This is a genomic window from Variovorax sp. 278MFTsu5.1, from assembly GCF_048305045.1.
Classification (GTDB): domain Bacteria; phylum Pseudomonadota; class Gammaproteobacteria; order Burkholderiales; family Burkholderiaceae_C; genus Variovorax; species Variovorax guangxiensis.
In genome coordinates this window covers 6,713,198-6,824,498 of the sequence record NZ_CP157622.1, presented here as the reverse complement: position 1 = coordinate 6,824,498, position 111,301 = coordinate 6,713,198, and the positions used below count along the sequence as shown (strand labels likewise).

At 68.6% G+C, this 111,301-nt stretch carries 110 protein-coding genes (1 of these 110 only partly in view); 69 read left to right on the top strand and 41 right to left on the bottom strand.

All coding sequences use genetic code 11. The features are described 5' to 3' along the window. The 3 genes in view from ABL844_RS31900 to rsmA are tightly spaced (at most 35 nt apart) and all read left to right on the top strand, a layout consistent with a single transcriptional unit that may run on beyond the window. Positions 1–180 carry the 3' end of an LPS-assembly protein LptD gene (locus ABL844_RS31900; RefSeq protein ID WP_126020899.1) on the top strand. Its footprint begins 2,415 nt before the window's first position, so 180 of the gene's 2,595 nt are visible here — the last part of the coding sequence; the start codon falls outside the window, past its left edge; it ends in the stop codon at positions 178–180. A gap of 35 nt (positions 181–215) precedes the next feature. Beyond that, the gene (locus ABL844_RS31895) at positions 216–1,622 is read left to right on the top strand and encodes a peptidylprolyl isomerase (protein WP_418123491.1); all 1,407 of its coding nucleotides are present in this window, start codon (positions 216–218) and stop codon (positions 1,620–1,622) included. Between the two features lie 4 nt (positions 1,623–1,626). Beyond that, on the top strand, positions 1,627–2,397 hold the full coding sequence (gene rsmA, locus ABL844_RS31890) for a 16S rRNA (adenine(1518)-N(6)/adenine(1519)-N(6))-dimethyltransferase RsmA (protein WP_418118553.1): 771 nt from the start codon (positions 1,627–1,629) through the stop codon (positions 2,395–2,397). Positions 2,398–2,479: 82 nt separating this feature from the next. Here rsmA and ABL844_RS31885 read toward each other — a convergent pair whose 3' ends face one another. The 4 genes from ABL844_RS31885 to ABL844_RS31870 all read right to left on the bottom strand — a co-directional run bounded on the left by ABL844_RS31885 (position 2,480) and on the right by ABL844_RS31870 (position 6,116). Next, a complete protein-coding gene (locus ABL844_RS31885) occupies positions 2,480–2,620 on the bottom strand; it encodes a hypothetical protein (RefSeq protein ID WP_165909564.1) in 141 nt (46 codons plus the stop codon). A gap of 77 nt (positions 2,621–2,697) precedes the next feature. Next, positions 2,698–3,123, bottom strand: a complete 426-nt coding sequence (locus ABL844_RS31880) for a barstar family protein (protein ID WP_086011111.1) — start codon at positions 3,121–3,123, stop codon at positions 2,698–2,700. A 50-nt stretch (positions 3,124–3,173) separates the two neighbouring features. Continuing rightward, a complete protein-coding gene (locus ABL844_RS31875) occupies positions 3,174–3,587 on the bottom strand; it encodes a ribonuclease domain-containing protein (protein WP_126020904.1) in 414 nt (137 codons plus the stop codon). Positions 3,588–3,767: 180 nt separating this feature from the next. Then, complete coding sequence (locus ABL844_RS31870; protein WP_126020906.1) at positions 3,768–6,116, bottom strand: NADP-dependent malic enzyme; 2,349 nt, start codon at positions 6,114–6,116, stop codon at positions 3,768–3,770. A gap of 176 nt (positions 6,117–6,292) precedes the next feature. Between ABL844_RS31870 and ABL844_RS31865 the strand changes: the two genes are divergently transcribed. The 11 genes from ABL844_RS31865 to ABL844_RS31815 all read left to right on the top strand — a co-directional run bounded on the left by ABL844_RS31865 (position 6,293) and on the right by ABL844_RS31815 (position 24,393). Continuing rightward, complete coding sequence (locus ABL844_RS31865) at positions 6,293–7,342, top strand: SPFH domain-containing protein (RefSeq protein ID WP_126020908.1); 1,050 nt, start codon at positions 6,293–6,295, stop codon at positions 7,340–7,342. Positions 7,343–7,448: 106 nt separating this feature from the next. Beyond that, positions 7,449–8,930 carry a DUF4178 domain-containing protein gene (locus ABL844_RS31860; RefSeq protein ID WP_418130100.1) on the top strand — a complete coding sequence of 494 codons (1,482 nt, stop codon included), beginning with the start codon at positions 7,449–7,451 and terminating at the stop codon, positions 8,928–8,930. Between the two features lie 51 nt (positions 8,931–8,981). Next, entirely contained in the window at positions 8,982–9,200 is a 219-nt protein-coding gene (locus tag ABL844_RS31855) for a DUF350 domain-containing protein (protein WP_019653703.1), read from the top strand. Then, positions 9,197–10,753 carry a polyamine aminopropyltransferase gene (locus ABL844_RS31850; protein WP_418123483.1) on the top strand — a complete coding sequence of 519 codons (1,557 nt, stop codon included), beginning with the start codon at positions 9,197–9,199 and terminating at the stop codon, positions 10,751–10,753. Before ABL844_RS31855 ends, ABL844_RS31850 begins: the two co-directional genes overlap by 4 nt. A 7-nt stretch (positions 10,754–10,760) precedes the next feature. Continuing rightward, entirely contained in the window at positions 10,761–12,404 is a 1,644-nt protein-coding gene (locus ABL844_RS31845; RefSeq protein WP_418130099.1) for an FAD-dependent oxidoreductase, read from the top strand. Further along, on the top strand, positions 12,401–13,534 hold the full coding sequence (locus tag ABL844_RS31840) for a saccharopine dehydrogenase family protein (protein WP_418130098.1): 1,134 nt from the start codon (positions 12,401–12,403) through the stop codon (positions 13,532–13,534). Before ABL844_RS31845 ends, ABL844_RS31840 begins: the two co-directional genes overlap by 4 nt. Then, on the top strand, positions 13,531–13,911 hold the full coding sequence (locus ABL844_RS31835; RefSeq protein ID WP_418130097.1) for a DoxX-like family protein: 381 nt from the start codon (positions 13,531–13,533) through the stop codon (positions 13,909–13,911). The genes ABL844_RS31840 and ABL844_RS31835 overlap by 4 nt, the downstream gene beginning before the upstream one ends. 1 nt (position 13,912) lies before the next feature. Next, positions 13,913–14,383: a DUF2269 family protein gene (locus ABL844_RS31830; RefSeq protein WP_126020918.1), complete on the top strand. Its 471-nt coding sequence runs from the start codon at positions 13,913–13,915 to the stop codon at positions 14,381–14,383. A gap of 122 nt (positions 14,384–14,505) precedes the next feature. Continuing rightward, positions 14,506–20,526 (top strand): alpha-2-macroglobulin family protein, encoded by a 6,021-nt coding sequence (locus ABL844_RS31825; protein WP_418130096.1) that lies wholly within the window; start codon positions 14,506–14,508, stop codon positions 20,524–20,526. A gap of 71 nt (positions 20,527–20,597) precedes the next feature. Then, complete coding sequence (gene pbpC, locus ABL844_RS31820) at positions 20,598–22,961, top strand: penicillin-binding protein 1C (RefSeq protein ID WP_418130095.1); 2,364 nt, start codon at positions 20,598–20,600, stop codon at positions 22,959–22,961. A gap of 79 nt (positions 22,962–23,040) precedes the next feature. Further along, the gene (locus ABL844_RS31815) at positions 23,041–24,393 is read left to right on the top strand and encodes an esterase-like activity of phytase family protein (RefSeq protein ID WP_418130094.1); all 1,353 of its coding nucleotides are present in this window, start codon (positions 23,041–23,043) and stop codon (positions 24,391–24,393) included. A gap of 2 nt (positions 24,394–24,395) precedes the next feature. On the opposite strand, the gene ABL844_RS31810 is transcribed toward ABL844_RS31815, so the two are convergent. From ABL844_RS31810 to ABL844_RS31795, 4 genes are read right to left on the bottom strand one after another with little or no spacing between them, the layout of a single operon-like run. Then, positions 24,396–24,872 (bottom strand): hypothetical protein, encoded by a 477-nt coding sequence (locus tag ABL844_RS31810; protein ID WP_369660271.1) that lies wholly within the window; start codon positions 24,870–24,872, stop codon positions 24,396–24,398. A 55-nt stretch (positions 24,873–24,927) separates the two neighbouring features. Continuing rightward, entirely contained in the window at positions 24,928–25,365 is a 438-nt protein-coding gene (locus ABL844_RS31805) for a hypothetical protein (RefSeq protein ID WP_418130093.1), read from the bottom strand. After that, a complete protein-coding gene (locus ABL844_RS31800; protein WP_418130092.1) occupies positions 25,362–25,610 on the bottom strand; it encodes a hypothetical protein in 249 nt (82 codons plus the stop codon). The genes ABL844_RS31805 and ABL844_RS31800 overlap by 4 nt, the downstream gene beginning before the upstream one ends. Then, on the bottom strand, positions 25,607–26,002 hold the full coding sequence (locus ABL844_RS31795; protein WP_418130091.1) for a hypothetical protein: 396 nt from the start codon (positions 26,000–26,002) through the stop codon (positions 25,607–25,609). Before ABL844_RS31795 ends, ABL844_RS31800 begins: the two co-directional genes overlap by 4 nt. A 362-nt stretch (positions 26,003–26,364) precedes the next feature. Between ABL844_RS31795 and ABL844_RS31790 the strand changes: the two genes are divergently transcribed. The 21 genes from ABL844_RS31790 (at position 26,365) to ABL844_RS31690 (ending at position 44,976) form a co-directional block, all read left to right on the top strand. Continuing rightward, on the top strand, positions 26,365–27,087 hold the full coding sequence (locus ABL844_RS31790; RefSeq protein ID WP_418130090.1) for an XRE family transcriptional regulator: 723 nt from the start codon (positions 26,365–26,367) through the stop codon (positions 27,085–27,087). A 194-nt stretch (positions 27,088–27,281) separates the two neighbouring features. Beyond that, a complete protein-coding gene (locus ABL844_RS31785; RefSeq protein WP_418130089.1) occupies positions 27,282–27,773 on the top strand; it encodes a lysozyme in 492 nt (163 codons plus the stop codon). Then, entirely contained in the window at positions 27,770–28,420 is a 651-nt protein-coding gene (locus ABL844_RS31780; RefSeq protein ID WP_418130088.1) for a hypothetical protein, read from the top strand. The genes ABL844_RS31785 and ABL844_RS31780 overlap by 4 nt, the downstream gene beginning before the upstream one ends. Beyond that, positions 28,417–28,686: a hypothetical protein gene (locus tag ABL844_RS31775; protein ID WP_369660278.1), complete on the top strand. Its 270-nt coding sequence runs from the start codon at positions 28,417–28,419 to the stop codon at positions 28,684–28,686. The genes ABL844_RS31780 and ABL844_RS31775 overlap by 4 nt, the downstream gene beginning before the upstream one ends. Before the next feature lie 154 nt (positions 28,687–28,840). After that, a complete protein-coding gene (locus tag ABL844_RS31770) occupies positions 28,841–29,323 on the top strand; it encodes a hypothetical protein (protein WP_418130087.1) in 483 nt (160 codons plus the stop codon). A gap of 63 nt (positions 29,324–29,386) precedes the next feature. Further along, complete coding sequence (locus ABL844_RS31765) at positions 29,387–30,316, top strand: hypothetical protein (protein ID WP_369660280.1); 930 nt, start codon at positions 29,387–29,389, stop codon at positions 30,314–30,316. A 48-nt stretch (positions 30,317–30,364) separates the two neighbouring features. After that, a complete protein-coding gene (locus tag ABL844_RS31760) occupies positions 30,365–30,715 on the top strand; it encodes a hypothetical protein (protein WP_369660281.1) in 351 nt (116 codons plus the stop codon). Between the two features lie 17 nt (positions 30,716–30,732). Next, on the top strand, positions 30,733–31,083 hold the full coding sequence (locus ABL844_RS31755) for a DUF1799 domain-containing protein (protein ID WP_418130086.1): 351 nt from the start codon (positions 30,733–30,735) through the stop codon (positions 31,081–31,083). A 91-nt stretch (positions 31,084–31,174) separates the two neighbouring features. Further along, a complete protein-coding gene (locus tag ABL844_RS31750; RefSeq protein WP_369660283.1) occupies positions 31,175–33,415 on the top strand; it encodes a phage tail length tape measure family protein in 2,241 nt (746 codons plus the stop codon). Then, positions 33,412–34,038 (top strand): hypothetical protein, encoded by a 627-nt coding sequence (locus ABL844_RS31745; protein ID WP_418130085.1) that lies wholly within the window; start codon positions 33,412–33,414, stop codon positions 34,036–34,038. Before ABL844_RS31750 ends, ABL844_RS31745 begins: the two co-directional genes overlap by 4 nt. Further along, positions 34,035–34,652 carry a hypothetical protein gene (locus ABL844_RS31740; protein WP_418130084.1) on the top strand — a complete coding sequence of 206 codons (618 nt, stop codon included), beginning with the start codon at positions 34,035–34,037 and terminating at the stop codon, positions 34,650–34,652. The genes ABL844_RS31745 and ABL844_RS31740 overlap by 4 nt, the downstream gene beginning before the upstream one ends. A gap of 2 nt (positions 34,653–34,654) precedes the next feature. After that, complete coding sequence (locus ABL844_RS31735; protein WP_418130083.1) at positions 34,655–35,071, top strand: DUF6950 family protein; 417 nt, start codon at positions 34,655–34,657, stop codon at positions 35,069–35,071. A 131-nt stretch (positions 35,072–35,202) separates the two neighbouring features. Further along, complete coding sequence (locus ABL844_RS31730) at positions 35,203–39,252, top strand: phage tail tip fiber protein (RefSeq protein ID WP_418130082.1); 4,050 nt, start codon at positions 35,203–35,205, stop codon at positions 39,250–39,252. Positions 39,253–39,255: 3 nt separating this feature from the next. Beyond that, positions 39,256–39,870, top strand: a complete 615-nt coding sequence (locus ABL844_RS31725) for a DUF4376 domain-containing protein (RefSeq protein WP_418130081.1) — start codon at positions 39,256–39,258, stop codon at positions 39,868–39,870. 27 nt (positions 39,871–39,897) lie between these two features. Further along, positions 39,898–40,335 (top strand): phage tail fiber protein, encoded by a 438-nt coding sequence (locus tag ABL844_RS31720; RefSeq protein ID WP_418130080.1) that lies wholly within the window; start codon positions 39,898–39,900, stop codon positions 40,333–40,335. Between the two features lie 13 nt (positions 40,336–40,348). After that, positions 40,349–41,362 (top strand): phage tail protein, encoded by a 1,014-nt coding sequence (locus tag ABL844_RS31715; protein WP_369660289.1) that lies wholly within the window; start codon positions 40,349–40,351, stop codon positions 41,360–41,362. Positions 41,363–41,364: 2 nt separating this feature from the next. After that, the gene (locus tag ABL844_RS31710; RefSeq protein WP_369660290.1) at positions 41,365–41,973 is read left to right on the top strand and encodes a hypothetical protein; all 609 of its coding nucleotides are present in this window, start codon (positions 41,365–41,367) and stop codon (positions 41,971–41,973) included. A gap of 4 nt (positions 41,974–41,977) precedes the next feature. Then, positions 41,978–42,460 (top strand): hypothetical protein, encoded by a 483-nt coding sequence (locus tag ABL844_RS31705; protein ID WP_418130079.1) that lies wholly within the window; start codon positions 41,978–41,980, stop codon positions 42,458–42,460. 154 nt (positions 42,461–42,614) lie between these two features. Beyond that, entirely contained in the window at positions 42,615–42,920 is a 306-nt protein-coding gene (locus tag ABL844_RS31700; RefSeq protein ID WP_418130078.1) for a DUF3649 domain-containing protein, read from the top strand. Beyond that, positions 42,917–44,596 carry a PepSY-associated TM helix domain-containing protein gene (locus ABL844_RS31695; protein ID WP_418130077.1) on the top strand — a complete coding sequence of 560 codons (1,680 nt, stop codon included), beginning with the start codon at positions 42,917–42,919 and terminating at the stop codon, positions 44,594–44,596. Before ABL844_RS31700 ends, ABL844_RS31695 begins: the two co-directional genes overlap by 4 nt. A 5-nt stretch (positions 44,597–44,601) precedes the next feature. Then, complete coding sequence (locus tag ABL844_RS31690) at positions 44,602–44,976, top strand: DUF3325 domain-containing protein (protein WP_418130076.1); 375 nt, start codon at positions 44,602–44,604, stop codon at positions 44,974–44,976. Between the two features lie 68 nt (positions 44,977–45,044). Here the strand turns inward: ABL844_RS31690 and ABL844_RS31685 are convergent, their stop codons facing one another. Further along, positions 45,045–46,112 carry an aldo/keto reductase gene (locus ABL844_RS31685; protein ID WP_418130075.1) on the bottom strand — a complete coding sequence of 356 codons (1,068 nt, stop codon included), beginning with the start codon at positions 46,110–46,112 and terminating at the stop codon, positions 45,045–45,047. A 150-nt stretch (positions 46,113–46,262) separates the two neighbouring features. Between ABL844_RS31685 and ABL844_RS31680 the strand changes: the two genes are divergently transcribed. Continuing rightward, positions 46,263–47,237, top strand: a complete 975-nt coding sequence (locus ABL844_RS31680; RefSeq protein WP_418130074.1) for a LysR family transcriptional regulator — start codon at positions 46,263–46,265, stop codon at positions 47,235–47,237. Here ABL844_RS31680 and ABL844_RS31675 read toward each other — a convergent pair. From ABL844_RS31675 to speD, 3 genes are read right to left on the bottom strand one after another with little or no spacing between them, the layout of a single operon-like run. After that, on the bottom strand, positions 47,179–48,579 hold the full coding sequence (locus ABL844_RS31675) for an aminopeptidase P N-terminal domain-containing protein (RefSeq protein ID WP_418130073.1): 1,401 nt from the start codon (positions 48,577–48,579) through the stop codon (positions 47,179–47,181). The two genes, ABL844_RS31680 and ABL844_RS31675, sit on opposite strands and share 59 nt — an antisense overlap. Continuing rightward, positions 48,576–49,289, bottom strand: a complete 714-nt coding sequence (locus ABL844_RS31670) for a nucleotidyltransferase family protein (RefSeq protein WP_418131971.1) — start codon at positions 49,287–49,289, stop codon at positions 48,576–48,578. The genes ABL844_RS31675 and ABL844_RS31670 overlap by 4 nt, the downstream gene beginning before the upstream one ends. Before the next feature lie 20 nt (positions 49,290–49,309). Continuing rightward, on the bottom strand, positions 49,310–49,690 hold the full coding sequence (speD, locus tag ABL844_RS31665; RefSeq protein WP_019653741.1) for an adenosylmethionine decarboxylase: 381 nt from the start codon (positions 49,688–49,690) through the stop codon (positions 49,310–49,312). Between the two features lie 144 nt (positions 49,691–49,834). Here speD and ABL844_RS31660 point away from each other — a divergent pair, with 144 nt between their 5' ends. Together ABL844_RS31660 and gap are read left to right on the top strand one after the other, a co-directional pair. Then, the gene (locus tag ABL844_RS31660; protein ID WP_418130072.1) at positions 49,835–51,937 is read left to right on the top strand and encodes a transketolase family protein; all 2,103 of its coding nucleotides are present in this window, start codon (positions 49,835–49,837) and stop codon (positions 51,935–51,937) included. Positions 51,938–51,988: 51 nt separating this feature from the next. Continuing rightward, complete coding sequence (gene gap / locus ABL844_RS31655) at positions 51,989–52,990, top strand: type I glyceraldehyde-3-phosphate dehydrogenase (RefSeq protein WP_126020941.1); 1,002 nt, start codon at positions 51,989–51,991, stop codon at positions 52,988–52,990. Positions 52,991–53,056: 66 nt separating this feature from the next. On the opposite strand, the gene ABL844_RS31650 is transcribed toward gap, so the two are convergent. From ABL844_RS31650 to ABL844_RS31640, 3 genes are all read right to left on the bottom strand, one after another. Beyond that, positions 53,057–53,653 (bottom strand): hypothetical protein, encoded by a 597-nt coding sequence (locus ABL844_RS31650; protein WP_418130071.1) that lies wholly within the window; start codon positions 53,651–53,653, stop codon positions 53,057–53,059. A 24-nt stretch (positions 53,654–53,677) separates the two neighbouring features. Then, complete coding sequence (locus ABL844_RS31645) at positions 53,678–54,238, bottom strand: hypothetical protein (RefSeq protein WP_418130070.1); 561 nt, start codon at positions 54,236–54,238, stop codon at positions 53,678–53,680. Between the two features lie 206 nt (positions 54,239–54,444). Further along, entirely contained in the window at positions 54,445–54,753 is a 309-nt protein-coding gene (locus ABL844_RS31640; RefSeq protein ID WP_126020947.1) for a putative quinol monooxygenase, read from the bottom strand. A 117-nt stretch (positions 54,754–54,870) separates the two neighbouring features. On the opposite strand from ABL844_RS31640, the gene ABL844_RS31635 reads away from it, so the two are divergent. Next, the gene (locus ABL844_RS31635; RefSeq protein ID WP_418130069.1) at positions 54,871–56,196 is read left to right on the top strand and encodes an Nramp family divalent metal transporter; all 1,326 of its coding nucleotides are present in this window, start codon (positions 54,871–54,873) and stop codon (positions 56,194–56,196) included. 7 nt (positions 56,197–56,203) lie between these two features. Here ABL844_RS31635 and ABL844_RS31630 read toward each other — a convergent pair whose 3' ends face one another. From ABL844_RS31630 to ABL844_RS31620, 3 genes are all read right to left on the bottom strand, one after another. Continuing rightward, positions 56,204–56,533 carry a protealysin inhibitor emfourin gene (locus tag ABL844_RS31630; RefSeq protein WP_418130068.1) on the bottom strand — a complete coding sequence of 110 codons (330 nt, stop codon included), beginning with the start codon at positions 56,531–56,533 and terminating at the stop codon, positions 56,204–56,206. After that, on the bottom strand, positions 56,530–57,606 hold the full coding sequence (locus ABL844_RS31625; RefSeq protein ID WP_418130067.1) for a M4 family metallopeptidase: 1,077 nt from the start codon (positions 57,604–57,606) through the stop codon (positions 56,530–56,532). Before ABL844_RS31625 ends, ABL844_RS31630 begins: the two co-directional genes overlap by 4 nt. A gap of 101 nt (positions 57,607–57,707) precedes the next feature. Further along, on the bottom strand, positions 57,708–58,637 hold the full coding sequence (locus tag ABL844_RS31620) for a LysR family transcriptional regulator (protein WP_418123461.1): 930 nt from the start codon (positions 58,635–58,637) through the stop codon (positions 57,708–57,710). 122 nt (positions 58,638–58,759) lie between these two features. Here ABL844_RS31620 and ABL844_RS31615 point away from each other — a divergent pair, with 122 nt between their 5' ends. The 3 genes from ABL844_RS31615 (at position 58,760) to ABL844_RS31605 (ending at position 61,341) form a co-directional block, all read left to right on the top strand. Beyond that, positions 58,760–59,851, top strand: coding sequence for a tartrate dehydrogenase (locus ABL844_RS31615; RefSeq protein ID WP_418118531.1), 1,092 nt, complete (start codon positions 58,760–58,762; stop codon positions 59,849–59,851). A 73-nt stretch (positions 59,852–59,924) separates the two neighbouring features. After that, positions 59,925–60,932 (top strand): Bug family tripartite tricarboxylate transporter substrate binding protein, encoded by a 1,008-nt coding sequence (locus ABL844_RS31610; protein WP_418130066.1) that lies wholly within the window; start codon positions 59,925–59,927, stop codon positions 60,930–60,932. A 118-nt stretch (positions 60,933–61,050) separates the two neighbouring features. Then, positions 61,051–61,341 (top strand): YciI family protein, encoded by a 291-nt coding sequence (locus tag ABL844_RS31605; protein WP_093195879.1) that lies wholly within the window; start codon positions 61,051–61,053, stop codon positions 61,339–61,341. On the opposite strand, the gene ABL844_RS31600 is transcribed toward ABL844_RS31605, so the two are convergent. Then, positions 61,338–62,414: a pirin family protein gene (locus tag ABL844_RS31600; protein ID WP_418130065.1), complete on the bottom strand. Its 1,077-nt coding sequence runs from the start codon at positions 62,412–62,414 to the stop codon at positions 61,338–61,340. The genes ABL844_RS31605 and ABL844_RS31600 overlap by 4 nt on opposite strands. A gap of 167 nt (positions 62,415–62,581) precedes the next feature. After that, complete coding sequence (locus ABL844_RS31595; protein ID WP_184639211.1) at positions 62,582–62,998, bottom strand: VOC family protein; 417 nt, start codon at positions 62,996–62,998, stop codon at positions 62,582–62,584. Positions 62,999–63,171: 173 nt separating this feature from the next. On the opposite strand from ABL844_RS31595, the gene ABL844_RS31590 reads away from it, so the two are divergent. Then, on the top strand, positions 63,172–64,752 hold the full coding sequence (locus tag ABL844_RS31590) for a CHAD domain-containing protein (protein ID WP_418130064.1): 1,581 nt from the start codon (positions 63,172–63,174) through the stop codon (positions 64,750–64,752). A 21-nt stretch (positions 64,753–64,773) separates the two neighbouring features. Here the strand turns inward: ABL844_RS31590 and ABL844_RS31585 are convergent, their stop codons facing one another. Both ABL844_RS31585 and ABL844_RS31580 read right to left on the bottom strand, forming a co-directional pair. Beyond that, positions 64,774–65,250, bottom strand: a complete 477-nt coding sequence (locus tag ABL844_RS31585; protein ID WP_418130063.1) for an FKBP-type peptidyl-prolyl cis-trans isomerase — start codon at positions 65,248–65,250, stop codon at positions 64,774–64,776. 47 nt (positions 65,251–65,297) lie between these two features. Continuing rightward, positions 65,298–66,200, bottom strand: a complete 903-nt coding sequence (locus ABL844_RS31580) for a LysR family transcriptional regulator (RefSeq protein ID WP_418123448.1) — start codon at positions 66,198–66,200, stop codon at positions 65,298–65,300. An 86-nt stretch (positions 66,201–66,286) separates the two neighbouring features. Between ABL844_RS31580 and ABL844_RS31575 the strand changes: the two genes are divergently transcribed. The 7 genes from ABL844_RS31575 to ABL844_RS31545 all read left to right on the top strand — a co-directional run bounded on the left by ABL844_RS31575 (position 66,287) and on the right by ABL844_RS31545 (position 72,418). After that, the gene (locus ABL844_RS31575) at positions 66,287–66,670 is read left to right on the top strand and encodes a DoxX family protein (RefSeq protein ID WP_418130062.1); all 384 of its coding nucleotides are present in this window, start codon (positions 66,287–66,289) and stop codon (positions 66,668–66,670) included. Positions 66,671–66,722: 52 nt separating this feature from the next. Further along, entirely contained in the window at positions 66,723–67,307 is a 585-nt protein-coding gene (locus ABL844_RS31570) for an NADPH-dependent FMN reductase (RefSeq protein ID WP_126020975.1), read from the top strand. Further along, on the top strand, positions 67,304–68,158 hold the full coding sequence (locus ABL844_RS31565; RefSeq protein WP_418130061.1) for a pirin family protein: 855 nt from the start codon (positions 67,304–67,306) through the stop codon (positions 68,156–68,158). Before ABL844_RS31570 ends, ABL844_RS31565 begins: the two co-directional genes overlap by 4 nt. A 112-nt stretch (positions 68,159–68,270) precedes the next feature. Continuing rightward, positions 68,271–69,476 carry a M20 aminoacylase family protein gene (locus tag ABL844_RS31560; RefSeq protein WP_418130060.1) on the top strand — a complete coding sequence of 402 codons (1,206 nt, stop codon included), beginning with the start codon at positions 68,271–68,273 and terminating at the stop codon, positions 69,474–69,476. 43 nt (positions 69,477–69,519) lie between these two features. Continuing rightward, positions 69,520–70,500, top strand: a complete 981-nt coding sequence (locus tag ABL844_RS31555; RefSeq protein WP_418130059.1) for a tripartite tricarboxylate transporter substrate-binding protein — start codon at positions 69,520–69,522, stop codon at positions 70,498–70,500. A 101-nt stretch (positions 70,501–70,601) separates the two neighbouring features. Continuing rightward, positions 70,602–71,060: a helix-turn-helix domain-containing protein gene (locus ABL844_RS31550; protein WP_418130058.1), complete on the top strand. Its 459-nt coding sequence runs from the start codon at positions 70,602–70,604 to the stop codon at positions 71,058–71,060. Then, positions 71,054–72,418, top strand: coding sequence for a HipA domain-containing protein (locus ABL844_RS31545; protein ID WP_418130057.1), 1,365 nt, complete (start codon positions 71,054–71,056; stop codon positions 72,416–72,418). Before ABL844_RS31550 ends, ABL844_RS31545 begins: the two co-directional genes overlap by 7 nt. On the opposite strand, the gene ABL844_RS31540 is transcribed toward ABL844_RS31545, so the two are convergent. Together ABL844_RS31540 and ABL844_RS31535 are read right to left on the bottom strand one after the other, a co-directional pair. Further along, positions 72,402–73,388, bottom strand: a complete 987-nt coding sequence (locus ABL844_RS31540; protein ID WP_418118517.1) for a Bug family tripartite tricarboxylate transporter substrate binding protein — start codon at positions 73,386–73,388, stop codon at positions 72,402–72,404. The genes ABL844_RS31545 and ABL844_RS31540 overlap by 17 nt on opposite strands. Before the next feature lie 78 nt (positions 73,389–73,466). Further along, complete coding sequence (locus ABL844_RS31535) at positions 73,467–75,464, bottom strand: acetoacetate--CoA ligase (protein ID WP_418130056.1); 1,998 nt, start codon at positions 75,462–75,464, stop codon at positions 73,467–73,469. Positions 75,465–75,575: 111 nt separating this feature from the next. Between ABL844_RS31535 and ABL844_RS31530 the strand changes: the two genes are divergently transcribed. From ABL844_RS31530 to ABL844_RS31490, 9 genes are all read left to right on the top strand, one after another. Further along, complete coding sequence (locus ABL844_RS31530) at positions 75,576–76,349, top strand: Crp/Fnr family transcriptional regulator (protein ID WP_418130055.1); 774 nt, start codon at positions 75,576–75,578, stop codon at positions 76,347–76,349. 128 nt (positions 76,350–76,477) lie between these two features. Next, entirely contained in the window at positions 76,478–77,200 is a 723-nt protein-coding gene (locus ABL844_RS31525) for a glycine zipper 2TM domain-containing protein (RefSeq protein ID WP_418130054.1), read from the top strand. 158 nt (positions 77,201–77,358) lie between these two features. Next, on the top strand, positions 77,359–78,273 hold the full coding sequence (locus tag ABL844_RS31520) for a dihydrodipicolinate synthase family protein (RefSeq protein WP_418130053.1): 915 nt from the start codon (positions 77,359–77,361) through the stop codon (positions 78,271–78,273). Positions 78,274–78,357: 84 nt separating this feature from the next. Then, on the top strand, positions 78,358–79,491 hold the full coding sequence (locus ABL844_RS31515; RefSeq protein ID WP_126020994.1) for a branched-chain amino acid ABC transporter substrate-binding protein: 1,134 nt from the start codon (positions 78,358–78,360) through the stop codon (positions 79,489–79,491). A gap of 24 nt (positions 79,492–79,515) precedes the next feature. Next, complete coding sequence (locus tag ABL844_RS31510) at positions 79,516–80,454, top strand: 4-hydroxyproline epimerase (protein WP_418118513.1); 939 nt, start codon at positions 79,516–79,518, stop codon at positions 80,452–80,454. Between the two features lie 20 nt (positions 80,455–80,474). Then, positions 80,475–81,578 (top strand): NAD(P)/FAD-dependent oxidoreductase, encoded by a 1,104-nt coding sequence (locus tag ABL844_RS31505; protein ID WP_418130052.1) that lies wholly within the window; start codon positions 80,475–80,477, stop codon positions 81,576–81,578. Further along, on the top strand, positions 81,575–81,826 hold the full coding sequence (locus tag ABL844_RS31500) for a (2Fe-2S)-binding protein (RefSeq protein WP_369660322.1): 252 nt from the start codon (positions 81,575–81,577) through the stop codon (positions 81,824–81,826). The genes ABL844_RS31505 and ABL844_RS31500 overlap by 4 nt, the downstream gene beginning before the upstream one ends. Further along, positions 81,823–83,118: an FAD-dependent oxidoreductase gene (locus ABL844_RS31495; protein WP_418130051.1), complete on the top strand. Its 1,296-nt coding sequence runs from the start codon at positions 81,823–81,825 to the stop codon at positions 83,116–83,118. Before ABL844_RS31500 ends, ABL844_RS31495 begins: the two co-directional genes overlap by 4 nt. A gap of 26 nt (positions 83,119–83,144) precedes the next feature. Further along, on the top strand, positions 83,145–83,819 hold the full coding sequence (locus tag ABL844_RS31490; RefSeq protein WP_126021001.1) for a GntR family transcriptional regulator: 675 nt from the start codon (positions 83,145–83,147) through the stop codon (positions 83,817–83,819). A 90-nt stretch (positions 83,820–83,909) separates the two neighbouring features. Here ABL844_RS31490 and ABL844_RS31485 read toward each other — a convergent pair whose 3' ends face one another. Continuing rightward, a complete protein-coding gene (locus ABL844_RS31485) occupies positions 83,910–84,803 on the bottom strand; it encodes an EamA family transporter (protein ID WP_418130050.1) in 894 nt (297 codons plus the stop codon). Positions 84,804–84,884: 81 nt separating this feature from the next. Between ABL844_RS31485 and ABL844_RS31480 the strand changes: the two genes are divergently transcribed. Beyond that, complete coding sequence (locus tag ABL844_RS31480; RefSeq protein WP_369660325.1) at positions 84,885–85,772, top strand: LysR family transcriptional regulator; 888 nt, start codon at positions 84,885–84,887, stop codon at positions 85,770–85,772. Here the strand turns inward: ABL844_RS31480 and ABL844_RS31475 are convergent. The 4 genes from ABL844_RS31475 to ABL844_RS31460 all read right to left on the bottom strand — a co-directional run bounded on the left by ABL844_RS31475 (position 85,709) and on the right by ABL844_RS31460 (position 88,608). Beyond that, a complete protein-coding gene (locus ABL844_RS31475; RefSeq protein ID WP_418130049.1) occupies positions 85,709–86,932 on the bottom strand; it encodes an acyltransferase family protein in 1,224 nt (407 codons plus the stop codon). The two genes, ABL844_RS31480 and ABL844_RS31475, sit on opposite strands and share 64 nt — an antisense overlap. 33 nt (positions 86,933–86,965) lie before the next feature. After that, complete coding sequence (locus tag ABL844_RS31470; RefSeq protein ID WP_418130048.1) at positions 86,966–87,982, bottom strand: TipAS antibiotic-recognition domain-containing protein; 1,017 nt, start codon at positions 87,980–87,982, stop codon at positions 86,966–86,968. 19 nt (positions 87,983–88,001) lie between these two features. Beyond that, complete coding sequence (locus ABL844_RS31465) at positions 88,002–88,331, bottom strand: hypothetical protein (RefSeq protein ID WP_418130047.1); 330 nt, start codon at positions 88,329–88,331, stop codon at positions 88,002–88,004. A gap of 106 nt (positions 88,332–88,437) precedes the next feature. Then, complete coding sequence (locus ABL844_RS31460) at positions 88,438–88,608, bottom strand: hypothetical protein (RefSeq protein ID WP_164546861.1); 171 nt, start codon at positions 88,606–88,608, stop codon at positions 88,438–88,440. A gap of 60 nt (positions 88,609–88,668) precedes the next feature. Here ABL844_RS31460 and ABL844_RS31455 point away from each other — a divergent pair, with 60 nt between their 5' ends. Beyond that, positions 88,669–90,105 carry an MATE family efflux transporter gene (locus ABL844_RS31455; RefSeq protein WP_418130046.1) on the top strand — a complete coding sequence of 479 codons (1,437 nt, stop codon included), beginning with the start codon at positions 88,669–88,671 and terminating at the stop codon, positions 90,103–90,105. Here ABL844_RS31455 and dbpA read toward each other — a convergent pair. From dbpA to ABL844_RS31440, 3 genes are all read right to left on the bottom strand, one after another. Continuing rightward, the gene (gene dbpA, locus ABL844_RS31450) at positions 90,080–91,510 is read right to left on the bottom strand and encodes an ATP-dependent RNA helicase DbpA (protein WP_418123416.1); all 1,431 of its coding nucleotides are present in this window, start codon (positions 91,508–91,510) and stop codon (positions 90,080–90,082) included. The two genes, ABL844_RS31455 and dbpA, sit on opposite strands and share 26 nt — an antisense overlap. Before the next feature lie 85 nt (positions 91,511–91,595). After that, positions 91,596–91,883, bottom strand: a complete 288-nt coding sequence (infA, locus tag ABL844_RS31445) for a translation initiation factor IF-1 (protein WP_093195906.1) — start codon at positions 91,881–91,883, stop codon at positions 91,596–91,598. Between the two features lie 350 nt (positions 91,884–92,233). Continuing rightward, the gene (locus ABL844_RS31440; protein ID WP_418123414.1) at positions 92,234–93,490 is read right to left on the bottom strand and encodes an MFS transporter; all 1,257 of its coding nucleotides are present in this window, start codon (positions 93,488–93,490) and stop codon (positions 92,234–92,236) included. 86 nt (positions 93,491–93,576) lie between these two features. Here ABL844_RS31440 and ABL844_RS31435 point away from each other — a divergent pair, with 86 nt between their 5' ends. Continuing rightward, positions 93,577–95,037, top strand: coding sequence for a PLP-dependent aminotransferase family protein (locus tag ABL844_RS31435; protein ID WP_418130045.1), 1,461 nt, complete (start codon positions 93,577–93,579; stop codon positions 95,035–95,037). On the opposite strand, the gene ABL844_RS31430 is transcribed toward ABL844_RS31435, so the two are convergent. Continuing rightward, positions 95,038–95,520 (bottom strand): Lrp/AsnC family transcriptional regulator, encoded by a 483-nt coding sequence (locus tag ABL844_RS31430; protein ID WP_418118502.1) that lies wholly within the window; start codon positions 95,518–95,520, stop codon positions 95,038–95,040. Between the two features lie 119 nt (positions 95,521–95,639). Here ABL844_RS31430 and ABL844_RS31425 point away from each other — a divergent pair, with 119 nt between their 5' ends. Then, positions 95,640–96,938 carry an aspartate aminotransferase family protein gene (locus ABL844_RS31425; protein WP_418118501.1) on the top strand — a complete coding sequence of 433 codons (1,299 nt, stop codon included), beginning with the start codon at positions 95,640–95,642 and terminating at the stop codon, positions 96,936–96,938. Positions 96,939–97,080: 142 nt separating this feature from the next. After that, on the top strand, positions 97,081–97,509 hold the full coding sequence (locus ABL844_RS31420) for a hypothetical protein (protein ID WP_418118500.1): 429 nt from the start codon (positions 97,081–97,083) through the stop codon (positions 97,507–97,509). A gap of 63 nt (positions 97,510–97,572) precedes the next feature. On the opposite strand, the gene ABL844_RS31415 is transcribed toward ABL844_RS31420, so the two are convergent. Next, entirely contained in the window at positions 97,573–98,628 is a 1,056-nt protein-coding gene (locus tag ABL844_RS31415) for a sugar phosphate isomerase/epimerase family protein (protein ID WP_418130044.1), read from the bottom strand. Positions 98,629–98,768: 140 nt separating this feature from the next. Here ABL844_RS31415 and ABL844_RS31410 point away from each other — a divergent pair, with 140 nt between their 5' ends. Beyond that, entirely contained in the window at positions 98,769–99,662 is an 894-nt protein-coding gene (locus tag ABL844_RS31410) for a gamma-glutamyl-gamma-aminobutyrate hydrolase family protein (protein ID WP_369660336.1), read from the top strand. 19 nt (positions 99,663–99,681) lie between these two features. Here ABL844_RS31410 and ABL844_RS31405 read toward each other — a convergent pair whose 3' ends face one another. Together ABL844_RS31405 and ABL844_RS31400 are read right to left on the bottom strand one after the other, a co-directional pair. After that, the gene (locus ABL844_RS31405) at positions 99,682–101,322 is read right to left on the bottom strand and encodes an acyl-CoA dehydrogenase family protein (RefSeq protein WP_418130043.1); all 1,641 of its coding nucleotides are present in this window, start codon (positions 101,320–101,322) and stop codon (positions 99,682–99,684) included. A gap of 34 nt (positions 101,323–101,356) precedes the next feature. Next, positions 101,357–102,193, bottom strand: coding sequence for a thioesterase family protein (locus ABL844_RS31400; RefSeq protein ID WP_418130042.1), 837 nt, complete (start codon positions 102,191–102,193; stop codon positions 101,357–101,359). A 75-nt stretch (positions 102,194–102,268) separates the two neighbouring features. Here ABL844_RS31400 and ABL844_RS31395 point away from each other — a divergent pair, with 75 nt between their 5' ends. Continuing rightward, the gene (locus ABL844_RS31395; protein WP_260319324.1) at positions 102,269–102,898 is read left to right on the top strand and encodes a TetR/AcrR family transcriptional regulator; all 630 of its coding nucleotides are present in this window, start codon (positions 102,269–102,271) and stop codon (positions 102,896–102,898) included. A 7-nt stretch (positions 102,899–102,905) separates the two neighbouring features. Here ABL844_RS31395 and ABL844_RS31390 read toward each other — a convergent pair whose 3' ends face one another. The 3 genes from ABL844_RS31390 to ABL844_RS31380 all read right to left on the bottom strand — a co-directional run bounded on the left by ABL844_RS31390 (position 102,906) and on the right by ABL844_RS31380 (position 107,147). Continuing rightward, positions 102,906–103,097 carry a hypothetical protein gene (locus ABL844_RS31390; protein ID WP_184639854.1) on the bottom strand — a complete coding sequence of 64 codons (192 nt, stop codon included), beginning with the start codon at positions 103,095–103,097 and terminating at the stop codon, positions 102,906–102,908. A 115-nt stretch (positions 103,098–103,212) separates the two neighbouring features. Next, positions 103,213–104,196 carry a tripartite tricarboxylate transporter substrate binding protein gene (locus ABL844_RS31385; protein WP_418130041.1) on the bottom strand — a complete coding sequence of 328 codons (984 nt, stop codon included), beginning with the start codon at positions 104,194–104,196 and terminating at the stop codon, positions 103,213–103,215. A gap of 2 nt (positions 104,197–104,198) precedes the next feature. Beyond that, positions 104,199–107,147, bottom strand: coding sequence for a DNA topoisomerase III (locus ABL844_RS31380; RefSeq protein ID WP_418130040.1), 2,949 nt, complete (start codon positions 107,145–107,147; stop codon positions 104,199–104,201). Positions 107,148–107,328: 181 nt separating this feature from the next. Between ABL844_RS31380 and ABL844_RS31375 the strand changes: the two genes are divergently transcribed. The 3 genes from ABL844_RS31375 to ABL844_RS31365 are packed head-to-tail and all read left to right on the top strand — an operon-like array spanning position 107,329 to position 109,054. Next, positions 107,329–108,027: an SET domain-containing protein gene (locus tag ABL844_RS31375; protein ID WP_418130039.1), complete on the top strand. Its 699-nt coding sequence runs from the start codon at positions 107,329–107,331 to the stop codon at positions 108,025–108,027. Positions 108,028–108,029: 2 nt separating this feature from the next. After that, a complete protein-coding gene (locus ABL844_RS31370; protein WP_418130038.1) occupies positions 108,030–108,845 on the top strand; it encodes a biotin--[acetyl-CoA-carboxylase] ligase in 816 nt (271 codons plus the stop codon). Between the two features lie 8 nt (positions 108,846–108,853). Further along, entirely contained in the window at positions 108,854–109,054 is a 201-nt protein-coding gene (locus tag ABL844_RS31365) for a sporulation protein (RefSeq protein ID WP_126021022.1), read from the top strand. A gap of 18 nt (positions 109,055–109,072) precedes the next feature. On the opposite strand, the gene ABL844_RS31360 is transcribed toward ABL844_RS31365, so the two are convergent. Both ABL844_RS31360 and ABL844_RS31355 read right to left on the bottom strand, forming a co-directional pair. Beyond that, positions 109,073–110,515, bottom strand: coding sequence for a sensor histidine kinase N-terminal domain-containing protein (locus tag ABL844_RS31360; RefSeq protein WP_418130037.1), 1,443 nt, complete (start codon positions 110,513–110,515; stop codon positions 109,073–109,075). 55 nt (positions 110,516–110,570) lie between these two features. Further along, the gene (locus tag ABL844_RS31355; RefSeq protein WP_126021024.1) at positions 110,571–111,242 is read right to left on the bottom strand and encodes a response regulator transcription factor; all 672 of its coding nucleotides are present in this window, start codon (positions 111,240–111,242) and stop codon (positions 110,571–110,573) included. Between the last annotated feature and the right edge of the window lie 59 nt (positions 111,243–111,301).

Here is a 111,301-nt window from a genome sequence, read left to right as displayed (position 1 = left end):
ATGCAGCGCATCACCACCGGCCAGGTGACGGCGAACACCCGCATCATGTTCCAGCTCGAATTCGTGGGCTTCTCCAGCATCGGCTCGAGCCCCATGCAGACCCTGCGGCAGAACATCCAGCGCTACGAACCCCTGCGCCAACCGGGCGAAGCGCCGAGCCGCTTCACCAACTACGACTGAGACGACTGACTCTGACTGAGCGAGCGAGCGACGCCATGAAAAACCTCCGTTCCATCATCACCCTGGGCTGCCTCGCGGCAATCGCCGCCACGGCGGGCGCGCAGGGCTATCGCCCCGGTACCGGCATCACGGACATCATGCGCGCCGGCCCGCGCCTGGGCCCGCCGGCCGCGCGTCCGTCCACCACGCCCCCGGCGGCGCCGGTGCAGCGTTCGGCCGAATTCATCGTCGCGCTGGTCAACTCGGAGCCGATCACCAACACCGACGTGCAGTCGCGCGTGACGCGGCTCATCAAGGAGAACCCCGACGCCGAGCGCGTGCCCCGCGGCGAGCTCACGCGCCTCGTGCTGGAGCGCCTGATCACGGAGCGTGCGCAGCTGCAGCTCGCGAAGGAAAACGGCATCAAGGTCGACGAAGTGGCCATCGACCAGGCCGAGCAGACCGTGGCTCGCCAGAACGAGATCAGCCTGGTCGAGCTGCGCCGCCGCGTGGCCGCCGAAGGCATCGCGCAGCAGGATTTCCGCAACGACCTGCGCGACCAGCTGCTGCTCACGCGCCTGCGTGACCGCGAGGTCGAGTCGAAGGTCAAGGTCAGCGACGCCGAGGCCGACGAGTACCTGCGCGACCAGCGCAACCAGTCCGTGAAGAACGTGGCGCTGGAAAACCTCAACCTCGCGCAGGTGCTGGTGGCCGTTCCCGAGAACGCCACCGATGCGCAGATCGCCGCCGCCCAGAAGAAGGCCCAGGACATCGCCCAGCGCGCCCGCGCCGGCGAAGACTTCGCCAAGCTGGTGCGCGAGAACTCCGACTCGCCCGACCGCGCCAACGGCGGCGCCATCGGCATGCGCAGCGCCGACCGCTACCCGTCGCTGTTCGTCGAGGCCACGCAATCGACCGCCGTGAACGGTATCGCCGGCCCCGTGCGCTCCAGCGCCGGTTTCCACGTGCTCAAGGTGCTGGCCAAGGCCCAGATCGGCTCCGGCGACGCCACCGTCACACAGACGCAGGTGCGCCACATCCTGCTGCTCAACGATCCCAAGCGCACCACGGCGCAGGCGGTCGCGCAGCTGGCCGAATTCAAGCGCCGCATCCAGGCCGGCTCGGCCGACTTCGCGGGCCTGGCCCGCGACAACTCGCAGGACGGCAGCGCCAAGCAGGGTGGCGACCTCGGCTGGTCGCGTCCCGGTCAGTTCGTACCCGAATTCGAGGAAGCCATGGACCGGCTCTCGCCCGGCCAGATCAGCGACCCGGTGGTCTCGCGCTTCGGCGTGCACCTGATCCAGGTGGTGGCCCGCCGCGATTCCAAGCTCAGCCAGTCGGAGCAGCGCGAAGCCGCGCGCGCCGCGCTGCGCGAACAGCGCGTGGAAGAAGCCTTCACCACCTGGGTGCAGGAAGTGCGCGCGCGCGCCTACGTCGAATACCGCGACCCGCCCCAGTCCTGAGCTGATGGCGCAGCACATCGCGAGGAAGCGGTTCGGGCAGCACTTCCTGTCCGACGGCGGGATCATCGATTCGATCGTGCGCGAGATCGCGCCGCAGCCCGGCGATGCCATGGTCGAGATCGGTCCGGGGCTCGCCGCGCTGACGCAGCCGCTGGTGGAGCGGCTGGGCCGGCTCACAGTGATCGAGCTCGACCGCGACCTGGCGAAGCGGCTGCGAGAGCATCCGCAGCTGGACGTGATCGAGTCGGACGTGCTCAAGGTCGACTTCGCCGAGCTCGCCGCGAAGTTCCCTGCCGGCAAGCCGCTGCGTGTGGTGGGCAACCTGCCCTACAACATCTCCACGCCCATCCTGTTCCATCTGCTGGGTCACGCCCATCTGGTCGCCGACCAGCACTTCATGCTGCAGAAGGAAGTGATCGACCGCATGGTGGCCAGCCCCGCCACCTCCGACTACAGCCGCCTGAGCGTGATGCTGCAATGGCGCTACGAGATGGAAAACGTGCTGTTCGTACCGCCCGAGAGCTTCGACCCGCCGCCGCGCGTCGACAGCGCCGTGGTGCGGATGGTGCCGCTGGCGACGCCGCCGGCCGTCGACGAGAAGCGCCTGGGCGAGATCGTGCAGGTCGCCTTCAGCCAACGCCGCAAGCTGCTGCGCCACACGCTGGGCAAGTGGCTCCAGGAGCACGGCTTTTCCGGCGACTTCGACACCCAGCGGCGGGCCGAGGAAGTGCCGGTGGCCGATTACGTGGCGCTGGCCCAGGCAGTGCCCCAATGAAAAAAGCGCGCCGATGGCGCGCTTTCTTTTCACTTGCTCGATCGCCTTTCGTCAGCCGGCATGCTCGGCCGACTTTTTCCGATCAGGCGGCGGCGAGCCAGTAACCCGCGTTGAAGGGGCTGCTCATGCGCAGCGCCAGCGGCGACACGTCGACCAGCTTGTCGGTCGGCATCTTTTCGCCGGCCGGTTCGGTGGCAGCTGCTGCTGCCGCCGCGGTGTTCACTTCGATGCCATCGAGGGTTTCAACGTTCGGTTGAGCCTCGTTCGCCCGTTCTGCTTGGCTGGTGGATGCAGAACGGGCTACAGAAAAGAATAGAAGCACCGGAACGGGACCTTGCGGTCGCCCCAGTAGTCCGAGGCGTCGCGGAAGATGTCGAGCAGCTGCTCGCGGGCTTCCTTATCGAACTTGGCGTTGGCCGGGATCTGTTCCAGCACGATGACGAATCCCGGCTGCGGGCCCGATTTATGCAACGGGTCGGTCATGCAGTCGTACAGCGCGTCGAAGTTCTTCCCGAAGTGGGCCGGGAACGTGAACTGCTGGGCGATCAGGTCGAGCACGTCCTGCTTGGTCTGGGCGTTGCCCAGGTTGGCGTACAGGAAGTGCTGGCCGGCCGCATTGGCTGCGTCCTGCAGGTCGTTCACGCGGAACGCGCGGATCGATTGCACGATGTTCGGGCGTACGGCACGAAGGGATAAGGTCATCTCCGCTGGTCTTTCCATAGTCATCATCATTTCGTCGGGGCGCTTCGAGGCGCCGCTCAGGTCGTTTTCATCGCTCATGGCGCAATCCGTCTGAAACTCGCGTAGTGGTCCGCGGTGTACCAGCAGGCCTCGGGCGCGGTGCGCTGTTCGCCGCCGCAGACGATCCGCCGTGCTCCGCGGTCGCGCGAACCGGGCGTCGTGACCGTGTATTCACGGTAGTGGCCTCGGCGGGCGGGCGGCAACAGACGTTCGCGATTGCCGAACACCGTGCCGTCCTTGTCATACCGGAAGGGACCGCCATTGAGGATGGCCTGGTAGGTCCGCTGGCCCTGCGCCGGCAGGTCGGCCAGTGCGATGGTTTCCTCGGCGGAGGCCTTTCCGGCGCCGAACCATCCGCGGGCCTCGGCCCCCGTCGTCAACGCCACCAGCATCAGACTGGTGAGCGCAAACTTTGTGACAGAGGACGTGATCGAGGCGTAAGCCGCCATGGGGCACCACAAGAAAAGAGCGGGGGGTCGAATCGGCGATCAACGTCGGGGTTAACCCGCAAATTCAAGCCCGCGAGTGTGCACCACGCTGGCGAAAATAGCAAGCGACTGCCCAAAGTTTGAGCAGTCGCGAGGGTATCGAATGGCTTTTCAAGTTGGCGGCCACTCTCGCCAGAGAGCTTATCTCTCGGCGTTTGCGTCTGCCACTGTCAAGGCTGTCATGTTCACGATGCGCCGAACAGTCGCGCTGGCCGTGAGAATGTGCACAGGTTTGGCCGCCCCGAGCAGAACCGGGCCGATCGCGATGTTGCCGCCTGCCGCCGTCTTGAGCAGGTTGTAGGAAATGTTGGCCGCGTCGATGTTCGGGAAAACCAGCAGATTGGCGTCGCCCGCGAGTGCGCTGTGCGGCATGACGACCGCGCGCTGCTTGCTGTCGAGCGCCACGTCGCCGTGCATTTCGCCGTCCACCTCGAGCCAGGGCGCCTGCACGCGCAGCAGGTCGAGCGTCTTGCGCATCTTGATGGCGCTGGGGCCGTTGCTGGTGCCGAAGTTGGAGTGCGACAGCAGCGCAGCCTTCGGCTTCAGGCCGAAGCGCATCATTTCCTCGGCCGCCATGGTGGTGATCTCGGCCAGCTCCTCGGGCGAGGGGTCGTAGTTGACGTGCGTGTCGACCAGGAACACCTGGCGGTCGGGCAGCAGCAGGCCGTTCATGCAGGCGTACACCGGCACGTCCTGCGGGGTGCTTTCGCAGCCGCCGGGGCGCTTGCCGATCACCTGGTCGATGTAGTGCAGGTGGTTGGCGGTGGTGCCCCAGGTGCCGCAGATCAGGCCGTCGACCTCGCCCTTGTGCAGCAGCATCGAGCCGATCAGCGTCAGGCGCCGGCGCATCTCGATCTTGGCGACCTGCACCGTCACGCCCTTGCGCTCGGTCATGCGGTGGTAGGTCTGCCAGAACTCGCGGTAGCGGTGGTCCTGCTCGACGTTGACCACGTCGTAGTCCAGCTCTTCCTTCAGGCGCAGGCCGAATTTCTCGATGCGCTGGGCGATGATGGCCGGCCGGCCGATCAGCGTTGGGCGCGCCACGCCTTCGTCCACCACGATCTGGGCTGCGCGCAGCACGCGCTCTTCCTCGCCTTCCGAGTAGGCCACGCGCTTCTTGCTCGCGCGCCGGGCGGCGTCGAAGATGGGCTTCATCGTGGTGCCCGAGGCGTAGACGAAGCTCTGCAGCTTGTCGCGGTAGGCGTCCATGTCCTTGATGGGACGCTGGGCCACGCCGCTTTCCTCGGCCGCCTTGGCGACGGCCGGCGCGATCTTCATCATCAGGCGCGGGTCGAAGGGCTTCGGAATCAGGTATTCGGGGCCGAAGCTGAGCTTTTCACCGACGTAGGCGGCGGCAACGCGCTCGCTCTGCTCGGCCTGCGCCAGGTCGGCGATGGCGTGCACCGCGGCGATCTCCATCTCGTCGGTGATCGTCGTCGCGCCGCAGTCCAGCGCGCCGCGGAAGATGTACGGGAAGCACAGGACGTTGTTGACCTGGTTCGGGTAGTCGGTGCGGCCGGTGGCCATGATCACGTCGTCGCGCACCGCGTGGGCGTCCTCGGGCGAGATCTCGGGGTTGGGATTGGCCAGCGCGAAGATCACCGGGCGCCTGGCCATCTTGGCCACCATGGCGGGCTTGAGCACGCCGCCGGCCGACAGGCCCAGGAACACGTCCGCGCCCTCGATCACCTCGCCGAGCGTGCGCGCGTCGGTCTTCTGCATGAACTGGCGCTTGTCGTCGTCCATCAGCTCGGTGCGGCCTTCGTAGACCACGCCGGCCAGGTCGGTGACGAACACGTTCTCGCGCTTCAGGCCCACCTTGAGCAGCAGGTTCAGGCAGGCCAGCGCCGCGGCGCCCGCGCCCGAGGCCACCAGCTTGACCTCTTCGATCTTCTTGCCCGCCACCTTCAGGCCGTTGACCATGGCCGCCGCCACGGTGATGGCCGTGCCGTGCTGGTCGTCGTGGAAGACCGGGATCTTCATGCGCTTGCGCAGCTCGCGCTCGACGTAGAAGCAGTCGGGCGCCTTGATGTCTTCCAGGTTGACCGCGCCAAAGGTGGGCTCCAGCGAGGCGATGATGTCCACCAGCTTGGCCGGGTCCTTCTCGTCGATCTCGATGTCGAACACGTCGACGCCCGCGAATTTCTTGAAGAGGACGCCCTTGCCTTCCATCACCGGCTTGGAAGCCAGCGGGCCGATGTCGCCCAGGCCCAGCACGGCTGTGCCGTTGCTGATGACGGCCACGAGGTTGCCCCGGGAGGTGTACTTGAATGCGTTGGCCGGGTCTTTGACGATCTCCTCGCAGGGAGCCGCCACGCCGGGCGAGTAGGCCAGCGACAGGTCGCGCTGGTTGACCATCTGCTTCGTCGCCGCGATGGCGATCTTGCCGGGAACGGGAAACTCGTGGTACTCGAGGGCGGCACGGCGCAGTTCTGCGCGTTTGTCTTCGGGCGTGGGAGTCGATGAGGTCGAGGGGGTCGAATCTGACATGTGCCGTAGCTCCTGGTGGCGCTTCTTCTGGGGGCGCCGATTGTAGACCTCGCGCATGACGCCCTAGGCCGCATGGCCAGGGGCTCCCATGACCAATAGCACGGGTGTTTCTTCAGATCGCTGTGGCAATATGCACAGTTCGGACAAAACCTGAAAAAACCTGACGAGGAGCGACCATGGCCCTGATGGATTTCATCAAGAAGCAGTTCATCGACATCATCCAGTGGACCGAGACCGGCGACGGCACGCTGGCCTGGCGCTTCCCGATGGCGGAGATGGAAATCCAGAACGGCGCCTCGCTCACCGTTCGCGAGTCGCAGGTTGCCGTCTTCGTCAACGAGGGCAAGGTGGCCGACGTGTTCGGCCCCGGCATGTACAAGCTCACGACGCAGACGCTGCCCGTGCTCACGTACCTGAAGAACTGGGACAAGCTCTTCGAGTCGCCCTTCAAGAGCGACGTCTACTTCTTCAGCACCCGCCAGCAGGTCGACCAGAAGTGGGGCACGCCCCAGCCGATCACCATCCGCGACAAGGACTTCGGCGCCGTGCGCCTGCGCGCTTTCGGCAACTACTCGTTCCGCATCGGCGACGCCAAGGCCTTCCACACCGAGATCTCCGGCACGCGCGACACCTACACCGTGGCCGACCTCGACGGCCAGCTGCGCGGCCTGGTGCTGCAGAACATCAGCAATGCCATCGCCTCAAGCGGCGTGCCCTTCCTCGACCTCGCGGCCAACCAGATCCAGTTCGCGCAGGCGCTCGCCGCCCAGCTGGTGCCCGAGTTCGAGAAGATCGGCATCAAGCTCGAGAACATCACCGTCCAGAACGTCTCGCTGCCCGAAGAGCTCCAGAAGATCCTCGACCAGAAGATCGGCATGGGCATGGTCGGCAACGACATGGGCAAGTTCATGCAGTACCAGACGGCGCAGGCCATTCCCAAGTTCGCCGAGGGCGCTGCCGGCGGCGGTGGCGTCGCCGGCGACGCGATGGGCCTGGGCGCCGGCGTGGCGCTCGGCCAGGTGCTGGCGCAGAACCTCGCACAGGGCCTGAGCCCCAACGCGGCGGCAGCCGCGGCAGCCCAGCAGCAGCAACCGGCGGTGGCCGTGGTGAGCGCCGCCGACGTGATGACGACGCTGGAAAAACTCGGCGAGCTGAAGACGAAGGGCATCCTGACCCAGGAAGAGTTCGACGCCAAGAAGGCCGAACTGCTGAAAAAACTGGTCTGACGCGGCGCCATGTTCCGCATAGCGCCTGGCGCCCCTTCGACGGGCGTCGGAAGCCTCGTTGGCTTGAAAGACTCGTGGCCGTCCGTGCCATGGCCGATGAGACGCCATGGCTGAGGAAACCGGTAACCAACGCTACTACCGAGCGCCCTGCCCCGGGTGCGGCGCGCCGGTCGAATTCCGCTCGGCGCAATCGACGCACGCGGTCTGCCCCTACTGCCAGAGCACCGTCGTGCGCCAGGGCGACACGCTCGCGCGCACCGGCAAGATGGCGGAGTTGTTCGACGACTTCAGCCCGCTGCAGCTGTTCGCCGCCGGCCGTATCCAGGACAAGCCCTTCACGCTGATCGGCCGGCTGCAGTACACCTACCCCGGCGGGCGCTGGACCGAATGGATCGCGGCGCTCGACGGCGACCGCACCGGCATCCTCAGCGAGGACAACGGCGCCTACGTCTTCGCGCTGCCCTTCGATCTGCAGCGCACCGCGCCGCCGCCGGTCGACCTGCGCGTGGGCGCCATCAGCGCCTTCGCGGGCCAGAGCTACACCGTCACCTCGAACGAGCAGGTGGCGCTGACCTCGGCGCAGGGCGAACTGCCGCACCTGCCCGAACTCGGCCGACCGTTCGCGATGGTCGAGCTGCGCAACGACCGCGGGCTGGTGCTCAGCATCGACTACGGCACGGCCAGGCCCAGCGCCTACCTCGGCCGCTCGGTGCAGCTCGAGGACCTGCAGCTCACCGGCCTGCGCGCCGAATCCGCCAAGGACGAAAAGGGCCGCAGCTTCAACTGCCCCAACTGCGGCTCGCCCGTCACCGTCAACCTGGCCGACAGCAAGAGCATCACCTGCGGCTCGTGCAACAGCATCATCGACCTGTCGCAGGGCATCGGCGGCGAGCTCAAGCACGCCACGCAGGACGAGCCGGTGCGCCCGCTCATCGCGTTGGGCAGCATGGGCCAGCTGCAGGGCGCGCAGTGGCAGGTGGTGGGCTTCCAGCACCGCATGGGCAGCGAGCCCGGCGACGACGAGCACTTCGGCTGGGACGAGTACCTGCTCTACAACAAGAAGCGGGGCTTCAGCTTCCTGGTGGACGCCGAGGACGGCTGGAGCATGGTCAAGCCGACCACCGGCGCTCCGGTGATGGCCGAGAACGGCAGCAGCGCCACCTACCTCGGCAAGCGCTACCAGCAGCAGTACGCCTACAACGCCGAGACCACCTACGTGGCGGGCGAGTTCTACTGGCAGGTCGAGCGCGGCCAGAAGACCTTCAACCGCGACTTCGCCAACGGCGGCGCGCTGCTGTCGATGGAGCGCTCGACCAATGAGCTGACGTGGTCCTCGGGCAGCAAGATCGACAGCGGCGCGGTCGCCACTGCCTTCAAGCTCGACGCGCGCAAGGACATGTTCAAGCGGGCCGACGCGCTGCCCGTGAGCGCCGCCTCGGGACTGGGCTGCGGCACCATCATCCTCATCATCGTCGTGATCATCATCCTGCTGATCATCCTGAGCACCTGCTCCAGCAGCGGCGGCTCGGGCTACCGCAGCTCGGGCGGCTCCTACGGCGGCTATTCGAGTGGCGGCGGCCACAAATGACGGCGAAGATGCACGCGATGTCTCTCATCATTACTACGACTGGAGGTCCCCATGGGATTTGAATGGCTGAAACCGGGCGTGGTCCTCGGATCGCTCGTGTACGCGCTGATCGGCGTCGTGATCTTCTGGCTGTGCTTCCTGATCATCGACAAGATCACGCCCTACGACCTGTGGGGCGAGATCGTCGAGAAGCAGAACGTGGCGCTCGGGCTGGTGGTTGCCGCGATGAGCCTCGGCATCAGCATCATCGTCGCAGCAGCAATCCATTGAACGACGCGGCCCTGCCCGCGCGCACCCCGGACGCGCGGGGGCCGCAGCCCGTGGAGATCGCGCTGCTCGCCAGCGTGTTCGTGGTCGCCGCCTGCGGGCTGGTCTACGAGCTCACCGCGGCCGCGCTCAGCTCCTACCTGCTGGGCGACTCGGTGCTGCAGTTCAGCACCATCATCGGCACCTACCTGTTCGCGATGGGCGTGGGCTCGTGGCTCTCGCGCTACTTCGAGCGACAGCTGCCGGCGCACTTCCTGCGCATCGAACTGCTGGTGGCGCTGATCGGCGGCGCGCTGCCGGCGATCCTGTTCCTGGCCAATGCCTACGTGCCCGGCGCCTTCAGGCTGCTGCTGTACGGCCTGGTGATGGTGGTGGGCACGCTGGTGGGGCTCGAGATCCCGCTGGTGATGCGCATCCTCAAGCGCAACATCGTGCTCAAGAACCTGGTGTCGCAGGTTCTCACCTTCGACTACCTCGGTGCGCTGGCGGTGTCGGTGGCCTTTCCGCTCATCCTGGTGCCGCAGCTCGGAATGATCCGCACCGGCCTGCTGTTCGGCTTCATGAACGCGGCGGTGGCGGTGTGGGCGCTGTGGCTCTTCCGCCATGAACTGCGCCGAGTGGGCGCGCACGCCGTCGCCTGCTTTCTCGCGCTGGCCGCGCTGGTGGGCGCATTCGCCGGGGCCAACCACATCACCACGCTGGCCGAGGACAAGTTCTACCAGGACCGCATCGTCTTCAGCGCCACCTCGCCCTACCAGCGCATCGTGGTCACGCGCGGGCTGCTGGGGCACCGGCTGTTCCTCAACGGCAACCTGCAGTTCGCCGAGCGCGACGAATACCGCTACCACGAGGCGCTGGTGCATCCGGTGATGGCCGCCCAGGGCGCACCGAAGAAGGTGGCGGTGCTCGGCGGCGGCGACGGCATGGCGGTGCGCGAGATCCTCAAGTACCCGTCGGTCGAGTCGGTCACGCTGGTGGAGCTCGATCCGAACATGACCAAGCTCTTCACCGAGCACGAGACGCTGGCCGCGCTCAACGGGCATTCGCTGTCTTCGCCGAAGGTGAAGATCGTCAACACCGATGCCTTCCAGTGGCTGCAGCAGCCGGGCGACATGTTCGACGTGATCGTGGTGGACTTTCCCGATCCCACGAACTTCGCCATCGGCAAGCTCTACACCAACAGCTTCTACGCGCTGCTCGAGAAGCGCCTGTCGGCCAGCGGTTACGCGGTGATCCAGACCACTTCGCCGCTGGTGGCGCGCAAGAGCTACTGGACCGTGGCGACCACCATCGAATCGGTGGGCCTGCGCGCCACGCCGTACCACGCGCATGTGCCCAGCTTCGGCGAATGGGGCTACATCATCGCCAGCCGCAGGCCCTACCGCCTGCCCGATGCGCTGCCGCCAGGTCTGCGCTTTCTCTCGCCGACCACCCTGCCGCTGATGTTCGACTTTCCGCTCGACATGGCGCGTGTGCCGGCGGAAGTGAACCGGCTGTCGAACCAGATCCTGGTCACCACTTACGAGCAAGAGTGGGGCAAGGTCATGGCTCACTAGCCCCGTCATGCAAAGGCGCGAATTCCTCGGCGTGGCGGCGGGCGCGGCGGGTGCTCTGGCGCTCGCAGGCTGCGAGGCGCCTCCGCCGCCCATCGAAGGGGGCTTCACCGGCATCGACGTCACGCGCGGCCATGCGATGCGGGATGGCTCCCTGAAGAGCGCCGCGCCTGCCGCGGTGAAGCGCACGCGCGTGGTCATCGCCGGCGGCGGCGTGGCGGGCCTTGCGGCGGCCCGCGCGCTGCGGCTTTCGGGCATCGACGACTTCGCGCTGCTCGAGCTGGAAGACACCGCCGGCGGCAACGCGCGCGGCGGCATCGTCAACGGCATCGCCTGCCCGCTGGGTGCGCATTACCTGCCCGTGCCCGGAGACGACGCGCGCGAGGTGCAGGATCTGCTGGAGGAGCTCGGCCTGCGCCGCCGCGTGGCGGGCCGCTGGGAATACGACGAGGTCACGCTCTGCCACAGTCCGCAGGAGCGCCTGTTCCTTCACGGCGAGTGGCAGGACGGCCTGCTGCCCATGCACGGCGTGAACGACGCGACGCTCGCGCAGTACCGCAAGTTCGCCCAACGCATCGACGCGCTGCAGCATGCCGCGCACTTCGCGATTCCGACGCTCAAGGTCGGCATCACGCCCGAGCTGCTGGCGCTCGATGCCATCAGCTTCCAGAGCTGGCTCGACAGCGAAGGCTTCAGCGATGCGCAGCTGCGCTGGTACCTCGACTACTGCTGCCGCGACGACTACGGCGCCGGCATCGGGCAGGTGTCGGCCTGGGCCGGCATCCATTACTTCGCGAGCCGGCACGGCTTCCATGCGCCCGGCGATCCGACGGGCAGCGTCAACGATTCGAGCCCCGAGCGCGACGGCATCCTGACCTGGCCCGAGGGCAACGGCTGGCTCACGAAGCAGCTCGCCAGGCCGCTCGGCGAGCGGCTGCGCACTGGCAGCGTCGTCACGCGCATCGCCGAAGTGCGCGACGGCGTCGAGGTCGATGCGTGGGATGCCGCATCGAAATCCATGGTGCGTTGGCAGGCCGAACACTGCATCGTCGCGCTGCCCGTGTTCATCGCCGCACGCGTGGTCGAGAACCCGCCCGAGGTGCTGAAGAACGCCGCCGCGCACGTGCGCTACGCCCCCTGGCTGGTGGCCAACATCCACCTGCGCGGCCCGCTGGCCGACCGGCCCGGCGCCGCGCCGAGCTGGGACAACGTGATCTACGGCACCAGGGGCCTGGGCTACGTGGACGCGCGCCACCAGGCGCTGGACCCCACGCCGCGCGGCACCGTGCTGAGCTGGTACCGCCCGCTGGGCCCGAGTGGCTACGACGCCGACGACGGCCGCAAACTGCTGCTGGAGCGCCCCTGGACCGGGTGGCGCGACGACCTGCTCGCCGAACTGTCGGTGCCGCACCCCGACCTGCCTTCGCTGGTTTCGCGCGTCGAGATCACCCGCTACGGGCACGCCATGTCCATCCCCAGGCCCGGCCTGCTGGCGCAGATAGGCCCGCAGCGCAGCGCACCCGACGCCGGGCATCGCGGCAGCGTGGTGGCGGGCCGGCTGTCGTTCGCGCACGCGGACTGGTCGGGCTATTCGATCTTCGAAGAGGCGTTCACGCGGGGGCACGTTGCCGGAACGGACGCGGCCGCGGCATGAAGACGCTGGTGCTCGGCGGCTACGGCAACTTCGGCGCGCGCATCTGCCGCGCGCTGGCCGGCAGCCCCGGCATCGAGTTGATCGTGGCGGGGCGCGATGCGCAGTGCGCGTCGGCCTTCGCGTCCTCGCTGGGTGGCGCCGCGAGCGGCGTGCGCATCGACGTGCAGGCGGCCGATCTCGCCGGCACCCTGCGCGGCCTCGGCGTGGAACTGGTGATCCACACCGCCGGGCCCTTCCAGAACCAGGACTACTGCGTGCCACAGGCCGTCGCTGCCGCGGGCGCGCACTACATCGACCTGGCCGACGGACGCCGCTTCGTGTGCGACTTTCCTGCCGCTTTGGACGCCGACTTCCGCACCGCCGGCCGCACCGCGGTGAGCGGCGCCAGCACCGTGCCCGCACTGTCGTCCGCCGTGGTCGACCATCTCGCGGACGGCTGGCAGGGTATCCGGAGCATCGACATCTGCATCGCTCCCGCGCAGGGTGCACCGCGCGGCGAGGCCACGCTGGCCGGCGTGCTCGCGTACTGCGGCGAGCCGATCCGCGTCTGGCAAGGCGGCCGTTGGGTCGAGCTGCCCGGCTGGGCCGATCCGGTGAAGGTCGAGTTCGCGAGGATGAAGCCGCGTCGGGGTGCACTTTGCGACATTCCCGACCTGGAACTCTTTCCGTCACTCTACGAAGGCGTGCAGTCGGTGATGTTCCGCGCCGCGCTCGAAGTCGGGCTGACGCAGCGCGCCTTTGCCTTCCTGGCGTTCATGCGTCGCGCGGGCCTGCTGCCGGCGCCGCAGAAGCTCGCGCCGCTGCTGCATGCCACCGGCGGCGTTTTCGATGCGCTGGGCACGGCGCTGGGGGGCATGGCCGTGCGCGTGGAAGGCACCGATGCGCAGGGCCGGCCGGCGCGGCGCGCGTGGCACATCGCGGCCGACGACAACCATGGCCCGGAGATCCCCTGTATGGCCGCCATCCTGCTGGCGCGTCGGCTCGCGAATGGCGATCCGACGCTGCCAGTGGGTGCGCATGCCTGCACGGGGTTGCTCGGCCTGTCCGAATTCGGGCCAGAGTTCGCACGCTGGGGCATGGTGACCGACGTGGTCGACGAAGAAAGAAGCGAAAGCCCCGTCACCAGATGAACCGTTCTGCCGACGAGACCGACAGCCTGCTGCGCTACAGCCTTGTCGCCGTGTGGCTGCTCACCGCCGTGGCCAGCCTCTTCGAACTGAATGGCCAGAGTCGTGCGGTACTGGCCGCTGCGGGTATCGCGTCGCCGCAATGGCTGGTGCAGGGGTTGATCGCCGGCGGCGCGCTGGCCGATCTCGCGGTCGGCATCGCGCTGTGGCGATGGCCCGGCCGCGCCAGCTATGCGGCGGCGCTGGGCCTGATGCTCGTCATGACCCTGGTGGCGACCGTGCTGCAGCCGGGCCTGTGGCTGCATCCGCTCGGCCCGCTGCTCAAGAACATCCCCATTGCCGCCCTGCTCTGGCACCTGTACCGGCGCGCCGCACTATGACATGAACACCTACCTCGTCCTCAAGTGGCTGCACATCGTCTCCAGCGTGCTGATGGTCGGCACGGGGCTGGGCTCGGCCTTCTACATGTTCTTCGCCAACCGCAGCGGCATCGTGCCCGCGCAGGCGGTGGTCAGCCGGCTGGTGGTGCGCGCCGACTGGTGGTTCACCACGCCCACCGTCATCCTCCAGCCGGCCACCGGCTTCGCGCTGGCGCACATGGCGGGCTGGCCGTTGTCCACGCCGTGGCTCGCGGTCTCGCTGGCGCTGTTCGTCTTCGCGGGGGCCTGCTGGCTGCCGGTGGTGTGGCTGCAGATCCGCATGGCGGCGATCGCGGCGCAGGCGCATCGCGATGCGGCGCCGCTGCCGCCGCTCTATGCGCGCTACCAGCGCTGGTGGGAGTTGCTGGGCTACCCGGCCTTCGCGGCCATGGTGGTCGTGTTCTACCTGATGGTGAACAAGCCCCAGTTATGAATCGTTGAATGCGGCCCGGCGCGGGCCTGTGCGGTTTTCACCAAGACTTCACACACAGCGCGATTGCTTCACAGATGGCTCGCAGACTCGCGGGCGCCAACAAAAACACAGTGGGAGCCTCCATGCTTCAAGTCGCCAACAGAAAACTCGCGTCGATCAGCGACGTGTTCTTCACCGGGCTGGGCCGCGCGCTCGGCTTCCTGCGTCCGCTGGCCCGCGGACTCATCGGTTCCTGGCGACCACCGGGCTGGCTGCGCATCCTGGGCGCCTTCCTTCTTCTCGGGCTGCAGTGGCTGCAGCAGCGGCTTGCATGGCTGGTGCTGCTCGTGCTGCTTGCACTGGCCGGCTGGGTTGCCCATCCTCATGTCATGAAGTGGTGGCACGGCCTCACGCCCGACCGCGTCGAGCCCGTGGTCGCCACCGCGAAGTCCGACTCGCCGCAGCGCACGCAGATCGAGCTCGACAGGGGGCCCAACCCCTTCGTCATCAATTTCTCGACCTCCGTCGCGCCCATTGCGCGCATCGGCCAGGAAGCCACCGGCGTCACCATGGAGCCCGCCATCGCCGGCCGCTGGACCTGGACGAAGCAGAACCGCCTCGAATTCCTGCCCGCGCAGGATTGGCCCATCGGCCAGCCGTACAAGGTGCAGATCGCCGACAGCGCCCTCGCGCCGCACATCGAACTGGCGCAGCGCAAGTACGAGTTCACTTCTCCCGAGTTCACCGCGCAGTTCATCGGCGCCGAGTTCTACCAGGACCCGGTCCAGGCCAACGTGCGCCGAGCGCTCTTCCAGGTGCGCTTCTCTCACCCCGTCAACACGGCGGAGTTCGAGAAGCGCCTGGTGCTGACCTACGACCAGCCCTGCAGCAGCTCCTTCTTCAGCGTGGGCAAGTGCGCGAGCGAGAAGTTCACCGTCAGCTACGACAAGCTGCGCCTCATCGCCACGCTGCAGTCGGAGCCGCTGCCGATTCCAGAGAAGAACCGGCCCGCGATCCTCAGCCTCACGTCCGGCGCGGTCGCCCAGAAGGGCGGGCCGGCATTGCGCAACGACCTGTCTCGCGCGGTCGACATCCCCGGCCTCTACAGCCTTTCCATCTCCGGCATCGAGCCCACCATCGTCACCGGCGAGAACGGCGAGCCCGAGCACGTGATGCAGGTCAGCGCGTCCATGCCGGTGCACGAGCGCGAAATGGCGCGCGTAGTGCAGGCCTGGCTGCTGCCCGTGACGGAAGAAGCCAAGGGCGACCCCGACGACAAGTTCGACTGGTCCACGGACCCGGCCAAGATCACCGACGCCGTGCTGCGACGCGCGAAGAAGCTCAACCTGCAGCCCATCGCCAGCGAGCGCGAGGTGACCGAGATGGTCAGCTTCCGCATGCCGCAGGCCGAGGGCGGCCGCTACCTGCTGGTGCGCGTGGCCAAGGGCCTGAAAACGCCCGGCGGCTACCAGCTGGGCGCCGCGTTCCAGGACGTGCGCCTGCTCAAGACCTTCGCGCCCGAGCTCAGCATCATGAGCCAGGGCTCGCTGCTCGCGCTCTCTGGCGAACGCAAGCTGCCGATCCTGGTGCGCGACCTGCCCGGCATCCGCCTGGAAATCGGCCGCCTGCTGCCGCAGCAGCTGCAGCACCTGGTGACGCAGACCAGCGGCGACTTCGCGCATCCGCAGTTCTACGGCGGCCTGCAGTCGGACAACCTCGTCGACCGCTTCCAGAAGGAGATTCCGCTGAGCATTCCCGCCGGCAAGGCGCACTACGAGACCGTCGACTTCGCCGAGTACCTGCGCAGCGACGCGACCGACCGTCGCGGCGTGTTCCTGCTCAAGGTGCAAGGCTACGACCCGAAGGCGAAGAAGAAGCCCGAGGGCGAGACTCGACCCGAGGAAGCACAGCAGCAGGAAGAGCAGTCTTCCGAAGAGGAAGGCGGTGGCGACAACGGCGAAGGCGGCAGCTCCGAGCAGCAGATCGACCAGCGCCTGGTGCTGGTCACCGACCTGGGCATCGTCGCCAAGAAGTCACTCGACGGCACGCGCGACGTGTTCGTGCAGAGCATCGCCAGCGGCCAGCCGGTGGCGGGCGCGCTGGTGGAGGTGTGGGGCCGCAACGGGATGATCGTCGCGTCGCAGTCCACCGACGCCACCGGCGCGGCCAAGCTGCCCAACCTGGCCGGCTACCAGCGCGAGAAGGCGCCCGTGGTGCTGGTGGTGCGCAAGGACGGCGACCTGAGCTTCCTGCCCTTCAACCGCAGCGACCGCACGCTGGACATCTCGCGCTTCGACGTCGGCGGCCTGCGCGCGGCCGGCGTACCGAACCAGATGACGGCGTATGTCTTCAGCGACCGCGGCATCTACCGCCCCGGAGACACCATGCACATCGCGATGATGGTGAAGGCCGGCAACTGGGGAACCTCGCTGCGCGACCTGCCGCTGGAGGCCGAGATCATCGACGCACGCGGCCTCAGCGTGCGGCGCGAGAAGCTCAGGCTCGGCCCCGGCGGCGCGGCCGAGATCGCCCACACCACGCAGGACACCTCGCCCACCGGCAACTACGCCGTCAACCTCTACCTGCCGCGGCAGTCGTCGCCGGGCGCGCCCGAGGTGGAGAGCCTGCTGATCGGCAGCACGACGGTGAAGGTGCAGGAGTTCCTGCCCGACCGAACCAAGGTCACGGCGAAGCTCAGCAGCGAAGTCGCCGAAGGCTGGGTGAGCCCCAAGGACCTGAAGGCGCAGATCGACGTGCAGAACCTCTTCGGCACGCCCGCGCCCGACCGCAAGGTGGAAGGCACGCTCACGCTGAGCCCCGGCTTCCCGGTATTCCGCGCCTTCACCGACTACGCCTTCTTCGACCCGCAGCGCGCCACCGAGAAGCAGGTGGACGACCTGGGCAGCGTGCAGACCAGCGCAGACGGCAAGGCCGAGTTCGACCTGCGCCTGTCGCGCTTCGACGCCGCCACCTACCAGGTGCACGTGCTCGCCAAGGCCTTCGAGCCCGAGGGTGGACGCAGCGTGTCGGCTGAGGCGCAGACGCTGGTGAGCGACCTGCCCTACCTCGTCGGCGTGAAGGTCGACGGCGACACCAGCTACGTGAGCAAGGGCGCCACGCGCAACGCCACCGTGATCGCCATCGACCCGCGAGCGAAGAGGACGGCCGTGACCGACCTGAAGATCGAGCGCGTGGAGCGCAAGGTGCTGTCGGTGCTCATCAAGCAGGACAACGGCCTGTACCGCTACGAGTCGCGCCGCAAGGAGATCGTGCTCGACGAGAAGCCCTTCGCCATCGCGGCCGCGGGCAACAACGTGATGCTGGACACCGCCGCGCCCGGCAACTTCGCCTACGTGGTGCGCAACGCGCAGGGGCTTGAGCTCAACCGCGTGGAATACAGCGTGGCCGGCAACGCCAACGTGTCGCGCTCGCTCGACCGCAACGCCGAGCTGCAGCTCACGCTCGATCGCAAGGACTACGAGCCGGGCCAGGAGATCTCGGTGAGCATTCGCGCGCCGTACGTGGGCGCGGGCCTCATCACCATCGAGCGCGACAAGGTCTACGCCCATGCGTGGTTCAAGACCGACAAGACCGCCTCGGTGCAGAAGATCACCGTGCCCAAGGACTTCGAGGGCACCGGCTACATCAACGTGCACTTCGTGCGCGACCCGGCCTCCGACGAGGTCTACATGAGCCCGCTGTCGTACGGCGTGGTGCCCTTCGCCACCGCGCTGACCAGGCGCACCGCCAACCTGCAGCTCACCAGCAGCGAGCTGGTGAAGCCGGGGCAGACCGTGAAGATGAAGCTCACCAGCGACAAGCCCACGCGCGCCGTGGTGTTCGCGGTGGACGAGGGCATCCTGCAGGTGGCGCGCTACAAGACGCCCGACCCGCTGAAGCACTTCTTCCAGAAGCGTGCGCTCGAAGTGGGCACGCTGCAGACGCTCGACCTGATCCTGCCGGAGTTCAAGAAGCTCATGCAAGGGGCCGCGCCCGGCGGCGACGGCGAAGGCGAGCTCGGCAAGCACCTGAACCCGTTCAAGCGCAAGCGCGACAAGCCGGTGGCCTACTGGTCGGGCCTGGTCGACGTGAACGGCAGCCGCGAGTTCAGCTACACCGTGCCCGAGAGCTTCAACGGCAGCCTGCGCGTGATGGCCGTGGCGGTGAACGACGAGACCACTGCCGCCAAGAGCACCCGCACCGTGGTGCGCGGCGACATGGTGATATTGCCCAACGCGCCGCTCGCAATGGCGCCCGGCGACACCGTCGAGGTGGGCGTGGGCCTGGCCAACAACATCGTCGGCTCGGGCAAGGAGGCGCCCATCGCGCTCACCCTCACCGCCTCGGGTGGGCTCGAAGTGGTGGGCGACGCCACGCAGACGCTCAAGGTCAACGAGCGCGGCGAAGCCAGCACCAAGTTCAACGTGCGCGCCAAGCCGGGCGAGCAGGCGGTGCTGGGTTCCTCGGCACTGGTGTTCACATCGACGCACAAGAACTACAGCGCGCGGCTTTCCACCGAGGTGAGCGTGCGGCCCGCGTCGCCCTTCGTCACGCTGGTGCAGGCCGGCAGCTTCCAGCGCGCGGGAGAACTCTCGAGCCAGGCCGACCTGTACCCGAACTTCCGCCAGAGCGACGTGGCCGTGTCGGCCGCGCCCTGGGCCTTCGCGACCGGGCTGATGCAGTACCTGGAGGCCTATCCGCACGGCTGCACCGAGCAGATCACCAGCCAGACCTTCCCGGCGGTGCTGCTTTCGGGCCGACCCGAGCTCGTGAAGGAAATGTCGCGCGGCCGTACCGTCGAACAGGGCCCGCTGCCCGAGGCGCGCAAGACCTTCGAGCGCTACCTGGTGCAGCTGCGCGCACGGCAGACGGCCGACGGCGGTTTCTCGCTGTGGCCCGGCGCCGGCACCGACCCCTTCGCGACGCTCTACGCGGTGCAGCTGCTCGTCGAGGCCAAGGACCACAAGCTGCCTGTGCCGCAGGACCTGTTGCAGAAGGCCAATACCTACCTGCAGGGCTGGCTCGGCAGCGGCGACAACACGCTCGACGGCTGGCGCCAGCGCACGCAGGCCGCCTACCTGCTGACGCGCCAGGGCATCGTCGCGCCGGCCGCGCTCGCCAACCTGCGCGAGGCCCGCCGCAACCAGATGTCGCGGCAGGGCGTGGGCTGGGGCGACGACCTCGGCGCCGTGTACCTCGCCGCGAGCTACCAGCTCGTGAAGCAGGAGCAGGTGGCCAACGAGCTGCTCGACCCGGTGTGGTCCGATCTGCTCGCGCGCACCGAGAAGAAGCAGCGCCGCAACGCCTGGGGCGCCTACTACGACCCGCTGGTGCACGACAGCATGACGCTGCACCTGGTGGGCCGCCACTTCCCCTCGCGCCTGAAGACGCTGAAGCCCGCGGTGTGGGAGGGCATGGCCCAGATGGTGCGGGAGGGTTGGTACAACAGCCTGTCGTCGGCGTCGATGCTGCTGGCGGTCGACTCCTACTTCGAGGCCGTGGGGCAGAACGTGGAAGGCAAGCTCTCGGCAAGCACCGTCAATGCCCAGGGCCAGGCGGCGGCGCTCGCGTTGGGTGCGGTGAACCCGATCACGCGCGCCTCGGTGCCGGCCGGCACCGCGAAGCTGAAGCTGTCGAACGACAGCGACTTCAACCTCTACTACAGCTGGGCCGAGCAGGGCTTCGAGCGCAACCTGCCCGCCACGCCGGTGAACAAGGGCCTGGAGATCTTCCACGAGGTGCTCGACGCCAAGGGCAATCCCGTCACCAAGGCCAAGCTCGGCGAGGAGGTCACGGTGCGGGTGCGCGTACGCAGCCTGGAGCGCGCGCAGATCAACGACGTCGCGCTGGTCGACGTGCTGCCCGGCGGCCTGGAGCCTGTGCTGCAAGCAGTGGGCGACGACGACGATGCCAACGCCGACGCACCGATCTGGAAGAAGCGCCTGGGCGGCGGCGGATCGTGGAAGGTGCAGTACGCCGATATCCGCGAAGACCGCGTCGTGTTCTATGGCGGCGTCGGCAAGGACCTGCTCGAGGTGACCTACAAGGCCCGCGCCACCAACGTGGGCGACTACGTGGTGCCGGCGGCGTACGGCGAGGCGATGTACGACCGTCGCGTGTTCTCGCGCTCGGCGGGTGCGCGCTTCCAGGTGGTGGCGAATTGATCATGACGCCCCCTGCCTTGTCCCCTCTCCCGCTTGCGGGAGAGGGCTAGGGTGAGGGTGCGGCGCTTCACATGACCCCCGCGCTCGATCCGTCGCCGATGCCCTCACCCCAGCCCTCTCCCAGGGGGAGAGGGAGGAAGAGAGCAGTCATCGCTTTCGCAGCCGTAGTCTTCCTGCTCGCGCTGCTGCGCCTGTGGCCCCACGCCCCGCTGAGCGAAACCGTCGGCAGCTCGCGCGCCGTCTACGCGCAAGGCGGCGAGCTGATGCGCCTCACGCTCGCCGCCGACGAGCAATACCGGCTCTGGGTGCCGCTTGATCGCATCTCGCCCACGCTGGTCGATGCGGTGCTGCTGTACGAAGACCGCCGCTTCTACGCGCACCCCGGCGTCAACCCGGCCGCGCTGGTGCGCAGCGCATGGCGCATCGCCAGCGGCGAGCGCAGGCAGGGTGGCTCCACGCTCACCATGCAGCTCGCGCGCCGCGTGTACGGCATCGACAGCCGCACGCCCACCGGCAAGGTCGCGCAGATCTTCGCGGCGCTGTGGCTGGAGGCCCGCTTCAGCAAGCATGACATCCTGGAGGCGTATCTCAACACCGCGCCCTACGGCGGCAACATCGAGGGCGTGCAGGCCGCGAGCCTCATCTACTTCCGCAAGGATGCCGCGAAGCTCAGCCTTCCAGAGGCGCTGACGCTCGCGGTGATTCCGCAGAACCCCGTCAAGCGCATCGCCGAGCGCGGGCGCAATGCGGAGCTGCAGGCTGCGCGCGAGCGCCTCTCCGCGCTGTGGGCGGAGCGCGATCCCGCGGCGAAGCAGCATGCGCCCGACGCGCAGCTCGCGCTGTCGGCCCAGTCGCGCGGCAGCCTGCCCTTTCTCGCGCCTCACGCCACCGACATGCTGCTCGCGCAGGAGCGCGGCGTGCAGGAGGTGCGCACCACCATCGACCTGCGCATGCAGGCCACGCTCGAGCGCGTGATGGCGCAGTACCTGCGCGCGCATGCCGACGTGGGCATGAACAACGCGAGCGCGCTGCTGCTCGACGCGTCGACGATGCAGGTGCGCGCGATGATCGGCTCGGCCGACTTCCGCAACGACGCCATCTCCGGCCAGGTCAACGGCGTGCTGGCCAAGCGCTCGCCGGGCTCCACGCTCAAGCCCTTCATCTACGCGCTCGCGCTCGACCAGGGGCTGCTGCACCAGAAGACGATGCTGAAGGACGCACCCACCTCCTTCGGCCCCTACACGCCCGAGAACTTCGACCACCGATTCGCCGGACCGCTGCCGGCGCAGGAGGCGCTGATCCGCAGCCGCAACGTGCCCGCGGTGGCCGTGGCCGCGAAGCTCTCGAAGCCCGGCCTCTACGACTTCATGCGGCTGGCGGGCGTGCAGAAGCTGCAGAGCGAACAGCACTACGGCCTCGCGCTGGTGCTCGGCGGCGGCGAGGTCACGCCCGAGGAGCTGGCCGGCATGTACGCGACGCTGGCCAACGGCGGCATCTCGCAGCCCATCCGCTACACGCAGCCCCAGCCCGGCGAGAAGCCCGTGCAGCCGCTGCGCCTGCTGAGCGAAGAGGCTTCGTTCATCACGCTCGACATGCTGCGCCACACGCCGCGCCCCGACACCACGCTGCCCGCGCGCCCGGCCATCGCATGGAAGACGGGCACCTCCTGGGGCTTTCGCGATGCATGGACGGCCGGCGTGTTCGGCCGCCACGTGCTGGTGGTGTGGGTCGGCAATTTCGACGGCAGCAGCAATCCGGCGCTGGTGGGCGTGGATGCCGCGGCGCCGCTCTTCCTTCGCATGGTCGACGCGCTGCGCGCCGAGCGGCTGGACCCGGGCGAGATGGCATCGCGCCGCCCGCCCGACCTGCGCCAGGTGGAGGTGTGCGCGGCGACTGGCGGCCTGCCCGATGCGCTGTGCCCGGTGCGCACCATGACCTGGTTCATCGCGGGCAAGTCGCCGATCCAGGTCAGCAACCTGCATCGCGCGGTGTGGGTCGACGAGACCACGGGCAAGGTCGTCTGCGGCCCGCAGCCCAACGCGCGGCAGCAGGTGGTGGAGCAATGGGGCAGCGACATGCGCCGGCTGTTCCGGCAGGCCGGGCTGCCGCGTGCGAGTGCGCCCGCGGACGGCTGCGAGAAAACGGACGGTGACGCAACGGAAAGTGCTCCCCTCATCACCTCGCCGCTGCGCGGCGTGCGCCACACGCTGCGCGCGAAGAAGCCCGAGCCGCTGGTGCTGCGCGCCGAGGCCGGGGCCGGCACGCAGGCGATCTACTGGTTCGCGGACGACGCGCTCATCGGCCGCGCCGCGCCGGGTGAAGGCATCACGTGGATGCCCGATCTCGCGTCATCCGGCCGGCGCTACCTGCTGCGCGCGGTCGACGACCAGGGGCGCGCCGAGTCGCGCGAGGTGACGGTCGACATTGCGCCCTGAAGTCGCGCGGGGCATGTCATGGCCGCGTCACTCCTTGCCGGCATGGTCACGCGTTTTCGACTTGGAACCTTTCCCGCTCATGACGCGTTTCGCTCCCCTGTCCTTCGTCGCCCTTGCTGCCGCCCTCGCATGCACCGCAGTCCAGGCGCAGACCGCCTTTCCCGCCACGCTCGCCGGCCACGCGGTGCTGCCAGCGCAGAGCTTCGTCGCGGCGCCCAAGGATGCGCCGGCCGACCTGCAGGTCAGCGGCAAGTTCACCACCGGCAAGCGCGTCGAGGCCGTGGGCTCGGTCGAAGGCCTCTCGGGCGGCCGCGGCACCGGCGTGTCGCTGCCCTTCAAGGGCCAGCCGCTGCAGGGCCACTCCGGCATCAAGAAGATGGACGACGGCAGCTTCTGGATCCTCACCGACAACGGCGCCGGCGCCAAGGCCAACTCGCCCGACTTCATGCTCTACCTGAACCACTACAAGGTGGACTTCAGGAGCGGCAAGTTCAACCGCATCGAGACCGTCTTCCTGCACGACCCCGACAGGAAGGTGCCCTTCCGCATCGTCCACGAAGGCACCAAGCAGCGCTACCTGACCGGCTCGGACTTCGACCCCGAGAGCTTCCAGTTCGCCGGCGGCGCACTGTGGATCGGCGAGGAGTTCGGCCCCTTCCTCATCAAGGCCGACCTCAAGGGCAAGGTGCTCGCCGTGTACGACACGCTGGTCGACGGCAAGGCCGTGCGCTCGCCCGACCATCCGGCCGTGACCACGCCGGGCGCCCCGGGCGGCGCGGTCGACTTCCAGATCAAGCGCTCCAAGGGCTTCGAGGGCATGGCCTCGTCGAAGGACGGCAGCAAGCTGTATGCGCTGCTCGAAGGCCCGGTGTGGAACGCCGAGGCCAAGGACTACGAGAAGGTCGAGGGCAAGGAAGCGCTGCGCGTCTTGGAATTCGACGTCAAGGCTGAACGCTGGACGGGCCGCCACTGGCAGTACGTGCTCGAAGCCAACGGCAACGCCATCGGCGACTTCAACATGATCGACGGCAGCACGGGCCTCATCATCGAGCGCGACAACGGCGAAGGCACCAGCGACAAGGCCTGCCCCGAAGGCCAGAAGCGCACCGACTGCTTCCACGACATCGCCAGGTTCAAGCGCGTCTACAAGGTCGAGCTCAGCGATGCCAACGTGGGCGGCCCGGTGCGCAAGATCGGCTACATCGACCTGCTGAACATCGCCGACCCGAACAAGCTCGCACGCAAGCCCCTGAACGACGGCGTGCTGAAGTTCCCCTTCTTCACCATCGAGAACGTCGACGTGGTCGACGCCACCCACATCGTGGTCGGCAACGACAACAACCTGCCGTTCTCGAGCAGCCGCGAGCCGAACAAGGTGGACGACAACGAGTTGGTGCTGCTGGAGGCGGGGGCGCTGCTGCAGGCGAAGTAAGGCTACGGCTGGAACGCGATGTCCGCGACGATGCGCGCGACCTGCCGTTCCACCAGCCTGTGTTCCGCCGCCAGGGCCCGTACCGACTTGCCCGTGCTGAAGTCGGTGCGTATCCGCTCGTTGCGGATCGCGTCGAAGGCCCGCTTGGCCTTCGGCAGCACGAAGCGCAGGCCAATGCCATCGACGGCGTACTCGTCGCTCAGCGCGCGCAGCTTGTCGAAGCCGATCAGGCTCGCCAGCGGATGGTCCGGCGCCGGATGGGCCGGGATGTAGATCCGCAGGCCGCCGTAGCGCTCGATCAGCCGCAGCGTCGCGGGCAATCCGATCAGGCGCACGAACTCGCGCAGCCGGGGCGGCAGCAGCTCGCTCGCCAGCGCGGTGGCTGCCTGCCGGAAGCCGCTCGAAGCTCGTGACGACGGGGCTGCATCGGTCCTGTTCGACGGAAACGGTGCGCTGCTGACGAATTCCTGGGCGTGCATGGTCGTGTGTTCCTCTGATCCAGATGGGGCGTGTTGTTGTTGTCTGCGTTGTTCCTCAGGCTGCTGTAGCACAGCCTGCCTGCGCCTGATTCGAGCCGCCCCGGTAGTCGCTGCGATGGCCCAGCAGCAGGCTCGGGATGCGCGCGAAGTCCATGGCGCCCGGTCTGATGACCGGCACGACTTCGGGCTCGTAGACGCTCGAGTCGAGCAGCATCACCCGGCGGCCCTTCGCGACGCGCCCCGCCACGGGGCCGGGGCCTTGCTTCCAATGGGGCGTGCCGCCGACAGCCACGCTGTGCACATGGCCGCTGCTGGCCAGCTTGGCCAGGTGCTGCCGCAGCGCACCGTTGCCGGGCTCGGGCCGATAGCCCTCGACGCGCTCCGCCAGCATGCTGTCGAGCTCCTTCGCGGAGGCGGCTTCGTTGGCTTCGAGATGCGCGGCGACGGCGCGCTGAACTTCGCCGGTCAGGTCTCGATCGGGTGTGACGCTCATTCGGTGGCTCCTTCTTCCTTTTCGTTCGTCGGGGTGGTGCCGAAGGTGTCGAGCACCCGGCGGGCGATGCGATCGGTGCTTGCCTTGCCCGCGCCGTACTTGCCGCTGCCGTTCAGGACCTGGCTGATTGCGGCGGCGCTCAGGTGCAGCCGCGCCGCGATCTCGGAGCGTCGGCGGCCGATGCAGGCATCGCGCAGCAGGGCGAACCAGCCTTCCTTCATGTATGAGGGCGGCGCACTGGTCACGAGGCGCTGCCTCCGCGCGGTGCCGGGGGCGTGGCGCCGATGTCGCGCAGCAATGCATAGCGCTTGAGCCCGTCCACCCGCCGCGCTTCCACGCGCACGGCCCGCGGGCATTGCCGCGACCAGGACAGCATGAGCGCACCGGCCTGGCGGCGGCCCTGGGCGAGGTCGTCGTCCTCGCCGGCCAGCAGGGCTGCGGCCTCGTCGGCCGTCAGCGCGCGCCGGATGCGCAGCAGGTTCCACAGGCGCTCGGCGAACGGGTCCGCATCGCGGACTACCGCGTCGGGCGCGGGTTCGGAGGCGGCCGATGCTTCCTGCCCGGCCTCGGTGTGGCGCTGCGCGAGCGCCATCAGCGCCTTGGCGACGAACCATTCGGAAGTCGTGTTTTCCTGCATCACTCGCCCCCTTGCTGGCGCGCCGGGGCACTGGTCCTGGCTTGGTCTCTTCTCACAGTACGTTCCTCCTCGCTCGTGGCACTGCTGCTCGATTTGCCGGTGTCGACGCGCGTGCCCTGGTGTCTTTTCAAACCGGATCGGGTTGTTTCGACCAGCTGCACACACGCCTTTAACCCAAACGGGGTGTCAGTTCATATAAATACCCTGTTTTGTGTCTGTTGACTCGATTATGCACATCATGTGAGTTTTTGCAATCAAGAAAAACATGAAAACGAACTTTTCGAAGTTCTTTAACCTGAAATGGGTTGCAAAAGTACTTTCAGATGTCTAGCATCGGCGCGTTCACACAAACCAGAGTTACCGTGACGCCGCAAATCAACACTCCACCCGACGACACCGAGGTGAAGGCTCGTGTCGGTGAACTGGCCTTGGCGCAGGGCGCGCGCGTGCGCGACCTGCGCAAGCAGAAGGGGCTGACCATCGACGACCTCGCGCAGCGCAGCGGGCTCCACTTCAATACCGTGGGCCGCATCGAGCGGGGCGTCAGCGATGCCAGCCTCGAGCAGCTGTATGTGATGGCCATCGCGCTCGGGGTCGATCCCGCCGAGCTCAACCCGTTTCAGTCGGTCCATCCGCCGAGCCAGCTGTCGACCGGGCTGGACGACGAGGCCTTCGTGCTGGTCGACCTGCTCGACGTTCGTGTGAGCGCCGGCAACGGCGCCGTCAACGGGTCGCAGGACCACATGGGTCGTTTCGCGTTCAGCCGTTCGTGGATGGCGCGCAAGGGCGTGAAGCCGGCGCATGCGCGCATCGTCCATGCGCGCGGCGACTCGATGGCCGACAAGATCAACAACGGCGACATCCTGCTGGTCGACACCGCGAGCAAGTCGCTCGACCAGGACGGCGTATACGTCATCCAGCTCGACGGCCACGACTACGTGAAAGTGCTGCAGCGCGACTTCTCCACCGGGGGCCTGCAGATCATCAGCTACAACCCCGCGTACAAGCCTCAGGTGCTGAGTGCCGAGCAGGCGGCGGAGCTGCACATCAGCGGCCGCGTCGTCTGGCACGGCGGCGAGATCTGAAGCATCGCGACAGGCGTCGCAGTGTAGGAAGCAACGCTTCCTGAAGCCGAGGCCGGCCGATGTCGGCCTCAGTCATTTGACCCTTGCGCCCGACGATTCGGGCCATGGGCAAAGACACTTCCCGAACACCTTTCTTCTTCATCAGACATCGCCGCGGGCGTGAACGGGGCCAGGCCCCGCGGCAGCTGCTTGCCGTGCTCGCGCTCAGCGCTGCCGGGCTCGTCGGCATCGTCGCGCGCGAGGGCTACAGCGACAAGGCATACCCCGACCCCGTTCATGGCACGGCTGTGCCGACCATCGGCTTCGGCACGACCGAGGGCGTGCGCATGGGCGACACCACCACTCCCGTGCCCGCGTTGCAGCGCGCATTGCGCGATGTGCAGACCTACGAACACGCGCTGAAGCAATGCGTGAAGGTGCCGCTGCACCAGCACGAGTACGACGCGTACGTGAGCCTGGCCTACAACATCGGCGCATCCAACTTCTGCACCGGTGGCCGCAAGGGCGGCACCTCGGTGCTGGTGCAGCGCCTTGATGCGGGCGACTACGCGGGCGCGTGCGACGCGATCCTCGGCTGGAAGTACGCGGGCGGAATCGACTGCTCAGCACCCGGCAACAAGACCTGCGCGGGTCTCTGGAAAGACCGCCTCAAGCTGCACGCGCAGTGCCTGGGGAATGCGGAATGAACCTCACTGCCAGGGCCTGGGCGGGCCTGATCGCTGGCGTGCTGATGGCGCTGCTTCTTGCCGCGGCCGGCTTCGCGATCCACGGTGCCGGCCGCATGCAGGAACGCGCGGCCTGGCAGCAGAAGGAAGCGCAGCGCGCAACGCAGCTCGCGCAAGACCTGCAGGCCGAGTACGAGCGCGGACGCGCCGCCTCGGCGCAGTACCAGCTCGGCGCGAGCGCGCTGCAGTCCAGTTACCTCTCCCTCGAAGGCCCGACCCGTGATCTACGTCAGCGCGTTTCTCTCGTCATTCCTCCTGTTGCTCCTGATCGCCGCGCTGAGCGGCCTGCCGGTTCTGCGCAGGCTGCAGCATCCGGACCGGCACCGGATGCTGCGCCGCCTGGCGACCCACAGCGCGACGCTGCCCGCGGCCCTCATCGCCTCAGCCTTGCTGCTGTCTGGATGTGGAACAGCGCCCTCGCGGGCGCCGACGTACCCGCGGGTGCCTGCGGATTTGCTGACACCTCCGGCGAAGCCTGTGCTGCTGATGCCGGCATCACGGTCGACGATGCCTGGACCAACCACGACATCAACGCCAGGTCATGCGCAGCGGACCGCCTCCGGTATCGCGCGCTGATCGAGTTCCTCACAGAAAGACCCACGCAATGAGCGATCTCCACGCACGCACACAGGAGCTGCTGCTGCTCGGCCAGATCCACGGGCTGGTGCAGGCCCTGAAGGACGGACAGGACCGGCAGACCCGCCGCATGGACGGCTTCGACACGCGCTTCGACGCGCTCGACGGGCGGCTTCGCACCGTCGAGCAGCGAGCGGCCGTGTTTGGTGCCGCATCGGGTGGCGCGATGGCCGTCGGCACGGCGCTGCTCGCGGAGGCCGTGAAGCAGTGGTTCCGCAACGGGCCCGGCATCAACTGATCTTTTGCGATGCATCGGTGCGAGGGGCCGGCGGATGTCGGCCTCAGCCAAAAAGGCCTTCGCCGCGACAGTTCATACACCAACCAACGAAGCGATCGATGCAACTCCTCAACCGCAGTCACTCGACTTCCCACACACGCAACGGAGCCCTGGCATGAGCCGTCTCGACACCCTTCGCAGCGCTATCGTGCAGACGCTGAACAACGTGCCCCAGATCGGCCGCGTTCACGACCGCGAGCGCTCCCTGGCCGATGAAGCAGCGCAGCGTGCGCTCTTCATGTACGACCTGCCGGGCGGTGGCCAGCAGCTGCGTGGCTGGTGGCTGCGCCGCACCGCCACCGAAGAGCGCAGCGTGAATGCCGCGGGCCGCGCGATGAGCGTCGACACCTGGACCGTGCACGGCTATCTCGCCTTCGACGACGTCGCCGCCACGGAGCTGGTGTTCGATGCGCTCGTCGAAGACATCCGCGACGCCGTGCGCGCCGACCCCACCTTCGGCGGCACATGTGCCTCCGGCCCGCTCACCGACGACAAGCGCACCGACGGCGTGCAAGTCGACGGCACCGGCCTGGTCACCTTCTGCGGCGCGCGCTGCCACGGCGTCGCGCTGCAGTTGCGGACCTGGCGCTACCTCTGACTGCACGCAGGCAGACCTTTCCTTTCGACAACCCAAACCAACCAACTGACGGAGAACGCCGACATGGCAAAACTCATGCGCAAGATGGCCATCCTGGCCAAGGCTGAAACGGTACGCGGCACCGACGCGGCGCCCACCGGCGCGGCCAACGCGATCCTGGTGAGCGAAGTCACGCTCACCCCTATCGAAGGCGACGTCGTCCAGCGCGACAACGTGCGCCCCTACTTCGGCTCGCGCGGCTCGGTGCTGGTCACGCAGTACAGCAAGATCGCCTTCTCGGTGGAGATCGCAGGCGTGGCCGCGGCCGGCGACGTGCCCGCGTACGCTGCGCTGATGCGCGGCTGCGCCATCAGCGTCAACACCGCGCCGGGCGTCAGCACCACCTTCACGCCGGCCACCGACGCGCTGGAGTCGCTCACCATCTACGGCAACGTCGACGGCACCGTCTACAAGATGACCGACGCGCACGGCAACGTGAAGGCCACCATCAACGCCAAGGGCATCCCGAAGTGGCAGTTCGAGTTCACCGGCCTGTTCGTGCCCGCCGAGGACGCGCCGCTGCCCGTGGCCGACTACAGCAAGTTCATGGACCCGCTGGGTGTGAACAAGGCCAACACCACCCTCATGCTCGACGGCCTCGGCGTTGCCGCCAACGCCTTCAGCTTCGATGCGGGAAACACCGTGATCAAGCGCGACCTGATGACCGTGGATGCCGTGGACATCACCGCGCGCGTGTCGACCGGCTCCGTCACCTTCGAGAACACCTCCGTCGCCACCAAGGACTGGATCGGCATGGCCCGCGCCAGCCAGCGCGTGAACCTGGCGCTCAAGCACGGCCAGGGTGCGAACAACGTCGTCGAGTTCCTTTCGTCGCATGCGCAGATCGGCAAGCCGACCTTCAACGACGTCGACGGCGTGCAGATGATCACCGTGCCGCTCGAGTTCGTGCCCACCGGCGCGGGTAACGACGAGTGGTCGATCGTCGTGCGCTGAGCTTCAGCGTCATCGCCATCAGCACAGAACACAGGGAAAGACAGAGATATGCCCCAGAAACTCAAGATCGCCGTGAAGCCGACCTTCGTCGCACCGGTGGTGATGCGCGTGCCAGGTGACGGCCAGGTCGAGGAAGTGCGCTTCAGCGCCGTCTTCAAGCGCCTGACCAAGTCGGAAAACGACACCCTGCAGTCGCGCCTCGAAGGTCGCACCCTGACCGACAGGGAACTGCTCGACATGGTGCTGGCCGACTGGAAGGGCCTGGACGGCGACGATGGCGCGCCCTTCATCTGCACCGCCGAGAACCGCGCGGCGGCGGTGGAAGAGTGGCCGTCCTTCGAGGCCGCCATTGCCTACAGCTACTTCGAACACGCGTACCCGGCCGCAGTAAAAAACTGAGAGGCGCCGCGCGCCTCGTGCTCGGAGCAGCGCATCGCGTCCACGACGAGCTGGACGACGATCTCCGCAGCCAGTGCGCGTCGCTCGGTCTCGATCCGGTCAGGCTCGTCTCTTCGACGGCCAGCGGCGGCGGCCCGCCACCCTTCGAGCTATGGCCCGAACACCAGGAAGCATTCGAGGTGTTCCATGCCTGCCGAACGCAGTGGCGGGTCGTCGCAGGGGTGGCGGGCGCGTGGTTCCAGGGCCTCGACTTCGGCGCCGTCGACGTCGCCATGAAGCGCCTCGGCATCCCCCGCGCACGCCAGCGCGAAGTGTTCCTGCAGCTGCAGGTGATGGAAGACGAAGGCATCGCGGTGCTGAACGTCTAGCGGCGCTGCGAGGGCCTCCGGCCATCGAAGAAGCATGGGGCCGGCAGATGTCGGCCTCATTTTTTTCTTAGCTCAAACGGACCATACAGACATGGCTGCTGAACAAACAAACGGAGCTCTTGCGGGCTCTTCGCTGGTGACCAAGGAGTTGCCCGCCACAACGAACGCGCTGAAGGAGCTTGCCGGCGCTGCCACCCAGATGACCGCCGCCCTTCGAGCTAACCCACGCATCGAGCTTGCTGTGAAGGCGGGTCGCTTTGTGGTCGAAGGCGCTGTCGATGGCATGAGAGAAGACGCGACTTACTCTCAAGCAAGGACGTCGAGTGGCAACTATGCCTCCGTGACGAACGACGAGCTCCGAAGAATGGAAATAGCGATCGCCGGGCCTGCCGGATCGCGAGCGAAAGCGGCAGAAGCCCTGAGCGGCATGGTCGCCTCTGGCCAGGTGCAACGTCATGTTCTGCAGCAAGCAGCCACGGCAGCCTTCGAATTGAATCGGCGGGGTGTCCCGATCAACGATACCGTGGGAGAGTTCAAGAAGCTGGCAAGCGATCCGCTGGGGTACTCCAAGGAGCTCAACGCAAAGAGCAACTTCCTCACTCCTGAAAACGCCAAGCAGATCGCAGATTTTGTGATTCGAGGCGATAACCAAGCCGCCGCCGCCGTCGCGCAAAAAGCCTTTGCTACGGACTCGATCCAGAAATCCCGACAAGAGATCCAGGACATGTTTGTTGTGGATCGGGCACGCATGCTTGCGCGTGAGTTCGGCGATCTACCCAAGGACCTCGTGCGCAATGTCGGCCGAGGTACCACGACGCGGCAAGACTACGAGCGCGCCGCAACGGCGCGTGACAACCGCATGCGCCGAGATGGCGGTGCCGGCAGTCCCATGGCCGAGACTGGAGGAGGTGCTGTCGTCGGCTTCCCGCACAGACCCGCATCGCAGTACTGGGTCGACGAACCCGAGAGGCTGAGAGAACTGGGCCTGCTGAAAGGCAGGCAGGCGACGGCGCAAGGCGCGCGCGCAAGTGAAGCCAAGTCCGCGGTCGACGCGGCCGTGGAGGCCAAGGAAACCAGCGACGTCGAAAGAGTTGCCGATGTGTTTGTCGCCAAACTGTCGGCTCACCAGAGCAAAAGGGCTCCAGCTCCATCGGTATCCGGCTCCGCGGAACGCTCACGCAGCTCGTCGGCAGCTCGCGGTCTGGATGCTGGCATCCAGCATGCCGAGCGCGATGGCTTGCGGTCTCGCATCGAGGTCGTCTGCTGCGACTGCAAGGCTGGCGCGACGGATTCGTCGAAGCAAGCTGCAGACAAAGGTCGCGCGGAAGGCGGCGAAGAGCGCACCGAGCAGTCACCGCTCGAATCCGCAAAGACGCGCCAGGGCGAGTTGCTCGAATCGATGCGCAAGTCGACTTCCAGTGTTCTCGAGCAAACGACGGCGCTGGAAGCGCAGAACGTCGCACACGGCAAGACCAAGTCGGCTCTGAAAGAACTGACGATCGCGCAGCTCGAGCGCCAGTACCAGGACCTCGACAACACCGAGCAGGTCATTCCCGGTTATCTCGATGCCTTGGAGGCACGTATCGGCGCGGAGAAGAAGCTTCTGACGGTCACGCGCGATGCCGAAGGCATAGAAGCCGCGGAGAAAGAAAAGAAGAAGAACGAGGACAAGGCCAAGAAGATGTCCGACGACATCGGCGGTGCCTTCCGCGAAGGCTTCGTGAACCTGCTGGAAGGCAAGGACAACGCACTCGACAAGCTGGGCGAATCGCTCAAGAAGAAGATCACTGCGTCGGTCGCCGACGCGCTCTATGACGCGACGTTGAAGCCGGCCGTCGAGGCGTTCTCCAGCTGGCTTCCCGGCGCGTTCAAGGGGATCTTTTCCGGTGGCAGCGGAGGCGGCAGCACTGGCTCGAGTTCGGGTTCCGGCGGAAGCTGGTTCGGCAGTCTCCTGAGCGGCGTGCTGAGCATCTTCGGCATCGCCAGCGCCAAGGGCAACGTCTTCGCCTCCCCCGGCCTGCACGCCTACGCCAACAGCGTCGTCAGCCAGCCCACGTTCTTCCCCTTCGCCAGCGGCATCGGCCTCATGGGCGAAGCCGGCCCCGAAGCCATCATGCCCCTGCGCCGCGGCGCGGACGGCCGCCTCGGGGTCAGTGCGCCTGGCGGTGGCGGCAATGCCGTGCCGACGATCCAGTTCGCGCCATCCAACGTCTTCCACATCGACGCCCGCTCCGACCGCGGCGCGGTGATGGCCGACATGCAACGCCTGCTCGCGGAGAACAACCGCGGCCAGATGGAACAACTCAAGCGCGTGAAGGTGCTTCCCCAATGAACATCGTGACACTTCCGTCCGATCTGCCCGTGAAGCGGCAGGACTTCGGACTCCAGGCCTACGACTTGACTTTCAGCAACAGCGAATCGGGCGCGATGCAGGTGGCGGTGCTCGGACCGGCGCGTCGCACCTGCACACTGGTCAGCGAGGAGCGCATTCCGCTGATGCGCGATGCCGCAGCCTGGCGCTCGCTCGTGCATTCGATGCGCGGCCAGGTCAACGTGCTGGCCGTGCACGACATGCTGCAGCCTGTGCCGCGCGGCACCGCGCGCGGTGCGTGGACCGCGGTGGCTGCGCCCGCGGGAGCCTCCGAGCTGACCATTCGCATGGGCGCTTCGCAGGCCGACAAGACCCTGCTGCAGGGCGATTGGATCGGCGTCAACCAGGGCTCCAACCAGCGGCAGATGCTGCACGTGCAGGCCGATGCGGTGGCCGACGCCGCGGGCGTGATCACCGTGCGGTTCGAGCCCGTACTGCGCACCTCCGTAGTGGCCGGCAGCGCGGTCGTCTGGGACCGGCCGACCTGCCTGATGAGGCGGGTCGACAGCAAGACCACCTGGGCCTCGGAGTCGCGCACGCAGGGCGGTTTCAGCCTGGACCTGATGGAGGCCTGGGAACAATGACCATCCTGACCAGCTCCGGCTTTCAAGCGGCCGCGCGCTCCCAGACCTACGGCCAGTTGGCCCTTGTCGAGCTCAAGCTGCGCAGCGGCACGGCGCGCTTCACGAACTGGCCGCTCAGCCTCCAGCTGATGGGCGAGACGTGGCAGGGCGTGGGCAATCTCGGTTCCATCGGCGAGCTTCACGAAAGCGAGGACGGTGCGGCGGAGAAGCTGACGCTCACGCTGTCGCCCGTCGACATCGGAACACGCGCGCTCGCGCTCGGCGACCCGAGCGAATACCAGGACAGGGGCGTGCGCGTGTGGATCGCGCTGCTCGACGCCGGCACCTTGCAGATCAGCGGCGAGCCGGTGCTGCGCTTCGCTGGCGTCATGGACCAGATGAAGGTCGAGCGCGACGGCACCACCGCAAAGATCGCTATGGAGTGCCGCACGGCCTCCTATGACGTGCGCTCGAACCCCGCTTCCCTGCGGACCAACGATGCCCAGCACCAGGTCAGGCACCCCGGCGAGCGGGGTTTCGAGTACCTGAATTCCATGATCGGGTCGCCCACCGTGTGGGTCAACAAGTACCTGCAGATGGCACTGAACTACTGGGCCCGAGCACGAGGCAAATGAACATGACGAAGAACCTGGACGATTTCATCGCGGCACGAAGAGACGTGCCCTTCGAGTACTTCCGACACGACTGCGCGCACATCGCGGCCGACTGGATCATCGCGCGCACGGGCAAGGACCCGCTGGCGGACCTGCGTGCGGCCGATGCGCCTGTCGGAAGAAAGAACCTGTTGGCGGCGATGCGTGTCGTGCGCGCGGCCGGCGGGTTTCTGCCGGCCGCCACCGCGCGGCTCGGCCCCTCCCTGCCCGGTGCGATGGCGCAGCGCGGCGACGTGGTGTTGGCGCGCAGTGGCGGCAAGGTGGGGCGCGTGTCGGGCTACAGCTTCGGGATCTGCACGGGGTCGCACATCGCGGCGCCGGCGGCTGATCGGCTGATTTTCTTGCCACTTGGTGCGGGGGTTGCGACATGGCGCGTCTGATCCGTCTCACACTCCTCCTCGGTGCCCTTCTTGGGGTGTGCACTGCTGCGATGGCAGAGCCCGTTTCCATTCTTAGTGCGATCGGGTCGGCTGTAGGCGCAGCTGCGGGGGCCGCTGCCGCTGTGGGCGGCATGATCGTTTCGGCCGCTCTGTCCATCGTGTCGAGTGCCTACGGCAACATGCAAGCCAAGAAGCAGGCCAAGGCCGCAGCGGCACGCAAGCTCGCCGAAGACGTTGCGAACATCAAGGAGCGCACCACCACGATCCTCGCGTCCGATGCGCCGCATACCGTCATCTACGGCGAGCCCGCGCCGGTTGGTGGTGCCGTCGTGGCAGTGCTCACAGGCGGCGAGTTCAGCCATCTGAAGCACGTCGTGATGGTTCTGGCCGCGCACCCTTGCGAAGCCGTGACCGACATCCAGATCGAGGGCATCTCGATTGGTGCGCTCGACGCTAACGGCTACTCGTCGAACCCGGAATTCATCGTCACTGATTCGGAATCGATCGGCGGTGGCATCCCTGGCGTCAACGTGCAGATCCACCTGTCGCCCAATGGCGTCGATACGGCCGATGCGTACATGCGCGCGAACCTCGATCCGTGGCCCGCGAGCAAGGGCCTGTGGACCGATGCGCACAAGCTCAGCGGCTACACGTACATCGTCGTCACGCTCAATCTCTTCGTCGAGCGCTTCCAGGGCGGCCTGCCAACCATCACCGCCAGCGTTAAGGGCAAGAAGGTCTACGACCCGCGCACCGGCGCGACCGTATACAGCCGCAACCCTGCGCTGTGCCTGGCCGACTTTTTGCGCTCGGAAGAGGGCTACCTGGCCTCCAACGACCAGATCGACCAGAACGCGCTGATCGTTGCCGCCAACGCTTGCGACACGGCCATCTACAACCCCGCCACGGTCGCGGCCGACAGGCCCAACTACGGCGGCAGCGTGGCGCGCTACACCTGCGACGGCATGTTCCGCTCCGACCAGGACCGCGACAGCACGCGGCAGCAGCTCGAAGACACGATGGCCGGCTACAGCCTCGAGTCGGGCGGCGTATGGCGCATCCTGGCCGGTGCCTGGACCACGCCCGTTCTCTCGCTGACCGACGAGGACCTGCTGGCGCCCATCACCGTGGTGCAGACCTGCAACCCCGGCACCGCGCGCTACAACGGCGCAAGGGGCACGTACGTCAACCTCACGCGCAACGGCGTGTCGGAAGACTTCAAGCAGTACCAGAACGCGGTCTTCCGCGAGAACGACCAGAAGGACAAATTCCTCGACCTCGTGCTGCCCTTCACCACGGCCCATGCGCGCACCCACCAGATCGCACGCGTGCTGGTGGAGCAGAGCCGCGGCGGCTTCGTGCTGCAGGTCCATCCGAAGATGCTGGCGTGGCACCTGCAGCCGGGTGACCGCATCCTGCTGACCAGCGCGCTGTACGGCTTCGCCAACAAGCCGTTCCGGGTGCAGGACTGGACCTATTCGATGAGCTCGCCGCTCTCGTTCCAGGTCATCGAGGACGAAGAGACTTTCTACGACACCGCCGACGAGGTGCTGCGCGACCCGTCACCCAACACCAATCTGCCCAACCCCTTCCTGCTGCCGCAGCCCCCGCTCGACCTGAAGGTGCGCAGCGGCCAGGAGCAGATGGTGCAGCAGGGCGGCACGCTGGTGATCCGCGCGCGCGTGAGCTGGTCCGCATCGGCGGAGGATGCCGTGCGCCGCGGCGGGAACGTGCAGGTTCAATGGCGCACGACCACGCCGGTCGGCGATTGGCAGAGCGTCACCCTGCCCGGCACCGCCACCGAGACCTTCCTGCTCGGCCTGGAAGTGCATGGTGAATACCAGGTGCGCGCACGGTTCATGACGGCCTACGCGTCCAGCTACTGGACGATGGTCACCCACACGCTGCAGGGCGCGAGCGTGAAGCCGGGCGACGTCGAGGGGCTGAGCCTCGCCGTCGAACCGAACGGCGTGGTGGCACGCTGGTCGGCTCCTGCGGGCATTGATCTGCTCGAATGGGGGGCGACGCGGATCTTCGTCGGCCCGACCTTCGAGACGGCGGTGGAGCGGTGGACCGGCAAGGCCCTCACCGCGAACATCGGATGGCTGCCCACGGGCGCGGTGAAGGTCTGGGCGCAGCACGGCAACACGCAAGGGGTCTGGGGCATCCCGATCTCGACCACCATCGAGATCGCGCCACCCGCGCAACCGATCGTGCGAGGCGAGGTATGGGGCTCGCAGATCGAGCTGGCCTGGCAGCCGTGCGGCACCACGCAGCCGATCTCAGCGTACATCGTCAAGGTGGGGCCGACGCTGGCCGAGGCGGTCGAGATCGGGCGTACGGGTTCGCTCAACTTCGTGCGCAACGAGCCGGTGGCCGCGACGCGGGTCTACTGGGTGACTGCGTTCGATGCGGCGGGCAATGGGAGCGATGCCGGCTATGTCCAGCTCGCCTCGTTGCCGTCGATCGACGATGCGATCAAGGAACTGCAGGAGGGCCTCGACGAGCAGATCGCGGACCTGCTGAACGTCAATTCGGGCATCAGCGAGCGCCTGGTCGATGAGGCCATCGAACGCGGCACCGCGATCACGCACGTGGAGAAGGTCGTCAGCGACACGGCCGAGCAGTTGGCGCAGCGCATCGACATCGTCTCTGCGCGTGCCGTCGGCTATGTGCGTGCCAACCTGGTGTTCAACGGTGGGTTCGAGTTCGATCTCGACAAGTGGGATCAGCAAGGCAACGACTGGAATGTCGTGGAGGACGACTGGGGTGCTTCGGCGCGGCTGCAGGCTGCAGTTCCTGCCGGCGGTCGCTTGGTCAGCGACAGCTTTCCTGCAAAGCCGGGGAGCTGGTATGCGGCGTCGGGCGATTCGATGTTCGAGAGCGACACGGGCCGCAGCGGCTTCGCGATCGAGTTCTTCGACGCGAGCGGGAAGTCATTGGCCGATGTGAGCAACATTAAGGATGGGCGGCATGCGTTCATGAACGAGCAAATCCGGCGCAACGACTTCGCGGTCGAAGCGCTGGCGCCGGTGGCGGCCGCCACGGGGCGGGTCTCGTTCCGATGGAGTGACTACACCGCAGGCGGGGCGATCGGTGTGCGATTCGTGAAGATCGAGCAGGGGCGTTTCCCTGTGACGCCCTATACCTCGGAGGCCAGCGATCGAGGCGCCGTGGCTGCGATCCGTAATGAGGTGACGGCTCGTGTGACGGCCGTTTCCGCGGAAGCCGACATGCGTAGTTCTCTCGTCTCGCGTGTCGACGACATGGAGGCTGCTGTCGAACACGTGTCGCGTACTCAGGTCGACGACATGGGTAAGTTGTCGGCCAAGTGGGGCGTGAAGGTAGTCGCAGGCAACAAGGTTGCGGGAGTGCTGCTGAATAACGATGGCCAGGAGAGCAATTTCACGGTACTGGTCGATCGTTTCGCTGTGGCGCAGCAAGCAGCCGGCGGCGTCACAAAGTACCCCTTCGTGGTCGGCGCAGTGGCCGGGACATCAACCGTGGGCATCGACGGCACGCTGGTGGTCGACGGCAGTATCCTCGCGCGCTCGATCAGCGTAGACCGGTTGTCGGCAATCACCTCTCGCCTGGGTTATGTCAACGCGGGCCAGGTCGACATCTCCGGGGACGGTGTGGGCGGCTGGGGTTTCCTGCGCAGCGCGAACAAGTGGATCGGCGACAACAGCTGGGGATGGATTCTTGCGCGCCACTCCGGCGGCGACACCTTCGTCGAACTGAACTGCAACGGCATGGGGCTGCAGATGCAGAACGCCACCGGCCGGTTCCGGTTGTGGGGGCCGGGCTTCAACCTGCAGAACGAAGGGCTGACGATCAATCAACTGGATGTGATCGATACGTTGAATCTGCGTGGTCAGGCCGTGACGGTGCCTTCTTTCGCGTCGTCCGCGTCGAACACGGTCTCGGTCAATCACTTCATACCTGGCAGCGTGCCGTTGGAGACTTTCATCCAGGGCTCTGTCTTCGTGATGCAGACGGCCTATGTCTCTCTGTACGTCGACGGTGCGCTGCGATGGCTGGGAGCCGGCATTGCCGGGACCACCGTGACCGGTGGTATCCAGGTGTCTCTGAACCCTGGCTGGCACTCGATCAGTCTCATTACTCCCGCGCAGGTCGGCACCGCCGGCTCTTCCATCTACGCGCTCTCCACGCGCCGCTGAACCATGCCTCACTTCACTGTCTACAACACCCGCACCGGCGAGATCCGCTGCACCGGAACGCAAGCCACCGTCGAGTGGTGCCGTGCTCAGGCAGGGCCCGGAGAGTCCGTCTATCTGGGGCCGGCAGAACCGGGTTCATACATCCGTAACGGCTCTCCCGAGCTGCTGCCTGAGCGACCGAGCGAGCGTCATGTCTTCGACTGGTCGTCGCATGCCTGGCGCGATCCGCGCACGCCGGATGACCGGAGGGCTCAGCTCAAGGCCGACCTCGCCGAGCAACGCTGGAGCGCGGAGACCGGCGGCCTGACGCTGCCGGGCGGGCTGCGCGTGCGAACGGGCCGCGAAGACCGCGCGGCGCTTGCCCAGATGCTGGTCGAGATGGACGCCGGAGCGATCGACAGCATCGACTTCAAGGCTGTCGATGGCTTCGTCACGCTCACGCGCGAAGAGGTGCAAGCCATCTCGCGCGCCATCGCCGATCACGTGCAGGCCTGCTTTTCCGCCGAGCGCGCAGCCCATGTCTTCATCGACGGGCTCGACGCCTCAGACATCCCGGCCAGCTGCAACCTGGCCGACTTCATGGGCGAACAGCCCGCCGACAACCTCTCGCTTGCATAACCAACCAACCCGAACCAGGAGCTTCGAATGGCATATTCATCCGCATCCGCCAACGCTTTCGTCAAACTGATCCTTCTCGGCACGCCCATCGCCGGGCTGGCCGACAACGCCTCCGCGAACCCGTCGACGGATCTCTACATCAGTCTTCTCACAGCCGCTCCCGGTGCCGGCGCCAACCAGAGCACCAACGAACTGGTGTATCCGGGCTATGCACGGATCGCCGTGCCGCGCAGCCCGGCGGGCTGGTCGGTGATCGGGAACGAGGCATTCCTGGTGAATGCGCTCGAGTTCCTGGAAGTGGCCGGCACGGCCGTGGGCACGGCCACGCACCTGGGCATCGGCACCGCGGCCGCGGGCAATGGCCTGCTGCTGCTGCACGGTGCTCTGACGCCGGTGATCCCGATCCAGGCCGGCGTGGTTCCGCGCCTGAAGACGTCGACCAAGGTCGCGTTTCTGACGGTCTGAACGGCACATCGCGATGGCACACAAGACAGCAGACCGCATTCTGGAGGCCAGCACCACCGTAGGGCTGGGCTCCTTCGCGCTGCAGGGCGCCGTCGATGCATATCGACCGTTCTCCGCAGCTGGCATGGCAGAGGGAGACACCTGCCACTACATGATCAACGCGGTCGACTCGGTCGGCCGCCCAACCGGCCTGTTCGAACTGGGCCGGGCCACGATGACCGGCGGCGCGCTCGCGCGCACCCTGGTCATTGCATCGAGCAACGACGGCGCGAAGGTCGACTTTCCGGAAGGGCCGAAGCAGATCGGGCTGACCATTCTCTCGGCTTCCACCGAGCAGTTGAAGGCCGACTGGCAGGAGGCGCTGGGCCTCGACCAGACGGGCATGGTCTGCTACTTCGCGCAGGCGACGCCGCCCGCGGGCTACCTGAAGCGCAACGGGGCGGCGGTTTCGCGTACGACTTATGCGCGGCTCTTCGCGAAGATCGGTACGACTTACGGGACGGGGGATGGTTCGACCACCTTTAATCTGCCCGATGGGCGGGGGGTGTTCGATCGAGGGCTGGACGATGGACGGGGGTTCGATCCTGATCGAACGCTTGGTTCCTATCAGGAAAGTGCCAATCTGGCACACGCACACCCCGTCGCCGACCCAGGTCATGCTCATGCGATTACCGATCCTGGCCATGCGCATGGCGTTGCTGATCCCGGCCATGCGCATGGTGCTTGGACGGATCAACAAGGCTGGCACGGCCACACCTACTCGCGCACACACATGTCTGGTGTAGGCGCGGGCATTTCCGGTGTTCTCGGAAATATCACGGATGGATACGAAACTTTGGGCACCGACGGCAGCGGAAATCACGGGCACAACGTTGGAGTGGGGGCATCCGGTACAGGGATCGGCATTTACGCGTCTGCGACTGGGATCACGATCAAGAACAGCGCCACCGGAATCTCCGTGAACAGCAATGGCAGCACGGAGGCTCGTCCCCGCAACACCGCCTACCTCGCATGCATCAAGTACTGACCATGAAAACAAAGACCGTCTATTCATTCGGCCCCGACCGCGTCTACATCGGCCCCATCGTGCTCGACGAGAGCGACCTCTCGCCCGCCGACGAAGGCGAGGTGTGGCTGGTTCCAGGCAATTGCCTGATCGCGGAGCCGCCGCCTCCCGTCGAAGGCAAGCGCTATTTCGCTGCCGCCAACGGCATGTGGATCGCCGAGGACATTCCCGTGCCGGAGCCAGTTCCCGAACCATCGGCGCGGCCGGAGCCAGAAGTGCCCGGCATCGAGCAACCGGCGACGCCCGAACCGCACGAGCCGACTCTCGAAGAACGTGCCGCAGCCTTGCGCGACGGGGTGCAGAAGCATCTCGACAGCACAGCGGCCGCTTACGGCTTCGACGACATCAGGACCGCGGTCACCTACGCTGAGGAGCCGGCCGTCCCGCGCTTCCAGGCGCAAGGCCGTGCCTTCCGCGCATGGCGCTCGCTGGTGTGGGACTTCTGCTATTCGCTGCAGGACAAGGTCACGGCAGGCCAGGCCGAGGAGCCGACGCTGGAGCAGCTGCTGCCGATGCTGCCCGTGTGCGACTTCCTTGCGTTCGAACCGGCGGCCGGGTCGCCATCGGAGTAGCCCCATGTACGGCGCATTGACCTTCGGGGCCTCGGCCTTCGGCGCCAAGCCGTTCTCGGGTGCGCTCGTCTACGAGGTCGCGGGCTATCTGGCCGGGGACGCCAGCCTGGTCGGGATCGGCGCAAGCCGGGCTTCGTCCTCCGGCCTGCTGGAGCTGGCGGCCTACGCCACGGGCGGCCTGGTGGCCGTGCGCAGCGCGGTTGGGGCGATGACGCAGGGTGCCACGCTCGAAGCCCCCGCATCGATCGTGTCCAACGTCTCCGGCCTGATGCCGCAGTCCGCACCGCTGCTCGGTGTGGGCGTGGGCGTGGTGTCTTCGGAGGGCGATGTCGAGGCGGCGGCGGACTTCCTCGGCTATCGCCTGCGAGCGTACGACCAGCTTTTTCCTGCGAACGTTGCCAATGGCGACATCGTCCAGATCGGATCGCGGCTGTACGAGTGGCGCGCCAATGCCGGGCGGTGGCGCCCGGCGGGGCCGGCTTCCTAGCAAGAAGACCGGGTGAGAGGACGGAAAACCCGCGCAGGTGCACGTCATCCAGGCGTGGACCCTGTGAAGATGAGTATTATTCTCATCTTCTCGGGCTTTCCTTCCCCTCCTCCATGAATCTCCGAACGACCTCGCACGCCGTCCGGCGCGCGTCGTGACCGCGGGCGTTCGTTACCGCCTGAGCGTGGCTTCGCGCGCCGTAGCCGCTATCGCAGGCGGCTACGGCGTCGCCGCGCTGTCATCCGTGGTGCTTGCGCTGAGCCTGCCCGCCATCTTCGGCATGGCCCGCAGCGAGGCCACGATGACCGGCCTGCTCGCTTCCTTCGCCGTCTTCGCGTTCGCGGTGATGTGGGTCTTCGCGGCGCGTACGGCATCGCGTGCGTGGGCGGGCCTTGCCGCTGCCGCGGCCGTGCTGGGCCTGCTCGCGTGGCTCATGCATGCCACCGGAGGCGCCGCGTGAAGGAGGGCTTCCGCCAGTCGATGGCATGGCTTCACACCTGGTCGGGCCTGCTGGTCGGCTGGGTGCTGTTCATGGTGTTCGCGGCCGGCACGGCCTCGTATTTCAAGGACGAGATCACCTTCTGGATGAAGCCGGAGCTGCACGCGGCAGCCGCACGCACGGAGGTTCCGCCGGCCCAGGCGGCCGAGGGCGCGGTGGCCTATCTCCAGAAGCACGGCGCCGGCAGCCCGCGCTGGTTCATCAACCTGCCGACCGAGCGCCAGCCGTCGACCGACGTGCTGTTTCTCGCCACGCCCGCCTCGACTGCCGCCCCCGGCGACAAGCCGCGCCGCCGCTTCGACCGTGTCTCGCTCGACCCCGCCACCGGCGAGGCCCTCTCCGCGCCGCGCGTGACGCGCGGCGGCGAGTTCTTCTACCGCCTGCATTTCGACCTGCACTACATGCCCGCGCTGTGGGCGCGATGGATCGTCGGCTTCTGCGCGATGTTCATGCTGGTGGCGATCTTCAGCGGCATCGTCACGCACAAGCGCATCTTCAAGGACTTCTTCACCTTCCGCCCGAAGAAGGGCCAGCGCTCCTGGCTCGACGCGCACAACGTGACGGCGGTGCTCGCGCTGCCCTATCACCTGATGATCACGTACACGGGCCTGGTCACGCTGATGTTCATGTACATGCCCTGGGCGCCGCAGGCGGCCTACAAGGATCGCGGCGGCGAGCAGGCCTTCTTCTCCGAGGTCTTTCCCGGCGGCGGCCGCGACCAGGTCAAGGCCTCGGGCAACAGGGTCCCGCTCGCGCCCATCGCGCCGATGATGGCGCAGGCCTCCGCGCACTGGAACGGCGCTCCCGTCGGTCGCGTCACCGTGCACCAGCCCAACGACGCCAACGCGGTCGTCGCGCTCACCCGCGCCGAGGGGCCGCAGCTCTCCTACGACAAGCCATCGATGCTTTTCAACGGCACCACCGGCGCGCTGATCGGCGCCTACGGCGACGTGCCCAAGCCCGCGGCCGAAACGCGCGGCGTGCTCTATGGCCTGCACATCGCGCGCTTCGGTGATCCGCTGCTGCGCGCGCTTTTCTTCCTCTCGGGGCTCGCGGGCTGCCTGATGGTGGCGACGGGACTTCTGCTGTGGGCCGTGAAGGAGCGCCAGAAGTTCGCGAAGACGCTCAAGCAGGGTGGGCGCGTGAGCATCGGACTGCGGCTGGTCGACGGCCTGAACCTCGGCGCCATCGCCGGCCTGCCCGTCGCGATGGCTTCCTTCTTCTGGGCCAACCGCCTGTTGCCGGTGGGCATGGCCGAGCGTGGCGAGGCGGAGATCCGCTGGTTCTTCATCGTCTGGGGCGCGGCCGCAGTGCTCGGCCTGCTGCGGCCCACGCTGCGCATGTGGCAGGCACAGCTCGCGGCTGGCGCGTTGCTCTTCGTTCTGCTGCCGGTGCTCAATGCGTTCACCGGTCCTGCGCCGCTGACCGTCAGCCTGCGCGCCGGACCGAGCGCGGTGGCGGGCTTCGACCTCGTCGCGATCGCGCTGGGCCTGGGGTTCGCGGGCGCGGTGTGGATCGTCGAGCGCAAGCGGCGCAAGTCGATGGCTGCAAGGCAGCAGGTAGAGAAGAAACCGCCGCCATCGCCACAACAGCCGCAGCAGTCGTCGACGCTCGCCCCGTCGGGCCAGGGTTCGTGACGGTAATGGATTCGTCCCTCCTCTCCCTCGTGTTCGCCGCATCGCTCGCGGGCTTCTGCGCGCTGAGCCTCGCGATGGACCGCCACAGCGAGGACGTCTATGGGCGAGGCAGCACGCCGGGCCCGTGGCGACGCTGGCTGCAGCTCGGCGGAGCGCTGCTGCTGTGCCTGTCGCTGGGCGCCAGCCTGCGCGCGGCGGGCAGCGCGATCGGCTGGGTGCTCTGGCTGGGTGCGCTCACGGCGGCTGCGTGGTCGACCGTGGGGCTGCTCAGCTATGCGCCGCGCCGCTTTCACTGGATCGCGTTCACGGCCACGGCCGTCGCGCTGTGCAGCCTGCTGGCGAGCCTCTTGCCGCCGTTGTCCGCGCCGCTCACGCCGTGACGGAGGCGGTGGGCAGCGCCTGTCCGCTCATCGCGCCTTCCACCGCCGAAACATAAAGCCGCGCGGCTTCATGCGGGCCGCCGCACCGAGCTGCCGCCCGAGAGCACACCCTGCGTCATCGGCAGCGCCATGAAGTCGTGCGGGAAGCCCATCGACACGGCGCTGGCCGCTTCCAGGCGCTGCAGCGCATCGGCGTCGAGCTGAACCTCGAGCGCGCCGAGGTTGTCCTCGAACTGCGCGAAGGTGCGCGCGCCGATGATCGGCATCACCGTCGGCGCGCGGCGCTGCAGCAGCCACGCCAGCGCGATCTGCGCGCTCGGCCGGCCCTGCTCCCGTGCGACCTGCCCCACCGCTTCGGCGATCTCCAGCGAGCGGGCGCTGAGCGCGCCGTTGCCCACGGCCACGTCCTTGCGCGAACCCTTCACGCCCGAGGCCGGGGCGTTGCGATGATCGAGGTCGGCGCGCGTGTACTTGCCCGAGAGCACGCCGCTGCCCAGCGGCGACCATGCCAGCACGCCCAGGCCGAGTTCCTGCGCCATCGGCAGCAACTCGCGCTCCACGGTGCGCTCGATCAGGCTGTACTCGATCTGCAGCGCCACCAGCGGCGCCCAGCCGCGCAGTTCGGCCAGCGTCTGCATGCGCGCGATCTGCCAGGCCGGCGTGTCGGAGATGCCCGCGTACAGCACCTTGCCCGAGCGCACGAGGTCGTCGAAGGCGCGCATCACTTCCTCGAAGGGCGTGAGCCCGTCCCAGATGTGCAGGTACAGCAGGTCGATGTAGTCGGTGCCCAGCCGCTTCAGGCTGGCCTCCACCGAGCGCACCATGTTGCGGCGGTGGTTGCCGCCCGCGTTGGGGTTGCCCGGCTGCATGTTCAGCGAGTACTTGGTGGCCACCACCACCGACTCGCGTCGGTCGGCGATGAACTGGCCCAGCAGCTTTTCCGAGCTGCCGTTGGTATAGAAGTTGGCGGTGTCGATGAAGTTGCCGCCGCGCTCCACGTAGAGGTCGAACATGCGGCGCGATTCGCCCGCGTCGGCGCCCCAGCCCCATTCCTGGCCGAAGGTCATGGTGCCCAGCGACATGGGGCTGACGCGCAGGCCCGAGCGGCCGAGGGTGATGTAGTCGTCCAGCTTCATGATTCAGATTCCTTTCGTGCGTGCGTTTCGAGGTTGAAGGCGGCGACGCGAGGGCCGCATCGCCATGACCTGGAAGGTATTTGCGCGATTGCTTTGGAAAAAGCCTGCTGGAGCGAATGCTTTATGAAGCCAGTCTTCATAATGGCCGCCATGTCGCCCGAACTGCTGCCCGCTATCGCCGCCTTCGCCCGCGTGGCGCATCACGCCAGCTTCACGCGCGCCGCGCAGGAGCTGGGCCTGTCGCCATCAGCCCTTTCGCAGACCGTGCGCACGCTGGAGCAGAAGCTCGGCGTGCGCCTGCTGGACCGCACCACGCGCCGCGTCGGCGTGACTGAACTGGGCCAACAGTTCCTCGCGGGTGCGCAGCAGGGCCTCGCCGCGTTAGCGCAGGCGGTCGAAGGCATCGACGAGGCGCGCGACAGGCCCGCCGGTCTGCTGCGCCTGAACGTCTCACGCGTGGCGGCCGAGTTGCTCTTCTTTCCGCACTTCGGCGTGTTCGCCAACGCCTATCCGGACATCACGCTCGAGTTCGTCTGCGACAACCGCATGGTCGACCTGGTGGAAGGCGGCTTCGACGCCGGCATCCGCCTGGGCGAGAGCCTCGCTCAGGACGTGGTGGCCGTGCCCGTGGGCGGGCCGGTGCGCATGGTCACCTACGCGGCGCCCAGTTACCTGAAAGGGCGCAGGCTGCCGCTCACGCCCGAAGACCTGCGCGAACACCGGTGCCTGAACTACCGCCTGACCACCGGCGGCCTCTATCGCTGGGAATACGCGCAGGATGGGCGCGTGCTCGACGTGGAACTCGCCGGGCCGCTCATCAGCAACGACGCAGACCTGCTGCTCGCGGCCGCGCGCTCGGGCGCGGGCATTGCCACATCGTTCGAAGGCGCGGTGCGCGAAGACTTCGCTAGCGGCCGCCTCGTGCCGCTGCTGGAGCCCTGGTGGCCGACCTTTCCGGGCTTCTATCTCTACTACCCGAGCCGCGCGCAGATGCCGCGCAAGCTGCGGTTGTTCATCGACTTCCTGCAGGCGCGGCACGCGCCGCCGCCGGTGACGCAGCGGGCGGTCAGGCCCGCATCAGCGCCTCGATCTCGTCCGCCTTCACCGGCACGCCGCGCGAAATGAGTTCGCAGCCGGTGGCGGTGACGATTGCGTCGTCCTCGATGCGGATGCCGATGTTGTAGAACTGCTCGGGCACGCCGTCCGCGGGGCGCACGTAGATGCCGGGTTCCAGCGTCAGCACCATGCCGGGGTGCAGGATGCGGCTGGGGCGGTTCTTGATGACTTCGTTCGACAGCGGGTCCTTGCGCTCGCTCACCTCGCCCACCTGCGTGGGCTCGACATAACTGCCGCAGTCGTGCACGTCCATGCCGAGCCAGTGGCCGGTGCGGTGCATGTAGAACTGGAAGTAGGCGCGCGTGTCGATGACGTCGTCGACGCTGCCGACCTTGTTGGCATCGAGCAGGCCAAAGTCGAGCATGCCCTGCGCGAGCACCCGCACCGCGGCGTCGTGCGGGTCGTTGAAGCGGTTGCCGGCCCTGGTGGCGGCAGCCGCCGCGTCCTGGCTGGCCAGCACCAGGTCGTACAGCGCGCGCTGCGGGCCGCTGAACTTGCCGTCGGCGGGGAAGGTGCGGGTGATGTCGCTGGCGTAGCCGTCGAGCTCGCAGCCGGCGTCGATAAGCACCAGTTCGCCCTTGCGCACGGGCGCGGCGTCGGCACGGTAGTGCAGCACGCAGGCATTGGCGCCTGCCGCGACGATGGAGTAGTACGCCGGATATTGCGAGCCGCCGAGGCGGAATTCATGCAGCAGCTCGGCGTCGAGGTGGTACTCGCGCGCATCCTTGCCTTCGCGCAGCATGCGGGCCGACAGCTGCATCGCGCGCACGTGCGCGCGGGCGCTGATCTGCGCGGCGCGGCGCATGATGTCCTGCTCGTGCGCGTCCTTGACCAGGCGCATCTCGTCGAGCGGGCCGCACAGGTCGCGTTGCTCGTCGGGGCACAGCGCGCCGTAGCGCACGCGCGCGCGCACCGACTGCAGCCAGCCGTCGACGCGGCTTTCCAGGCCCTTGTGGATGGCGAAGGGAAACCACACGGTGGCGCGGTTCTCCAGCAGCTTGGGCAGCTTCGCGTCGAGCTCGGTGACGGGGAAGGCCTCGTCGACGCCCAGCGCCGCGGGCGCCGCGTCGGGCCCCAGGCGGTAGCCGTCCCAGATCTCGCGCTCGATGTCCTTGGGCGCGCAGAACAGCGTGGCGCGGCCGTCGCCGGCCAGCACCAGCCAGGCGTTGGGCTCGGTGAAGCCGGTCAGGTAATAGAAGTAGCTGTCGTGGCGGTAGAGGAAGTCGGTGTCGCGGTTGCGCGGCCGCTCGGGCGCGGTCGGGATGATGGCGATGCCGTCCTTGCCGAGTTGCGAGGCGAGGCGCGCGCGGCGCTCGGCGTAGATCGTGGTGGCGATGTCTGCTGCGGTCATCTTGTTGGCGTGTTCAGTTGGGCGAGCCGTTCGGGGGTTCCCACATCGGTCCAGGGGCCGGTGTAGAGCTCTGCGCTCACGAGTTCATTGTCCATCGCGGCGCGCAGGATCGGCGCCAATGGGGCCTTGCGGCCGGCCGGGTTGCCGCCCGGGATGTCGCAGTAGGGCGGTGCGAAGAGCGCGGCCCGGTACAGGCCGATGGTCGAGAAGGTGTACTTCTCGGCAGCGGTGTTGAGCGCGAGGCCATCCGCAGAGAGGCCGAAATCGCCCTTCAGGTTGTGCGCGGGGTTCGGCACCAGCCAGAGGTGCGCGAGCCTGCCGCCGGCCATGAAACGGTCGACCGAGGCCTGCGTGAAGGCGAATCCGGGCGCGAACACGTCGCCGGCCGCGACCCAGAACACGTCGCCCAGCAGGGGCAGCGCACGCACGATGCCGCCGGCCGTCTCCAGCGCGCCGCCGAAGTCGCGGCCCTCGTCGGAGTATGAAATCGATAGCGCGGAGTGCCCGTCCAGCAAAGGCTTTGCGCCGAACCGGTCTGAAATCTGCTTGCCCAGCCAGTCGGTATTGACGACCAGCTCGGTGAAGCCGCCGGCGGCCAGCGCCTCCATCGGCCATTGCATCAGGGGCTTGCCACGCACCTCCAGCAGGGGCTTGGGGCAGGAGTCGGTCAGGGGCCGCATGCGCTCGCCGCGCCCGGCGGCCAGGATCATGGCGCGCACCGCGTTGCCGCTCACGCCGCGACCCGTCCGCGCTGCAGTTCGTTGCGCTCGCTGTGCCGGGGCTGGAACAGCGACACCAGGCACTCCATCAGCGCATGCGCCTTGGCCGAGTGGTCGCCGCTGAAGTTGCAGACGTACACGTCCAGCGTCACGCCGCGCTGCTCGGGCCAGGTGTGGATGCACAGGTGCGATTCGGCCAGCAGCACCGTGGCCGTGACGCCGCCCGGCCCTTGCGGCGTGGCCGGGAAGCCGTGGATCAGCTTGCCCACCGCCTGCAGCCCGGCGGCCGCCACCGCCTTGAGGCAGACGGCCCCCAGCGCGTCGCGGTCGGTGAGCCACTGGGGGCCGCATTGGCAGTCGTGGAGGTCGGCGGTGAGGTGCAGCCCGTGCATGGGTGGCAACTCTAGCAGTCCGCCTGACGCACAAGAACATCGGAAGGGTGTTCAGGCCGTATCGGGAGCGTCCGGGGCTCGCCCGGTAAAATCGCGGGTTCTCCCCACCCCAACCCCTCTTTTCCCTCCGAAAGTCCACCGCACATGGCAAACCACGCCCTGATGGCCAACGCAATCCGCGCACTGGCCATGGATGCCGTCCAACAAGCAAATTCCGGACATCCGGGCGCACCGATGGGCATGGCCGACATGGCCGTCGCACTCTGGGGCGATCACCTGCGCTACAACCCCGCCAACCCGCACTGGTTCGACCGCGACCGCTTCGTGCTGTCGAACGGCCACGCCTCGATGCTGCTGTACTCGGTGCTGCACCTGACCGGCTACGACCTGCCCATCGGCGAACTCAAGAACTTCCGCCAGCTGCACAGCAAGACCGCCGGCCACCCCGAGGTGGACGTGACCCCGGGCGTGGAGACCACCACCGGCCCGCTGGGCCAGGGCATCACCAACGCGGTGGGCTTCGCGCTGGCGGAGAAGCTGCTGTCGGCCGAGTTCAACCGCAAGGACCACACGGTGGTCGACCATCACACCTACGTCTTCCTGGGCGACGGCTGCATGATGGAAGGCATCAGCCACGAAGCCTGCGCGCTGGCCGGCGCCTGGCACCTGAACAAGCTGATCGCGCTGTACGACGACAACGGCATCAGCATCGACGGCCAGGTCAAGCCCTGGTTCATCGACAACACCGAAGAGCGCTTCAAGGCCTACGGCTGGAACGTCATCGGCCCGATCGACGGCAACGACGCCGCTGCGGTGTCCAAGGCCATCGCCAAGGCCAGGAAGGAAGAGTCGAAGCCCACGCTGATCGTCTGCAAGACCGTCATCGGCAAGGGCAGCCCGAACCGTGCCGGCACCGCCAAGGCGCACGGCGAGGCGCTGGGCGCGGAAGAAATCGTGCTCACCCGCGAAGCCATCGGCTGGCCCTACCCCGCATTCGAAGTTCCGGCCGAGGTGTATGCCGACTGGGACCACAAGGAAGCCGGCGCCAAGACCGAAGCCGAGTGGAACGACAGGTTCGCAGCCTACGCCGCCGCCTACCCCGAGCTGGCCGCGGAGTTCACCCGCCGCATGAAGGGCGAGCTGCCCAAGGACTTCCACCAGGTCGCGTTCGACACCGTGGTTGCCGCACACACCAAGGCCGAGACCGTCGCCAGCCGCAAGGCCAGCCAGCTCGCGCTCGAAGCCTTCACCGCCGCGCTGCCCGAGATGCTCGGCGGCAGCGCCGACCTGACCGGCTCGAACCTCACCAACACCAAGAGCACGGCCGCCCTGCGCTTCGATCCGAAGACCGGCTCGGTGGTCATGAACGTGCCGGCCGTTCCTGCCAAGCAGGGCGCTGAAGACGAAGCCAAGCCCGAAGCCCCGGCCGAAGCGCCGCACGGCACCATCGGCCGCCACATCAACTACGGCGTGCGCGAGTTCGGCATGGCCGCCATCATGAACGGCGTGGCGCTGCACGGTGGCTACATCCCCTACGGCGGCACTTTCCTCACTTTCAGCGACTACAGCCGCAACGCCATCCGCATGGCCGCGCTGATGAAGCGCCGCGTGATCCACGTGTTCACGCACGACTCCATCGGCCTGGGCGAAGACGGCCCCACGCACCAGTCGATCGAGCACGCCGCCTCGCTGCGCCTGATCCCTAACCTCGACGTCTGGCGCCCTTCGGACACCGCCGAGACGGCCGTGGCCTGGGCCGTGGCGCTGCAGAACCAGTCGCGCCCGACCGCGCTGCTGTTGAGCCGCCAGAACATCGCCTACTCGCCCAAGAGCGAGCTCGGCGACATCAGCCGCGGCGCCTACGTGCTCTCCGAGCCGGAGAACGTCGGCCTCAAGAACAAGAAGACGGCGGCCGTCATCATCGCCACCGGCTCCGAAGTGCCGCTCGCGCTGGCCGCCCAGAAGCTGCTGGCCGAGAAGAAGATCGCCGTGCGCGTGGTGTCGATGCCCTCGACCACCACCTTCGACCGCCAGGACCTGGCCTACAAGAAGGCCGTGCTGCCCAAGAAGCTGCCGCGCATCGCCGTGGAAATGGGCTGCACCGGCGGCTGGTGGAAGTACGGCTGCGCGGCCGTCGTCGGCATCGACACGTACGGCGAATCGGCGCCGGCGCCGGTGCTGTTCAAGCACTTCGGATTCACGGCGGAGAACGTGGCCGCCACGGTGGAAGCGGCGCTGCGCGACTGAGTCCTTTCGCCGGATCACGACAACAGTTTTTCAACCTTAGGAGCAAGTCAGATGGCTATCAAACTCGGTATCAACGGCTTCGGCCGCATCGGTCGCAACGTGCTGCGCGCAGCCGTGCAGAACTTCAAGAACGACATCGAAATCGTCGCCATCAACGACCTGCTCGAGCCCGACTACCTGGCCTACATGCTCCAGTACGACTCGGTGCATGGCCGCTTCAAGGGTGAAGTGACGGTCGAGGGCAGCACGCTGATCGTGAACGGCAAGAAGATCCGCCTGACGCAGGAGCGCGACCCCGCGCAACTGAAGTGGAACGAAGTCGGCGCCGACATCGTGCTCGAGTCGACCGGCCTCTTCCTCACCAAGGAAACCGCGCAGAAGCACATCGATGCGGGCGCCAGGAAGGTGATCCTGTCGGCACCGTCGAAGGACGACACCCCCATGTTCGTCTACGGCGTGAACGACAAGAAGTACGCCGGCGAAGCCATCATCAGCAACGCCAGCTGCACCACCAACTGCCTGGCCCCGCTGGCCAAGGTGCTGAACGACAAGTGGGGCATCAAGCGCGGCCTGATGACCACCGTGCACGCCGCCACCGCCACGCAGAAGACCGTGGACGGCCCGAGCAACAAGGACTGGCGCGGCGGCCGCGGCATCCTGGAAAACATCATCCCGTCGTCGACGGGCGCGGCCAAGGCCGTGGGCGTGGTGATTCCCGAGCTCAACAAGAAGCTCACCGGCATGAGCTTCCGCGTACCGACCTCCGACGTGTCGGTGGTCGACCTGACGGTCGAGCTGGTAAAGGAAGCCACGTACAAGGAAATCTGCGCCGAGATGAAGGCACAGAGCGAAGGCGCGCTCAAGGGCGTGCTGGGCTACACCGAAGACAAGGTGGTGGCCACCGACTTCCGCGGCGACCCGCGCACCTCGATCTTCGACGCCGAAGCCGGCATCGCGCTCGACGGCACCTTCGTGAAGCTCGTGAGCTGGTACGACAACGAATGGGGCTACTCGAACAAGTGCCTGGAGATGGTGAAGGTCGTCTCGAAGTAAGACTTCACGGCCTCGACAAAAAACGCGCCCTCGGGCGCGTTTTTTTATTTGGGCTCCTGCTCGCCGTCATCGCAGCTTCTCGTTCCTGCGGACCTCGCTGCTCAGCTGCGAGGTCAACCGCGTCGCAGCCCGTCGCGCCGCCAACCCGAAGTCGCCCTTGAACTCCCCGAACTCGGCCGTGCCGTTGCCCACGGCGCGCACGCGCGTGACCTCGGCGCCTGCCGCATCGGTCACCACGCACGAGACCTCGGCCGTGAACGAGGTCGGCGGCCAGCTGATCCATGAGGACGAGCTCGAATCGGTCTTGATGCGCGGCGAGAACACCAGCGACACGCCCGCCGCCTCGTTGGCCTTCGCGTCGCCGGCGGTGCGCAGAACGACGACGTCGCGGTAGACGGCGCGCAACGCGTCGCGTATCGACTTCTCCAGGTCGCGGTACGGGTAGTAGCTCACGCGGTCGCCGCTGCCGCCTGGGGTGACCACTTCCAGGTCTCGATCCGCATAGGTCATCACGTAGGCGACCTTCTTCGGGATGAGGTGCGCCTGCGAGCGAGCCGGTGCGGTCTCGGTGATCATGGTGATCGGGTGCACGCAGCCGGCGAGCAGCAGCAGTGCCGACAGCGCCATGGCCACCGGAAGAGAAGAAGAAAAGGGGAACTGCATCGAAGCGCCTCCTGACCTCTGGGATCAACGGCCGATGGCGGCCACGAACTGCGGATCGGCGTACACCTGTCGCAGCAGCGCACGCACGAGGCGCGGATACGCGGCCTGCCCGGCAGGCACGGCGACGATGCTCGCGTAGCTCGAATCGAAGGCGGTCTCGGCGCGGTAGGTCTTGCGCAGGCGCTGCATGGCGTCGCGCGTGACTGTGATCTCCACGTCCATGCGGCCGGTGCCGTTGATCACGCCCAGGTCGATCTCGTTGGCCAGCACGCGCGCCGCGATGCGCGTGGGCGCCTTCGGGTCGTAGACGGAGATCTCGCTGAGGTCGCGCATCATCGCGTCCTGCAGGTACTGCGCGAAGCTGCCGCTGGGCGACAGCAGCCGGGCACTGCGCAGGCGCACGGTGTTGACCTTGTCGTCCGCATCGGTGGGCTGCGCCTTCGCGAGGGCCACCGGGCCGGGCCGCGTGGCCTCCAGCTTGTCGAGGGTCTCGTAGTCGGCCGCGTAGGGCGGCGCCAGCAATGGCGCGCAGCCGGTGGCCAGAACGGCGGCTGCCAGCGCGCCGGGCAAGAGGAGGCTGCGCAAACGCCAGCCCTGCTGCGAACTAAAGATCGCCATCCCGTCGGTCCCCTCTCCGCATCTTCACGAGGCCCGCGATGCATGCATGGTGCATCGGTGGCGCGTGCTCCCGGCGCGACGGTAGCACGCATCGCGCGGCGCGCGAATGCGTGATGCCGCGAAACCGGAAGGTGCGCGACGTGAGCGGAAAGAACGAACGGACTAAGACGGACTCAGACCGGCTCGAGCACGTGGATCAGCTTGCCCGCGGTGAGCTCCTTCGTCTTCTCGCTGTGCGCCTTCATGTGCGGCGCGACCGCGTGCGCCTGCAGGTGCGCCAGCGTTTCCCACTTCTCGATCACGACGAAGGTGTCGGGGCCGAAGCTGGCCTTCGACGCGGGGATGCCCTGCGCATCGACCGTGGCGCCGTACTCGATGCAGCCTGCCTCGGCCAGCACGGCCGCGCGGTTCTCGGCGAAGGCTTCGAGCAGCCTGGCGCGCTGGCCCGGTTTGGCGGTGATGACGGCGACGACGTGGATCATTGAAAAGTCTCCGGTTGGATGAGTGGTGAATGACGACGGTCGAATCTAAGAGATTCGGCGCGGCAGTGCCGGTCAGGTCCGCGACAACGCCGCGGCCTTGTCCCTATCATCGCCTGCATGTTCTTCCCGCTCCCTCGCACGGCCACCGCGCCCTTCTGCCCTTCCGAAGTCAAGGGCAGCGTGGCCGTCCCGCAGGAACTGCCCTTCTTCAAGAAGCTGATGCGCTACGCGGGCCCGGGCCTGCTGGTGTCGGTCGGCTACATGGACCCGGGCAACTGGGCCACAGACATCGAGGCCGGCTCGCGCTTCGGCTACGGGCTGCTGTTCGTGGTGCTGCTGGCGAGCCTGTCTGCCATGCTGCTGCAGACGCTGTGCGTGCGGCTGGGCATCGTCGCGCGCAAGGACCTGGCGCGCGCCTGCCGCGAGCATTACTCGCCGCGCGTCAACCGTTTCCTGTGGCTGGGCGCCGAGCTGGCCATCGTGGCCTGCGACCTCGCCGAGGTGCTGGGCAGCGCGCTCGCGCTGCACCTGCTGTTCGGCGTGTCGATTCCGGTGGGCATCGGCATCACGGCCTTCGACACGCTGCTGGTGCTGGGCCTGCAGGGCGCGGGCTTCCGGCGCGTGGAGGCCATCGTGCTGGGGCTCGTCGGCACCATCGCGGCCTGCTTCGTCGTCGAACTCGCGATGTCGCCGCCCAACTGGTTCGGCGTGGCGATGGGCTTCGGCCCGAGCCTGGAGCGGCTGCACCAGCCGGGCGCGCTGTACCTGGCCATCGGCATCGTCGGCGCGACGGTGATGCCCCACAACCTGTACCTGCATTCGTCCATCGTGCAGACGCGCCTGATCGCCGACACCGAGCCCGCGCGACGCGAGGCGGTGCGCTTCTGCACGCTCGACGCGGTGGTGTCGCTCTCGCTCGCGCTGCTGGTCAACGCGGCGATCATGGTGCTGGCGGCCAGTGCCTTCCACGCCACCGGCCACCGCGAGGTGACGGAGATCGACGACGCCTACCGGCTGCTGGAGCCCATCGTCGGCAGCGCCATCGCGGCCACGCTGTTCGGCATCGCACTGCTGGCTTCGGGCCAGAGCTCGACCTTCACCGGCACCATCGCGGGCCAGATCATCATGGAAGGCTTCCTCGACCTGAAGATCCCGTGCTGGCAACGCAGGCTCATCACGCGTGCGCTGGCGCTGGGCCCGGCATGGCTGGGCGTGTGGTGGTTCGGCGACGGCGGCGTGGGCAAGATGCTGGTGCTCAGCCAGGTGGTGCTGAGCTTCCAGCTGCCGTTCGCGATGTGGCCGCTGATCCGCTTCACCAGCAGCCGCGCGCTGATGGGCGGCTTCGCCAACGGGCCGGTGGTGAAGTCGCTCGCGTGGCTGCTGTTCGGCGTGATCGGCGCGGCCAACGTCTGGCTCATCGCCTCCGTGGCCACGGGCAATTGAGCCGGCTTCAGGGCGTGCCCGCGTCCTTCCACAGGTGCACCAACGCTTCGGGCGCCTCGGCTTCCGGGACTTCGAAGCTCACGGAGATTTCCTCGGTGCCCTGCACCAGCACCTCGACGCGATAGAAGCGCTGGTCGCCGCCGCTCACTGTCGCGCCGGGCCGGCCGGCATGGGGTACGGCGCTTTGCAGCGCGTCGCCGATCTGCTGGCGCAGCGCGTCGGTGCAGTCGCCGAGCTGGAAGCTGCGCGGCCGGGACAGGCCCGGCAGGTAGGCCAGCCCGCCTTCGCGCGTCACGCGCACGACGGTGGCTTCATCGAGCGGCGGCAGGCGGATCATGGCTCGGTCACTCCGGTGGCCAGCCATGCATCGGCCACGGCCTTGTGCACCGCGCTGCCCGCGCCGAAGCGACGCGACGCCATCTCGATGCTGAGCGTTGCGAAGGCCGCGAAGTCGGCGTCCGCGCGCAGGCGCCTGTCGCGCAGCGTGTCGTACCAGACGCGGCCCACGCCCTCCCACGCCGGTCCTTCCACGGCAACGGCAGCCAGGTAGAAGGCGCGGTTCGGAATGCCCGAGTTGATGTGCACGCCGCCGTTGTCCTGCGTGGTGGAGACGAAGTCCTTCATGTGCGCGGGCTGCGGGTCCTTGCCGATCACCGGGTCGTCGTAGGCGGTGCCGGGCTCGGCCATCGAGCGCAGGGCCTTCGCCTTCACGCTCGGCATGAAGAGCCCGGCGCCGATCAGCCAGTCGGCCTGCCGCGCGGTCTGCTTCAGCGTGTGCTGCTTCACCAGCACGCCGAACACGTCGCAGATCGATTCGTTCAGCGCGCCGGGCTGCCCCTGGTAGACGAGCGCGGCCTCGTGGTCGATCACGCCGTGGGTGAGCTCGTGGCCGATGATGTCCACCGCGATGGTGAAGCGGTTCATGACCTGGCCGTCGCCATCGCCGAACACCATCTGCGCGCCGTTCCAGAAGGCGTTGTCGTAGTTCCTGCCGTAATGCACGCTGCCGGTCAGCGGCATGCCCGCGCCGTCGATGGAGTCGCGCCCGTACACGTCGTGGTACAGCCGCCATGTGGCGCCGAGGTGCTCGTAGGCTTCGTCGGCCGCGATGTCGCCGGTGGCGGGCTTGCCTTCGGTGCGCACCAGCCTGCCGGGCAGCTCGGTCGTGTGGCCCGCATCGTGGACGGCGCGCTCGGGCGAATCGGGCCGCGCTGGGCGCACCGGCGTGCCGGTGATGTTCGAGACCGCCGCCGGCGGCACCAGGCCGCGCAGCGCGCGATGTTCGCGGTCGATGGTCAGCGTGTTGGCGGCGCAGTCGCTCAGCGGCGGGTTGGCGCTTTCGGCGAGCCGGCTCAGCAGGTACGGCGGCACGAAGGCGGGGGGCAGCATCTGCGGGTCGCGCGAGGGCATGGCAGGCCTTTCTCCAGGTGTCTTTCACGGGTGTCGAACGGGTGTCGACGGTTCCGGAACACCGTAGCAGAAACACAGGCTCGCCCCTGTCGGATCGAGCCTCAAGCCCTGGGCGGCATGTCGTCTTTGCCCAGCGCAGCGGCCATGAAGTCGACGAAAGTTCGCACGCGCGCCGACAGCTGGTGGCGCTGCGGATACACCGCGTAGATGTCGGCGTCGGGCGTGCGGTAGGCGGCGAGCACCTGCACGAGGCGCCCGCTGCGCAGGTAGCGCGCGATGTCCCACTCGGCGCGCATCAGGATGCCGTGGCCGTCGAGCGCCCAGTTGACCGCGATCTCGCCGTCGTTGGTGCTGAGCATGCCGCGCGTCTTCACCGCCTCGGTGCGCTGCGCGCTGCCGCGCCCGGTGCTCAGCCGCCAGATGCCGTAGCCCTCGTCGCCCTGTCGGATGCCGATGCAGCGATGGCGCGTGAGGTCGTTGGGCACCTTGGGCTGTCCGGCGCGCGCGAGGTAGGCCGGCGAGGCGCACAGCAGGCGCCGGTTCGATGCGATGCGCCGCGCGATCACGCGGGCCTCGGGCGGCGCGCCGAAGCGGATGCAGACGTCGAAGGCGTCTTCGGTCAGCGGCGGCGGGTTCACCGAGAGCTGCAGCTGCACTTCGACCTGCGGATGCTTCTTCGCGAACTTCGAGATCAGCGGCGCCACGTGGCTGCGTCCGAAGCCCAGCGTGGCGTTCACGCGCAGCAGGCCTTGCGGCTCGCCCTTGGCGCCGCCCAGCAGCTGCGCCATGTCGTCGATCTCGCCGAGGATGCGGCGCGCGTGCGCCACGTAGAGCTCGCCTTCGGGCGTGAGGCTCATGCGCCGCGTGGTGCGGTTCACCAGCGTGACGCCCAGGCGCGATTCCATCTGCGCGAGCCGCTTGCTCACCGCGGGCGTGCTGATGCCGAGCTCGCGCGCTCCGGCGCTCAGGCTGCCGCTGGCCGCGAGCGTGGAGAAGAAACCAAGGTCGGCGGGCTGTACCGGGGCTGCCATGGTCGATCCGATTGTTGAATTCAGGTTAACGATGGATTCACTTCCGGCGTGAATCGTTCGACGCGGCCGATCCTACAGTGGGAGCCCGACAGAGCACCTACACACGAAGAAGGACATCGACGATGAGCAGCTACAGCATTGCAACCATTCCCGGCGACGGCATCGGCAAGGAAGTGATACCCGCAGGCCGCCAGGTGATGGAGGCGCTGGCCGAGGCCTCGGGCGGCGCGCTGAAGTTCAGCTTCGAGGACTTCGGCTGGGGCGGCGACTGGTACCGCGCGCACGGCGAGATGATGCCGGCCGACGGCCTCGATGCGCTGCGCGGCAAGGACGCGATTCTTTTCGGCTCCGCGGGCGATCCGCACATTCCCGACCACATCACGCTGTGGGGCCTGCGCCTGAAGATCTGCCAGGGCTTCGACCAGTACGCCAACGTGCGGCCCACGCGCATCCTGCCCGGTATCGACGCGCCGCTGAAGCGCTGCAGGGCGGAAGACCTGAACTGGGTGATCGTGCGCGAGAACTCCGAGGGCGAGTACGCCGGCGTCGGCGGCCGCGTGCACCAGGGCCATCCGATCGAGGCCGCCACCGACGTGAGCATGATGACCCGCGCGGGCGTGGAGCGCGTCATGCGCTTCGCCTTCGGGCTGGCGCGCTCGCGCCCTCGCAAGCTGCTCACGGTGGTCACCAAGAGCAACGCGCAGCGCCACGCGATGGTGATGTGGGACGAGATCGCGCTGCAGGTCTCCAAGGAGTTCCCCGACGTGAGCTGGGACAAGGAGCTCGTGGACGCGATGACCGCGCGCATGGTCAACCGGCCCGCCACGCTCGACACCATCGTCGCCACCAACCTGCACGCCGACATCCTCAGCGACCTCGCGGCCGCGCTCGCGGGCAGCCTGGGAATCGCGCCCACCGGCAACATCGACCCGCAGCGGCGCTACCCGTCGATGTTCGAGCCCATCCACGGCTCGGCCTTCGACATCATGGGCAAGGGGCTCGCCAACCCGGTGGGCACCTTCTGGTCGGTGGTGATGCTGCTGGAGCACCTGGGCGAGGCCGAGGCCGCGCGCCGCGTGATGGCAGCGGTGGAGCACGTCACGGCCAACCCCGCGCTGCACACGCGCGACCTCGGCGGCAACGCGACCACAGAGCAGGTGACGCGCGCGGTGTGCGCGCACATAGCGGCCGAGCCGCTGCGGCTGGCGGCCTGATCCGCCCCGAGATTCCACGGTATCCGCGCGCCTCGAAGCGCGCGCCGCAGAACAACGAGCCGGAGACAAGACCATGAACGCTTCCTTGAACGCGCGTCCGTATCGGCGCACCTTGCTGCAGGCCGCAGCCATCGCAATGGGACTGGGCACCACCGCATTCGCCTTCGCGCAGTCCACCCCTGGTTGGCCAGTGCGGCCGATCAGCCTCGTCGTGCCCTTTCCCGCCGGCGGCACCACCGACGTGCTGGCCCGCGCGCTGGCCGACAGGCTCTCGCAGTCGCTGGGCCAGCCGGTGGTGGTCGAGAGCAAGCCCGGCGCCGGCGCCACGCTCGGTGCCGACTACGTGGCGAAGGCAAAGCCCGACGGCTACACGCTGCTGATGGGCGCGGTGCACCACACCATCGCCACCAGCGTCTACAGGAAGCTGCCCTACGACTTCCAGAAGGACCTGGCGCCCATCACCGTGGTGGCGATGGTGCCGAACGTGCTGGTCGTCAACGCCGTGAACACGCCCGCGAAGAACGTGGCCGAACTGGTGGCGCTCGCCAAGGCCGCGCCCGAGAAGCTGGCCTACGGCTCCAACGGCAACGGCACGGCGCAGCACCTGATCGGCACGCAGTTCCAGGCCAGCACCGGCGCGAAGCTGCTGCATGTGCCCTACAAGGGCAGCGGGCCGCTGACCACCGACCTCCTCGGCGGGCAGGTGGCGATGTCCTTCGACACCATCACGCCGGTGCTGCAGCACATCAAGGGTGGCAAGCTGCGCGCGCTGGCCGTGACCACCGCGCGGCGCTCGTCGGTGCTGCCCGAGGTGCTGACGCTGGAGGAGGCCGGGCTCAAGGGCTTCGACATCGGCACCTGGTTCGGCGTGCTCGCGCCCGCGGCCACGCCGAAGGAGATCGTGGCGCGGCTGAACGCCGAGATGGTGAAGATCATCCATTCGCCCGACTTCGCGCAGCGCATGCAGGCCATCGGCGCCGAGCCGCTGGGCGGCACGCAGGAAGAGATGGCGCGGCAGATCCGCGAGGAGACGGCCAAGTTCGCGAAGCTGGTGAAGGAAGGCGGCGTGGCGATCGAATAGCGCCGCAGCGAATGGCGGCCGGCGGCGTGCAGGCGGTTACGCACGCGCACACCTGCGTTCAGCGGCCGGGTCGCCGAGGCCATAGGATCAGGGCTTCCGAAATCACCGCCACCCGCCCATGTTCATCGTCACCCTCACCTACATCCGTCCGCTCGAGGAAGTCGACGCGCTGATGGATGCGCACATGGTCTGGCTCAAGAAGCACTACGAAAGCGGTCTTTTCGTGGCCTCGGGCCGGCAGGTGCCGCGCCAGGGTGGGGTGATCCTCGCGCGCTCGGGCGACCGCGAGGGCCTGGAGGCGGTGCTGGCGCGCGACCCCTTCGTGCAGGGCGGGGTGGCGCGCACCGAAGTCATCGAGTTCGTGCCGCGCATGACGGCGCCGAGCGTCGAGATCCTCAAGACTTTCTAGGCCGGCTTTCCAGCCGCTTCCGCCGGCAGCTCCTCGCGCCCGCCGGGATGCCGGGCGAAGCGCGGCGCGTCGTGGCCGTGCACCGGCGCCGGGTCTTTCCAGGGCCAGCCGCCGAACTGTGTGCGGCGGTAGTCGGCCATGGTCTGGCTGATCTCGGCCTGCGTGTTCATCACGAAGGGGCCGTACTGCGCCACCGGCTCGGCGATCGGGCGGCCCTGCAGCACCAGGAACTCCGCGGCTTCCGCATCGCCGTTGGCGATCTCGACGGCCACGTCCGCGCGCAGCTCGATGGCAGCCGGGCCCTGCACCTGCTCGCCGCCGACCAGCGCCGTCGCACCCTTGAAGAAGTACAGCATGCGCCGCGTGCCTTCGCCGGCGGCGGCGGGCAGCGTCCAATGCGCGCCGGGCGTCATCTTCAGCGTCCAGATCGCCACGTCGGCATCGGCTTGTGCGGCCCAGGAGTCGGGCGGAGGGGCCAGCGGCTGGATCGGGGCCTGCGCGTCGCCGCCGCCGAGCCGGCCCGCGATCACCGCGACCTCGGTGCGGCCGCCCTTCGCGTCGTCGGAAACGAAGCGCGGGATGGCCTCCGACCAGAACATCGTGAAGTGCGGCTCGGCCATCTTGTTCCTGGCGGGCAGGTTGAGCCAGATCTGGAACAGTTCCAGCGGGTTGGCCGAGGCGGCGTCGAGCAGCGGGAACATCTCCGAATGCACGATGCCCTTGCCGGCCGTGAGCCACTGCACGTCGCCGCCGCCGAAGCGCGCGGTGGCGCCCAGCGAGTCGGAGTGGTCGACAAGGCCCTTGCGCACGATGGTCACGGTCTCGAAGCCGCGGTGCGGGTGCGAGGGAAAGCCCGGCACTGTCTCGCCGTGGTACATGCTCCAGCCGTCCTTGCGGCTGAAGTCCTGGCCGATCTGGCGGCCGGCCAGCGAGGCCTCGGGGCCCATGCGGCCGTTGGCCTTGGGGTAGGCGTCGTCGTGGTAGACGCAGAAGAGGAACGGGTCGATCGTCTGCCACGGAAAGCCCAGGGGGGCGATCCGCACGATGGGGCTCTTGCTGTTGTTGCCGGTCATGGCGCTGCTAATCCTTTCCAGGTGGGGCGCGGCCGATGATGCCGCGCCAGTGCCTGGAATATCGGGGCGCCGCCGCCTTGCGGTAGGTGCCTTGCGTGCAACGGTGAAGAGCGCGTATGGAACGATGGGCATCGGTCGTCCTTCTCTTCCGGCGGCCTGCCGGCGCCTTACTGCTTCGGCATCTCGGCGTTCGGGTCCATGTAGACCAGCTCCCACAGGTGGCCGTCGATGTCCTGGAAGCCGTGGCCGTACATGAAGCCGTAGTCCTTCGGCTCGGTCGGCGTGGTGCCGCCGGCGGCCTTGGCCTTGGCCACGAGTTCGTCGACCTCGGCGCGGCTCTCGCACGACAGGCACAGCAGCACTTCGGTGCTCTTGGCGGTGTCGGTGATGCTCTTGGTGGTGAAGGTCTTGAAGAACTCCTCGACCAGCAGCATCACGTGGATGCTGTCCTTCTGAACGACCATGCACGCGGCATTGGCGTCGGTGAACTGCTCGTTGAAGGTGTAGCCCAGCGCGGCGAAGAACGCCTTGGTCTTGTCGAGATTCTTGACGGGGAGGTTCACGAAGATCTGCTTGGTGGCCATGGTGTCGTCCTGTCGATGAAGAAAAGAAGTGGGTTGTGGAGGTGTTTTCCGGCGTTTTGTGTACGCCGTCCACAAACGATATCAAATCAAATGGACGGCGTCCACATCTTTTTCGAAGCCCGAGATCCGGTCGATGCGACCGCGATTGCAAGGGGAGAAACGGACCGGGCATCATGGCCACCATCATGGAAATCGAGTTCAAGTTCTGCATCCCCTCCGGCCGCCTGAAGGCCGTCGAAGCCGCCCTCAGGCGCGGCACCGTCGTGCGCACCCGCCTGCAGGCCCGCTATTTCGACACCGCCGACCAGCGGCTGGCCGCCGACGGCATGGTGCTGCGGCTGCGCAAGGAGGGGCGGCGCTGGGTTCAGACCGTCAAGGCCACCGGTGACAACGCCCTGCACCGGCTGGAGCACAACGTCGATCTGGGCACGACGGGCCCGGCGCCGCAGATCGATCCCCAGCGCCACCAGGGCACGCCCGTGGGCGAGCGGCTTGCGAAATTGCTGGCGGATGGCACGCAATTGGTCGAACGGCAATCGACCGACATCGTGCGGCTCACGCGCGAGGTGCGCGTCACCGGGCCCGGCGGCGCGGTGGTCGAGATGGCGCTGGACGTCGGCAAGGTCGTCGCCCACGCCGGCACGCCCGAGCAGCGCGAATCGCTGGTGTGCGAGCTCGAACTGGAGCTCAAGCGCGGCGACGTGCAGGGCTTGGTCTCGCTCGCGCGGCGCTGGTCGCAGCAGCACGGGCTGTGGTTCAGCACCGTCTCGAAGGCCGAGCGCGGCGCGCGTCTGCTGGCGGCGCGGGAAACCGTGGAGGCCGTGAAGGCCGAAACCCCGCGCTTCGCCGACCAGCACCCCGACGGCCTGGCCATCCGGCAGGCCGTAGTCGCCTCGTGCCTCGCGCAGATGCTGCCGAACGCGAGCGAGATCGCCGCGGGCAGCACCGACGAGGAGCAGATCCACCAGCTGCGCATCGGCATCCGCCGCCTGCGCACCGCTCTGCGCGAACTCGCGCCGCTCGACCCCGCCTCCGGCCTTGCCGAAGCCGCCGAATGGGAGCCTCCGCTCGTCGACGCCTTCCGCGCCCTCGGTGCACTGCGCGACCGCGAGCAGGTCGTGAAGCTGGCCCAGCCGCGCCTGCGCGAAGCCGGCGCGCCCGACTTCGACCCGCTGGCCGCCGACGATGCCGCTGCAGCCGATGCGCCCTCGCCCGCAGACATCGTGCGCGCCCCGGCCTTCCAGAACGTGCTCGTCTCGCTGATCGGCTTCACCGCGGCGAAGCCGGCCGAACCGGCGCCCGAGACTGCCGCGGAAGGCGATCCGCCATCAGCACCGGTAGGCGCCAACGACGCCCGCCGCCTTCTGCGAAAGCGCCTGCGGCGGCTCCACAGGCAGGTGTTGCGCGACGGCGAGCGTTTCGAATCGCTGGACACCGAAAGCCAGCACCGCGTGCGCAAGCGCCTCAAGCGCCTGCGCTACCTCGCAGAGTTCGTGGCGCCGCTGTTCGACGAGAAGGAAGAAGGCGGCGCCGCCGGCCGCTACCTGAAGGCCCTGCGCCCCGCGCAGGACGCGCTCGGCGAATTCAACGACGAGGCCGTCGCGCTCGCCCTGTACCGCGAGGCCACCGCGCGCGACGCGCGCGCATGGTTCGCGGTGGGATGGTTCACCGCGCGGCACGCGGCTGGGGCGAAGGCCTGCCGCAAGGCGCTCGCGAAGATCGAGGATGCGGCGAGGTTCTGGAAGAAAAGCTAGCCGTGGATGAACACGGCCCGTTCAGTGATGGTGCCCATGCGCCCCATGAACATGCCGGTGCTCGATCTCCACCGGCTGCGCCGCGCGCACGTCCGTCACCTGCAGGCTGAACTTCAGCGCCTTGCCGGCCCAGGGATGGTTGCCGTCGAGCAGCACGACCGGGCCCTTGATCTTCATCACGGTGAAGACGTGCTCGCGGCCGTCGTCGAGGCGGCCCTGCAGCTGGCCGCCGACCTTCACGCCGGGCGGGAAGTCGGTCTTGGGGATGCTGCGCACCAGCGACTCGTCGCGCTCGCCGAAGGCGTCTTCGGGGGCGAGGCTCAGAACGGTCTGGTAGCCCTTTTCCTTGCCGTCCAGCGCTTCCTCGATCTTGGGCAGCGTGTTCTGGTAGCCGCCATGCAGGTAGGCCATCGGCTCGGGGCTCGCCTCGATGAGCTTGCCCTGGGCGTCGGAGACTTTGTACTTGATGGTGACAACGGTGTCTTTTGCGATTTTCATGGGGTCGCATTCTCGGCCGAAACCCGAAGGCGCAGGCGGCGGTGCGGCTACTTGAGCACGTCCATCTGGTCGAGCTTGCCCATCACCAGCCCGATGAAGGCCGACACCGCCAGCGGCAGGTGCTTGCGGCTCGGATAAACCACGTTGAGCCCCCGGCCGGCGTACTCGTACTGCGGCAGCACGCGCACGAGCTGGCCGGCCTGCTCGTCGCGGGTGGCCATGGCGGGTGGCAGCTGCGCGATGCCCAGCCCGGCCAGCGCGGCCCTGCGCAGCGCCTGGGCGGTGTTGCCGGTGAAGCGGCCGGTGACCTGCACTTCTTCCTCCACGCCGTCGGGGCCGGTGAGGCGCCAGGTGGTGTGGCCGGTGGGCGTCGAGGGTGTCACGCAGTCGTGTCCGGCCAGATCCTGCAGGCTGTGGGGTTCACCGCGCCGCGCGATGTAGGCGGGGCTCGCGAGCAGGCCTGCACTGCGGGTGGCCAGGCGCCGGCCGACATAGCCCGAGTCGCGCAGCACGCCGCCTCGGAAGGCCACGTCGATGCGCTCGGCGATCAGGTCGGCGGACGCGTCGCTGAGCACGAAGTCGAGCTTGACCAGCGGGTGCTCGGCCAGGAAGTCGGCCACCCATTCCATGGGGAAGAAATCGAAGAAGTCCGCCGGCGCGGCCACCCGCACGAGGCCGCTGGGCTCCTGGCCGCCGGCCGCCAGCGCCTGCCCGGCGGCGGCCAGCCCGTCGATCAGGCCGGCGCACCGGTCGTGGAAATCCTGCCCGGCGCTGGTGAGCGTGAGCTTGCGGGTGGAGCGCTGCATCAGTCGGGTGCCGAGCTGCGATTCGAGCTGCTGGATGCGCCGGCTCACGGTGTTGGGCGGCAGGCCCAGCCGCCGGGCGGCCTCGGCAAAGCTGCCGTGGCGCACCACCTGGACGAAGACGGCGACGTCGTTGAGGTCGAACATGGCGGCTGATTCCTTCAATTCATGGACGAGTGCAATCCGACTCTACCGTCTAGTCGATCAATAGGTGCGCGCCTAACCTTCTGCCCATGACTTCCACATCGCTCGCTTCCCCCACGCAACGCCGCATCGTCTGGGGCGTGCGCATCCTGCTGGCCCTGGCTTTCGGTACTGCCGGAGCCGCAAAGCTGGCCGGCGCGCCGCAGATGGTCCAGGTGTTCGACGCCATCGGCTTCGGCCAGTGGTTCCGCTACGTGACGGGCCTCGTCGAGGTCGGCGGCGCCGTGCTGCTGCTGGTGCCCGCGACCGGCTTCCTCGGCGGCCTGCTGCTGTTCGCGACCATGGTCTGTGCCGTAGCCACGCACCTCGCGCTGATCGGCGGCAACCCGGCGCCGGCCGTGGTGCTGGCTGCGCTGTCGGGCTTCGTCGCCTGGCGGCTGTGGCCCGTGCCGCAGCCGGCCGCGGCCGCCTGAGCTTCCCTTCATTCTTCTTCTTCTTTTTCTTCCAGACCCCACGGAGTACCTCATGACCGCACAACAACCCCGCATCGGCATCATCCTCGGCTCCACCCGCGAAGGCCGCTTCGGCGAGAAGCCCGCGCAGTGGATCCACGAGATCGCGAAGCAGCGCACCGACCTTGCCTTCGAGCTGGTCGACCTGCGCGACCACCCGCTGCCCCTTTTCGACGAAGCCGGCGCGCCGGCCTGGGGCCCGGTGAAGAACGAGGCCGCCCAACGCTGGCAGGCGAAGCTGGCCAGCTTCGACGGCCTGATCGTCGTCACGCCCGAGTACAACCACGGCCCCAGCGCGGTGCTGAAGAACGCGATCGACTGGGCCTACAAGGAGTTCATCCGCAAGCCGATCGGCTTCGTGGGCTACGGCGGCGTGGGTGCTGCGCGCGCGGTCGAGCAGCTGCGGCTGGTGGCCGTCGAGATGCAGATGGCGCCGGTGCGCCACGCGGTGCACATCGGCATGGTCGAGTTCCTCGGCATCTGGCAGCAGGGCAAGAGCTTCGGCGACTTCCCGCACCTCGCGCAGTCGGCCACGGCTCTGCTCGACGACATCGCCTGGTGGACTAAGGCACTGAAGACCGCAAGGGAGGCCGTATGACCGCCGCAGTCGCAACGCGGGCCCGCGCCATCGTCTACCGTACGCGCGGTTCGCGCCACGGCGGCATCACGCGGCTGATGAGCCCAGGCGACCTGGGCGAGTTCCTCAAGCCCTTCGTGTTCCTGGACCTCTTCGGCTTCGACGTCACGGGCGGCCACAAGGGCTTTGGCCTGCATCCGCACTCGGGCATCGCCACGCTGACCTGGCTGATGGAAGGCGACACGCAGTACGAGGACACCACCGGCGAGCAGGGCACGCTGCATGGCGGCGGCGTCGAGTGGATGCGCGCCGGCAACGGCGTGTGGCACACCGGCGCGCCCGCGCCCGGCGTGGAGCGCGTGAGCGGCTTCCAGCTGTGGGTGGCGCTGCCGCCCTCGGAAGAGAACGCGCCCGCGCAGAGCATGTACCTCGCGCCCTCGCAGGTGCCGCAGGAAGGCCCGGCGCGCGTGCTGCTCGGCCGATACGGCGCGGCGCAGAGCCCCGTCGCGGCGCCCTCGCCGATGAACTACCTGGCCGTGAAGCTGAAGGACGGCGAGCGCTGGAGCTATGTGCCGCCGGCCGGCCACACCGTGGGCTGGGTCGCGGTCGACGCAGGCAGCCTTGAGGCGGGCGATGACACGGGCGGCCCCATCGCCGCCGGCGAGCTCACTGTGTTCGAGGAGTCGGGCGCGGCCATCGACTTCGTGGCGCACGGCGACACGTCCTTCGTGCTGGGCTCGGCAGTGAAGCATCCGCACGAACTGGTGATGGGCTACTACTCGGTGCACACCAGCAAGGCCGCTCTCGAGCAGGGCGAGGCCGAGATCCGGCGCATCGGCGCGAAGCTGCGGCAGGAAGGGCGGCTCGCCTAGCCCCGGGTAGTTAGTAACCCGGCATGCGCCGGGCGGGCGGCTGCGCCAGAATCGTTCGCTTCATCCTTCATCGAACGATCCGACTGGTTTTGCAGCCAGCCTCAGCCCCGCCATGAACATCGCCGATTCCTTCGTCACCAACGCCGCCCGCTTCGTCGAGATCCGGCGCGACATCCACGCGCACCCCGAGCTCGGCTTCGAGGAGCACCGCACCTCCGACAAGGTCGCGAAGCTGCTCGCCGAGTGGGGCATCGAGGTGCACCGCGGCATCGCGGGCACGGGGCTCGTCGGCGTGCTGCGCAAGGGCACGGGCAGCCGCACCATCGGCCTGCGCGCCGACATGGACGCGCTGCCGCTGCACGAGGCCAACGAGTTCGCCCACAAGTCGACCAACCCCGGCCGCATGCACGCCTGCGGCCACGACGGCCACACCACCATGCTGCTGGCCGCCGCCTGGCACCTGTCGCAACAAGGGCCCGACGACTTCGACGGCACGGCGAATTTCATCTTCCAGCCCGCCGAGGAGATGGGCAAGGCCGGCGCGAAGAAGATGATCGACGAGGGCCTGTTCGAGCGCTTCCCGTGCGACGCCGTCTTCGGGCTGCACAACTTCCCGGTGGGCGACGTGGGCCGCTTCGCGCTCAACGAAGGCGCGCTGATGGCCTCGAGCAACACCTACATGATCACCGTGCGTGGGCGCGGCACGCATGCCTCGATGCCGCACACCGGCATCGACCCGGTGGCGGCGGTGGTCACGCTCGCGCAGCAGCTGCAGACCATCGTGGCGCGCACCATTCCGAGCACCGAGCGTGCGCTGCTCGCCGTCACGCAGCTGCAGGGCTCCGATGCACCGAACGTGATTCCCGACGTCGCCACCGTGGGCGGCACCATCCGCACCTTCTCCATCGACGCCATCGACAAGCTCGAGGCCCGCCTGCGTGAAGTGGCGGCTGGCGTGGCGGCGGCGCACGGCTGCACCGCCGAGGTGTTCTTCAAGCGCTCGTCGCCGCCGACCGTGAACCATCCGGCCGAGGCGCGCTTCGCGGCCGGCGTGATGCGCGAGGTGGTGGGCGACGACATGGTCACCGACGACTTCCCCGCCGTGATGGGAGCCGAGGACTTCGCCCACATGCTGCTCGCGCGGCCCGGCTGCTACGCCTTCCTGGGCAACGGCGACGGCGACCACCGGCTCGACGGCCACGGGCCCGGGCCTTGCATCATCCACAACACCTCGTTCGACTTCAACGACGAGATCATCCCGATCGGCGCGAGCTACTTCGTGAAGCTGGTGCAGCGCTGGCTGCCGGCGCGCGGCTGATCGGCATTCCCTTTTCCTGTTGATGATGAAAGCGGCCACCCAGATGAGCACGACCCCGTTCACCCGACGTTCTCTCGCAGCCTTTTTCGCGGCCGGCGCCGCTGCTTTGGCGATCGGCGTTCCGGCGCATGCGCAGCAGCGCGTGATCCACATCGTCGTGCCCTTCGGCACCGGCGCGGTGCAGGACACGGTGGCGCGCGCCTTCAACAACGAGCTGGGCGCCGCGCTGAACGCCAGCGCCATCGTCGAGAACCGCGCGGGCGCGGGCGGCACCGTGGGCGCGGCCATCGTGGCGCGCGCGCCGGCCGACGGCAACACGCTGATCCTCGCGGCCGCGAGCCACAACATCGCGGGCTTTCTCTACAGCAAGCTCAGCTACGACCCGCTGAAGGACTTCGTCGGCGTCGCCAACGTCGGCAACGCGGGCTACGTGCTGGCGGTGGCCAGCGGCATGGGCGTGTCGAGCACGGCCGACTTCATCAAGGAGGTCAAGGCCAACCCCGGCAAGTACAACTACGCCTCCGCCGGCAACGGCAGCGCCACGCACCTGGCGATGGCCTCCTTCCTCGCGAAGGCGGGCCTGCAGATGACGCACATCCCCACCAAGTCGACCGGCGAGGCCGTCAACGAGGTGCTCGCGGGCCGCGTGCAGGCGGTGATCTCGTCGAGCATCGGCGTGATGGGCTTCCAGGAGGACGCGCGCATGAAGCTGCTGGCCTCCACCGGCCAGTCGCGCAGCCCCTTCCTGCCCAAGCTGCCGACCGTGGCCGAGAGCGGCCTGCCCGGCTACGCCTTCGACTCGTGGATCGGCCTGCTCGCGCCCGCAGGCACGCCCAAAGCCGAGGTCGAGCGCCTGAACGCCGTCACCAACAAGGTGCTGGCCGACCCGGCGATCCAGGAACGCTTCAAGCGCCTGGGCGTGGAGCCGCGCAGCCAGAGCGCGGAGGAGTTCCAGAAGCTGCTGCGTGCGGACTGGGATGCGATGGGGGCGGTGGTGAAGGCGTCGGGGGCGAAGGTCGACTGACTGACGGGAGGGAAATTACAAGCCTCAGGCGATATTATGTAAAAATACGCCAAAGCCGATATTTTGACAAAACAAGACAGGGCCGATATTCTGCAGGGGCAATGGAATATCCCCTGCGCTTCGTCGATCAGCTGCGGCCGCACCTCAAGGCCCTGCGCAAGCAGCGCGGCCTGACGCAGGCGCAGGCCGGCGCTCTCATCGGCGTCAGCCAGGCCCGCATCGCGGAAATCGAGGCGAACCCCGGCGCGGTCAGCTTCGAGCAGCTGATGAAGCTCCTGTCGGCGCTGGGCGCCTCCTTCTGCCTGCGTGAGGAAGCAGCGCCCAGTCCCGTACCTGTGGCCGCGGAAGAACCCGTGCTGTACGACGCAGTGAAGCTTCCGCCCGGCCCATGGACCGCCACGCCGATGAGCGACCAGTCGGTGCTGGTGCGGCTGGAAGCCGAATCGCCGGGTGCGCCGGGCGAATCGCTTCGCGCACTCCAGGCGCTGAACCCCGGCAAGGACGTCAAGCCCACCTCGCGCCGGAACTTCGTCGTCCGGCCCAAGAGGGAGTCGTGGTGACGCAGGCCCTCGACGCCTGGATGAACGGAGAGCGCGTAGGCACCTGGATCGTCGAACGCGGCGCCCATTCCTTCCGCTATGACCCAGCCTGGTCCGAATCGCCGCGGCGGCGATCGCTGTCGCTGTCGATCCCGCTCAACAGCGCGCTCGAGGTTCGCGGCGAGGTGGTCCGCAACTACTTCGACAACCTGCTGCCCGACAACGACAGGATTCGCGCGCGGCTGCGCAACCGCTTCCGGCTCAAGGACGCCACTGCCTTCGGCCTGCTCGAAGCCATCGGCCGCGACTGTGTCGGTGCCGTTCAACTCGTGCCCGAAGGCGCCGTGCCGCAAGGCTGGAACGCCATCGACTGCGAGCCGCTGGACGAGGCGCAGATCGCCGACCTGCTGCAGGCCGTTCCGTCCGAAGACGTGCCGCAAGGCATGCGCGACGAAGACCTGTTTCGCATCTCGCTGGCCGGCGCGCAGGAAAAGACGGCGCTGACCCGCTGGAATGGCGCATGGTGCCGGCCGCATGGCGCCACGCCCACCACGCACATCGTGAAGCTGCCGCTCGGGCTGATCGGCGGCTCCAGGCGCGTCGACGCCTCCGACTCGGTGCAGAACGAATGGCTGTGCGCGCAGATCGTGCTGGCCCTCGGCCTGCCGGTGGCGCCGACTTCCATGGCCACCTTCGGCGGGCAGACGGTGCTGATCGTGGAGCGCTTCGACCGCGAGTGGATGGACGGCGGGACCTGGATCGCACGCCTGCCGCAGGAAGATTTCTGCCAGGCCCTGGGCCTGCCGTCAGAAAGGAAGTACGAGCAGCACGGCGGGCCCGGCATGTCGAAGTGCCTGCAGCTGCTGCAAGGTAGCAGGAGCGCGGAAGACGGCGCGCGCTTCCTGCTCGCGCAGCTGGCTTTCTTCCTGCTCGCGGCCACCGACGGGCATGCCAAGAACTTCTCGATCCACCTCCAGCGCGGCGACGCCTACGAGATGACGCCGCTGTACGACGTCATCTCGATGTGGCCGTATTTCGGCGATGGCGCCAATCAGTTCCAGCCGCGCAGGGCGGGCCTGGCGATGGCGATCCGCTCGAGGAACGCGCACTACGTGTTCCAGACCATCCAGGCTCGCCACTGGCATGGCCTGGCGATGAAGAGCGGCGGCATCGACGTGTGGAACGCGATGCTCGATCTGGTGGCATCGGTGGACGCCGCGCTGGGCGAGGTCGAGGCTCTGCTGCCGCCGGACTTTCCCGCGCGCACCTGGGAGGCCATCTCGCAGGGCATGCGAGGCGAGGCGAAGCGATTCCTGGCGGGCGCCGACATCGCCTCGCGGGAGGCTGCTCAGGACTCCGCGCTCAGGACTCCGACGTGAACCCGATCTGCTTCACCAGCGGCCCCCAGCGCTCGTACTCGGCCTTCTGGTCGGCAGCCATGTCCTGCGGCGTGCCGCCGTTCGCGACCAGGCCGACCAGGGCCAGCGCGTCGATCACGGCCTTGTCCTTCAGCGCCCGGGTGATGGCCGCGTTGGCGGTGGCGATGGTGGCGGCGGGCGTCCTGGCGGGCGCGTAGAAGCCGAACCACTCCTCGGAGGTCACGTCGGGGTAGCCCAGTTCCGCGAAGGTCGGCACGTCGGGCAGGAAAGGCGAGCGCTTCTTGCCGGAGGTGGCCAGCACGCGGATGCGGCCGGCCTTCACGTACTGCAGGTAGTCGCCGCTGGGGTTCATGGCCGCCGCGATCTGGCCGCCCACCAGGTCGGTGATGCTGGGAACGGTGCCGCGATAGGGCACGTGCTTGAGATCGACGCCCGCGCGCATGCCCAGCAGCGCGCCCAGCAGGTGCGGCATGGAGCCGGCGCCCGGCGAGCCGTAGCTGGCCTTCTCGGGGTTGGCCTTGGCCCAGGCCAGGAAGTCCTTCAGCGTCTTGACCTCGGCCGGGACCGAAGGACCCACGGCCAGGCCGTGGAACATCACCGCGCCGATGGAAACGGCCGTCACGTCCTCGGGCTTGTACGAGAGCTTCGGATAGATGTACGGATACACCGAGAGCGCCGAGACGGGTGCCAGCGCCAGCACCGAGCCATCGGCCGGCGCGGCCTTGAGCGTCTCCAGTGCGATGCGCCCGCCCGCGCCGGGCTTGTTCTCGACGTAGCCGGGGTTCTTGCTGTAAGGCGTGCCGCCGAGCTTCTCGGCCACGCGGCGCGCCACGCTGTCCCCGGCGCTGCCGGGAGGAAAGCCGTAGATGACCTTCACCTGCTCCAGCGCCTGCGCGAGGGCGGCGAAGGGCGTCAGTGCGCCGGTGGCGGCGGCGCCTGCCATGGCGTTGAGGAAGTGGCGTCGTTGCATGTGCTGTGTCTCCTTGAGTTTGTGTGTTTGCGAAAGGGCTGGGGAAAACGGAAGGCGGCCCGGGAGGCTGCCGCGGAATCAGGCCGCCGCGCGCCGGCGGGCGTAGTCGATGAAGAACGCAAGGCTGCGCGGGTTCTGCATGCTGTCGGGGCTCGCCACCTTGTCGGCCGGCGTGCCCAGCAGCAGCTTGCGCAGGGGCACTTCCATCTTCTTGCCGCTGAGCGTGCGCGGGATCTCGTCCACCTGCACGACGTCGTCGGGCACGTGGCGCGTCGACGCCTTGGTGCGGATGGCGGCGCGGATGCGCTCGATGAGGGCCGCGTCGAGCGCCATGCCCGGCTGCAGCACCACGAACAGCGGCATGAACGAAGGCCGGCCCAGGTATTCGAGGTCGACCACGACGCTGTCGCGCACCTCGGGCAGCTGCTCGACCACGCGGTAGATCTCGGCGGTGCCCATGCGGATGCCGAAGCGATTGATGGTGCTGTCGGAGCGCCCGTAGATCACCGCGCTGCGCCGTGGCGTGAAGCGGATCCAGTCGCCGTGGCGCCAGACGCCGGGGAAGGTCTCGAAATAGCTCTCGCGATAGCGCCGGTTCTCGGGGTCATTCCAGAAGTACAGCGGCATCGATGGCATGGGCCTGGTGATGACGAGCTCGCCCACCTCGCCGACCACCGGCCGGCCGGCGTCGTCGAATGCGTACGCCGCCACGCCGAGTTCGGGGCACTGGATCTCGCCGGCGTGCACCGGCAGGCTGGGCGCGCAGGCCACGAAGCCCGAGGCGATGTCGGTGCCGCCGCTGATCGAGGCCAGCCAGAGGTCGGGCTTGACGGCGTCGTAGACCCACAGATAGGCCTCCACCGGCAGCGGCGAGCCGGTCGCGTTGATGGCGCGCAGCCGCTCCAGGTTCGCGGTGTCGCGCGGGCGCAGGCCGTCTTTCATGCAGTTGGCCAGGTAGGCCGCGCCGCAGCCGAACAGCGTGACGCCCTGTTCGCCGATGAAGCGCCACAGCGCGCCGGCGTCGGGCCAGGCGGGGTTGCCGTCGAACAGCACGATGCTCGCGCCGGTCAAAAGCGCGCCCACCTGCAGGTTCCACACGATCCAGCCGGTGCTGCCGAGGAACAGCAGCCTGTCGCCCGCGCGCAGGTCGTGCTGCAGCGCCATGGTCTTCAGGTGCGTGAGCACGATGCCGCCGTGGCCGTGCACCATCGCCTTGGGCAGGCCGGTGGTGCCCGACGAATAGACGATCCACAGCGGGTGGTCGAAAGGCAGGCGCTCGTAGCGCGGCGGCGCGTCCTCGCGCAGCGCGTCGGCCCAGTCGACGCGGTCGCGCCAGTCGGGTGCCGGGGGCTCGTCGCCCGGGCCCGGCACGTGGATCACGCGCTTCACGCTGGGCAGCTCGGCCAGCAACTCCTTCACCTGGGCGCTGCGGTCGTGGTGCTTGCCGTTGTAGCGGTAGCCGTCGGTCGCCAGCAGCAGGCAGGGCTCGATCTGGCGCAGCCGGTCGAGGACCACGCCGGGGCCCATGTCCGGCGCGCAGCTCGACCAGATGGCGCCGATGCTGGCGCAGGCCAGGAAGGCGACGACGGTCTCGGGCCAGTTGGGCAGGTAGCCCGCAACCCGGTCGCCGGGGCCGATGCCCCATGCGCGCATCCGGCCGGCCAGCGCGGCGGTGTCGCGCTCCAGCTCGGCCCATGACATGGCGCGCAGCGGCGCGTCTTCCCGGCGCGCGATGATCGCCGGGCTTGCCGGGTCATTGCCCACTCTGCGGAACACGTTCTCGGCGTAGTTCAGCCGCATGCCGGGAAACCACTGCGCACCGGGCATCTCACGCTGCGCGAGCACCGGTTGCGCATCGCCTTCGCCCACGACGCCGAAATACTCCCGGATCGATTGCCAGAAGAGTTCCAGCGAGTCGACGGACCACTGCCAGAGCTCCTCGTAGCCGCCCGCCGGCACGCCGTGGCGTTCGGCCAGCCATTGCTGGTAGGCATGCAGGCCGCTGGCGCGGACCTGTTCGGCCGAGGGGGTCCACAGCAGCTGGCCGTGGGCGTCGGAAGGGGGCGAATCGTGCATCGTGCGGCTGGAATCCGGAGGGCCGCCCGGCGGGCGGTTCGGGCCGAATTGTTCGGGCGATGCGGAAGCGATACTGTTGAAAATGAGACATTTGACTTAAGGGTTTGCCCGTTGGAAAAGAAGCCAGACGAACTGCGGAAAGCGCATCGCCAGGGCGCATCGCGTCCGCCGCCTTCCCGGCGCCCGAGGGCGGATGGACCCGCGGGCTTCGGCATCGACGAGCTGCTTCGCCTGTCGTCGTGGAGCGCGCCCTTTCCCGCGCCGCTGCGCAAGCGGGTGATGGAGCGCATGCGCGAGCACCGGGTGTCGCGCGGCCAGCTGCTGGCGCGGCGCGGCGAGATCCCGTCGGCCTGGTTCGGGCTGATGGAGGGGCTGCTGAAGACCTCGGTGCTCGCCGCCGACGGCCGCAGTTCCACGCTCGGCGGCATCCTGCCGGGCTGCTGGTTCGGCGAGGGCGCGCTGCTGCGCGGCAAGCCCCGCCATGCCGACTACGTGGCGCTGCGCGACAGCCGCGTCGCGCTGCTGCCGCAGGACGACTTCGCCCGCCTGCTGCAGGAGCATCCGCCCTTCAAGGACTTCATCTACGGCCAGATCAACGAGCGCCTGCACTACTTCATGGACCACGTGGGCGACGTGCGGCTGATGCGCGGCCCCGCGCGCGTGGCGAATGCGCTGTGCGGGCTGGCCCATCCGCTGAACAACCCGCTCGGGCTGATCCACCTTCCCATCGCGCAGGACGAGCTCGCCGCCATCGCCGGCGTCTCGCGCCAGCGCTGCAACCTCGCGCTGCAGCACATGCAGGCCGAAGGCTGGCTGCACGTGGGCTATGGGCAACTGACCCTGCTCGCGCTGGAGCCGATCGCGGGCATGGCGCGGGCGGGCTGATCCGCTGCTGCTTCGGCGCCCCGCCCTATGCGCCTGTAGGACGCCGGCGGATTGAACTCCGCGTCCTCCAAAGCCATGCTCTGGAGGTGCCTCCGGCGCACCGTGCGCGGGGGCGGAAAGGACTTTCCATGAATTCGACGTCGCCCCTCGAACAGCCTGCGGCCATGCGCGCGGGCGGATCGCCCAAGGTGCTCTGGGCCGTGATCGGTGTGCTGGCCATCGCGGTCGCGGCGCTGGGCGGGGTGCTGCTGCACAGGCAAGGGCAGGAAACGGCCGCGCCTGCATCCACGCCCGTGGCCGCCGCGGCGACCGCCCCGGCGCCCGACGACTTCAAGCCCGAAGCCATGCCACCCGCGCCTGCCATGCCGCCGCCTGCCGTCGGTGGCTACGCTGGTGCAGCCGGCACGGCCCCGCAGTCGATGGCCGCCGTGCCGCAGGCGGCGCCTGCTCCCGCGAACTCGACGACGGTTGCCGCCGCCGAGCCTGCGCCCGCCATGCCGGCCGCGCCCGCTTGCGCGGTCTGCGGCCGCGTCGAGTCGGTCCGGCCGGTGCAGCGCCAGCAGAAGACCACGGGCATGGGAGCCGTCACCGGTGGTGTGGTCGGCGGCCTCGTCGGCAACCAGTTCGGCCACGGCAACGGCCGCGTCGCCACCACGGTGCTGGGCGCTGTGGGCGGCGGTTTTGCCGGCAATGCCATCGAGAAGCACGTGCGCACCGTCACCGTCTACGAGGTGGGCGTGCGCATGGACGACGGCCGGCTGCGCACGGTCGAGACGAAGACCGCGCCGCCGATCGGCAAGCCGGTCACGCTCCAGCGCGGCGTGCTGCGTCCCGCCGACGGCCGTAAGTAGGCGGGCCTTCCGCAGGGCTTTCGCGCCCTGCGCCTCCGCCTCCGTATCACAGAAGAACACGACGCAAAAGAGCGATTGCCCGAAAAGTATCTTGACCGTATATCCTTAATATATTTAGAGTGCGGCGTTTTCCACCGCACATCCGAAGGAGCGATCAAGTGAGCAATCCCCGCTGGCAGGGCGTTTTTCCCGCCGTCACCACCAAGTTCAACGCCGACGAGAGCATCGACGCCGAGGGCACGGCCCGGCACATCGACTTCCAGATCCGCAACGGCATCCACGGCCTCGTCACCTGCGGCTCGCTCGGCGAGGCCAGCACGCTGACGCTGGAGGAGAAGCTGCAGGTCGCGAAGATCGCGCTCGAAGCCGCCGACGGCCGCATCCCCGTGCTGGCCAACGTCTCGGAAACCAGCACCCGCGAGGCGCTGCGCTATGTCGACGGCGCCAACAGGCTCGGCGTGGCCGGCTTCATGGTGATGCCCTCGGTGATCTACGTGGCCGACGCGCGCGAGGCAATGCTCAACGTGCGCACCATCGCCAACGCGGCGCAGAAACCCATCATGGTCTACAACAACCCGGTGGCCTACCGCGTCGACCTGAAGCCGCAGCACATGGCCGAGCTGGCCGACTGCGAATGGATCGCCGCCATCAAGGAAAGCACCGACGACATCCGCCGCATCACCGACCTGCGCAACACCGTGGGCGACCGCTACCAGCTCTTCCTCGGCGTCGACGATCTCGCCTACGAGGGCCTGGCGCTGGGCTGCGACGGCCTGCTGGCGGGCGTGGGCTGTGCCTTCCCGCGCGAGACCGTGGCGCTCTACGACCTGATGAAGGCCGGCAAATTCGCCGAAGCGCTCAAGCTCTACCAGTGGATGACGCCCATGCTGCATCTCGACGTGTCGACCAAGCTGGTGCAGAACCTCAAGCTCATCGACGCGCTCGTGGGCGTGGGCACCGAGCACATGCGCCGCCCGCGCCTGCCGCTCATCGGCGCCGAGCGCGAGTTCATCGAAGGCATCGTGAAGAAGGCGCTCGCGACGAGGCCTGTTCAATACCAGTCGGTCATGTAATAAACCGACGGCGCGCCGGCACCGGCTTACCGGTCGGCTGCCGGCCGCGTGTTTTTCATCGTCCCCAACCCAGCAGGAAGAAGCATGAAGACAAAAGCAGGCATGGTTTCGTTTCTCGGTCTCGCAGCCCTGGCCCTCGCCGGCCAGGCGCATGCGCAGGAGCAGGTCGTCAAGATCGGCCACAGCGGTCCTCTCTCGGGCCCCAATGCCTTCGCGGGCAAGGACAATGAAAACGGCGTGCGCCTCGCCATCGAGGAGCTCAACGCGAAGAAGCTCGTGGTCGGCGGCAAGACGCTGAAGTTCGAACTCGTCTCCGAAGACGACCAGTGCGACGCCAAGACCGGCGTGAGCGTGGCGCAGAAGTTCGTGGACGACGGCGTCAAGTTCGTCATGGGCCCGTACTGCTCGGGCGTGGCCATTCCGGCTTCGCGCGTCTACAGCGACGGCGGCACCATGGTCTCGACCGTGGGCACCAACCCGAAGGTCACCCAGGGCGGCTACAAGAACCTCTACCGCATCATCGCGAGCGACAACCAGATCGGCGGCGCCATGGCCGTGTATGCGGCCAAGGAGATGAAGCTGAAGAAGGTCGGCGTGATCGACGACCGCACCGCCTTCGGCCAGGGCCTCGCCGAGGAGTTCACCAAGGAGGCCAAGAAGCAGGGCCTCACCGTGGTCGGCCAGGAGTTCACCACCGACAAGGCCGTGGACTTCACCGCCATCCTCACCAACATGAAGGCCAAGGCGCCCGAGGCCATCTTCTTCGGCGGCTACGCCCCGCAGGCCGCGCCCATGGCACGCCAGATGAAGCAGCTCGCCGTGCCCGGCAAGCTGCTGGGCGGCGACACCGTCTGCAGCCCCGCCACCGGCAAGCTCGGCGGCGATGCGGTCAACGACCTGGTGTTCTGCGCGCAGGGCGGCTCCATCCTCGAGAAGGCGCAGAGCGGCCCGGCCTTCAAGGAGAAGTTCAAGAAGCGCTTCAACGTCGATCCCGACGCCTACGCCGCCTCGTACTACGACCAGGTGCTCTTCATCGGCGAGTCGATGAAGAAGGCCAACTCCATCGACCCCGACAAGGTCGGCGCCGAGCTCTACAAGGCCACCTACAAGGGCGTGGCCGCCACCTACGCCTACGACGACAAGGGCAACATGAAGCAGGCGCCGATCACCGTGTTCACCTTCAAGAACGCGGCGCCGGTGCCCATCGCCAGCTACTGAAGCAGAAAGAACGGACCACGCCACATGCAGCGCATCCAGGTCATCGACTCACACACGGGCGGCGAGCCCACGCGCCTGGTGGTCGGGGGCTTCCCCGACCTGGGCAAGGGCAGCATGGCCGAGCGCCGCGCGCTGCTGGCCGAGCGGCACGACAGGTGGCGCGCCGCCGCCGTGCTGGAGCCGCGCGGCAGCGATGTGGTGGTGGGCGCGCTGCTGTGCGAGCCCGTCTCGGCCGACGCAGCAGCCGGCGTCGTCTTCTTCAACAACGCCGGCTACCTCGGCATGTGCGGCCACGGCACCATCGGGCTGGTGGCCAGCCTCGCGCACATGGGGCGCATCGGCGTGGGCGAGCACCGCATCGAGACGCCCGTGGGCACCGTGACCACCACGCTGCACGAAGACGGCTCGGTGAGCGTGCGCAACGTGCCCGCCTACAGGCACCTGCGGCAGGCGGCGGTCGAGCTGCCGGGCCACGGCACCGTGCGCGGCGACGTGGCCTGGGGCGGCAACTGGTTCTTCCTGGTGAGCGAGCACGGCCAGAGCGTGGCGAGCGACAACCTCGCCGCGCTCACCGACTACACCGCCGCCCTGCGCAAGGCCCTGGCGGCGCAGGGCATCACCGGTGCCGACGGCGCCGAGATCGACCACATCGAACTCTTCGCCGACGACAGCGAAGGCGCCGACAGCCGCAACTTCGTGCTGTGCCCCGGCAACGCCTACGACCGCTCGCCCTGCGGCACCGGCACCAGCGCCAAGATCGCCTGCCTGGCGGCCGACGGCAAGCTCGCGCCGGGCGAAGTGTGGAAGCAGGCCAGCGTGATCGGCAGCGTCTTCGAGGCCAGCTATGCGCTCGACGGCGAAGGCCGCGTCGTTCCCACGCTGCGCGGCCGCGCGCACATCAGCGCCGAGGCGACGCTGCTGATCGACGACGCCGACCCCTTCGGCTGGGGCATCCGGCTCTGACGTCGGGCGCAGCGGGCGGAATGGACGCGGACGTCATCGTCATCGGCGCCGGCATCGTCGGCGCCGCGTGCGCGCATGCGCTTGCTCAAGCCGGCGCGAAGGTGCTGGTGCTCGACGCGGGCATCGGCAGTGCCACCGGCGCGGGCATGGGCCACCTCGTGGCGATGGACGACAACCCGGCCGAGCTCGAGCTGAGCCGCCGTTCGATCGCGCAATGGCGCGAGCTCGCGCCGCGCATGAGCGAAGACTGCGCATACAGCCCCTGCGGCACGCTGTGGATCGCCGCCAGCGACGAGGAGATGGCCGAGGCCGAACGCAAGCAGCAGCGGCTTCGCGCGCACGGCATCGACAGCCGCCTGCTCGACGCGCACCAGCTCGCGGCCGCCGAGCCCGCGCTGCGCAAGGGCCTCGCCGGTGCGCTCGAAGTGCCGGGCGACGGCATCCTCTACGCACCCAACGCGGCGCGCTGGCTGCTCGCCCAGCAGGCGGCATCGGTCCGCGTCGAGCAGGCGAAGGTCGAGGCCATCGAGGACGGCGGCGCGCTGCGCCTGGCCGACGGCAGCCGTCGCGCCGCGCCGCAGGTCGTGCTCGCCAACGGCATCCAGGCGACCACGCTCTGCCCCGAGCTGCCGATCCGTCCGAAGAAGGGCCACCTGCTCATCACCGACCGCTATCCGGGCACGGTGCATCACCAGCTCGTCGAGCTCGGCTACGTCACCAGTGCGCACCACAGCGAGGGCGACTCGGTCGCCTTCAACGTGCAGCCGCGTCCCACGGGGCAGCTGCTGATCGGCTCCTCGCGCCAGTTCGACACCACCGACGCGGCCGTGGAAGCGCCGATGCTGGCGCGCATGCTCCAGCGCGCCCTGGAATACCTGCCGGGGCTCGCCAGCCTCAACGCGCTGCGTTCGTGGACCGGCATGCGCGCGGCCTCGCCCGACGGCCTGCCGTTGCTGGGCAAGCACCCATGGCGCGAGAAGCTCTGGCTCGCCGTCGGCCACGAAGGCCTGGGCGTGACCACCGCGCCCGGCAGCGCGCATTTGCTCGCCGCGCTGATGACCGGCGCGGCACCCGGTTTCGACGCCGCACCCTATGCGCCGCGCGGCCTGCGGGAGGCCGCATGAACAACGGCCACACCCTGCTGCACATCGACGGCCATCCGGTCCGCGTGCAGGCGGGCAGCTCGGTCGCCGCCGCACTGCGCGTGGCCGGCGGCATGGGCGTCGCGCGCACGTCGGTCACGGGCCAGCCGCGCGCGCCCTTCTGCGGCATGGGCGTGTGCCAGGAGTGCCGTGTGCTGATCGACGGCAAGCGCAGGCTCGCGTGCCAGACGGTGTGCGCCGAGGGCATGCGCGTGGAGACTTTGGAATGAACGGCGTCGTGCCCGAGCGCTGCGACGTGCTCGTCATCGGCGCCGGCCCTGCCGGCATGGCGGCGGCTGTTGCGGCCGCACCGAGCGGCGCATCGATCGTCGTGATCGACGACAACCCCGCGCCCGGCGGACAGATCTGGCGCGACGGCCCCGGTGCCAGGCTGCCGCCCGCCGCGCGCAAGTGGCGCGATGCGCTCGAACGCCACGCCAACATCCGCGTGCGCAGCGGCACGCGCGTGGTCGCCGCGCCCGGGCCCGGCGAGTTGCTGCTCGAAGACGCCGACGGCGCCGTGCGCATGCGATGGGGCAAGCTCGTCCTCTGCACCGGCGCGCGCGAACTGCTGCTGCCCTTTCCCGGCTGGACGCTGCCGGGCGTGACCGGGGCTGGCGGCCTGCAGGCGCTCATCAAGGCCGGCCTGCCGGTGGAGGGCGAGCGCATCGTCATCGCGGGCAGCGGCCCTCTGCTGCTGGCCGCCGCAGCCACCGCGCGCGCGGCGGGCGCGAGGGTGCTGCGCATCGCCGAGCAGGCTTCGTTCGCCTCGGTCGCGCGCTTCGGTGCCAGCCTCGCGCGCTGGCCCGGCAAGGCGGCACAGGCCGTCACGCTGGCCGACCCTTGCTATCGCACTTCGTCGCACGTGGTCTCGGCGGGTGGCGCCTTGCAGGTCGAGTCGGTGCGCTTGCGCCGAGGTAACGGCAAGGAGGTGGAGATCGCCTGCGACCGCATCGCCTGCGGCTTCGGCCTGGTGCCCAACACGCAGCTCGGCCGCATGCTCGGCTGCGCGCTGGCTTCGGACGGCTTCAGCGCGCGGGGCCTACAGGTCGATGCGCGGCAGGCCACCAGCGTGCCCGGCATCTTCGCGGCGGGCGAGTGCACCGGCTTCGGCGGCAGCGAGCGCGCGCTGGCGCAGGGCAGCATCGCCGGCCATGCGGCGGTGGGCAACGAGCGTGCCGCCGCCGCCCACGAAGGCGAACGCGCCCGCTGGGATGCCTTCGCCGCGCAGCTGCACCGCAGCTTCGCGCTGCATGCCGACATCCGCACCTTGCCCCAGCCCGACACGCTCGTGTGCCGCTGCGAGGACGTGCCTTTCTCCGCGCTGAAAGACTGCAGCGGCTGGACCGACGCCAAGCTGCACCGCCGCTGCGGCATGGGCGCCTGCCAGGGGCGCGTGTGCGGTGACGCGGCGCAGTTCCTCTTCGGATGGACACCGCCAGCGCCGCGCCCGCCGCTGTCGCCGGTGCGCATCGCCACGCTCGCTGGCCTCGCGGGCGAAGGCGCGGACGCCCGACAATGACGCTGCCGCATCCGCAGAACAAGACCATGGCCTCCCCGAAGAACACCGTCGCACCCCGTCCCCAGCCGAAGCGCCGCGCCGCCGACGAGGCCTACGACGCCATCGAGACGCTGTTGTCCACCATGCAGCTGCAGCCCGGCAGCCAGATCGTCGAGGCCGAACTCGCCGAGCGCACCGGCCTGGGCCGCACGCCGGTGCGCGAGGCGCTGATGCGCATGGTGTCCATCGGCCTCATCGTGCAGCAGCCCCGGCGCGGGCTGCTGGTGTCGGCCATCGACCTGGCCGACCACCTGGACGTGATCCAGACGCGGCGGGTGCTCGAACTGCTGATCGCCGCCTGCTCGGCGCGCCGCGCCACCGCGCGGCAGCGCCAGGAGATCGTGCGCTGCGCCGAGGCGATGGTCGAGGCCGCGGGCCGCGGCGACCTCAACGACTACATGCAGGCCGACCGCGCGCTGGATCTCGTCAACCACCAGGCGAGCCACAACGACTCGGCGGTGCGCGCGGTGATCCCGCCCATCGTGCAGTGCCGGCGCTTCTGGTACGCCTACCAGCACGAGGGCGAGATCGTCGAGGGTGCGAACGCGCACCTGCAACTGGCGCGCGGCATCGCGACCGGCGACGAGGCGGCCGCCACGGCTGGCGCCAACCGGCTGATGGACTACCTCGAGGTCTTCGCGCGCAAGATCATCGACAACTAGCAAAAGAGAAAAAAACAGGCCGAAGGACTTCGTTCGCTGCCCCGGCACCCCGGGCAGCTGCCCGGGCCACGGCCGCAGCCTGGCCTTCCTTCAGCGCACGCCCGCCGGCGCGGTGCGCACCGTCGGCGGCTGCGCGCCGCGCTGCGCATGCTGGCTCAGCCAGATGCTCGCGATCACGATGAAGATGCCCAGCACCTGCCACGTCGAGAGCGCCTGGCCGAGCAGCGCCCAGCCGAGGATCACGGCCGTCACCGGGCTCAGGAAGGCCAGCGGCGCGATGGTCGAGGGCTCCAGCCGCGCCACGCCGCGGAACCACACGATGTAGGTCAGCGCGGCGCCCACCAGGCCGAGCCAGCCGAAGCCGATCCAGTTGTGCAGCGTGAGCGCGGGCAGCGGCGGCTCCAGCAGCAGCGCCACCGGCAGGAGCAGAAGGCCGCCGGCGGTGAGCTGCCAGGCCGTGAAGGTCAGCGCCGACACCGGCGGCTGCCAGCGCCGGCTCAGCACCGTGCCGAAGGCCATCGACACCGCCGCGGCGATGGCGGCCGCGATGCCGAGCGCGTCGAGCGCCGCGTTCGGCGTCAGCACCAGCAGCGCCACCCCGCCGATGCCGACCACCGCCGCCACCACCGACAGCGCGCGCACCTGCGAACCGAGGAAGAAGCTGGCCAGGAACACCACCATCAGCGGCTGCACCGAGGTGATGGTGGCCGCCACCCCGCCCGGCAGCCGGTAGGCCGCGAGGAACAGCATCGCCCACAGCACCGAGAAATTCAGCGCGCCCAGCAGCAGGATGCGGCCCCACCACGCCCGCTCGGGCAGCTGCCGCACGATCGCGAGCAGCAGCAGGCCGGCAGGCAGCGCGCGAAGCAGCGCCACCGTCAGCGGGTAGTTGGCGGGCAATAGCTCGGTAGTGACGATGTAGGTGCTGCCCCAGATGGCGGGCGCCGTGGCGGTGAGGAGGATGTCGGTGGTGCGGCTGGTCATGCCTCGAATCTAGTGAGTTGACCGGCGGTTGTGAATGTCCGAATAATGAATTGATTCTTTACCGGCAGTCGTCAATAAGGCATGGACCACCTCACCGCCCTCAAAGTCTTCCGCACGGCCGCCTCCAGCGGTAGCTTTGCCGGCGCCGCGCGGCAGATGGGGCTTTCGGCGGCGGCCGTCAGCAAGAACATTGCGGAGCTGGAGGCGCATCTGAAGGTGCGGCTCATCAACCGCACCACCCGGCAGATGAGCCTGACCGAGGCCGGCGCGGCGTACCACGAGCGGCTGTCGCGCATCCTCGACGAACTCGCCGAGGCCGACGCCGCGCTGGCGCCCATGGGCAGCAGCCCCGGCGGCGTGCTGCGCGTGAGCGCGCCGCTGACCTTCGCGCTCACCCTGCTGTCGCCGGCCGTTCCCGAGTTCATGGCCCGCCATCCGAACCTGCGGCTGGAGCTGAACCTGCAGGACGCCCGCGTCGACATCATCGGCGAGGGCTACGACCTCGCCATAAGGGGCAGCGACCGGCTGGAAGATTCGAGCCTCGTCGCGCGCGAGCTCATGACCATGGACCACGTGCTGTGCGGCGCCCCCGCCTACTTCGCCATCGCCGGCCGGCCCGGACAGCCCGGCGACCTGAAGAACCACGAGTGCGTGCAGTTCACGCTCTCGGGCCACGCCAACAAATGGACCTTCGCGCGCGCCGGCCGCAGCGTGTCGGTGCACATCGACGGGCGCTACAAGGTCGGCTCCAGCATCGCCGTGCGCGACGCGCTGCTCGCGGGCTTCGGCCTGAGCCTTGTCCCGCGCATCTACGTCGAGGCCGAACTGGCCTCGGGCCGGCTGGAGGCGGTGCTCGAAGACTGGGAGGCCGACCGCACGCCGATCTACGCCGTGTACCCCTCGCGTCACCTCGCGGCGAAGACCCGCGCCTTCGTCGATTTCCTGGTCGAGCGGCTTTCGGGGCGCTGACCGTTCAGCAGCCTGCCGACGGGCGTGCGGCGCACCAGCAGCTGGTAGCTCGCGAGCGCCACCAGCGAGGTGGCCGCGATGTTCAGGCCCATCTTCGCGACCGCGCCCAGCGGCGCGTTGAACAGCAGGATGCCGAAGCCCACGGTGCCCAGCATGTGCACCAGGTACACCCAGTACGAGCTTTGCGACAGGTAGGCCAGCACCGCGTTCTGGCGCGGCAGGTAGCGCACGAAGCCGCCGATCAGCGCCATGCTCCAGAGCCACGCGGTGGCGTTGTAGGCGAAGGCGATCCAGAACTCCGGGTGCGGCACGCGATGCAGGCTGCCGCCGCGCGAGGCGCCCAGCAGCAGCACGGTTGCAACGAGGAAGGCGAGGCCCGCCGCCGCGCAGCCCTTGCACCGCGCCGCGAACAGCGCCAGCAGCCGCTCCTGTTGGCCATGCAAGTACCAGCCGGCCACGAAGAAGAGGCCGCTCTGCATCCATTCGGCCAGCGGCGGCAGGAACGAGCCGCTTTCCGTGACCATGCCCGACGGATAGAGCATGCCTACAAAGGCCAGCGGCAGCGCCAGCACCGCGAAACCCCAGCGTCGCGCCATCAGCCCGGTGAAGCCGGAGGCCAGCGCCTCGCGTAGCCGCGCCGGCACGAAGCGCCGGACCCGCATGCCGGCCCACGCCAGCACGCTGAGCCAGAACAGCTGGTACAGGAACCACAGGTGCATGGTGTTGAAGGGCGAGCCGCTGGCTTGCCGCGCGGGTGTCAGCGCGACGTCGATGCCCGGCACGCCGCGCACCGTCAGGTGGATGTAGACCATCGCCAGCACCGTGGTTGCCACGAAAAGCGGCGGCCAGAAGATCGCGAAGGGCAGCGCGAGCCGCAGGCAGCGGTTCTTCAGCATGCCGTTCGCGCCGCGCCGCTCGGCCAGCAGCGCCACGAAGAAGCCGGCCAGCACGAAGAACACCGGCATGCGGAAGCTGTGGATGAACAGCAGCAGCAGGTCGGCCACCGGCGACGTCTTCGGGTCGCGCCACGGCAGCGGCGAGTCGATGGTGAGATGGTTGATCGCGACGTGCAGCACGATGCCGAGCCACATCATGAGGGCGCGGAGGTTGTCGAGCGCGTGCAGCCGCTGGGGGGCCTGGGTGGTGTGTGCGTTGTTCATGCGGCCACTGTCGGGCCTCACGCAACGTCAGGGTCAAGCGCTGCGCGGGGCCGTCGCGGGATTCATCGCGCGCAGCAGGTAGTCGCGCACCGCAGGCGTGGTGACGGCGGTGGCCTGCAGCACCGGTTCGGCCGCCATCGCCTGCATCAGCCGGGCGCCGATGCCGGGGTCGTGGTCGGTGAAGGCGTCGAACAGGCGCGCCCATTCGCGCGCGATGGCCTGCACGGCTTCGTCTTCGGGCGGAACGCCGCGCGCCTGCAGGGCCGCGAGTTCGGCTGCGAGCCGCCGCCATTCGTCCTCGGGCGGCGGGCCCAGCCGCGCGAAGTCGTCTGTGCGCATGTGGCGCAGCAGTGCGGCCATGCGGATGCCGATGGCCTCGCCGATGTAGTCGACCAGCTCCGTGGAAGGCCCGTCTTCGCGGCGCGCCACGGGTTCGCGGCGGTACATCTCGCTCCAGCGCGTGACGAGGTCGTAGTTGCCGTCCATCCACTGGCCCATCAGTGTCATCCAGCGCGCGGCCAGCGGCTGCGCTTCCAGCGAGTCGGCAGGCACACCCCGCGCCATCAGCGCCGCCACCTCGGCCACCAGCGGCGGCCAGCGCTCGGCCACGAGCTTCCAGTTGGCCATGAGCGACCGGATCTCGGCAGGGCTGAAGTAGCGGCCGTAGGTGGTCATCTGCTCCAGCGTGGCGAGCCAGTCCTTCATGTCGGGCTGGGCGCCTTCGGCCAGGCGCTGCTCGAGCAGGCCGAGCCGTTCGCGCAGGGCGGTGGCTTGCGCGATCTGCTGGTCGAGCGAAGCCATCTGGCGCCGGAGGATGGATGGCAGCGCATCGCTTTCCGTGCCGAGCACCGCGCCGATTTCCGCCAGCGGCAGGCCCAGCAGCCGCAGCGCCTGGATGGCGTGCAGGCGGGCGATGTCGGCCGCGTTGTAGAGCCGGTAGCCGGCCTCGGAGCGCGCGGAGGGCGCCAGCAGGCCGATGGCGTCGTAGTGGTGCAGCGTGCGCACCGTGAGGCCGGTGTGCCGGGCGAGTTCTCCGACCTTGAGCAGCACGGTGGTCGCTCCTGCGGTTTCAGCTGGCGTCGGATTTCGGCTCGGGCAGCTCGGGGTCTTCCCAGCCCAGCAGCTCCGCCAGCCGCCGCACGACCCAGGTGGCCTCGGCCGCCGACACGCCCGATTCGGGCGCCAACAGGCCGGCGTGGATGCGCCGCAGGATCTCGCCTTCGACCGGCACCTCGGTGTGGTGCTGGATCTGCGCATGGCCCACGAGGTGGCTGGCGAGGTCCTCGCAGATCTCGTAGCGCTCGCGCACCACGCCGATGGGCTCGCTCAGGCGCTGGCGCGCATCGGTGTAGACCGCGAAGAACGAGGGCGGGATGAGGATCTGGTTGTCGTCGGACATCGCGGGTCTCGGGGGAAGGCTCGGGGCGGCGCGCCCCAATGACAAAACGCGCCCTGGGGCGCGTTCGTCGTGGCTCCTTCAGGGAGCCGGCTGGCCGAAGGCCGGATCAGCCGCCCTTCTTGGCGCGCTTGCCGGGGTTCTTCTTGCTGCGCGTGGCGGTGCCGCGTTCGAGGCTGACCTTCTGGCCGCCACCGGAGCGCGGCACGGTGTAGCCGGGCAGCGGCGTCGGCTTCGGGGTGGCAACGCGTTCGGCTTCGGTACGGAATGTCTTGGGCATGAAAAGCTCGGGTAAAAGTGAATGTTCGAACCTGCAATTAGGCCACATCGGGAATTTCACATGCCAATAACCGCAACGGCGGGTGGTGTCGGGCGCGCGCGCTTCGTTTCTGGCTCGCTGATGCGCCATGTCTGCGTGATGGCCGGCACGGGCGCCATCGGGCTGATCGCGGTGTTCGCGGTCGACCTCATCAACCTGTTCTACATCTCGCTGCTGGGCGAGAAGGAGATCGCCGCGGCGATCGGCTTCGCGGGCGTGGTGGGCTTCTTCCATGCGTCGCTGTGCATCGGCCTGACCATCGGCATCGCGGCGGTGGTGTCGCGCACCGTGGGCGCGGGGCGCGCCGAGGATGCGCGCCGCATCGGCACGTCGAGCCTCGTGCTGATGACGGCGCTGGCCGTGGTGGCCGGCACGGGCACTGCGTTCTTCCTGCATCCGGCGCTGCACGCGCTCGGCGCCCAGGGCGAGACGGCTCGGCTCGCGCATCGCTACCTCTCGGTGACGGTGCACACGCTGCCGCTGCTGGGCATCGGCATGGCGACTTCGGCGCTGCTGCGTTCCATCGGCGATGCGCGCCGTGCGATGACGGTGACGCTCGGCGGCGCCTTCGTGACGGCGGCGCTCGACCCGATCCTGATCTTCGGCTTCGGCCTGGGGCTCGACGGCGCGGCCATCAGCGCGGTGGTCTCGCGCATCGTGCTCGCGGCCGTCGGCCTGCATGGGGTGATCGTGCGGCACCGCATGCTCGGGCGCTTCGAGCCGCACAGGCTCGCCGACGATGCGCGCGCGCTCGGCACGGTGGCGGCGCCGGCGGTGCTGACGAATCTCGCGACGCCGGTGGGCGCGGCCTTCGTCACGCATTCGGTCGCGCAGTTCGGACCCTCGGCGGTGGCGGGCGCGGCCACCATCGACCGGCTGACGCCGGTGGCCTTCGGGCTGGTCTATGCGCTCAGCGGCGCGGTCGGGCCGATCCTCGCGCAGAACCTGGGCGCTGGGCAGTTCCGCCGCGTGCAGGAGGGGCTGCGCGACAGCCTGCTCTTCATGGTGGTGTCGGTGGCCGTGGCGTGGCTGGTGCTGGCGCTCGGGCAGGGCGTGCTGATCCGCGCGTTCTCGGCCGACGGGCAGGCTGCGCAGCTGATCTCGCTCTTCTGCAGCTGGCTGGCCGCGAGCTTCTTCTTCGCGGGCGGGCTGTTCGTGGCGAACGCCTCGTTCAACAACCTCGGGCATCCGCTGCTGTCGACCGCGTTCAACTGGGGGCGCGCCACGCTGGGCACCATTCCGTTCGCGTGGTGGGGCTCGCACTACGGCGCGGCCGGCGTGCTGATCGGTCAGGCCGTGGGCTCGTCGATCTTCGGGCTGCTGGCGGTGATCGTCGCGTTCCGGCTGGCCGCGAAGCTGGCGCGGCAGGAGGTGCCGGCAGGTACGGCCCCGGCGCTCGACGCGCCGGTGGCGCCGACCTCGCCGCAGGCGGCTACTGCTCCAGCAGCCGCACCTTGACCGACTTGCCCTTCACGCGGCCGGCCGACAGCTTGCGCACCGCTTCCGCCGCGATGGCGCGGTCCACCGCCACGTAGGTCGAGAACTCGTTGACGTTGATCTTGCCGACCTGCTCCTTGGCATAGCCGCAGTCGCCGGTCAGCGCGCCCAGCACGTCGCCGGCGCGGATCTTCTCCTTGCGACCGCCCACGATCTGCAGCGTGGCCATCGGCGGCTGCAGCGGCGCGCCCTTGCCCGGCGTGAGCTCGGCCAGCGGGTGCCATTCGGATTCGCGGCCCTGCAGCTGCTCGATCTTTCCGACGCTGCCCATCTCGTCCATGCTTGCGAGGTTCAGCGCCAGGCCTTCCGAGGCGCCCTGCTGCCCCACGCGGCCGGTGCGGCCGACGCGGTGGATGTGCACCTCGGCATCGGGCGTCACGTCGACGTTGATCACCGCTTCGAGCTGTGCGATGTCGAGCCCGCGCGCCGCCACGTCGGTGGCCACCAGCACCGAGCAGCTGCGGTTGGCGAACTGCACCAGCACCTGGTCGCGCTCGCGCTGCTCCAGCTCGCCGAAGAGGGCCAGCGCGCTGAAGCCCTGGGCGCGCAGCACCTCGACGAGGTCGCGGCACTGCTGCTTGGTGTTGCAGAAAGCCAGCGTGCTCACGGGGCGGAAGTGGTCGAGCAGCAGGCTCACGGCGTGCAGGCGCTCGTGGTCTGCCACCTCGTACCAGCGCTGGCGGATCTTGCTGCCCTCGTGCTGCGACTGCACCGCGATCTGCTCGGGGCTCTTCATGAACTGCTGCGCGAGCTTCGCGATGCCTTCGGGGTACGTGGCCGAGAACAACAGCGTCTGGCGCGCCGATGGGCACTGGCGCGCCACCTTCACGATGTCGTCGAAGAAGCCCATGTCGAGCATGCGGTCGGCCTCGTCGAGCACCAGGGTGTTGAGCGCTTCCAGGTTCAGGTTCTCGCGCTCCAGGTGGTCCATGATGCGCCCCGGCGTGCCCACCACGATGTGCGCGCCGTGCTCCAGGCTGGCCACCTGCCCGCGCAGCGCGACGCCGCCGCAGAGCGTGACCACCTTGATGTTCTCCTCGGCGCGCGCGAGGCGGCGGATCTCGGTCGTGACCTGGTCTGCCAGTTCGCGCGTCGGGCACAGCACCAGCGCCTGCACCGCGAAGCGGCGCGGGTTCAGGTTGGAAAGCAGTGCGAGGGCGAAGGCGGCGGTCTTGCCGCTGCCGGTCTTGGCCTGCGCGATCAGGTCCTTGCCGAGCAGCGCCGGCGGCAGCGCGGCCGCCTGGATCGGCGTCATCTGCGTGTAGCCGAGCTGCGTGAGGTTGGCCAGCATCTGCGGCGAGAGCGCCAGCGCGGAGAAGCCGTTGTTCTTGTCGCCGTTGCCGGCCGTGGAATCGGGGGTGGTCATGGTTCGATGGCCGGCGGGACGCACGAATGACAAAGGCCTTGCGGCACCCATGGCGGGCGTCGCAAGGCCTTCGGTCGGTGGCGTATCAGCGGCGGGGTGCGTTGTTGTTGCCGGAGCCGCCGGAGCCGGAGTTCGTCGGCGGCGGGCCGCGGCGCTCCAGGTGGCGGAAGGTGATGCGGCCCTTGGTCAGGTCGTAGGGCGAGAGCTCGAGCGACACCTTGTCGCCGGCCAGGATGCGGATGTGGTGCTTGCGCATCTTGCCGCCGCTGTAGGCGATCAGCTGATGGCCGTTGTCCAGCGTGACGCGGTAGCGCGAGTCCGGCAGGACTTCGGTCACCGCGCCGTTCATTTCGATCAGTTCTTCCTTTGGCATCTGTGCTTACCTCTGAATCGTTCGTTCGATGTGTGTTGGAGATTGAATTGGTGTGATTGTTTCAGCCCGCGCACGGGAGCGCGAGACGGACGCGCGATTCGCTTCAACAGGAACGACGGCAGTGGTGGCCATCATGGGCGCCGGTCTGGCGCTCCAACACACTGTGAATGCCGGCTTGCCGAGCGGGAGGCCGGAGAGTCCGGGAGCAGCGCAGCTTGCAGGCGGGATTGACGAAATTCTTCGTCGTGGTATCGAAACGAACCCGACATTATAGCTTGCAGGGCATGACAGTTGCTTGTCTTAAAACAACGCCCAAAAGAAAAAGGCCCCGAAGGGCCGTTGTGCAAGCGCTATTTGCTATCGAAAGCATAGCTTAGCAGGAGTGGCGCCGGCCGCGCGCGCCCGGCGTGCAGCAGCAGCAGCATCAGGCCGGCGAACTGGCAGGCCGCCCCCACCCAGCCCACCGTGCCGACGCCGAACAGCTCGATCGCCACCCCGCCCAGCCCCGAGCCCGCGGCGATGCCCAGGTAGATCGCCGAGGCGTTGAGCGACAGCGTCATCGGCGCGCGCTCCGGCGCCAGCCGGATCAGCCGCACCGCCTGCGCCGGCCCGAAACCCCAGCCCGCGAAGCCCCAGAGCGCCGACAGGCCCACGATCGCCGGCAGCGCCAGCCCGTGCGGCAGCATCTGCGCCGCGAACGACAGCCCGCCCAGGATCAGCACCAGCATCAGCGCGAAACCCTGCGCCATGCGGTCGGCGCCGAAGTGGTCGGTGGCCCAGCCGCCGGCCGCGGTGCCGATGGCCGCCGCGACGCCGATGGCGAAGAACACCGCGCCCGTGCCTTCAGCGCCGAAACCCAGCGTGTGCGAGAGGAAAAGCGCGATGTAGGTGTAGAAGCTGAACCCGCCCGTGGCCCACAGCAGGCTGACCAGCAAACCCGGCAGCACGCCCGGTTCGCGGGCGATGGCGAAGGCCGGTGCCCGCTTTTCGGCGACCGGTGCCTGCGCCAGTTCGCGCGGCAGCCCCAGCGCGAGGCCCCAGGTGGCGAGCGCCGCCACCGCCGCGATCAGCAGGTAGGCCGTGCGCCAGCCGCCCCAGCCCGCGATCCACGCGCCCAGCGGCACGCCGAGCGCCACCGCCACCGTGCCGCCGCCGGTCACGATCGCCAGCGCCCGGCCGCGCAGCGCGGGCGACACCATCACCGCCGCCACCGCGCTCGCCGTCGGCAGGAACACGCCGGCCACCAGCCCCAGCGCGACGCGCGCCAGCGCCAGCTGTACGAAGCCGTGCGCCATCGAGGCCGCCAGCGTCATCCCAGAGAAGGCCGCGAGGCTGACAACCAGCAGCCGGCGGCGTCCGAAGCGCGCCAGCAGCGCGGCCATCAGCGGCGAGCCGATCGCATAGCTCAGCGCGAACAGCAGCACCAGCTGCCCGGCGCGCGCGGCGCTGATCTGCAGGTCGGCTGCCAGCACCGGCAGCAGCCCCGCGACCATGAAGCTCTCGGTGCCGATGGCGAAGGCGCCCAGCGCGAGCCAGCCCAGGCTCAGCGGCAGGCGCTCGGCCGGTTGCGGCGCGGAGGAGGAAGAGGAAAGAGCCGTGTTGTTCATGACGATGACTCCGTGGAAAGTGTGTTCAGTGCCTCCAGAATAGGTTTGCAAGTGGCTCTTCAAAAGAACCACAATAGGCGAAGTTCATGGAGCCACTTTTCGAACTCGCCATCCGCCTGCCGCCCGCCGGCTCGCGCGACCTGCTGCGCGAGCTGCACCGCCAGTTGCGCGCAGCCATCCTCGATGGCCGGCTGCAGCCCGGCGCGCGCCTGCCCGCCACGCGGGCGCTGGCGCAGCGGCTGGGCGTGTCGCGCAACACCATGCTGGCGGCCTACGACCTGCTGCTGGGCGAGGGCTACCTGCTCGCCCGGCCGGGCGCCGGCACCTACGTGGCCGACACGCTGCCGGCGTCCCGACGGCGCCCTGCCCCCAGGAGAGCCTTGGCCGCCGGCCGCGACCCCCGCCTCGTGCCCGCGAGCGTCCCCGGCGCCGACCTCGCTCCCACCCTGCAGCCGCCGCCCGCGCGCGACGACTTCCGCGTCGGCCTGCCCGACGTGAGCCTGTTCCCCTTCGACATCTGGCGCCGCCTGAGCGACCGCGCCCTGCGCCGCGTCGCGCGCCAGACGGCCGACTACGCCGATCCGCAGGGCCAGGCCGCGCTGCGCGAAGCCATCGCCGGGCATGTGTCGTTCACCCGCGCGGTCGGTTGCACGGCCGACGACGTCGTGGTCACGGCCGGCGCCCAGCAGGCCTTCGGGCTGCTCGCGCGCATCCTGGTCGTGCCGGGGCGCACCGTGGTCGCGGTGGAGCAGCTTTTCTATCCCTCGCTGCGCGAGGCCATGCTGGCGGCAGGCGCGAGGGTGGTGACGGTGCCCACCGACGCCGAGGGCCTGTGCGTGGAGCGCATTCCGCCCGAGGCGCGCGTGGTCTGCGTGACGCCCTCGCACCAGTTCCCCACCGGCGTCGCGATGTCGCCGCAGCGCCGCGCCGCGCTGCTGGCTTTCGCACGCGAGCGCAACGCGGTGATCGTCGAGGACGACTACGACAGCGAGTTCCGCTTCGTGGGCCGCCCGCTCGACGCGCTGCAGACGCTGGACCGCGCCGAGTCGGTCTTCTACGTTGGCACCTTCTCGAAGAGCCTCTTTCCCGCGCTGCGCCTGGGCTTCGTGGTGGCGCCGCCCTGGGCCCGCGCGGCGCTGGTGCGATCGCGCGAGCTGGCCGACTGGCACGGCCCCGTGCTCGGGCAGGAGGCGCTTGCGGCCTTCATCGCCGAGGGGCACCTCGCGCGCCACATCCGCAAGATGCGCAAGCTCTACGGCGCGCGGCGCACCGCCCTGCTGGAGGCATTGGCGCGCCACGGCGCGGGCCGGCTCGAGACGATTCCGTCGAGCGCCGGCCTGCACCTGTCGGCACGGCTGCATGGCGACACGCGCGACTTCACCGTGGTCGAGCGCGCCGCGGCGGCCGGCATCACGCTGCCGCCGCTGTCGCGCTTCGCGCTCGATCCGCTGGCGCCCGGCACGCCCAACGGGCTGGCCTTCGGCTACGGGCTGATCGGCGAGGCGCAGATCGACGGGGCGATCCGGCGGCTTGCGGGGCTGCTGTAGCTAGGCCCGGTCCAGCGGCAGTTGCGTGGTGAACTTGGTGGTCGACAGCACCACGTCGCTCGAATAGTTCTCCAGCTCCAGCGCGTCGCCCAGCTGCTCCTGCGCGAAGGCCTGGTACTCGGGCAGCGAGCGCGCGCAGATCACAAGCACGAAGTCGGTGTCGCCCGCCACGCAGTGGCACTGCAGCACCTGCGGCAGCGCGTGCACCTTGCGTTCGAAGGCCTGTATCGCCTCGCGCGTGGTGCTGCGCAGCGACACGCGCGAGATCACCAGCACCGGAAAGCCCACGCGCGCGGCGTCGAGGATCGCCACCTCCTCGCGGATCACGCCCGAGCGCCGCAGCCGCTGCACGCGCTTGAGGCAGGCCGAGGGCGAGAGGTTCACGCGCTCGGCCAGCGCCTGGTTCTGCAGGCCCGCGTCGGCCTGCAGCTCGGCGAGGATGCTCTGGTCGATGCGATCGAGATCGAGGGTGCCGGTCTTCATGGTGCCGCCAGTGTGGCGCAACGCCCGTGCAATCGGATGCGCTTTGGGGCCTGCACAACGACACCGGATTCTCCGGCCGCTGGATACGCTGCCCGCATCCCCACGAAAAGGAGCATCCGATGGCAGAAGGCGCAACCTACGACCCGGCGGCCGCCAGGCACCTCGTGCGCTACGGCATGGGCCTGAGCCCGCACGTGATCGTCAAGGCGCGCGGCGCCACGCTGTGGGACCAGCACGGCCGCGAGATCCTGGACTTCACCTCCGGCCAGATGTGCGCCACCATCGGCCACAACCATCCGCGCATCGTCGCGGCCATCCAGAAGGCCTGCGAGGGCGCGCTGCACCTCTACAGCGGCTTCGTCGGGCCGGCGGTGCCCGCGCTGGCCGGGCGGCTGGCGTCGATGCTGCCGCCGTCGTTGTCGAAGTCGCTTTTTCTTTCCACCGGCGGCGAGGCCAACGAGGCGGCGGTGCGCATGGCGCGGCTGACCACCGGCCGCTACGAGATCGTGGGCCTCAACGGCGGCTGGCACGGCGTGACCGGCGGCATCGCCTCGCTCACCTTCGCCGGCAGGCATCACGTGGACTACGGGCCGCGCAAGCCCGGCACCATGTCCATTCCGGCGCCCAACTGCTACCGCTGTCCGGTGCGCCACTGCCGCGATGCCTGCGACACCACCTGCCTCGACGTCGGCTTCGACATGGTCGACGCGCAATCCAGCGGCTCGCTCGCCGCCTTCATCGCCGAGCCGGTGCTCAGCTCGGGCGGCGTGATCGTGCCGCCCGGGGGCTACTTTCCCAAGCTCAAGGAGAAGTGCCGCGAGCGCGGCATGCTGCTGATCCTCGACGAGGCGCAGACCGCCTTCGGCCGCATGGGCGCCAACTTCGCCTTCGAGCAGGCCGATGTGGTGCCCGACATCCTCACCGTGTCGAAGACGCTGGGCGGCGGTGTCGCCATCGGCGCGGCCATCACCAGCGAGGCCATCGAGCAGGACTGCCACGACAAGGGCTTCGTGCATGTCACCTCGCACGTGTCCGACCCGCTGCCGGCCGAAGTGGCGCTGGCCGTGCTCGACGTGCTGGAGGAGGAAGACCTCGCCCGCCGCGCGGCCGAAATGGGCCGGCGCCTGCGCCAGGGCCTGGAGACGCTGAAGGCCCGCCACGAGGTGATCGGCGACGTGCGCGGCCACGGCTTGCTGCAGGGCGTCGAACTCGTGAAGGACCGCGAGACCCGCGAGCCCGACGCCGAGCGCGGCCGGGCCATCACCGACGCCTGCATGGAGCGCGGCCTGAGCATGAACATCGTGTCCGTCGGCGGCATGGCGGCCGTGTGGCGCATCGCGCCGCCGCTGAACGTGAGCGAGGCCGAGCTCGACCGCGGCCTCGAAATACTCGACGACGCGATCCGGTCGGTGGGCTAAGGGCCGGCTTGCGCCGCTTCTGGAGACGGAAAGGGCTGATGCACTCGGCATCTCTGCATACTTGGCACAGTGATCGGGGCCTGATTAGACTGGGCTCTGGATTTTTTGCGCCCGAAGAGGCGCGCAAGCAAGAGGAGAAGAGATGCAGAAGCTGCGGGCCCGGAAGGCCGAAATTGCAGTCGTGTTGTGCTTGGCCGCGGCCCTGTCAGGCTGTACGGCGGTAGCCACCGGCGAGTTTCAGAAGAGCACGAACACTGTCTGGGCGCCCGAGAAATTTCAACCGGTCCTGCAGGGAAGTTTTCGCAAGGACGCCCACGCGCAGATGGTGGATTGCGTCAATGATGCATTTACGAGCCCGATGGAAGACGTGCTGCTTGGACATGTTCGGCAGACCCGACGCGCGGATAACACCCGCATCGATATTGCGTTTGCCAACTCCCAGTTTCTGGTGGGCTACGTCTTCGATAACGGTGACTTCCGTGTCGATAAATCGGACTACTCAGGCGTCTTGAAGTTCGACCGCCAGATCGCCGCATCTCGCGCGTGCATCGAGCGATTCAAGGCGGCCTGAGAGTTTCCTGAAGGGGCGAAGACCAACCCCTCGGAACAACTGTTCGGCCCGGTTCGGGCGGGCCTAGCCGACCCCCAGCATCCGCTTGTTCGCCGCCACGTCCACTCCACCAGCGGCGAAGTCGTCGAAGGCGCGGTCGGCCACGCGGATGATGTGGTCGGCGATGAACTTCGCGCCCTCGCGCGCGCCGTCCTCGGGGTGCTTGATGCAGCACTCCCACTCCAGCACCGCCCAGCCCGGGAAGTCGTACTGCGCCATCTTCGAGAAGATGGCCTTGAAGTCCACTTGCCCGTCGCCCAGCGAGCGGAAGCGCCCGGCCCGGTTGATCCAGCTCTGGAAGCCGCCGTACACACCCTGCTTGCCGGTCGGATTGAACTCGGCATCCTTCACGTGGAAGATCTTGATGCGCTCGTGGTAGTGGTCGATGTAGGCCAGGTAGTCGAGCTGCTGCAGCATGAAGTGGCTCGGGTCGTACAGCAGGCAGGCGCGCGGGTGGTTGTTCACGCGCTCCAGGAACATCTCGTAGCTCACGCCGTCGTGCAGGTCTTCGCCGGGGTGGATCTCGTAGCCCACGTCCACGCCCACGGCGTCGAAGGCGTCGAGGATGGGGCGCCAGCGGCGCGCGAGCTCGTCGAAGGCTTCCTCGATCAGTCCCGGCGGGCGCGGCGGCCACGAATAGAGGTACGGCCAGGCCAGCGCGCCCGAGAAGGTCGCGTGCGCCGTGAGTCCCAGGTTGGCCGAGGCGCGGGCCGCCAGGTGCAGCTGCTCGACGGCCCACTGCTGGCGCCGCACCGGGTCGCCGCGCACCTCGGGCGCCGCGAAGCCGTCGAAGCCCGCGTCGTAGGCCGGGTGCACCGCCACCAGCTGGCCCTGCAGGTGGGTCGACAGTTCGGTGATCTGCAGGCCGTGGCCCGCCAGCGTGCCCTTCACCTCGTCGCAGTAGGTCTTGCTTTCGGCTGCCTTCTTGAGGTCGAACAGGCGGGCGTCCCAGCTCGGGATCTGCACGCCCTTGTAGCCCAGGCCGGCGGCCCAGCCGGCAATGCCGTCGAGGGTGTTGAAGGGGGCGGCGTCTCCCGCGAACTGGGCCAGGAATATGGCTGGGCCCTTGATGGTTTTCATCGGCTTGTCTTCCTTGTACGTTGGGGCAGCGTTGAAAGCATACTTGGCGTGTCGTCCGACCCCGCGCGAGAGGCCAACGAGCCAAAATGGACTTTCCTTTCCGCATCACCCGTCCGGTTGCCACCGACGACAGTCCAGCGATGACACAACCTGTTTCCGCCAGGCTCAAGATCGGCCTGTCCGCCTGCTTCTCGCATGCCGACCCGGCCCGCTCGCTCTTCACCAACAAGACCCTGCAGTACGTCGAGCAGTCGATCGCGCACTGGCTCATGTCCGCCGGCGCCATGGTCGTGATGGTGCCCTGCCCCACCGGCGAGACCGCGCGCGGCGACACCAAGCTGTCGCACTACGCCGAGTGGCTCGACGGCGTGGTGATGCACGGCGGCGCCGACGTCTGGCCCGGCAGCTACGGCGAGGTGCCACTGAAGGACGCCTGGATCGGCGACCGCATCCGCGACCTCTACGACCTCGCGCTGGTCGAAGCCTTCGAGCAGGCCGGCAAGCCCATCTTCGGCGTGTGCCGGGGGCTGCAGCTCATCAACGTGGCCTTCGGCGGCACGCTCTACCAGGACATCGAGGAGCAGCACGGCCACCCCCAGACGCTGAAGCATCGCGACCCCGTGACCTACGACCAGAACTTCCACGACATCGAGATCGTCGAGGGCACGCGGCTTTCCAAGCTTTATCCGCACGTACGCACGGCGCGCGTCAACAGCATCCATCACCAGGGCATCAAGGGGCTCGCGCCGGGCTTCGAGATCGAGGCCTGGAGCCTGCCCGACCGCGTGCCCGAGGCCATCCGCCGCCGCCCCGAGAAGGGCCGCAGCTACATCTCGGCCACCCAGTGGCACCCCGAGTTCCACAAGTACGGCAGCACCGAGACGGTGGACGACACGCCCATCCTGCACGACTTCCTCTGGGCCTGCGCCACCGCCAAGGTCGCGCCGAAGACCACGCCGCGCTCCGGCCCCGGCAAGATCCGCGACCGCGCCGCGCGGGTGCTGCGGCAGGCGCTGCTGAGAAGGCGGGGTTAGGCGGCGCGCCCCCGGGCGTTCAGCGCCACGCGGCGCGCAGCAGCGCCGCCGGATCGGAAGTGCCGGCACTGATGCCCGTCACCGGCCCCCAGTCGGGGTCGAAACGGCTCGACAGGAACGCGGCCGACTCCTGCGCGCTCGCGTGCTCCAGCATCAGGCAGGCCTGCGCGGCCAGCACCAGGCGCTGCGTGAAGCGGCGGGCCTGCTGCTCCAGCTCTTGCGGCGGCAGCTGCGTCATCTTGCGCACGGCCTGCAGCGCGTCCTGCACGCGGGGCTCGCCGGTGGCGACTTCATGCAGCTGGTCGAGCACGAGGTGCACGTCATCGGGGTTGCGCGAGACGGCGCGCAGCACGTCCAGGCACATCACGTTGCCCGAGCCTTCCCAGATCGAGTTGACGGGCGCCTCGCGGAAGAGCCGGCCCATCGGCCCTTCTTCCACATAGCCATTGCCGCCGAACACTTCCATCGCCTCGCCGGTGAGCGCCACCGCGCGCTTGCAGTTCCAGAACTTGGCGGCGGGCGTGAGCAGACGGCGCCAGGCGGTGTCCAGCGGCGCTGTCGAGCCGAAGCGCGAGGCCAGCCCCATCGCCAGCAGCGTGGCGGCCTGCGACTCGAGCGCCATGTCGGCCAGCAGCGCGGTCATCACCGGCTGGTCGGCCAGCGCCTTGCCGAAGGCGTGGCGGTTGCGCGCGTAGTGCAGCGCCTGCGCGAAGCCCTGGCGCATGAAGCCGGCGCTGGCCAGCGCGCAATCGAGCCGCGTCACGGTCGCCATCTCGATGATGGTCGGGATGCCCCGGCCCTCGTCGCCCACGAGCACGCCCCAGGCATCCTTGAACTCGACTTCGCTGCTCGAATTGGAGCGGTTGCCGACCTTGTCCTTCAGCCGCTGGATGTGCACCGCGTTCTTGCCGCCGTCGGGCCGCCACCGCGGCACGAAGAAGCACGAGGAGCCGTGCTCGTCGGTCTTCGCCAGCACCAGGTGGCCGTCGCACATCGGCGCGGAGAAGAACCACTTGTGGCCGGTGATGAGGAACTCCTCGCCCCACGGTCCGGCGCCGGCCGGCACGGCGCGCGTGGTGTTCGTGCGCACGTCGCTGCCGCCCTGCTTTTCGGTCATGCCCATGCCGACGGTGATCGAGGTCTTGCCTACGAGCGGAATGTCGCGCGCGTCGTGCTCGTTCGACGCCAGCTTGTCGCGCAGCGCGGCATACAGCGCCGCGTTGCGCCGCACCACCGGGATGCAGGCCTTGGTCATGGTGGTCGGGCAGGTCGAGCCCGACTCGATCTGGCTGTGCATGTACAGCGACGCGCCGTAGCCCACCCAGGCCGAGGGCCGCTCGTCGAAGAACGGCAGGTTGGCGATGCCGTTGCGCCGGGCGATGCCCATCATCGTGTGCCAGGCGGGGTGGAAGCTCACCTGGTCGATGCGCTCGCCGGTGCGCGAGTGGGTGTGCAGCTCGGGCTCGTGGCGGTTGGCGTCTTCCGCGGCGCGCAGCGTGGCCTCGGCGCCGTACTCCGCGCCCTGGCGCGCCAGTTCCTCGTCGCGCCATGCGGCACCGCCGCGCGCCACCGAGGCGCGCAGCGTGGGGTCGCTGGTGTAGACGTTGTAATCCTTGAGTTCGGGGACCTGGTTGTCGGGGTGGATGCCGGTGGTGGACATGCTTGTCTCTCCTTGGGTTCTGTCCGTGGGCGATTCAGGCGCCGGCGGGCCGCTCGCGCAGCACCAGTGTCTGGGTGGCGATGCCGATCGGGCCCTGCTCGTCGAAGAGGTGGGACACGACCAGGCCCGCGCCGCCGCCGTGCACCTCGGAGGCCGAGCGCAGGCCGATCCACTCGCCCTGCGGGACGCGGAACAGGTTCAGGCTCAGGTCGGCGTTGGTGAACAGGTAGCGCTCGGCCGGCAGCACCCAGCTCAGGCCGTTGCCGAAGTCGGCCGCCGCCGCGGCGCGCATGGCGGGCGAGGTGGCCGCGCCGTGCAAGAGCGGCACCGCGAGGCGGAACCATGCGGAGCAAGGGCCCGGCCGGGTCGAATCGCCCTCGGCCACGCGCGTCTCCATGGCCGTGCCGTAGAACGACGTGCCCTGTGGCAGGCCCGGAATGCGCACGCGCTCGGTGCAGTCGCGCGGCAGCGGCCGCAGCGGCTCCTGTGGCCAGCCCGGCAGGCCGGGCGGAAGCGCCAGCGACTGTCCCGCCAGCAGCAGCGCGTGCGCCCGCGCCACCAGCACCTCGCCCGCCAGCAGGTCGATGCCCACGCGCACCGTGGAGCGCGAGAGCTGCACCTGCGTGCGTGTGACGAGCGGCGCCAGCGGCACCGGCTTCACCAGCTCGAGCGTGAGCCGCGCCAGCTGCCAGCCCGGCCCCGGCGCGGCGCGCTCGGCCACGTGCACCAGCAGCGCGGCGGGCGCGCCGCCGTGCTGCGCGCGCGGGTCCCAGGGGCCGCGCGAGTGTTCGCTGGGAAGCCATGCGTCCTCGCCTTGCGAGGTGTAGACGGCGGGGCGGGATTCGTCGGAGTCGTCGGGGGCGTGGGCCATTGCAGAATGCCGTTCGATGGGTCCAAAAATTCTAGGAACAACCCGCCCGCGAGGTGTTCGGGTTCCGCCGCGCTGATGGCGACCGCCCGCGCCCCGGCCGCCGTCCCGAGGCGAAAGCCGCGCCAGTCCCGCGCGCGCCACACCTCGCAGGCGCTGCAGGAAGCCTTTGTTCGGCTTTTGGTCGAGAAGGGCTACGCCGCCATCACCATCCGCGAGATCGTGTCGGTGGCGGGCACGGGGCTCGGCAGCTTCTACGAATACTTCGCGAGCAAGGACGACCTGGCGCGCGTGTGCCTGCACCTGCGCTCCAAGGCGCTGCTGCTGGACATGCGAGCGGCCGTCGCCGCGCACGCGGGCCGGCCGCTCGCGCAGATCGTGGACGCGGTGATCGACGCGCAGCTGGAGGCGCACCGCGCGCAGCCCCTTGCCTGGGGCGCGCACTACCTGCTGGAGCGGCACCTCTCGGGCCCCGAGGCCTACCGCAAGATGTACGACCGTTTCGTGGCCGAGTGGGTGGGCGTGCTCGACGCGGCCATCGACCTGTCGCCGGACTGCCAGAAGAAGGAAGTCGCCCGCGTGTGCCAGACCATCATCTACGGCCTGTTCGCGCACCTGCACATCGGCACGGGCGGGCGGCCCGACCTGCAGGCGCTGTCACGGCAGCTGCGTGCCGCGCTGCATGGCTACCTGAAGGGCGTGGCCTGAACGAGGGTCAGCGCGGGCTGCTGCTGTTCTTGTAGCCGCTGACGCTGGCGTCGATGGTGCCGAACACCGTGACGCCGCTGCCGCTGGTTGGCGTCGCGGCCGAGGAACCGGGGTTGCCGGCGGAACCCGTGCCGGCGCAGCCCGTGGCCAGCACGCCCATTGCGATCGCGAATGCGGCTGCGATGAAAGACGACTTCAACGGAATCTCCTGGATGGTGGGGTCCGGGCCACTATAGGCCCGGCGGCCGGGACGGCCTGTAACAAACAGACCCGGCGCCGACAGGGTTGTTGACGGCGCCGACCTGCCCGGTGCCCTATTCGGCCTTGGCGCCCGAAGCCTTCACCGCAGCGCCCCACACGCCGATCTCGCTCGCCACGAAGCGGTCGAATTCGGCCGGTGTCGTCGGTGCGGGCTCGGCGCCGCGCTCGCGGATGAAGCGCGCCATCTGCTCACTCTTCAGGATGTCGGTCACCTCGCGGTTCAGGCGCTCGACGATCTCGCCCGGCGTGCCGCGCGGCGCCATGAGGCCGAGCCAGCCGACCGCCTCGAAGTTCTTCGTACCGGCCACGCCGCTTTCGCGCACCGTGGGCACGTCGGGCAGCTGCGAGGAGCGCGTGGCCGAGGTCACGGCCAGCGGCACCGCCCGGCCCGACTTGATGTGCGGCAGCGCGGCCGTCACCGAGTCGATCATCAGCGGCACCTGGTTGCCCAGGAAGTCCGACTGCGCAGGGCCGCTGCCCCGGTACGGAATGTGCGTGACGAACACATGCGCCGCCGCCTTGTACATCTCGCCCGACAGATGCTGCGTGCCGCCGATGCCGGCGCTCGCGTAGCTCAGCCGGCCGGGTTCGGCCTTGGCGCGCGCGGTGAGCTCGGCCAGCGTGCGTATGCCGCTCTCGGGCGTGGCCAGGAACACCAGCGGCACCTTGGCGACGAGCGAGATGCCGACCAGGTCCTTGCGCGGGTCGAAGCCCGGCTTGGCGTAGAGCGTCTGGTTCACCGCCATCGCGCTGCCCGCCACCACCAGCGTGTAGCCGTCGGGCTGCGAGCGCACCACGAACTCGGTGCCGATGTTGCTGCCGGCGCCGGCCTTGTTGTCGACCACCACCGGCTGGCCCAGCCGCTTGCCGAGCTGCTCGGCCAGGGCGCGGGCGAAGATGTCGGTGGCTTGCCCGGGCGGGAACGGCACCACCAGCTTGATCGGCTTGTCGGGCCACGCGGCGGCGTGCGCCGCGCCCATGCCGCCGAGCACCGCGAGGGACAGTGCCACGCTCGTGGCGAAGTGTCTGCGCAGCATGCTCAGGGCGCCGAGAGGTGCTTGCCCACGATGCCCGCGAGCTCGAACATCGTCACCTGGTCCTTGCCGAACACCGGCTTGAGCTTGGCGTCGGCGTTGATCGAGCGCTTGTCCTTGGCGTCCTGCAGGCCGTTGGCCTTGATGTAGTCCCAGAGCTTCTTCACGACTTCGGTGCGCGCGACCGGCTCGTTGCCGATCACCGCCGCGAGTGCGTCGCTGGGCTTGAGGCCCGCGCCGGTCTTGCGCGGCGCGGCGGCCTTCTTCGCGGCCGGTGCCTTCTTGGCCGCGGGCGTCTTCTTCGCCGCTGCCGTCTTCTTGGCGGCGGCGGTCTTGCCGGCGAAGGTCTTGCGCGGCGGGAACTTGCTGCCCCCCTCGCGCGGCGCGAACTCGAAGGTCACCTTGCCCTCTTCCGCGTTCCAGGTCAGGAAGGCCTTGAAGGGGCGGCGCGTGCGCATGCTCACGAACTTGTCGAGCAGGTCGGTCTTGCCGGTGGCCAGCAGCTTCTCCATCTGCGCGCGCTCCACCGGCTGCTGCAGGATGATCTTGCCGGTCTTGAAGGTGCAGCTCGGCGTGGGCTGCGAATTGGTCGGCACCGACTTCTCGCAGACGTAGTTGCTGCCGTGCTCGAACACCGGCGCGCCGCACACCGGGCAGGGGCCGACGGTGTCCTGCTCGCTGAAGTCGACGATCTCGCCGCTTTCCTCGTTCTTGTCGTCGCCGAAGTCGAACTCCAGCTTCCAGTTCTTCGCCTCCTCGTCGAACTTGATGACGATCTCGGAGGTGAACGGCCAGCCGGCCTTGGAGCGGAAGCCCTCCAGCGGGCCGATGTGCTTGTCGCGCAACAGCGCCTCGGCCTCTTCCACTTCGAAGGTGCGACCGGCGGGCGACTTGCCGAACGAGAAGCCGCAGGCGTCCTCGCCCGTGCCGCTCTTGCCGGTGCAGGCATAGCGGCGGTAGTTTTCCTTCACGACGCCGCCGCAGTTGGGGCACGGCGTGCGCAGCGTGGCGTAGTCGCCGGGCACGGTGTCGCGGTCGTATTCCTTGGCCTTCTTGACGATGTGCTGCGTCATCTCGGCGATCTCGCGCATGAAGGCGTCGCGGCTGAGCGCGCCCTTCTCCATCTGCGCGAGCTTGTATTCCCATTCGCCGGTCAACTCGGCCTTGGAGAGTTCCTCCACGCCCAGGCCGCGCAGCAGCGTCATGAGCTGGAAGGCCTTGGCCGTGGGGATGAGCTCGCGGCCCTCGCGCAGGATGTACTTCTCGGCGATCAGCCCTTCGATGGTGGCCGCGCGCGTGGCAGGCGTGCCAAGGCCCTTCTCCTGCATGGCCTCGCGCAGCTCGTCGTCGTCGATGGTCTTGCCCGCGCCTTCCATGGCGCCCAGCAGCGTGGCTTCGGAGTAGCGTGCCGGCGGGCGCGTCTTCAGGCCCTTGGTGTCGACCGACTCGGCCTTCACGATCTCGCCCGGCTTCACCGGCACGAGGCGCTTGCCGTCCTTGTCGTCTTCCTTCTCGTCGTCCTGCGCTTCCTTGCCGTAGATGGCGAGCCAGCCCGGCTTCACCAGCACCTTGCCGTCGGTGCGGAACGGGTACTTTTTGCCGCCCTGCTCCACCGTGCTGATGCGCGTGGTCACCTGGTATTCGGCGCTCGGGAAGAACACCGAGAGAAAGCGCCGCACGACGAAGTCGTAGAGCTTCTGTTCGGCCTCGCTCAGGCCGCTGGGCGCCTGCAGCGTCGGGATGATGGCGAAGTGGTCCGACACCTTCGCGTTGTCGAAGATGCGCTTGTTGGGCTTCACGTAGTTGCCGTCCACCGCCTGCTGGGCGAAGGGCGCAAGGTGCTTCATGCCGCTGTTGGCGAGCATGCCCATGGTCTGCTTGACCACCGGCAGGTAGTCCTCGGGCAGCGCGCGCGAATCGGTACGCGGGTAGGTCAGCGCCTTGTGGCGCTCGTACAGGCTCTGCGCCAGCGCCAGCGTGGTCTTGGCGCTGAAGCCGAAGCGGCTGTTGGCTTCGCGCTGCAGCGAGGTCAGGTCGAACAGCAGCGGCGAGGCCTGCGTGGTGGGCTTGCTCTCTTCGGTGACGGTGGCCGGCTTGCCGCGCGCGGCATCGGCGATGGCGCGGGCTTCCTGCTCGTTCCAGACGCGGTCGGCGCGCTGCTCGGGGTCGGGCTCGCCGTTGGGCAAGAGCGGTGCGTTCGCCTTCTTCCAGTCGGGGTTGAACCACTTGCCCGGGTACTCGCCGGCCTCGGCCGCGAAGGTGCCGTGGATTTCCCAGTAGTCGCGCGAGACGAACTTGCGGATCTGCTCCTCGCGCTCCACCACCACCGACAGCGTGGGCGTCTGCACGCGCCCCACGGTTGTGAGGAAGAAGCCGCCATCGCGCGAATTGAAGGCGGTCATGGCGCGCGTGCCGTTGATGCCCACCAGCCAGTCGGCCTCCGAGCGCGAGCGCGCGGCATCGGCCAGGCCCTGCATCTGCTTCTCGGTGCGCAGCGCGTCGAAGCCCTCGCGGATGGCCTGCGGCGTCATCGACTGCAGCCAGAGGCGCTTGACCGGCTTGTTCAGCCCCGACTTGCCGCCCGCGTACTGCTCGATCAGGCGGAAGATCAGCTCGCCCTCGCGCCCCGCGTCGCATGCGTTGATGAGCTGCTTCACGTCCTTGCGCTTGGCCTGCTTGACCACCGCGTTCAGGCGCGTCTTGGTCTTGTCGACGGGCTTCAGGTCGAAGTGCGGCGGAATCACCGGCAGGTTGGCGAAGCTCCACTTGCCGCGCTTGACGTCGAATTCCTCGGGCGCCTGGATTTCGACCAGGTGACCGACAGCGCTGGTCACGACATAGCTGTCGTTCTCGAAATGCTCGTCATGTTTGTCGAATTTCCCCGCCACCGGCGTGAGGGCGCGGACGATGTCCTGCGCCACCGACGGCTTTTCTGCGATTACCAACGTCTTCATCAACAGTTCCTAAAAAAATTCGGGCCGGCGCCGGGCCGCCCCAAGGCGGCCTGCGGCCCCCTCGGGGGGCAGCGACGGCACGCAGTGCGGGAGCGTGGGGGCCACATACAATCTGCGGCTTCCCGCGTGCGCACGCGCACACGCGCATGTGTGTGCATATTCAAACTAACAGACTTCGGCGATGCCTTCCAAATCCCCACTTCCGGCCGGTCGTGATTCGCAGGCCACCGCGCTCCCCGAGGCGGATGCGAAGTCCGCCAAGGACCGTTCCGCCGGCCGCCGCATCCAGATGCGGCGCTCCGATGTCCACGGCAACGGCGTGTTCGCCGTGCAGGACCTGGCCGAAGGCGAGACGCTGATCGAATACAAGGGCGAAGTCATCAGCTGGAAGGAGGCGCTGCGCCGCCATCCGCACGACCCGACCCAGCCGAACCACACTTTCTACTTCCACATCGACGACGGCCGCGTGATCGACGGCAACGTCAAGGGCAACGATGCACGATGGATCAACCACTCGTGCGAGCCGAACTGCGAAGCCGACGAGGTCGATGGGCGCGTTTATATCAAGGCGCTGCGCAACATCGCCGCCGGCGAGGAGCTCAACTACGACTACGGCCTGATCATCGACGAGCCGTACACGCCCAAGCTGCTTTCCGAATTTCCCTGCTGGTGCGGCTCGGAGCAGTGCCGCGGCACGCTGCTGACACCCAAGGATGAGGACGAGGAAAAGAAAAAGAAGAAGAAGGCAAAGAAAAAAGCCGAAAAGAAAAAGGCCGAGAAAAAAGAAGCGAAGAAAAAGGAAGCCAAAAAGGCCGAAAAGAAGGCTGAGGCGAAAGCGGAAAAGAAATCCGCGAAGAAAGACAAGTCCGCAAAGGACTGACCATGGACAGCAGCAGCACCGCCGACTGGTTCCAGGACCGGATCGCCGCGTCGGTCGCGCCGCTGGTGCCCGGCTTCGCGGTCGAGGCGGTGGCGGAAATAGATTCCACCAACACCGAGCTGATGCGCCGCGCGCGCGCCGGTCGCGTCGAGCCCGTGCTGCTCGTGGCCGAGCGCCAGACGGCCGGGCGCGGCCGGCTCGGGCGCCCCTGGCAGAGCGGTGCGCAGCAGGATGCGGCTGTCTCGCTGACCTTCTCGCTGGGCATGCCGCTCGCACCTGCCGACTGGTCGGGCCTGTCGCTGGCCGTCGGCGTGGCGGTGGCCGAGGGGCTCGACCCCTCGGGCGCGCACAAGATCGGCCTCAAGTGGCCCAACGACGTGTGGGTCGACGACCGCAAGCTGGTCGGCATCCTCATCGAAACCGCCCTGCCCTCCGATGGCGGCCCGGATGCGTCGCGCTATGTGGTGATCGGCATCGGCATCAACATCGGCGCGCGCGAGGGCGACGGCATGCGCACGCCGCCGGCATGGCTGCACCAGTGGCGTCCTGGAGCCAGTGCTCCCGAGGTGCTGGCCGAACTGGCCGAGCCGCTGGTGCGGACGGTGCTCGACTTCGAGGCCCGCGGCTTTGCTCCTTTCGCCGAACGTTTTGCCGCGCGCGACGTGCTGCGCGGGCGCGAGGTGGCGCTCAGCGACGGCACCGCAGGCCTGTGCGAGGGCGTGGCCTGGGGCGGCGAACTGCAGGTGCGCACCGACGCCGGCCTGCAGCTCATTTCCAGCGATGAAGTGAGCGTGCGCCCTCGCGGCATGTCTTTCTGACCGCCACCATGAAGCTGCGCCTGCTCCTCGTCGTCCTGTTGCTGGCCAATGCCGGCTACTTTCTCTGGGCGCGCGGCGATCTCGCGGGCTTCGGGCTCGCGCCGGCCAGCCTCGCGGAGCGCGAGCCGCAGCGCATGGCGCGGCAGATCCACCCCGAGTGGCTGCAGATCCGCAAGGAAGCGCCGAAGGCCGCCGCGCCGGCGCCCTGACGAACTCCCGCTGCCGTCTCAGGACGGCTGCTCGCCTTCGAATCGCACCGTGAAGAGCGCGCCCGGTGGCTGCTTGCCGGGATGCGCGTCTTCCAGCTTCACCTGCGCGCGGTGCTGGTTCGCGATCTCCAGCACGATCGGCAGGCCCAGCCCCGAGCCGTCGGCCTCGTTGCCGAGCACGCGGTAGAAGGGCTCGAACACCAGTTCGCGGTCGGCCTCGGCGATGCCGGGGCCGTTGTCCTCCACCTGCAGCAGCAGCACGTGGCCGAAGGGGTCGGCCAGCACGCGCACGGTGATCAGGCCGGGGCGCTCGGGCGTCGAGGGCGTGTAGTTGATGGCGTTGTCGACCAGGTTGCGCACCAGCTCCTTCAGCAGCGTGGGGTTGCCGTCGAACGCCACGCCCGGCGCGCCGGGCTCGACGCCGTCGTAGCCCAGGTCGATGCGCTTCTCGATGGCGCGGGGCACCGCCTCGCGCACCACCTCGATGGTCAGCTTCGCGAGGTCGCAGGGCTGGTGGTGCGCGTTGGCGCTGTTGCCCTCGGCGCGCGCCAGCGACAGCAGCTGGTTCACCGTGTGCGTGGCGCGCTTGCTCGCGCGGCCGATCTGCTTGAGCGACTGCTTCAGCTCGTCGGCGTTGGCGCCCTCGCGCTGCGCCAGGTCGGCCTGCATGCGCAGGCCCGCCAGCGGCGTCTTCAGCTGGTGCGCCGCGTCGGCCAGGAAGCGCTTCTGCGTGCCGATGGAGTCGTTGAGCTTGTCCAGCAGCTCGTTCACCGAGGACACCAGCGGCACCACTTCCAGCGGCACCGAGGATTCGTCCAGCGGGCTCAAGTCGCCCGGGCGGCGCTCGCGGATGCGCGCCTCCACCACCGACAGCGGCTTGATGCCGCGCACCAGCGCCAGCCAGATCAGCAGCACCGCCAGCGGCAGGATGGCGAACTGCGGCAGCAGCACGCCCTTGATGATCTCGGCCGCCAGCACCGACTGCTTCTCGCGCGTCTCGGCCAGCTGCAGCAGCGTGGGCGGCACGTCGTCGGTGCCGCTGGCGATCCACATCGAGGCCACGCGCACCGGCTGGCCGTGCACGTCGCTGTTGTGCAGGAAGACCTGGCCGGGCGGCAGCGGCTCGTCGAGGCCGGGCTGCGGGATGTCGCGCTCGCCGCTGAGCAGGTTGTCGTAGCCGTCGAGCAGCTGGTAGTAGACGTGGCCGGTCTCGTCGGCGCGCAGGATCTCGCGCGCCGACTGCGAGAGCACGAACTGCGCGTGTCCCTCCTTCACCGTCACCAGCTCGGCCAGCGCCTTCACGTTGTGCTCCAGCGCGCGGTCGTAGGGCGCGTTGGCGATGCCCTGCGCCACCAGCCAGGTGACGCCGATGCTCACCGGCACCAGCAGCAGCAGCGGCGTGAGCATCCAGTCGAGGATCTCGCCGAACAGGGAGCGCTGCGCGCGCTGGAACAACTTCATCGCGCCGATTCCTCTGGCGTGCCGCCGCCCGCGCGTGGCGGCTGCCGTGTGGTCGTCACTGGATCTTTTCGAGGCAGTAGCCCAGCCCGCGCACCGTCGCGATGCGCACCGGGCCCTTCTCGATCTTCTTGCGCAGCCGGTGGATGTAGACCTCGATGGCGTTGAGGCTCACCTCCTCGCCCCATTCGCACAGGCGGTCGACCAGCTGGTCCTTGCTCACCAGCCGGCCGGCGCGCTGCAGCAGCACTTCGAGCAGGCCGAGCTCGCGCGCCGAGAGTTCGATCATCTTGCCGTCGATGGTGGCCACGCGGCCGGCCTGGTCGTACACCAGCGGGCCGTGGCGGATGGTGTTGCTGGTGGCGCCCATGCCGCGCCGCGTGAGGGCGCGCACGCGTGCCTCGAGCTCCTGCAGGCTGAAGGGCTTGGCCATGTAGTCGTCGGCGCCGTGGTCGAGGCCCTTGACGCGCTCCTCCACGCTGTCGGCGGCGGTGAGCACCAGCACCGGCAGTTGCGAGCCGCGCGCGCGCAGCCGCTTGAGGATCTCGATGCCGTGCAGGCTGGGCAGCCCGAGGTCGAGGATCAGCAGGTCGAATTCGTCATGGGTCATGAGCGCGGTGTCGGCCTGCGAGCCGTTGGCCACGTGGTCGACCGCCGCGCCCGAGGTGCGCAGGCTGCGCAGCAGGGCATCGGCCAGCACCTGGTCGTCTTCGGCAATCAGAATCCGCATGCGTCACCTCCGGCCTGTTTCAGGTGTCGGGCGTCCTCGGGGCGCCGTTCACGGTTGTC

Coding starts and splice junctions, on each gene's coding strand:
- ABL844_RS31895 (WP_418123491.1), top strand. CDS start 216: ATGAAAAACCTCCGTTCCATCATCACCCTGGGCTGCCTCGCGGCAATC.
- rsmA (WP_418118553.1), top strand. CDS start 1,627: ATGGCGCAGCACATCGCGAGGAAGCGGTTCGGGCAGCACTTCCTGTCC.
- ABL844_RS31880 (WP_086011111.1), bottom strand. CDS start 3,123: ATGACTATGGAAAGACCAGCGGAGATGACCTTATCCCTTCGTGCCGTA.
- ABL844_RS31875 (WP_126020904.1), bottom strand. CDS start 3,587: ATGGCGGCTTACGCCTCGATCACGTCCTCTGTCACAAAGTTTGCGCTC.
- ABL844_RS31870 (WP_126020906.1), bottom strand. CDS start 6,116: ATGTCAGATTCGACCCCCTCGACCTCATCGACTCCCACGCCCGAAGAC.
- ABL844_RS31865 (WP_126020908.1), top strand. CDS start 6,293: ATGGCCCTGATGGATTTCATCAAGAAGCAGTTCATCGACATCATCCAG.
- ABL844_RS31860 (WP_418130100.1), top strand. CDS start 7,449: ATGGCTGAGGAAACCGGTAACCAACGCTACTACCGAGCGCCCTGCCCC.
- ABL844_RS31855 (WP_019653703.1), top strand. CDS start 8,982: ATGGGATTTGAATGGCTGAAACCGGGCGTGGTCCTCGGATCGCTCGTG.
- ABL844_RS31845 (WP_418130099.1), top strand. CDS start 10,761: ATGCAAAGGCGCGAATTCCTCGGCGTGGCGGCGGGCGCGGCGGGTGCT.
- ABL844_RS31840 (WP_418130098.1), top strand. CDS start 12,401: ATGAAGACGCTGGTGCTCGGCGGCTACGGCAACTTCGGCGCGCGCATC.
- ABL844_RS31835 (WP_418130097.1), top strand. CDS start 13,531: ATGAACCGTTCTGCCGACGAGACCGACAGCCTGCTGCGCTACAGCCTT.
- ABL844_RS31830 (WP_126020918.1), top strand. CDS start 13,913: ATGAACACCTACCTCGTCCTCAAGTGGCTGCACATCGTCTCCAGCGTG.
- ABL844_RS31825 (WP_418130096.1), top strand. CDS start 14,506: ATGCTTCAAGTCGCCAACAGAAAACTCGCGTCGATCAGCGACGTGTTC.
- pbpC (WP_418130095.1), top strand. CDS start 20,598: ATGACCCCCGCGCTCGATCCGTCGCCGATGCCCTCACCCCAGCCCTCT.
- ABL844_RS31815 (WP_418130094.1), top strand. CDS start 23,041: ATGACGCGTTTCGCTCCCCTGTCCTTCGTCGCCCTTGCTGCCGCCCTC.
- ABL844_RS31810 (WP_369660271.1), bottom strand. CDS start 24,872: ATGCACGCCCAGGAATTCGTCAGCAGCGCACCGTTTCCGTCGAACAGG.
- ABL844_RS31805 (WP_418130093.1), bottom strand. CDS start 25,365: ATGAGCGTCACACCCGATCGAGACCTGACCGGCGAAGTTCAGCGCGCC.
- ABL844_RS31795 (WP_418130091.1), bottom strand. CDS start 26,002: ATGCAGGAAAACACGACTTCCGAATGGTTCGTCGCCAAGGCGCTGATG.
- ABL844_RS31780 (WP_418130088.1), top strand. CDS start 27,770: ATGAACCTCACTGCCAGGGCCTGGGCGGGCCTGATCGCTGGCGTGCTG.
- ABL844_RS31775 (WP_369660278.1), top strand. CDS start 28,417: ATGAGCGATCTCCACGCACGCACACAGGAGCTGCTGCTGCTCGGCCAG.
- ABL844_RS31770 (WP_418130087.1), top strand. CDS start 28,841: ATGAGCCGTCTCGACACCCTTCGCAGCGCTATCGTGCAGACGCTGAAC.
- ABL844_RS31765 (WP_369660280.1), top strand. CDS start 29,387: ATGGCAAAACTCATGCGCAAGATGGCCATCCTGGCCAAGGCTGAAACG.
- ABL844_RS31760 (WP_369660281.1), top strand. CDS start 30,365: ATGCCCCAGAAACTCAAGATCGCCGTGAAGCCGACCTTCGTCGCACCG.
- ABL844_RS31750 (WP_369660283.1), top strand. CDS start 31,175: ATGGCTGCTGAACAAACAAACGGAGCTCTTGCGGGCTCTTCGCTGGTG.
- ABL844_RS31745 (WP_418130085.1), top strand. CDS start 33,412: ATGAACATCGTGACACTTCCGTCCGATCTGCCCGTGAAGCGGCAGGAC.
- ABL844_RS31740 (WP_418130084.1), top strand. CDS start 34,035: ATGACCATCCTGACCAGCTCCGGCTTTCAAGCGGCCGCGCGCTCCCAG.
- ABL844_RS31735 (WP_418130083.1), top strand. CDS start 34,655: ATGACGAAGAACCTGGACGATTTCATCGCGGCACGAAGAGACGTGCCC.
- ABL844_RS31730 (WP_418130082.1), top strand. CDS start 35,203: ATGATCGTTTCGGCCGCTCTGTCCATCGTGTCGAGTGCCTACGGCAAC.
- ABL844_RS31725 (WP_418130081.1), top strand. CDS start 39,256: ATGCCTCACTTCACTGTCTACAACACCCGCACCGGCGAGATCCGCTGC.
- ABL844_RS31720 (WP_418130080.1), top strand. CDS start 39,898: ATGGCATATTCATCCGCATCCGCCAACGCTTTCGTCAAACTGATCCTT.
- ABL844_RS31715 (WP_369660289.1), top strand. CDS start 40,349: ATGGCACACAAGACAGCAGACCGCATTCTGGAGGCCAGCACCACCGTA.
- ABL844_RS31710 (WP_369660290.1), top strand. CDS start 41,365: ATGAAAACAAAGACCGTCTATTCATTCGGCCCCGACCGCGTCTACATC.
- ABL844_RS31705 (WP_418130079.1), top strand. CDS start 41,978: ATGTACGGCGCATTGACCTTCGGGGCCTCGGCCTTCGGCGCCAAGCCG.
- ABL844_RS31690 (WP_418130076.1), top strand. CDS start 44,602: ATGGATTCGTCCCTCCTCTCCCTCGTGTTCGCCGCATCGCTCGCGGGC.
- ABL844_RS31685 (WP_418130075.1), bottom strand. CDS start 46,112: ATGAAGCTGGACGACTACATCACCCTCGGCCGCTCGGGCCTGCGCGTC.
- ABL844_RS31680 (WP_418130074.1), top strand. CDS start 46,263: ATGTCGCCCGAACTGCTGCCCGCTATCGCCGCCTTCGCCCGCGTGGCG.
- ABL844_RS31675 (WP_418130073.1), bottom strand. CDS start 48,579: ATGACCGCAGCAGACATCGCCACCACGATCTACGCCGAGCGCCGCGCG.
- ABL844_RS31670 (WP_418131971.1), bottom strand. CDS start 49,289: ATGATCCTGGCCGCCGGGCGCGGCGAGCGCATGCGGCCCCTGACCGAC.
- speD (WP_019653741.1), bottom strand. CDS start 49,690: ATGCACGGGCTGCACCTCACCGCCGACCTCCACGACTGCCAATGCGGC.
- ABL844_RS31660 (WP_418130072.1), top strand. CDS start 49,835: ATGGCAAACCACGCCCTGATGGCCAACGCAATCCGCGCACTGGCCATG.
- gap (WP_126020941.1), top strand. CDS start 51,989: ATGGCTATCAAACTCGGTATCAACGGCTTCGGCCGCATCGGTCGCAAC.
- ABL844_RS31650 (WP_418130071.1), bottom strand. CDS start 53,653: ATGCAGTTCCCCTTTTCTTCTTCTCTTCCGGTGGCCATGGCGCTGTCG.
- ABL844_RS31640 (WP_126020947.1), bottom strand. CDS start 54,753: ATGATCCACGTCGTCGCCGTCATCACCGCCAAACCGGGCCAGCGCGCC.
- ABL844_RS31635 (WP_418130069.1), top strand. CDS start 54,871: ATGTTCTTCCCGCTCCCTCGCACGGCCACCGCGCCCTTCTGCCCTTCC.
- ABL844_RS31630 (WP_418130068.1), bottom strand. CDS start 56,533: ATGATCCGCCTGCCGCCGCTCGATGAAGCCACCGTCGTGCGCGTGACG.
- ABL844_RS31625 (WP_418130067.1), bottom strand. CDS start 57,606: ATGCCCTCGCGCGACCCGCAGATGCTGCCCCCCGCCTTCGTGCCGCCG.
- ABL844_RS31620 (WP_418123461.1), bottom strand. CDS start 58,637: ATGGCAGCCCCGGTACAGCCCGCCGACCTTGGTTTCTTCTCCACGCTC.
- ABL844_RS31615 (WP_418118531.1), top strand. CDS start 58,760: ATGAGCAGCTACAGCATTGCAACCATTCCCGGCGACGGCATCGGCAAG.
- ABL844_RS31610 (WP_418130066.1), top strand. CDS start 59,925: ATGAACGCTTCCTTGAACGCGCGTCCGTATCGGCGCACCTTGCTGCAG.
- ABL844_RS31605 (WP_093195879.1), top strand. CDS start 61,051: ATGTTCATCGTCACCCTCACCTACATCCGTCCGCTCGAGGAAGTCGAC.
- ABL844_RS31600 (WP_418130065.1), bottom strand. CDS start 62,414: ATGACCGGCAACAACAGCAAGAGCCCCATCGTGCGGATCGCCCCCCTG.
- ABL844_RS31595 (WP_184639211.1), bottom strand. CDS start 62,998: ATGGCCACCAAGCAGATCTTCGTGAACCTCCCCGTCAAGAATCTCGAC.
- ABL844_RS31590 (WP_418130064.1), top strand. CDS start 63,172: ATGGCCACCATCATGGAAATCGAGTTCAAGTTCTGCATCCCCTCCGGC.
- ABL844_RS31585 (WP_418130063.1), bottom strand. CDS start 65,250: ATGAAAATCGCAAAAGACACCGTTGTCACCATCAAGTACAAAGTCTCC.
- ABL844_RS31580 (WP_418123448.1), bottom strand. CDS start 66,200: ATGTTCGACCTCAACGACGTCGCCGTCTTCGTCCAGGTGGTGCGCCAC.
- ABL844_RS31575 (WP_418130062.1), top strand. CDS start 66,287: ATGACTTCCACATCGCTCGCTTCCCCCACGCAACGCCGCATCGTCTGG.
- ABL844_RS31570 (WP_126020975.1), top strand. CDS start 66,723: ATGACCGCACAACAACCCCGCATCGGCATCATCCTCGGCTCCACCCGC.
- ABL844_RS31565 (WP_418130061.1), top strand. CDS start 67,304: ATGACCGCCGCAGTCGCAACGCGGGCCCGCGCCATCGTCTACCGTACG.
- ABL844_RS31560 (WP_418130060.1), top strand. CDS start 68,271: ATGAACATCGCCGATTCCTTCGTCACCAACGCCGCCCGCTTCGTCGAG.
- ABL844_RS31555 (WP_418130059.1), top strand. CDS start 69,520: ATGAGCACGACCCCGTTCACCCGACGTTCTCTCGCAGCCTTTTTCGCG.
- ABL844_RS31550 (WP_418130058.1), top strand. CDS start 70,602: ATGGAATATCCCCTGCGCTTCGTCGATCAGCTGCGGCCGCACCTCAAG.
- ABL844_RS31540 (WP_418118517.1), bottom strand. CDS start 73,388: ATGCAACGACGCCACTTCCTCAACGCCATGGCAGGCGCCGCCGCCACC.
- ABL844_RS31535 (WP_418130056.1), bottom strand. CDS start 75,464: ATGCACGATTCGCCCCCTTCCGACGCCCACGGCCAGCTGCTGTGGACC.
- ABL844_RS31525 (WP_418130054.1), top strand. CDS start 76,478: ATGAATTCGACGTCGCCCCTCGAACAGCCTGCGGCCATGCGCGCGGGC.
- ABL844_RS31515 (WP_126020994.1), top strand. CDS start 78,358: ATGAAGACAAAAGCAGGCATGGTTTCGTTTCTCGGTCTCGCAGCCCTG.
- ABL844_RS31510 (WP_418118513.1), top strand. CDS start 79,516: ATGCAGCGCATCCAGGTCATCGACTCACACACGGGCGGCGAGCCCACG.
- ABL844_RS31505 (WP_418130052.1), top strand. CDS start 80,475: ATGGACGCGGACGTCATCGTCATCGGCGCCGGCATCGTCGGCGCCGCG.
- ABL844_RS31500 (WP_369660322.1), top strand. CDS start 81,575: ATGAACAACGGCCACACCCTGCTGCACATCGACGGCCATCCGGTCCGC.
- ABL844_RS31495 (WP_418130051.1), top strand. CDS start 81,823: ATGAACGGCGTCGTGCCCGAGCGCTGCGACGTGCTCGTCATCGGCGCC.
- ABL844_RS31490 (WP_126021001.1), top strand. CDS start 83,145: ATGGCCTCCCCGAAGAACACCGTCGCACCCCGTCCCCAGCCGAAGCGC.
- ABL844_RS31485 (WP_418130050.1), bottom strand. CDS start 84,803: ATGACCAGCCGCACCACCGACATCCTCCTCACCGCCACGGCGCCCGCC.
- ABL844_RS31480 (WP_369660325.1), top strand. CDS start 84,885: ATGGACCACCTCACCGCCCTCAAAGTCTTCCGCACGGCCGCCTCCAGC.
- ABL844_RS31475 (WP_418130049.1), bottom strand. CDS start 86,932: ATGAACAACGCACACACCACCCAGGCCCCCCAGCGGCTGCACGCGCTC.
- ABL844_RS31465 (WP_418130047.1), bottom strand. CDS start 88,331: ATGTCCGACGACAACCAGATCCTCATCCCGCCCTCGTTCTTCGCGGTC.
- ABL844_RS31460 (WP_164546861.1), bottom strand. CDS start 88,608: ATGCCCAAGACATTCCGTACCGAAGCCGAACGCGTTGCCACCCCGAAG.
- ABL844_RS31455 (WP_418130046.1), top strand. CDS start 88,669: ATGCCAATAACCGCAACGGCGGGTGGTGTCGGGCGCGCGCGCTTCGTT.
- dbpA (WP_418123416.1), bottom strand. CDS start 91,510: ATGACCACCCCCGATTCCACGGCCGGCAACGGCGACAAGAACAACGGC.
- infA (WP_093195906.1), bottom strand. CDS start 91,883: ATGCCAAAGGAAGAACTGATCGAAATGAACGGCGCGGTGACCGAAGTC.
- ABL844_RS31440 (WP_418123414.1), bottom strand. CDS start 93,490: ATGAACAACACGGCTCTTTCCTCTTCCTCCTCCGCGCCGCAACCGGCC.
- ABL844_RS31435 (WP_418130045.1), top strand. CDS start 93,577: ATGGAGCCACTTTTCGAACTCGCCATCCGCCTGCCGCCCGCCGGCTCG.
- ABL844_RS31430 (WP_418118502.1), bottom strand. CDS start 95,520: ATGAAGACCGGCACCCTCGATCTCGATCGCATCGACCAGAGCATCCTC.
- ABL844_RS31425 (WP_418118501.1), top strand. CDS start 95,640: ATGGCAGAAGGCGCAACCTACGACCCGGCGGCCGCCAGGCACCTCGTG.
- ABL844_RS31420 (WP_418118500.1), top strand. CDS start 97,081: ATGCAGAAGCTGCGGGCCCGGAAGGCCGAAATTGCAGTCGTGTTGTGC.
- ABL844_RS31415 (WP_418130044.1), bottom strand. CDS start 98,628: ATGAAAACCATCAAGGGCCCAGCCATATTCCTGGCCCAGTTCGCGGGA.
- ABL844_RS31410 (WP_369660336.1), top strand. CDS start 98,769: ATGACACAACCTGTTTCCGCCAGGCTCAAGATCGGCCTGTCCGCCTGC.
- ABL844_RS31405 (WP_418130043.1), bottom strand. CDS start 101,322: ATGTCCACCACCGGCATCCACCCCGACAACCAGGTCCCCGAACTCAAG.
- ABL844_RS31400 (WP_418130042.1), bottom strand. CDS start 102,193: ATGGCCCACGCCCCCGACGACTCCGACGAATCCCGCCCCGCCGTCTAC.
- ABL844_RS31395 (WP_260319324.1), top strand. CDS start 102,269: ATGGCGACCGCCCGCGCCCCGGCCGCCGTCCCGAGGCGAAAGCCGCGC.
- ABL844_RS31385 (WP_418130041.1), bottom strand. CDS start 104,196: ATGCTGCGCAGACACTTCGCCACGAGCGTGGCACTGTCCCTCGCGGTG.
- ABL844_RS31380 (WP_418130040.1), bottom strand. CDS start 107,147: ATGAAGACGTTGGTAATCGCAGAAAAGCCGTCGGTGGCGCAGGACATC.
- ABL844_RS31375 (WP_418130039.1), top strand. CDS start 107,329: ATGCCTTCCAAATCCCCACTTCCGGCCGGTCGTGATTCGCAGGCCACC.
- ABL844_RS31370 (WP_418130038.1), top strand. CDS start 108,030: ATGGACAGCAGCAGCACCGCCGACTGGTTCCAGGACCGGATCGCCGCG.
- ABL844_RS31365 (WP_126021022.1), top strand. CDS start 108,854: ATGAAGCTGCGCCTGCTCCTCGTCGTCCTGTTGCTGGCCAATGCCGGC.
- ABL844_RS31360 (WP_418130037.1), bottom strand. CDS start 110,515: ATGAAGTTGTTCCAGCGCGCGCAGCGCTCCCTGTTCGGCGAGATCCTC.
- ABL844_RS31355 (WP_126021024.1), bottom strand. CDS start 111,242: ATGCGGATTCTGATTGCCGAAGACGACCAGGTGCTGGCCGATGCCCTG.